The organism is Citrobacter sp. W9, from assembly GCF_026719375.1.
Taxonomy (GTDB): Bacteria; Pseudomonadota; Gammaproteobacteria; order Enterobacterales; family Enterobacteriaceae; genus Citrobacter; species Citrobacter werkmanii.
In genome coordinates, this window is sequence record NZ_JAPPTE010000001.1 from 172,350 (window position 1) to 287,692 (window position 115,343).

At 53.2% G+C, this 115,343-nt stretch carries 104 protein-coding genes and 1 pseudogene (2 of these 105 cut by a window edge); 69 read left to right on the forward strand and 36 right to left on the reverse strand.

Translation table 11 applies throughout. The features are described 5' to 3' along the window. From OOJ59_RS00800 to OOJ59_RS00835, 8 genes and pseudogenes are all read left to right on the forward strand, one after another. Positions 1-4,740, forward strand: partial view of a hemagglutinin repeat-containing protein gene (locus tag OOJ59_RS00800; RefSeq protein ID WP_268063313.1) — the 3' portion only. The gene continues 7,050 nt to the left of window position 1, outside the view; only the last 4,740 of its 11,790 coding nucleotides appear in the window; its start codon lies off the left edge, out of view; its stop codon occupies positions 4,738-4,740. 15 nt (positions 4,741-4,755) lie between these two features. Further along, positions 4,756-5,010 (forward strand): MafI family immunity protein, encoded by a 255-nt coding sequence (locus OOJ59_RS00805; RefSeq protein WP_085047669.1) that lies wholly within the window; start codon positions 4,756-4,758, stop codon positions 5,008-5,010. Between the two features lie 408 nt (positions 5,011-5,418). Beyond that, positions 5,419-6,438 (forward strand): annotated as a pseudogene (locus tag OOJ59_RS00810) (DUF6862 domain-containing protein); the annotation flags it as partial. After that, positions 6,435-6,920 carry a hypothetical protein gene (locus OOJ59_RS00815; protein ID WP_199963876.1) on the forward strand — a complete coding sequence of 162 codons (486 nt, stop codon included), beginning with the start codon at positions 6,435-6,437 and terminating at the stop codon, positions 6,918-6,920. The pseudogene OOJ59_RS00810 and the gene OOJ59_RS00815, both read left to right, overlap by 4 nt. 184 nt (positions 6,921-7,104) lie before the next feature. Beyond that, positions 7,105-7,266, forward strand: coding sequence for a hypothetical protein (locus OOJ59_RS00820; protein ID WP_185655533.1), 162 nt, complete (start codon positions 7,105-7,107; stop codon positions 7,264-7,266). A gap of 442 nt (positions 7,267-7,708) precedes the next feature. Further along, complete coding sequence (locus OOJ59_RS00825; RefSeq protein ID WP_069323914.1) at positions 7,709-7,954, forward strand: YmjA family protein; 246 nt, start codon at positions 7,709-7,711, stop codon at positions 7,952-7,954. Between the two features lie 86 nt (positions 7,955-8,040). Continuing rightward, on the forward strand, positions 8,041-8,517 hold the full coding sequence (locus tag OOJ59_RS00830; protein ID WP_038638021.1) for a cold-shock protein: 477 nt from the start codon (positions 8,041-8,043) through the stop codon (positions 8,515-8,517). Between the two features lie 382 nt (positions 8,518-8,899). Then, positions 8,900-9,616, forward strand: coding sequence for a YebC/PmpR family DNA-binding transcriptional regulator (locus OOJ59_RS00835; protein ID WP_038638023.1), 717 nt, complete (start codon positions 8,900-8,902; stop codon positions 9,614-9,616). A 114-nt stretch (positions 9,617-9,730) separates the two neighbouring features. On the opposite strand, the gene OOJ59_RS00840 is transcribed toward OOJ59_RS00835, so the two are convergent. After that, on the reverse strand, positions 9,731-10,588 hold the full coding sequence (locus tag OOJ59_RS00840; protein WP_069323915.1) for an alpha/beta hydrolase family protein: 858 nt from the start codon (positions 10,586-10,588) through the stop codon (positions 9,731-9,733). A gap of 168 nt (positions 10,589-10,756) precedes the next feature. Beyond that, the gene (locus OOJ59_RS00845) at positions 10,757-11,569 is read right to left on the reverse strand and encodes a DNA-binding transcriptional regulator (RefSeq protein ID WP_159121184.1); all 813 of its coding nucleotides are present in this window, start codon (positions 11,567-11,569) and stop codon (positions 10,757-10,759) included. A gap of 190 nt (positions 11,570-11,759) precedes the next feature. Here OOJ59_RS00845 and OOJ59_RS00850 point away from each other — a divergent pair, with 190 nt between their 5' ends. The 8 genes from OOJ59_RS00850 (at position 11,760) to mmuM (ending at position 20,362) form a co-directional block, all read left to right on the forward strand. Continuing rightward, positions 11,760-13,424: a bifunctional 3-(3-hydroxy-phenyl)propionate/3-hydroxycinnamic acid hydroxylase gene (locus OOJ59_RS00850; RefSeq protein ID WP_160955600.1), complete on the forward strand. Its 1,665-nt coding sequence runs from the start codon at positions 11,760-11,762 to the stop codon at positions 13,422-13,424. A 1-nt stretch (position 13,425) separates the two neighbouring features. Continuing rightward, positions 13,426-14,370 carry a 2,3-dihydroxyphenylpropionate/2,3-dihydroxicinnamic acid 1,2-dioxygenase gene (gene mhpB / locus OOJ59_RS00855; RefSeq protein ID WP_038638031.1) on the forward strand — a complete coding sequence of 315 codons (945 nt, stop codon included), beginning with the start codon at positions 13,426-13,428 and terminating at the stop codon, positions 14,368-14,370. A gap of 28 nt (positions 14,371-14,398) precedes the next feature. Then, on the forward strand, positions 14,399-15,265 hold the full coding sequence (gene mhpC, locus OOJ59_RS00860) for a 2-hydroxy-6-oxonona-2,4-dienedioate hydrolase (protein WP_160955599.1): 867 nt from the start codon (positions 14,399-14,401) through the stop codon (positions 15,263-15,265). A gap of 9 nt (positions 15,266-15,274) precedes the next feature. Continuing rightward, positions 15,275-16,084 carry a 2-keto-4-pentenoate hydratase gene (gene mhpD / locus OOJ59_RS00865; protein WP_160955598.1) on the forward strand — a complete coding sequence of 270 codons (810 nt, stop codon included), beginning with the start codon at positions 15,275-15,277 and terminating at the stop codon, positions 16,082-16,084. Beyond that, positions 16,081-17,031: an acetaldehyde dehydrogenase gene (gene mhpF, locus OOJ59_RS00870; RefSeq protein WP_038638040.1), complete on the forward strand. Its 951-nt coding sequence runs from the start codon at positions 16,081-16,083 to the stop codon at positions 17,029-17,031. Before mhpD ends, mhpF begins: the two co-directional genes overlap by 4 nt. After that, entirely contained in the window at positions 17,028-18,041 is a 1,014-nt protein-coding gene (gene mhpE / locus OOJ59_RS00875) for a 4-hydroxy-2-oxovalerate aldolase (RefSeq protein WP_160955597.1), read from the forward strand. The genes mhpF and mhpE overlap by 4 nt, the downstream gene beginning before the upstream one ends. 68 nt (positions 18,042-18,109) lie before the next feature. Then, complete coding sequence (gene mhpT / locus OOJ59_RS00880) at positions 18,110-19,321, forward strand: 3-(3-hydroxy-phenyl)propionate transporter MhpT (protein WP_160955596.1); 1,212 nt, start codon at positions 18,110-18,112, stop codon at positions 19,319-19,321. A 114-nt stretch (positions 19,322-19,435) separates the two neighbouring features. Next, the gene (gene mmuM / locus OOJ59_RS00885) at positions 19,436-20,362 is read left to right on the forward strand and encodes a homocysteine S-methyltransferase (protein ID WP_160955595.1); all 927 of its coding nucleotides are present in this window, start codon (positions 19,436-19,438) and stop codon (positions 20,360-20,362) included. Between the two features lie 114 nt (positions 20,363-20,476). Here the strand turns inward: mmuM and fbpC are convergent, their stop codons facing one another. The 6 genes from fbpC to OOJ59_RS00915 form a co-directional block, all read right to left on the reverse strand. After that, on the reverse strand, positions 20,477-21,523 hold the full coding sequence (fbpC, locus tag OOJ59_RS00890) for a ferric ABC transporter ATP-binding protein (protein ID WP_137346907.1): 1,047 nt from the start codon (positions 21,521-21,523) through the stop codon (positions 20,477-20,479). Between the two features lie 11 nt (positions 21,524-21,534). Next, on the reverse strand, positions 21,535-23,613 hold the full coding sequence (locus OOJ59_RS00895; protein WP_085047663.1) for an ABC transporter permease: 2,079 nt from the start codon (positions 23,611-23,613) through the stop codon (positions 21,535-21,537). 67 nt (positions 23,614-23,680) lie between these two features. Further along, positions 23,681-24,712: an ABC transporter substrate-binding protein gene (locus tag OOJ59_RS00900; RefSeq protein WP_069323924.1), complete on the reverse strand. Its 1,032-nt coding sequence runs from the start codon at positions 24,710-24,712 to the stop codon at positions 23,681-23,683. Beyond that, positions 24,709-26,004, reverse strand: coding sequence for an MFS transporter family glucose-6-phosphate receptor UhpC (uhpC, locus tag OOJ59_RS00905; protein ID WP_038638059.1), 1,296 nt, complete (start codon positions 26,002-26,004; stop codon positions 24,709-24,711). The genes OOJ59_RS00900 and uhpC overlap by 4 nt, the downstream gene beginning before the upstream one ends. An 85-nt stretch (positions 26,005-26,089) precedes the next feature. Next, positions 26,090-27,631, reverse strand: coding sequence for an MASE1 domain-containing sensor histidine kinase (locus OOJ59_RS00910; protein ID WP_160955594.1), 1,542 nt, complete (start codon positions 27,629-27,631; stop codon positions 26,090-26,092). Then, entirely contained in the window at positions 27,631-28,260 is a 630-nt protein-coding gene (locus tag OOJ59_RS00915; RefSeq protein ID WP_038638064.1) for a response regulator transcription factor, read from the reverse strand. Before OOJ59_RS00915 ends, OOJ59_RS00910 begins: the two co-directional genes overlap by 1 nt. A gap of 344 nt (positions 28,261-28,604) precedes the next feature. Here OOJ59_RS00915 and tauA point away from each other — a divergent pair, with 344 nt between their 5' ends. The 4 genes from tauA to tauD are packed head-to-tail and all read left to right on the forward strand — an operon-like array spanning position 28,605 to position 32,021. Then, positions 28,605-29,567: a taurine ABC transporter substrate-binding protein gene (tauA, locus tag OOJ59_RS00920; protein ID WP_069323926.1), complete on the forward strand. Its 963-nt coding sequence runs from the start codon at positions 28,605-28,607 to the stop codon at positions 29,565-29,567. 11 nt (positions 29,568-29,578) lie between these two features. Next, entirely contained in the window at positions 29,579-30,346 is a 768-nt protein-coding gene (gene tauB, locus OOJ59_RS00925; RefSeq protein WP_069323927.1) for a taurine ABC transporter ATP-binding subunit, read from the forward strand. Further along, positions 30,343-31,173 carry a taurine ABC transporter permease TauC gene (tauC, locus tag OOJ59_RS00930; RefSeq protein WP_160955593.1) on the forward strand — a complete coding sequence of 277 codons (831 nt, stop codon included), beginning with the start codon at positions 30,343-30,345 and terminating at the stop codon, positions 31,171-31,173. The genes tauB and tauC overlap by 4 nt, the downstream gene beginning before the upstream one ends. Then, entirely contained in the window at positions 31,170-32,021 is an 852-nt protein-coding gene (gene tauD, locus OOJ59_RS00935; protein ID WP_038638080.1) for a taurine dioxygenase, read from the forward strand. The genes tauC and tauD overlap by 4 nt, the downstream gene beginning before the upstream one ends. A gap of 79 nt (positions 32,022-32,100) precedes the next feature. Here tauD and hemB read toward each other — a convergent pair whose 3' ends face one another. Further along, complete coding sequence (gene hemB / locus OOJ59_RS00940) at positions 32,101-33,075, reverse strand: porphobilinogen synthase (protein ID WP_160955592.1); 975 nt, start codon at positions 33,073-33,075, stop codon at positions 32,101-32,103. A 502-nt stretch (positions 33,076-33,577) separates the two neighbouring features. Here hemB and OOJ59_RS00945 point away from each other — a divergent pair. Then, positions 33,578-36,421: an autotransporter outer membrane beta-barrel domain-containing protein gene (locus OOJ59_RS00945; RefSeq protein ID WP_160955591.1), complete on the forward strand. Its 2,844-nt coding sequence runs from the start codon at positions 33,578-33,580 to the stop codon at positions 36,419-36,421. A gap of 83 nt (positions 36,422-36,504) precedes the next feature. Continuing rightward, on the forward strand, positions 36,505-37,128 hold the full coding sequence (gene iprA / locus OOJ59_RS00950; RefSeq protein WP_069323929.1) for a hydrogen peroxide resistance inhibitor IprA: 624 nt from the start codon (positions 36,505-36,507) through the stop codon (positions 37,126-37,128). Position 37,129: 1 nt separating this feature from the next. Here iprA and ampH read toward each other — a convergent pair whose 3' ends face one another. Then, positions 37,130-38,287: a D-alanyl-D-alanine-carboxypeptidase/endopeptidase AmpH gene (gene ampH, locus OOJ59_RS00955; protein ID WP_038638090.1), complete on the reverse strand. Its 1,158-nt coding sequence runs from the start codon at positions 38,285-38,287 to the stop codon at positions 37,130-37,132. Between the two features lie 384 nt (positions 38,288-38,671). Here ampH and sbmA point away from each other — a divergent pair, with 384 nt between their 5' ends. Together sbmA and OOJ59_RS00965 are read left to right on the forward strand one after the other, a co-directional pair. Then, positions 38,672-39,892, forward strand: a complete 1,221-nt coding sequence (gene sbmA, locus OOJ59_RS00960; protein WP_038638093.1) for a peptide antibiotic transporter SbmA — start codon at positions 38,672-38,674, stop codon at positions 39,890-39,892. 14 nt (positions 39,893-39,906) lie between these two features. Beyond that, the gene (locus OOJ59_RS00965) at positions 39,907-41,010 is read left to right on the forward strand and encodes a DUF1615 domain-containing protein (RefSeq protein ID WP_069323930.1); all 1,104 of its coding nucleotides are present in this window, start codon (positions 39,907-39,909) and stop codon (positions 41,008-41,010) included. On the opposite strand, the gene OOJ59_RS00970 is transcribed toward OOJ59_RS00965, so the two are convergent. After that, on the reverse strand, positions 40,995-41,318 hold the full coding sequence (locus OOJ59_RS00970; protein ID WP_069323931.1) for a YaiY family protein: 324 nt from the start codon (positions 41,316-41,318) through the stop codon (positions 40,995-40,997). The genes OOJ59_RS00965 and OOJ59_RS00970 overlap by 16 nt on opposite strands. A gap of 263 nt (positions 41,319-41,581) precedes the next feature. Between OOJ59_RS00970 and OOJ59_RS00975 the strand changes: the two genes are divergently transcribed. Further along, entirely contained in the window at positions 41,582-41,806 is a 225-nt protein-coding gene (locus OOJ59_RS00975; protein ID WP_038638102.1) for a DUF2754 domain-containing protein, read from the forward strand. Positions 41,807-41,827: 21 nt separating this feature from the next. Here the strand turns inward: OOJ59_RS00975 and ddlA are convergent, their stop codons facing one another. Next, complete coding sequence (ddlA, locus tag OOJ59_RS00980) at positions 41,828-42,922, reverse strand: D-alanine--D-alanine ligase (protein ID WP_038643049.1); 1,095 nt, start codon at positions 42,920-42,922, stop codon at positions 41,828-41,830. Between the two features lie 301 nt (positions 42,923-43,223). Between ddlA and OOJ59_RS00985 the strand changes: the two genes are divergently transcribed. From OOJ59_RS00985 to adrA, 5 genes are all read left to right on the forward strand, one after another. Further along, on the forward strand, positions 43,224-44,420 hold the full coding sequence (locus OOJ59_RS00985; RefSeq protein WP_069323932.1) for a multidrug efflux MFS transporter: 1,197 nt from the start codon (positions 43,224-43,226) through the stop codon (positions 44,418-44,420). Between the two features lie 249 nt (positions 44,421-44,669). Continuing rightward, positions 44,670-44,915: a sigma-S stabilization anti-adapter protein IraP gene (locus OOJ59_RS00990; RefSeq protein WP_038638107.1), complete on the forward strand. Its 246-nt coding sequence runs from the start codon at positions 44,670-44,672 to the stop codon at positions 44,913-44,915. A 99-nt stretch (positions 44,916-45,014) separates the two neighbouring features. Beyond that, positions 45,015-46,430, forward strand: coding sequence for an alkaline phosphatase (phoA, locus tag OOJ59_RS00995; RefSeq protein WP_038638110.1), 1,416 nt, complete (start codon positions 45,015-45,017; stop codon positions 46,428-46,430). A 98-nt stretch (positions 46,431-46,528) separates the two neighbouring features. Further along, on the forward strand, positions 46,529-46,849 hold the full coding sequence (gene psiF, locus OOJ59_RS01000) for a phosphate starvation-inducible protein PsiF (protein WP_038638114.1): 321 nt from the start codon (positions 46,529-46,531) through the stop codon (positions 46,847-46,849). Positions 46,850-46,940: 91 nt separating this feature from the next. Continuing rightward, positions 46,941-48,056 (forward strand): diguanylate cyclase AdrA, encoded by a 1,116-nt coding sequence (gene adrA, locus OOJ59_RS01005; RefSeq protein WP_087857028.1) that lies wholly within the window; start codon positions 46,941-46,943, stop codon positions 48,054-48,056. A 17-nt stretch (positions 48,057-48,073) separates the two neighbouring features. Here the strand turns inward: adrA and proC are convergent, their stop codons facing one another. Further along, positions 48,074-48,883, reverse strand: a complete 810-nt coding sequence (gene proC, locus OOJ59_RS01010) for a pyrroline-5-carboxylate reductase (protein ID WP_038638118.1) — start codon at positions 48,881-48,883, stop codon at positions 48,074-48,076. A gap of 273 nt (positions 48,884-49,156) precedes the next feature. Between proC and OOJ59_RS01015 the strand changes: the two genes are divergently transcribed. From OOJ59_RS01015 to ppnP, 5 genes are all read left to right on the forward strand, one after another. Next, positions 49,157-49,612: a YaiI/YqxD family protein gene (locus OOJ59_RS01015; RefSeq protein ID WP_038638120.1), complete on the forward strand. Its 456-nt coding sequence runs from the start codon at positions 49,157-49,159 to the stop codon at positions 49,610-49,612. Between the two features lie 185 nt (positions 49,613-49,797). Further along, positions 49,798-50,343, forward strand: a complete 546-nt coding sequence (gene aroL, locus OOJ59_RS01020) for a shikimate kinase AroL (RefSeq protein ID WP_085047654.1) — start codon at positions 49,798-49,800, stop codon at positions 50,341-50,343. Between the two features lie 26 nt (positions 50,344-50,369). Beyond that, positions 50,370-50,561, forward strand: a complete 192-nt coding sequence (gene yaiA, locus OOJ59_RS01025; RefSeq protein WP_038638127.1) for a protein YaiA — start codon at positions 50,370-50,372, stop codon at positions 50,559-50,561. 247 nt (positions 50,562-50,808) lie between these two features. Then, a complete protein-coding gene (locus tag OOJ59_RS01030; RefSeq protein ID WP_038638130.1) occupies positions 50,809-51,486 on the forward strand; it encodes an AroM family protein in 678 nt (225 codons plus the stop codon). 71 nt (positions 51,487-51,557) lie between these two features. Then, positions 51,558-51,842 (forward strand): pyrimidine/purine nucleoside phosphorylase, encoded by a 285-nt coding sequence (gene ppnP / locus OOJ59_RS01035; RefSeq protein WP_038638136.1) that lies wholly within the window; start codon positions 51,558-51,560, stop codon positions 51,840-51,842. Positions 51,843-51,892: 50 nt separating this feature from the next. On the opposite strand, the gene rdgC is transcribed toward ppnP, so the two are convergent. Then, positions 51,893-52,804 (reverse strand): recombination-associated protein RdgC, encoded by a 912-nt coding sequence (gene rdgC, locus OOJ59_RS01040; protein WP_003021479.1) that lies wholly within the window; start codon positions 52,802-52,804, stop codon positions 51,893-51,895. 91 nt (positions 52,805-52,895) lie between these two features. Here rdgC and mak point away from each other — a divergent pair, with 91 nt between their 5' ends. Further along, positions 52,896-53,804 (forward strand): fructokinase, encoded by a 909-nt coding sequence (mak, locus tag OOJ59_RS01045; RefSeq protein ID WP_137351097.1) that lies wholly within the window; start codon positions 52,896-52,898, stop codon positions 53,802-53,804. 6 nt (positions 53,805-53,810) lie between these two features. Here the strand turns inward: mak and araJ are convergent, their stop codons facing one another. From araJ to sbcD, 3 genes are all read right to left on the reverse strand, one after another. After that, positions 53,811-54,980 carry an MFS transporter AraJ gene (araJ, locus tag OOJ59_RS01050; RefSeq protein WP_038643051.1) on the reverse strand — a complete coding sequence of 390 codons (1,170 nt, stop codon included), beginning with the start codon at positions 54,978-54,980 and terminating at the stop codon, positions 53,811-53,813. A 164-nt stretch (positions 54,981-55,144) separates the two neighbouring features. Further along, complete coding sequence (sbcC, locus tag OOJ59_RS01055; protein ID WP_160955588.1) at positions 55,145-58,294, reverse strand: exonuclease subunit SbcC; 3,150 nt, start codon at positions 58,292-58,294, stop codon at positions 55,145-55,147. Next, complete coding sequence (gene sbcD, locus OOJ59_RS01060; RefSeq protein WP_160955587.1) at positions 58,291-59,493, reverse strand: exonuclease subunit SbcD; 1,203 nt, start codon at positions 59,491-59,493, stop codon at positions 58,291-58,293. The genes sbcC and sbcD overlap by 4 nt, the downstream gene beginning before the upstream one ends. A gap of 190 nt (positions 59,494-59,683) precedes the next feature. Between sbcD and phoB the strand changes: the two genes are divergently transcribed. The 5 genes from phoB (at position 59,684) to malZ (ending at position 66,845) form a co-directional block, all read left to right on the forward strand. Continuing rightward, on the forward strand, positions 59,684-60,373 hold the full coding sequence (gene phoB, locus OOJ59_RS01065) for a phosphate response regulator transcription factor PhoB (RefSeq protein WP_003021496.1): 690 nt from the start codon (positions 59,684-59,686) through the stop codon (positions 60,371-60,373). Between the two features lie 50 nt (positions 60,374-60,423). Continuing rightward, positions 60,424-61,719, forward strand: a complete 1,296-nt coding sequence (gene phoR, locus OOJ59_RS01070; protein WP_069323942.1) for a phosphate regulon sensor histidine kinase PhoR — start codon at positions 60,424-60,426, stop codon at positions 61,717-61,719. A gap of 404 nt (positions 61,720-62,123) precedes the next feature. Beyond that, entirely contained in the window at positions 62,124-63,443 is a 1,320-nt protein-coding gene (gene brnQ, locus OOJ59_RS01075; RefSeq protein ID WP_038638153.1) for a branched-chain amino acid transporter carrier protein BrnQ, read from the forward strand. Positions 63,444-63,522: 79 nt separating this feature from the next. Continuing rightward, positions 63,523-64,896: a proline-specific permease ProY gene (gene proY, locus OOJ59_RS01080; protein ID WP_038638156.1), complete on the forward strand. Its 1,374-nt coding sequence runs from the start codon at positions 63,523-63,525 to the stop codon at positions 64,894-64,896. 134 nt (positions 64,897-65,030) lie between these two features. Further along, on the forward strand, positions 65,031-66,845 hold the full coding sequence (gene malZ, locus OOJ59_RS01085) for a maltodextrin glucosidase (RefSeq protein ID WP_150344729.1): 1,815 nt from the start codon (positions 65,031-65,033) through the stop codon (positions 66,843-66,845). Here the strand turns inward: malZ and OOJ59_RS01090 are convergent. Beyond that, positions 66,839-67,741, reverse strand: a complete 903-nt coding sequence (locus tag OOJ59_RS01090) for a LysR family transcriptional regulator (protein ID WP_085047650.1) — start codon at positions 67,739-67,741, stop codon at positions 66,839-66,841. The two genes, malZ and OOJ59_RS01090, sit on opposite strands and share 7 nt — an antisense overlap. Positions 67,742-68,014: 273 nt before the next feature. Between OOJ59_RS01090 and OOJ59_RS01095 the strand changes: the two genes are divergently transcribed. The 5 genes from OOJ59_RS01095 (at position 68,015) to OOJ59_RS01115 (ending at position 75,417) form a co-directional block, all read left to right on the forward strand. Then, positions 68,015-68,656, forward strand: a complete 642-nt coding sequence (locus tag OOJ59_RS01095) for a hydrolase (protein WP_003021513.1) — start codon at positions 68,015-68,017, stop codon at positions 68,654-68,656. Positions 68,657-68,829: 173 nt separating this feature from the next. Next, on the forward strand, positions 68,830-69,375 hold the full coding sequence (locus tag OOJ59_RS01100) for an antibiotic biosynthesis monooxygenase (protein WP_038638169.1): 546 nt from the start codon (positions 68,830-68,832) through the stop codon (positions 69,373-69,375). 21 nt (positions 69,376-69,396) lie between these two features. Further along, complete coding sequence (locus OOJ59_RS01105; protein WP_137346917.1) at positions 69,397-71,265, forward strand: amidohydrolase; 1,869 nt, start codon at positions 69,397-69,399, stop codon at positions 71,263-71,265. A gap of 136 nt (positions 71,266-71,401) precedes the next feature. Then, a complete protein-coding gene (locus tag OOJ59_RS01110; RefSeq protein WP_160955586.1) occupies positions 71,402-74,023 on the forward strand; it encodes a DUF2339 domain-containing protein in 2,622 nt (873 codons plus the stop codon). Further along, on the forward strand, positions 74,020-75,417 hold the full coding sequence (locus OOJ59_RS01115; RefSeq protein ID WP_121528675.1) for a DUF3999 domain-containing protein: 1,398 nt from the start codon (positions 74,020-74,022) through the stop codon (positions 75,415-75,417). The genes OOJ59_RS01110 and OOJ59_RS01115 overlap by 4 nt, the downstream gene beginning before the upstream one ends. Positions 75,418-75,465: 48 nt before the next feature. Here OOJ59_RS01115 and OOJ59_RS01120 read toward each other — a convergent pair whose 3' ends face one another. Next, positions 75,466-76,068 (reverse strand): peroxiredoxin, encoded by a 603-nt coding sequence (locus tag OOJ59_RS01120; RefSeq protein WP_003021524.1) that lies wholly within the window; start codon positions 76,066-76,068, stop codon positions 75,466-75,468. A 168-nt stretch (positions 76,069-76,236) separates the two neighbouring features. Further along, positions 76,237-76,818 carry an ACP phosphodiesterase gene (acpH, locus tag OOJ59_RS01125; RefSeq protein WP_268063315.1) on the reverse strand — a complete coding sequence of 194 codons (582 nt, stop codon included), beginning with the start codon at positions 76,816-76,818 and terminating at the stop codon, positions 76,237-76,239. Between the two features lie 90 nt (positions 76,819-76,908). On the opposite strand from acpH, the gene queA reads away from it, so the two are divergent. The 7 genes from queA to OOJ59_RS01160 all read left to right on the forward strand — a co-directional run bounded on the left by queA (position 76,909) and on the right by OOJ59_RS01160 (position 83,632). Next, positions 76,909-77,979, forward strand: a complete 1,071-nt coding sequence (queA, locus tag OOJ59_RS01130; protein WP_038638182.1) for a tRNA preQ1(34) S-adenosylmethionine ribosyltransferase-isomerase QueA — start codon at positions 76,909-76,911, stop codon at positions 77,977-77,979. A gap of 53 nt (positions 77,980-78,032) precedes the next feature. After that, complete coding sequence (gene tgt, locus OOJ59_RS01135) at positions 78,033-79,160, forward strand: tRNA guanosine(34) transglycosylase Tgt (RefSeq protein ID WP_003021535.1); 1,128 nt, start codon at positions 78,033-78,035, stop codon at positions 79,158-79,160. Between the two features lie 22 nt (positions 79,161-79,182). Continuing rightward, a complete protein-coding gene (gene yajC / locus OOJ59_RS01140; RefSeq protein ID WP_003021544.1) occupies positions 79,183-79,515 on the forward strand; it encodes a preprotein translocase subunit YajC in 333 nt (110 codons plus the stop codon). A 27-nt stretch (positions 79,516-79,542) separates the two neighbouring features. Then, positions 79,543-81,390, forward strand: a complete 1,848-nt coding sequence (gene secD / locus OOJ59_RS01145) for a protein translocase subunit SecD (protein ID WP_071888113.1) — start codon at positions 79,543-79,545, stop codon at positions 81,388-81,390. A gap of 10 nt (positions 81,391-81,400) precedes the next feature. Continuing rightward, complete coding sequence (gene secF / locus OOJ59_RS01150; RefSeq protein ID WP_038638190.1) at positions 81,401-82,372, forward strand: protein translocase subunit SecF; 972 nt, start codon at positions 81,401-81,403, stop codon at positions 82,370-82,372. Between the two features lie 178 nt (positions 82,373-82,550). Next, positions 82,551-82,916, forward strand: a complete 366-nt coding sequence (locus OOJ59_RS01155) for a VOC family protein (RefSeq protein ID WP_121528676.1) — start codon at positions 82,551-82,553, stop codon at positions 82,914-82,916. Between the two features lie 23 nt (positions 82,917-82,939). Then, positions 82,940-83,632, forward strand: coding sequence for a helix-turn-helix transcriptional regulator (locus OOJ59_RS01160; protein ID WP_137351088.1), 693 nt, complete (start codon positions 82,940-82,942; stop codon positions 83,630-83,632). 44 nt (positions 83,633-83,676) lie between these two features. On the opposite strand, the gene OOJ59_RS01165 is transcribed toward OOJ59_RS01160, so the two are convergent. Both OOJ59_RS01165 and OOJ59_RS01170 read right to left on the reverse strand, forming a co-directional pair. Continuing rightward, positions 83,677-84,540, reverse strand: a complete 864-nt coding sequence (locus OOJ59_RS01165) for a nucleoside-specific channel-forming protein Tsx (RefSeq protein ID WP_003021561.1) — start codon at positions 84,538-84,540, stop codon at positions 83,677-83,679. 298 nt (positions 84,541-84,838) lie between these two features. Beyond that, positions 84,839-85,378 carry a DUF3251 domain-containing protein gene (locus OOJ59_RS01170; RefSeq protein WP_069323953.1) on the reverse strand — a complete coding sequence of 180 codons (540 nt, stop codon included), beginning with the start codon at positions 85,376-85,378 and terminating at the stop codon, positions 84,839-84,841. Between the two features lie 154 nt (positions 85,379-85,532). Between OOJ59_RS01170 and nrdR the strand changes: the two genes are divergently transcribed. The 6 genes from nrdR (at position 85,533) to pgpA (ending at position 89,638) form a co-directional block, all read left to right on the forward strand. Continuing rightward, positions 85,533-85,982: a transcriptional regulator NrdR gene (nrdR, locus tag OOJ59_RS01175; protein WP_016152032.1), complete on the forward strand. Its 450-nt coding sequence runs from the start codon at positions 85,533-85,535 to the stop codon at positions 85,980-85,982. A gap of 3 nt (positions 85,983-85,985) precedes the next feature. Beyond that, positions 85,986-87,089 (forward strand): bifunctional diaminohydroxyphosphoribosylaminopyrimidine deaminase/5-amino-6-(5-phosphoribosylamino)uracil reductase RibD, encoded by a 1,104-nt coding sequence (ribD, locus tag OOJ59_RS01180; protein ID WP_038638204.1) that lies wholly within the window; start codon positions 85,986-85,988, stop codon positions 87,087-87,089. Positions 87,090-87,179: 90 nt separating this feature from the next. Further along, a complete protein-coding gene (ribH, locus tag OOJ59_RS01185; RefSeq protein WP_003021575.1) occupies positions 87,180-87,650 on the forward strand; it encodes a 6,7-dimethyl-8-ribityllumazine synthase in 471 nt (156 codons plus the stop codon). 19 nt (positions 87,651-87,669) lie between these two features. Next, positions 87,670-88,089 (forward strand): transcription antitermination factor NusB, encoded by a 420-nt coding sequence (gene nusB / locus OOJ59_RS01190; protein ID WP_000801129.1) that lies wholly within the window; start codon positions 87,670-87,672, stop codon positions 88,087-88,089. Between the two features lie 75 nt (positions 88,090-88,164). Beyond that, the gene (thiL, locus tag OOJ59_RS01195) at positions 88,165-89,142 is read left to right on the forward strand and encodes a thiamine-phosphate kinase (RefSeq protein WP_038638205.1); all 978 of its coding nucleotides are present in this window, start codon (positions 88,165-88,167) and stop codon (positions 89,140-89,142) included. Then, positions 89,120-89,638 (forward strand): phosphatidylglycerophosphatase A, encoded by a 519-nt coding sequence (gene pgpA / locus OOJ59_RS01200; RefSeq protein ID WP_160955584.1) that lies wholly within the window; start codon positions 89,120-89,122, stop codon positions 89,636-89,638. Before thiL ends, pgpA begins: the two co-directional genes overlap by 23 nt. Before the next feature lie 57 nt (positions 89,639-89,695). On the opposite strand, the gene yajO is transcribed toward pgpA, so the two are convergent. The 4 genes from yajO to xseB are packed head-to-tail and all read right to left on the reverse strand — an operon-like array spanning position 89,696 to position 93,756. Continuing rightward, a complete protein-coding gene (gene yajO / locus OOJ59_RS01205) occupies positions 89,696-90,670 on the reverse strand; it encodes a 1-deoxyxylulose-5-phosphate synthase YajO (protein WP_042310115.1) in 975 nt (324 codons plus the stop codon). Between the two features lie 56 nt (positions 90,671-90,726). Then, positions 90,727-92,589 carry a 1-deoxy-D-xylulose-5-phosphate synthase gene (dxs, locus tag OOJ59_RS01210; protein ID WP_137351085.1) on the reverse strand — a complete coding sequence of 621 codons (1,863 nt, stop codon included), beginning with the start codon at positions 92,587-92,589 and terminating at the stop codon, positions 90,727-90,729. Between the two features lie 24 nt (positions 92,590-92,613). Next, a complete protein-coding gene (gene ispA, locus OOJ59_RS01215) occupies positions 92,614-93,513 on the reverse strand; it encodes a (2E,6E)-farnesyl diphosphate synthase (RefSeq protein WP_038638213.1) in 900 nt (299 codons plus the stop codon). Beyond that, positions 93,514-93,756, reverse strand: a complete 243-nt coding sequence (xseB, locus tag OOJ59_RS01220) for an exodeoxyribonuclease VII small subunit (RefSeq protein WP_038638224.1) — start codon at positions 93,754-93,756, stop codon at positions 93,514-93,516. Positions 93,757-93,964: 208 nt separating this feature from the next. On the opposite strand from xseB, the gene thiI reads away from it, so the two are divergent. Then, a complete protein-coding gene (gene thiI / locus OOJ59_RS01225; protein ID WP_038638226.1) occupies positions 93,965-95,413 on the forward strand; it encodes a tRNA uracil 4-sulfurtransferase ThiI in 1,449 nt (482 codons plus the stop codon). A 96-nt stretch (positions 95,414-95,509) separates the two neighbouring features. On the opposite strand, the gene yajL is transcribed toward thiI, so the two are convergent. Both yajL and panE read right to left on the reverse strand, forming a co-directional pair. Continuing rightward, positions 95,510-96,100, reverse strand: a complete 591-nt coding sequence (yajL, locus tag OOJ59_RS01230; protein ID WP_069323955.1) for a protein deglycase YajL — start codon at positions 96,098-96,100, stop codon at positions 95,510-95,512. Beyond that, on the reverse strand, positions 96,063-96,974 hold the full coding sequence (gene panE / locus OOJ59_RS01235; RefSeq protein WP_038638233.1) for a 2-dehydropantoate 2-reductase: 912 nt from the start codon (positions 96,972-96,974) through the stop codon (positions 96,063-96,065). Before panE ends, yajL begins: the two co-directional genes overlap by 38 nt. 174 nt (positions 96,975-97,148) lie before the next feature. Here panE and OOJ59_RS01240 point away from each other — a divergent pair, with 174 nt between their 5' ends. After that, complete coding sequence (locus OOJ59_RS01240) at positions 97,149-97,640, forward strand: YajQ family cyclic di-GMP-binding protein (RefSeq protein ID WP_038638234.1); 492 nt, start codon at positions 97,149-97,151, stop codon at positions 97,638-97,640. 79 nt (positions 97,641-97,719) lie between these two features. Here OOJ59_RS01240 and OOJ59_RS01245 read toward each other — a convergent pair whose 3' ends face one another. Then, positions 97,720-99,084 carry an MFS transporter gene (locus OOJ59_RS01245; RefSeq protein WP_137346923.1) on the reverse strand — a complete coding sequence of 455 codons (1,365 nt, stop codon included), beginning with the start codon at positions 99,082-99,084 and terminating at the stop codon, positions 97,720-97,722. A 234-nt stretch (positions 99,085-99,318) separates the two neighbouring features. Between OOJ59_RS01245 and OOJ59_RS01250 the strand changes: the two genes are divergently transcribed. Further along, on the forward strand, positions 99,319-99,693 hold the full coding sequence (locus OOJ59_RS01250) for a DUF1493 family protein (protein WP_069323957.1): 375 nt from the start codon (positions 99,319-99,321) through the stop codon (positions 99,691-99,693). Between the two features lie 95 nt (positions 99,694-99,788). Here the strand turns inward: OOJ59_RS01250 and cyoE are convergent, their stop codons facing one another. The 7 genes from cyoE to OOJ59_RS01285 form a co-directional block, all read right to left on the reverse strand. After that, positions 99,789-100,679, reverse strand: coding sequence for a heme o synthase (gene cyoE / locus OOJ59_RS01255; protein WP_003831005.1), 891 nt, complete (start codon positions 100,677-100,679; stop codon positions 99,789-99,791). An 11-nt stretch (positions 100,680-100,690) separates the two neighbouring features. Next, positions 100,691-101,020, reverse strand: coding sequence for a cytochrome o ubiquinol oxidase subunit IV (locus OOJ59_RS01260; RefSeq protein WP_003831006.1), 330 nt, complete (start codon positions 101,018-101,020; stop codon positions 100,691-100,693). Next, positions 101,020-101,634, reverse strand: a complete 615-nt coding sequence (locus OOJ59_RS01265; protein ID WP_003831007.1) for a cytochrome o ubiquinol oxidase subunit III — start codon at positions 101,632-101,634, stop codon at positions 101,020-101,022. The genes OOJ59_RS01260 and OOJ59_RS01265 overlap by 1 nt, the downstream gene beginning before the upstream one ends. Continuing rightward, positions 101,624-103,615 carry a cytochrome o ubiquinol oxidase subunit I gene (cyoB, locus tag OOJ59_RS01270; RefSeq protein ID WP_038638255.1) on the reverse strand — a complete coding sequence of 664 codons (1,992 nt, stop codon included), beginning with the start codon at positions 103,613-103,615 and terminating at the stop codon, positions 101,624-101,626. Before cyoB ends, OOJ59_RS01265 begins: the two co-directional genes overlap by 11 nt. A 10-nt stretch (positions 103,616-103,625) precedes the next feature. Further along, complete coding sequence (gene cyoA / locus OOJ59_RS01275; protein ID WP_085047638.1) at positions 103,626-104,582, reverse strand: cytochrome o ubiquinol oxidase subunit II; 957 nt, start codon at positions 104,580-104,582, stop codon at positions 103,626-103,628. A gap of 585 nt (positions 104,583-105,167) precedes the next feature. Beyond that, positions 105,168-106,643, reverse strand: coding sequence for a muropeptide MFS transporter AmpG (gene ampG, locus OOJ59_RS01280; RefSeq protein ID WP_160955583.1), 1,476 nt, complete (start codon positions 106,641-106,643; stop codon positions 105,168-105,170). A 44-nt stretch (positions 106,644-106,687) separates the two neighbouring features. Continuing rightward, the gene (locus OOJ59_RS01285) at positions 106,688-107,266 is read right to left on the reverse strand and encodes a lipoprotein (RefSeq protein WP_003021617.1); all 579 of its coding nucleotides are present in this window, start codon (positions 107,264-107,266) and stop codon (positions 106,688-106,690) included. A gap of 306 nt (positions 107,267-107,572) precedes the next feature. Between OOJ59_RS01285 and bolA the strand changes: the two genes are divergently transcribed. The 7 genes from bolA to ppiD all read left to right on the forward strand — a co-directional run. After that, entirely contained in the window at positions 107,573-107,890 is a 318-nt protein-coding gene (gene bolA, locus OOJ59_RS01290) for a transcriptional regulator BolA (RefSeq protein ID WP_038638264.1), read from the forward strand. A 346-nt stretch (positions 107,891-108,236) separates the two neighbouring features. Next, positions 108,237-109,535: a trigger factor gene (gene tig, locus OOJ59_RS01295; RefSeq protein WP_003021622.1), complete on the forward strand. Its 1,299-nt coding sequence runs from the start codon at positions 108,237-108,239 to the stop codon at positions 109,533-109,535. A gap of 247 nt (positions 109,536-109,782) precedes the next feature. Continuing rightward, on the forward strand, positions 109,783-110,406 hold the full coding sequence (clpP, locus tag OOJ59_RS01300) for an ATP-dependent Clp endopeptidase proteolytic subunit ClpP (protein WP_032939995.1): 624 nt from the start codon (positions 109,783-109,785) through the stop codon (positions 110,404-110,406). Positions 110,407-110,532: 126 nt separating this feature from the next. Next, complete coding sequence (gene clpX, locus OOJ59_RS01305) at positions 110,533-111,807, forward strand: ATP-dependent protease ATP-binding subunit ClpX (RefSeq protein ID WP_003831013.1); 1,275 nt, start codon at positions 110,533-110,535, stop codon at positions 111,805-111,807. Positions 111,808-111,991: 184 nt separating this feature from the next. Continuing rightward, entirely contained in the window at positions 111,992-114,346 is a 2,355-nt protein-coding gene (gene lon / locus OOJ59_RS01310; RefSeq protein ID WP_038638272.1) for an endopeptidase La, read from the forward strand. A gap of 209 nt (positions 114,347-114,555) precedes the next feature. Continuing rightward, on the forward strand, positions 114,556-114,828 hold the full coding sequence (gene hupB / locus OOJ59_RS01315) for a nucleoid-associated protein HU-beta (RefSeq protein WP_003021629.1): 273 nt from the start codon (positions 114,556-114,558) through the stop codon (positions 114,826-114,828). A 267-nt stretch (positions 114,829-115,095) separates the two neighbouring features. Then, on the forward strand, positions 115,096-115,343 hold the 5' portion of the coding sequence (gene ppiD / locus OOJ59_RS01320) for a peptidylprolyl isomerase (protein WP_085047635.1). The gene runs 1,627 nt beyond the window's last position; 248 of the gene's 1,875 nt are visible here — the first part of the coding sequence; its start codon is at positions 115,096-115,098; its stop codon lies beyond the right edge, outside the window.

The following is a 115,343-nucleotide window of genomic DNA, read 5'->3' on the forward strand; positions in this document are numbered from 1 at the left end:
GGAAAGAACGGGTATTTCGTCGTCTCTGACGATCCGAAAAGCCCGTACCTGATCAACGTTAACCCGAAACTGAACGGTCTTGGTCAGCTCGATCCCAGCCTGTTTGGTGATTTGAATGCGATGCTGGGTATCAAACCTGGCGAAGCGCCGCGTGAAACCAATATTGCGTATACCGATCAAAACCAGTTCCTTGGGTCGGCCTATATGCTCGATCGTCTCAAACTGAACCCGGAATATGACTACCGTTTCCTCGGTGATGCGGCGTTCGATACCCGCTATGTCAGCAACGCCATGCTGAATAAGACGGGAAGTCGATACATCAACGGTATTGGTTCTGACCTTGACCAGATGCGTTATCTGATGGATAGCGCTGCCAGTACCCAGCAGTCGCTGGGACTGACATTTGGGGTGGCGCTGACGGCCGATCAAATCGCGTCCCTTGAGCACAGCATGCTGTGGTGGGAAGCCGCGACCGTCAACGGTGAAACGGTAATGATACCGAAGCTGTATCTCTCGCCGAAAGATATCACCGTGAATAACGGTAGCGTCATTGCCGGGAATAATGTTCAGCTGACCAGCGGGAATATCACCAACTCCGGCAGTACGCTGTTGGCGAGAAACGATCTCACCCTCGACAGCCAAAACAGTATTAATAACCTTAACAATAGTCTGATGCAGGCCGGGGGCAATCTCGACCTGAGCGCGATGGGTGATATCAATAACGTCAGCTCCGCCATCAGCGGAAAAACGGTGGCGCTGGAAAGTCTGGGCGGCAACATCAATAACCTGACGCTGGCGGAACAGATTGATGTGAGTGCCAGGGATAAATACCGCAATGTGAGCTTTAAAGATACGTTGCTGGGGTCTGTGGCATCCATTACCGCGCAGGATGGATTGTCGCTCTCGGCAGGTAAAGATATCACCGTTACTGGCGCGAATCTCTCTGCTGGCGGTTCATTGCTGATGGATGCGTGGGGAGATATTGCGGTAAATGCCAACCAGATTAACGATGCCCGGAGCCACTCCGGACGCTGGATAACAGAGACGGGGCGTTCGTCAGTGGACTGGCAGGGTAGCACCATCAGTTCGGGCGGTAAGCTCGGTATCAATGCTGGAAATAACCTCAACGTCACCGCCAGCGATGTTAACGCGGGGGGGAATGCTCAGCTTACAGCGGGTAACGATCTTAATCTGAATGCGGGCTCCACTCAGCAAAGTAGCCGTAACGGCGGCAGTGAATCGCACAGCACCGGGCTTTCCCGTACCACCGTGGCAGCGGGTGACAATCTGCTGTTGAAAGCGGGTCAGGATATTAATTCCCATGCGGCCGGGCTGGCTGCGGAGAATGATGTCGGTCTGCTGGCCGGGCGAGATGTCAACCTGCTGGCTGAAGCAACGACAGACGGTGACAGTTATCGTGCGAAGAAGAAAACCGTGGTCAATGACGCCGTACGCCAACAGGGAACGGAAATTGCCAGCGGCGGCGACGCCGTCATTATTGCCGGGCGTGATGTAAACGCACAGGCAGCGGATGTTACGGCGCACGGCGATATCGGCGTAACGGCAGGCCGGGATGTGAATCTCACGACCGCCACAGAGAGCGATTATCACTACCAGGAAACCACGAAAACCAAAAAAGGATTCCTCAGTAAAAAGACTACCCATACGATTGAAGAAGACAGCGCTACGCGGGAAAAAGGCGCGCTGCTGAGTGGGAACAATGTGACGGTCGCCGCCGGGAATAACATTCTGGTACAGGGCTCAGCCGTTGCCGGTGACGGCAATGTGGCGCTGGGAGCTGGCAACAATGTGGATATCGTTGCTGCCACCAATACCGATACTTCATGGCGCTTTAAAGAGACTAAAAAGAGCGGTCTGATGGGGTCGGGCGGGATCGGTTTCACTATCGGTAGCAGTAAAACGACGCACGATCTGCGTGAACAAGGCACCACCCAAAGCGAGAGCTTCAGTACTGTCGGCTCAACGGGGGGCAACGTCAGTATCACCGCGGGCCAGCAGGCACATCTCGGCGGCGCGGATATCATCGCCCAGAAAGATATTGCTGTTCGCGGCGACAGCGTACTTATTGAACCGGGTCATGACAAACGCACCCGTGATGAGAAGTTTGAGCAGAAAACCAGTGGACTGACGGTGGCGCTGTCGGGGGCTGCTGGTGCTGCGATAAACAGTGCAGTACAAACCGCGCAGGATGTGAAAGATGAGAGTGATGACCGGCTTGCAGCGCTGAAGGCTACGAAGGCGGCGCTTTCCGGCGTGCAGGCGGCGCAGGGTGTTGCAGTTGCTCAGGCCGGTGGCGATCCGAATAACGGTATAGGCGTCAGCATTTCCCTGACTTCCCAGAAATCAAAATCTGAGCAGCATGCCTGGAGTGATACTGTGGCAGGCAGCACCCTGAATGCAGGTAACGACCTGGCTATTGTAGCGACAGGTAAAGGTCAGAGCGGAAACAGCGGCGATATTCTGATTGGCGCAAGCCAGTTGAAGGCGGGTGGGGATACCACGCTTGCGGCAGCGAACGATATCGTACTGAGCGGAGTGGCAAACACCCAGCAGACGGCCGGGAAAAACAGTAGCAGCGGCGGTGGTGTGGGCGTCAGTATTGGCGGGGGGGCCAATGGTTATGGTATTGGCGTCTTCGCTAATGTGAATGCGGCGAAAGGGCATGAGAAGGGTAACGGTACATCATGGGCTGAGACCACGCTTGATAGCGGTGGCACGGTATCGATGGCCAGTGGTCGTGATGCCATTCTGAATGGCGCGCAGGTCAGCGGCGATAAAGTGGTGGCGAATATTGGTCGCGACCTGTGGATGAGTAGCCAGCAGGACAGCAACGACTATAAATCGAAACAGAACAGCGTAGCAGCAGGCGGCAGTTTTACCTTCGGCAGCATGACCGGTTCGGGCTATATCAGTGCCAGCCAGGACAAGATGAAAAGCACTTATGACTCGGTGCAGGAGCAGACCGGGCTTTTTGCTGGCGATGGCGGATTTGATGTGGTGGTGGGACGTCACACACAACTGGACGGTACGGTAATCGCCTCGACGGCGCCAGGGGATAAAAACAGCCTTGATACCGGAACGCTGGGGTTCAGGGACATTCACAACGAAGCAGACTTTAAGGTCAGTCATTCAGGAGCCAGCCTGAGCGGCGGCGGGGCTTTTGGCGGCGATCAGTTTAAAGGTAACATGCCGGGTGGAATGATTTCAGCCGCTGGCAACAGTGGCCACGCGGAAGGCACGACGCAGGCGGCGGTGGCAGACGGCACCATAACTATCCGTGATAAAACCGGTCAGAAACAGGACGTGGCGAATCTGAGCCGTGATACGGAACACGCCAACGGCAGCATCAGCCCGATTTTCGACAAGGAGAAAGAGCAGAACCGGCTGAAAGCGGTGGGACTCATCAGCGACATTGGCGGTCAGGCAGCCGATATCGCCAGGACCCAGGGAGAGATTATTGCGCTCAAAGAGGCGCGGAGGGACAATCCAAATCTGCCAGCGGATAAGCTGAAAGATACACCGAAGTACAAGGAAGAACTGGCGAAGTATGGCACGGGCAGCGATATTCAGCGGGGAATTCAGGCGGCAACGGCGGCGCTTCAGGGGCTGGCTGGCGGTGATGTGGGGGCCGCGCTGGCGGGGGCATCGGCACCAGAGCTGGCGAATCTGCTTAAATCGACAGAGGGCAATACTGCGGTAAATGTCATTGCCCACGCGATACTGGGCGGCGCAGCGGCTGCGATGCAGGGTAACAGCGCGGCAGCGGGTGCAGCGGGTGCGGCAACGGGCGAACTTGCGGCCCGGGCGATTGCAGGTATGCTGTATCCTGATGTGAAGGACCTGTCGCAACTGCGTGAGGATCAGAAGCAGACCATCAGCGCGCTGGCAACGATATCAGCAGGGATGGCCGGTGGTCTGGCAGGAGACAGTACGTCATCAGCCGCAGCAGGTGCGCAGGCCGGGAAAAATGCAGTTGAGAATAACTCGCTCAGTGGCTGGGAGAATCTGCCAAAAGGGTTGACGGATGTTATCAACTCTCAGGGATCGCTGGGAGGGTCAATGATTCGGGCTGGAGCTTCTCCTGATGAAATTACGGCGGCCTTAGTGAAAAATGCCCAAGGACAGACGCCGGAAGGACAAGATCCTGTTAAAGGCTTACTGTCTGCATGGGGGAACTTCTTCGGGGTTCCGTTAGATATTGTTCTCTCAAATGAGCAAATGACGCCTCAAAAAGCTGCTGAGATAATATCCAGTGGAGTTCCAACCAGCGAAGCAAAATTAATGCAATATGTGGCGGCTAAAGCATTTTTTACCGTCGCGAAAAGCACCGATCTTGGTTTATCTGCTTCCAATCAAAAGTATGTTGACATTTTGTCTCCAGAAGCTAAACAACATATTTTGTTTGGCGATAGTCCAACTAGTGGTGGTCATCTCTATCCCGGAAACCCTGGGAAAACGGTTTATCCAAAAGACTGGTCAGCTGACAAAGTTGTACATGAGATAGGTGATATAGCAACGTCGCCTGATACCAAATGGTTTGCTCAGACAGGAACCGGTGGTATGTATACCGCTAAGGGCGATCCTGCCAAATGGGTCGCATATGAAGTCAGAGATGGTGTCCGTATTCGTGTTGTTTATCAACCGGCTACAGGGAAAATTGTTACAGCCTTTCCCGATAATAAACCTGTACCTCCGGCATCGAAACCAATAAAAAAATAGGAAGGGATTTATTAAATGTTTGGTTTAAAAATCAGTCAATTAGGAAAGTTGCTTGAAGATCGATTAGATCCGGATTTAATTGATGGCGCTTTAGATTATATTCAATATGACGAGGAGCCTCTTGCTTTTGAGATTCTTTGCGACCATATAAGCGAGTATGACATCACCATAACTGAAAATGAGTATGAGTTAATAACTCAACTTATCGAAGAGATGAAGTTAGATATAAGTGAACCACCGTTTAAATATTTAAAAAAATTAGTTGGTTAAGCAAATCCCGGCCATCAAAAGCCGGGATTTTTAGACCTTCTGCTGCGGCTCAATAGCCAGCTCCCCCTTCTCGGCAGTGACCACTACTGTCAGTCCGGTATAGAAGATTAGCGTCTTCAGCCAGCGGCCCTTGAGGGTAAACTGCGGCAGCGGAGTCGATAACTAACCCTGTAATAATGCGCCTACGGCTCTAAGGCGGCGGTTGTGGTGGCGTGCTGTTGTGTGCTGGACTTGCCGTTCAGCCATGCTCGTTCAACTCTGTTGCAGAGGGGCAGTAGCGCCTGTGACCCCGAAAACGCTTAACAGCGCAAAAAAATCCTGGGGAGAAAGTACAATAGACAAAAATTGTTATCAACAAATTGAAATAACAGGAAAAAACCGAGTCTATCGCAGCAACCTGCATCGGAAAGAGTTGTTGTTGAGAATAACTACCTGAGCGTGTCTGAAAAGACAGAGCTTGAGATAGCAAAACAGACGCTTAAAAACAGTAAAGATGCGGCAGAGCGCGAAAAGGCACAGCAGAAATATGATGCATTGCTTGAAAAAGATATCAGCAGTGATAAGGCGGTAATCGCTGCATGCAGTAATGGACAGGCAGCCAGCGCGGCTTGTGCCGGTGAAAGACTGAAGGTTATTGCTGCTAAAGGAGGTTATGAAACCGGAAACTACAATAACCAAGCCAGCGACATGTATCCGGATGCTTACGGGCAGACAGTAAACCTGCTGAATATCACCAGTGTTGATGCACAAAATCAACAACAGGTGAAGGATGCGATGGTGAACTATGCCATAGTGCAGTTTGGGGTCGATAGGGCGACTGCAGAGGCATACGTTGAAACTTATGATGGAATGAAGGTTGTAGCGGCTTCGATGGCACCAGTAATAGGTGCTGCGGCGGCCAGTAAGATAGAAGTTCTGGCTGGTAAACAACGCTTGTCTAATAGTTTCGAGGTTAGCTCACTCCCAGATGCAAATGGGAAAAATCACATCACGGCTGTAAAAGGTGATGCTAAAATACCTGTCGATAAGATTGAACTATATATGCGTGGTAAAGCTTCCGGTGACCTTGAGTCTTTGCAAATAGAATATAATTCTTTAAAAGATGCAAAAATTAGCAGCCAAAAAGAATTTGCAAAAGATCCAAATAACGCTAAAGGATGGAAGTGTTAGAAAAAAATCCATAATATTGAGCGTTCTCAAGATATGGCTCGTGTATTAGAGCAAGCAGGTATAGTGAATACTGCCAGTAATAACAGCATGATAATGGATAAGTTATTGGACTCAGCTCAGGGGGCTACGTCTGCAAATAGAAAAACATCTGTTGTCGTATCAGGACCTAACGGTAACGTAAGGGTTTATGCTACATGGGCAATATTACCTGATGGCACGAAAAGACTTTCAACTGTTAATACGGGAGCATTCAAATGATAAATGTGAATAGTACCACAAAGGATATTGAAGGTTTAGAAAGTTACCTGGCTAATGGCTATGTAGAGGCTAACTCTTTTAACGACCCAGAGGATGATGCGTTAGAGTGTCTCAGTAATTTATTAGTTAAAGATTCGGGGTGCTGTCTGTCATTTTGTAAAAAAATAATTAATTCAAATAACATTGATGGTGTTTTTATTAAAGGTTCGGCGCTGAATTTCTTATTATTGTCAGAACAGTGGTCTTACGCATTTGAGTATTTGACAGGCAATACGGATAATATAACTCTTGCAGAGCTTGAAAAGGCGCTTTTCTATTTTTACTGTGCAAAAAATGAGGCAGATCCTTATCCTGTACCAGAGGGTTTATTCAAAAAACTAATGAAAAGATATGAAGAACTGAAAAATGACCCTGATGCAAAATTTTATCATCTTCATGAAACGTACAATGATTTTTCAAAAGCTTACCCTCTGAATAATTAGAAGCTATCGCCCGTGTAATATTGTCTATGACTGCATGGAAGGATGATGGTCATAGTGTGTTGGGAGCTATTCTTTAACAGATTTGGGGGAAATGGTGTAACTGGCTGAAAGGGCGCGTCAGGGCAAAAAGTTAGTGGGCTGGAAGTATAGCAGAGAAAACTGGTTTTAAGTCACTGAAAATAAAGTGGAAAATGTTATTGTTACGGGGTGCGCACCGGAAAGAGTTGTTGTTGAGAATAACTCACTCAGCGGTGATAAGGCCCGAGAAGCGGCGAAACGGGCTGCTGAATCCCTGAAAAATCAGGTCAGGGAAAAGCTGGGTGAAGGCGGAACTGTCCTGCGCTGATTACGTTCGCAGGTGAATACTTGCCGTACCTGTCAGCCTACTGTGCCGAGGGAAAGCGGTTTTTTGCGTAGTAACTCGTGGTTTTACGGGGCATCTGGTGAAACACCTGAATATGCCTGGGCAACGGCGGGTTCTGGCATAAAATTTGTGTCAGCGATAATCAGCTTCTTGTAAGTTGTCATGTATTAAGCGGAATAAAGGTGTTTGTGCCCCTTTGCTACTACACTATTTAACCTATGGCTATCACACCGTACTTAATAAAACTGTCGTCATTTAAAAATGGCATATTTATTAAATGCGAAGCGGCTCCAGAAAATAGTGTTGATATATGTAATGTGTAACAGCCAATAAAACAGATCGCGAACTATGAAATAAGAATGCTATCATTCACATCAGACGCGGCAGACAACTGCTGGCACACGCATTCACCCCGGAGCACCTCATGAATAACGACATTCCGCTAAAATATTATGATATCGCCGACGAGTACGCGACCGAAGCCGCAAAGCCGGTAAACGATGCCGAACGCGATGCGCTGGCGCACTACTTCCAGCAACTGATCACCCGTTTAATGAACAACGAAGAGATTAGCGAAGAAGCGCAGCAGGAGATGGCAACCGTGGCCGGTGTCGACGCGCAGCGTATCGACGATATCGCGGAGTTCCTCAATCGCTGGGGTAACGAGTAGCCAAAGACGTGGTCTGTGTTTTACACTGCGCGCAAATTCAGTAGATATACTCTGCGAGTATTAGATTTAATCAGGTGGAAACAGCAATGAACGGAACAATCACAACGTGGTTTAAAGATAAAGGCTTTGGATTTATCAAAGATGAAAATGGCGATAACCGCTATTTTCATGTGATTAAGGTTGCTAATCCTGAGCTAATCAAGAAAGACGCGGCGGTAACCTTTGAACCGACCACCAACAACAAAGGTCTGTCTGCCTATGCGGTGAAAGTCATACCAGACAGCAAATACATCTATATCGCGGGCGAGCGTCTGAAGCTCACGGCGATCAAGTCGTACCTGGTATACAGTGAAGAAGTTCCTGTCGAAACCCGTATTGATAAAGAAAACGCGGTGCTGTCTGTCGGCGTACTGATGAACAGCATCCGGCCGAAATCAGAGGTGAAGCCAGGCGAAATGCGTAAGCTGAAAAAACTGGCTATCACCACTTTCCAGGGCACGACGCTGATCTTCTCCGAAGATGAAATCGACATCGATGCGACAGTAAAATTGCTTAAGGTCTGAAGCTCTTCAGACTGATAAGTGCCGCAACTCTGTTATTCATTGCCCCATGCGGATAGTGTTGCTCTGAGCGCTGAGGATGCAAGAAACCGCTCGCCCAGAGCAGAACACTTTATGTAATTGCTGAAGCCGCCGCTGGCTTCGCGTCCTTATTATTACTGTGGTCCAATTAGTTAGGATAAAAACAAAAGAACCAGCAGGGAGTCTGGTAATAACCTATTCATAATGTTAATTATTAATTAAATAAAAGTAGCAGCTCATGAAGTTTTGATATTTTCATTTCTCATAGACGAGAATTTACACATCATGATATAATATGGTGGAGAAAACTCGCGGTTTATTAATCTGCGCGTAATGTAAATAAATTTTCGGGGAGTGTATTCCAGTGGGACGTAAATGGGCCAATATTGTTGGTAAAAAAACGGCTAAAGACGGTGCAACGTCTAAAGTATATTCAAAATTCGGTGTGGAAATCTATGCTGCCGCTAAACAAGGTGATCCAGACCCAGAATTAAACACAGCTTTAAAATTCGTTATTGAACGTGCGAAACAAGCCCAGGTTCCCAAGCACGTTATTGATAAAGCTATTGATAAAGCCAAAGGTGGCAGCGACGAAACGTTCATGCAAGGGCGTTATGAAGGTTTTGGCCCAAGCGGTTCCATGATTATCGCTGAAACCCTGACATCAAACGTTAACCGCACGATTGCTAATATTCGCTCAATCTTCAATAAAAAAGGCGGGAATATCGGGGCGGCAGGTTCTGTCAGCTACATGTTTGACAATACTGGTGTAATCGTATTTAAAGGCACTGACCCTGACCATGTTTTTGAAATTTTGCTTGAAGCTGAAGTTGATGTTCGTGATGTCACCGAAGACGAAGGAAATATCATTATTTATACTGAGTCTACCGACCTTCACAAAGGCATTGCAGCGTTAAAAGCAGCGGGAATTACAGAGTTTTCAACAACAGAATTAGAAATGATTGCTCAATCAGAAATTGAACTGTCGCCAGAAGATTTAGAAATCTTTGCAGGGCTTGTTGATGCTCTTGAAGATGACGACGATGTTCAAAAAGTATATCATAACGTTGCAAATCTCTAATTCTAAATTAAAGAAATCTGTCATTGTGGCAGATTTTTTTAACGATTAGATTTGTTATAAAAAGTATATCTGGCCTGACAGTACGGCAGAAAATAAAATTAAATATCTGCTGGCTCAATTCTGGCTCTGTCTCGCCAGCCACTGACCGACGATAGGCCATAATTTATCCGCACTCCGCGTTCGAAAAAAGCCCATGTGTCCAACTGAAGAAAGACCATAATCTGCGTGCCGAATTTCGCGATGTTCGATTTTTGCGTTTTGCACTGGCTCCATCAGGGATGCAATGGCTTCAGGGTTAGCCCACGGGTCGTCATCAAAACCCATCACCAGTAAAGGCAAGGTTATCTCACTTGCCCGTTGGCGTGCATCCCAGTCGGGATCGTCGTAGAAATAACCCGGCATTGCGCTCCAGCGTCCCCACTGAAGCATCACTGGAGCTGGCAAATCTTCGCCCAGCCCAAGGCGCCTGGCAGGCATATACCCGAAGATACGGCAAAGAACCGGGGCCAGAACACGCAGCAGGCACCAGACCCGCACTTTCTCTGCCGTTTGTTTTATTGTGCTCGTTACCCCGGCATGGGAGGCCACAATGACGGCCGCGTGCAGGGCGGAAGTGGCCGTGGAAAGCAGAACCGCATGCCCGCCGACACTGTGTCCTACCGCCAGCAGGTTAAGTCCGGGAAAACGCGTTTTAGCCCAGGCAGTAATGCAGCCCACGTCCTGCTCGATCCAGTCTGACATTGAGATGCTGTAGCTACGGAGCTTCCCGGATTTCGAGCGGCCCGTTCCCCGATAATCGTAAGTGACGACACTGAATCCCTGGTTAAAAAGGTACTCTGCGAACCCCTTATAAAACGCCTGTACAACCGCCGTGGCTGGATGAAGAATAACGATCGCTTTGGCATCGCTTCTTTCCCAAATCGTGGCGGACAGAAATCCGCCTTCATTTACGGGTATTATTATTGAATTCATTCATTGAGCCTTATCTGTGTGGTCATACCAGTTGGTTCTGAATTCAATGTAGCTTTAACTAGCGAATCTGGCGATTTTTTTGTTCTGTATCCCGGTCTCGTTAAAGGAGACCGGGAATGCGGAAGGTTATTTAAGCTTTGGATAATCCGCCAACAAATGTGATCTACTTCACCTCCCGGTAACCAAAATCTCTTGTGACTCCACGCCGTCCTCTATCTGTTTCGCCACTTTTTGTAAGGCCGGAAGATGCTTTTCCGCTGCCTGCTCGATGGTCATGGCGCTGGCCATATACACCAGGTTCAGGCAACCAATAACCCGCTGTTCGCTGCGGATGGGAACGGCGATGGAGGCGATTTTTTCTTCCTGATCCCACCCGCGATAGTTCTGTCCAAAGCCGTCTTTACGTGCGCGGGCCAGAATAGCGTCGAGCTTCAGCGGTTCGCGGGCTAACTGGAACTCTTCTCCTGGTCTTGAGGCCAGCATTTCAATCAGTTGCTGACGTTCATTCTCCGGGCAAAATGCCAGCCAGGTCAGGCCGGATGCGGTTTTTAATAGCGGTAAACGACGTCCGACCATTGCCCGGTGAAACGACAGGCGGCTGAAGCGGTGGGTGGTTTCACGCACTACCATCGCGTCAACGTCCAGCGTGGACACGTCGGTCGGCCAGATGACTTCGCGCAGCAAATCCCCCAACAGCGGGGCGGCGAGCGCAGAAATCCACTGCTCGTCACGAAATCCCTCACTGAGCTGACGGACTTTTATGGTTAAGCGAAAGCTATCATCGGACAGGCTGCGCCGGACGTAACCCTCATCCTGCAACGTTTCCAGCAGACGTCTGACCGTGGTGCGGTGCAGGCCGCTCAGCTCTGCCAGCAGGCCAACGCTGGCCCCGCCGTCAAGCCGATTTAACATATTTAATAACATTAACCCGCGCGTTAACCCGCGCACGGTTTTGTATTCGGTACCGTCGTCACTTTTCATATTCATTGACAAATATATAGGTAAAACAACGTTGTGCACTTAGTGCACATCCAGGCATGTTTTGATTGTAGCGCAAAAACTCACTTCTATACTGACCGCACAATAAAAATTATTCACATATTTTTAACAAAACAAATTGCGCCTCACCAGGGCCTGCAATTGCGTTTTGTCCGAGTAGTGAGGTTCTGAAATGACAACTATAAATCCTGATATCCAACCCGCAGTGCAGCACACCGCGCAGGTAGCGATTGCTGGAGCCGGCCCGGTAGGGCTGATGATGGCGAACTATCTTGGCCAGATGGGCATTGAGGTGCTGGTGGTAGAGAAGCTCGACACGCTGATCGACTATCCCCGCGCCATCGGTATTGACGATGAAGCGCTGCGCACCATGCAGTCCGTTGGTCTGGTCGAGAACGTTTTGCCACATACCACGCCGTGGCACGCGATGCGCTTTCTTACCCCGAAAGGCCGCTGCTTTGCCGATATCCAGCCGATGACCGACGAATTTGGCTGGTCGCGCCGCAATGCGTTCATTCAGCCGCAGGTGGATGCGGTGATGCTGGAAGGGCTGTCGCGTTTCCCCAACGTGCGTTGCCTGTTTTCTCGCGAACTGGAAGCCTTCAGCCAGCAAAATGGTGAAGTGACGCTGAACCTGAAAGCGCCGGACGGCCAGCGGGAAACGGTGAAGGCCCAGTGGCTGGTGGCCTGCGACGGTGGCGCCAGCAACGTCAGGCGCTCGCTGAATGTGCCATTTGAAGGTAAAACCGCGCCGAATCAGTGGATTGTAGTGGATATCGCCAACGATCCGCTGAGTACGCCGCATGTGTACCTGTGCTGCGATCCGGTGCGCCCGTATGTTTCTGCCGCGCTGCCGCATGCGGTGCGCCGCTTTGAATTTATGGTGATGCCGGGGGAAACCGAAGCCCAGCTTAGCGAGCCGCAGAATATGCGCCAACTCTTGAGCAAAGTGCTGCCGAACCCGGATAACGTCGAGCTGATCCGCCAGCGCGTGTACACCCATAACGCCCGGCTGGCCGAACGCTTTCGTATTGACCGTGTGCTGCTGGCGGGCGACGCGGCGCACATTATGCCGGTCTGGCAGGGGCAGGGGTACAACAGCGGTATGCGCGATGCCTTCAATCTGGCGTGGAAACTGGCGCTGGTGATTAATGGCAAAGCCGGTGATGCGCTGCTGGATACCTACCAGCAGGAGCGCCGCGATCATGCCAAAGCGATGATCGATTTGTCGGTTACCGCAGGCAACGTGCTGGCGCCGCCAAAACGCTGGCACGGCGCGGTGCGCGACGGAGTTTCCTGGCTGTTGAACTACATTCCGCCGGTCAAACGTTACTTCCTTGAAATGCGATTTAAGCCGATGCCGCAGTACCACATCGGGGCGTTGGTGCGTGAAGGTGACGCGAAAACCTCGCCAGTCGGCAAGATGTTTATCCAGCCGAAGGTCACGCTGGAAACCGGCGAAGTGACGTTGCTCGATAACGTCATTGGCCCGAATTTCGCGGTGATTGGCTGGGGCTGTAATCCGCTATGGGGCATGAGTGAAGCGCAGATCCAGCAGTGGCAGGCGCTGGGGACGCGGTTTATCCAGGTGGTGCCGGATACGCAGATACATATCGATCAGGATAACCATGACGGCGTTACCCGCATTGGCGATACGCAAAACCGTCTGCGCGCGTGGTTTGCCCAACACAATGCCGCGCTGGTGGTGATGCGCCCGGACCGCTTTGTCGCTGCCATCGCTATTCCGCAAACCCTGGGCAACACCCTGAATAAACTGGCGTCGGTGATGACGCTCACCCGCGTAAATACCGATCTTCCTGTTGAAAAGGTAGCCTGATATGCACGCTTATCTTCACTGTCTTTCCCACTCGCCGCTGGTGGGCTATGTCGACCCGGCGCAGGCCGTGCTCGATGAAGTTAACGGCGTGATCGCCAGCGCCCGCGCACGTATTGCGGCGTTCGATCCTGAGCTGGTGGTGCTGTTTGCCCCCGATCACTACAACGGTTTTTTCTACGATGTGATGCCGCCGTTCTGTTTAGGCGTAGGGGCCACCGCAATCGGCGATTTCGGCAGTGCCGCCGGGGAACTGCCGGTGCCCACCGATCTCGCTGAGGCCTGCGCCCATGCGGTGATGAAAAGCGGTATCGATCTTGCCGTGTCCTACAACATGCAGGTCGATCACGGCTTTGCGCAGCCGCTGGAGTTTTTGCTCGGCGGTCTGGATAAGGTCCCGGTGTTACCGGTGTTTATTAACGGCGTCGCCACGCCGCTGCCGGGCTTTCAGCGTACCCGCATGCTCGGTGAAGCCATTGGTCGTTTCGCCAGTTCGCTGAATAAACGCGTGTTGTTTTTAGGTTCCGGCGGCCTGTCGCATCAGCCACCGGTGCCGGAGCTGGCAAAGGCCGATGCCCATATGCGCGACCGCCTGCTCGGCAGCGGCAAACAGTTACCCGAAAACGAGCGTGAATTGCGCCAGCAGCGAGTGATCAGTGCCGCCGAGAAATTTGTGCAAGACCAGCACACGTTGCACCCGCTTAACCCCGTCTGGGATAACCGCTTTATGACCCTGCTTGAGCAGGGGCGTTTGCAGGAGCTGGACGCGGTCAGCAATGAAGAGCTATCCGCGATGGCGGGCAAATCAACGCACGAAGTGAAAACCTGGGTTGCCGCCTTCGCCGCCATTTCTGCCTTTGGCAACTGGCGCAGCGAAGGTCGTTATTATCGCCCGATCCCGGAGTGGATCGCCGGATTCGGCTCCCTGAGCGCCACCACACAGAACTGAAACAGAACTGAATATGCAGGAGAAGATCATGACTTACCAACCGCAAACCGAAGCCGCCACCAGCCGTTTTCTGGAGGTGCAGGAAGCAGGCGAAACCTTACGCGTGCATTTCAATGACTGTGGGCAGGGCGAAGAGACCGTGGTGCTACTGCACGGCTCAGGTCCTGGCGCGACGGGCTGGGCGAACTTCAGCCGCAACATCGATCCGCTGGTTGAGGCCGGATACCGGGTGATCCTGCTGGATTGTCCTGGCTGGGGGAAAAGCGATGGGATCGTTAACCGCGGGTCACGATCCGATCTCAACGCTCGCATTCTGAAAAGCGTGGTCGATCAACTGGATATTCAGAAAATCCACTTGCTGGGCAACTCAATGGGTGGCCACAGTGCAGTGGCGTTTACTTTGAGCTGGCCGGAGCACGTGGGCAAGCTGGTGCTGATGGGCGGTGGAACGGGCGGCATGAGCCTGTTTACCCCGATGCCGACCGAAGGCATCAAGCGTCTGAATCAGCTATATCGTGAGCCGACCATCGAAAATCTGAAGCTGATGATGGAGATTTTTGTCTTCGACACCAGTGACCTGACTGAAGCGCTGTTTGAGGCGCGCCTGAATAACATGCTGTCGCGCCGCGATCACCTGGACAACTTTGTCCAGAGTCTGGAAGCCAACCCGAAACAGTTCCCTGACTTCAGCCCGCGTCTGGGTGAAATCAAGGCCCAGACCCTGATTGTCTGGGGCCGCAACGACCGGTTCGTGCCGATGGACGCCGGTCTGCGCCTGCTCTCCGGGATTGCCGGTTCTGAACTGCACATCTACCGCGACTGCGGGCACTGGGCGCAGTGGGAACATGCGGATGCCTTTAACCAACTGGTGCTGAACTTCCTCGCACGCCCTTAAGGAACGGACATGACGAATCTTAATCTTGAGCAGTTAGCCGCCGATTTACGCCTGGCAGAGGAAAAAGGAGAAGCTATCGCCCCGCTGCGTGAACTGATTGGCATGGACAATGCCGAAGCGGCCTATGCCATTCAGCGCATCAACGTGCAGGACAACGTGGCGCGCGGGCGGCGCGTGGTTGGGCGCAAAGTGGGGCTGACGCACCCGAAAGTGCAACAGCAATTGGGGGTCGATCAGCCGGATTTCGGCACGCTGTTTGCCGACATGTGCTACGGCGATAACGACACCATTCCGTTTTCACGTGTACTGCAACCGCGTATTGAAGCGGAAATTGCGCTGGTGCTGAACCGCGATCTACCCAATGCCGACACCACTTTTGATGAGCTATATAACGCCATAGAGTGGGTGCTGCCCGCGCTCGAAGTGGTCGGCAGTCGTATCCGCGACTGGTCAATAAAGTTTGTTGATACCGTGGCGGATAATGCCTCCTGCGGCGTGTATGTGGTCGGCGGGCCGGCGCAGCGTCCGGCCGGGTTAGATCTGAAAAATTGCGCAATGAAAATGACGCGCAATAACGAAGAGGTCTCCAGTGGGCGCGGCAGCGAATGTCTGGGACATCCGATCAACGCCGCCGTCTGGCTGGCGCGCAAAATGGCCAGCCTCGGCGAGCCTCTGCGTGCGGGGGACATCATTCTCACCGGGGCGTTAGGCCCGATGGTATCAGTGAATGCGGGCGATCGTTTTGAAGCCCATATCGACGGTATTGGTTCAGTTGCCGCCACTTTTTCAACGGCGGTTACAAAAGGAAGTCAGTCATGAGTAAGCGTAAAGTCGCCATTATCGGCTCCGGCAACATCGGCACCGATTTGATGATTAAAATTCTGCGCCACGGCGTGCACCTGGAGATGGCGGTGATGGTCGGTATTGACCCGCAATCCGATGGTCTGGCACGCGCCAGACGTATGGGCGTTGCCACCACCCATGAAGGGGTGACAGGGCTTATCGCCATGCCGGAATTTGCCGATATCGACATCGTGTTTGATGCCACCAGCGCGGGCGCACATGTGAAGAACGACGCCGCGCTGCGCGCCATTAAACCGGGGATCCGCCTGATCGACCTGACGCCCGCGGCGATCGGTCCATACTGCGTGCCGGTGGTGAATCTGGAGGCTAACGTTGATCAGCAGAACGTCAATATGGTGACTTGCGGCGGGCAGGCGACCATCCCAATGGTGGCGGCTGTCTCTCGCGTGGCAAAAGTCCATTACGCCGAAATTATTGCCTCTATCGCCAGTAAATCTGCGGGACCGGGCACTCGCGCCAATATTGATGAGTTCACCGAAACCACCTCAAAGGCGATTGAAGTGGTCGGCGGCGCCGAAAAAGGTAAAGCCATCATTGTGCTCAACCCGGCCGAACCGCCGCTGATGATGCGTGACACGGTGTATGTGCTAAGCGAAGCGGCCTCCGAGATTGAAGTTGAAGCGTCTATCAACGAGATGGCGGCGGCGGTACAGGCCTATGTGCCGGGTTATCGCCTGAAACAGCGCGTACAGTTTGAAGTTATCCCGCAGGATAAACCGGTGAATCTGCCGGGTATCGGCCAGTTTTCCGGGCTCAAAACCGCGGTATATCTGGAAGTGGAAGGCGCGGCGCACTATTTACCTGCCTATGCGGGCAACCTCGACATAATGACCTCCAGCGCGCTGGCGACCGCTGAGAAGATGGCGCAGTCACTCACCCGTCAGTCAGGAGAAGCAGCATGAACGGTAAAAAACTCTATATCTCTGACGTGACCCTGCGTGACGGTATGCACGCCATTCGTCACCAGTATTCGCTGGAAAACGTGCGCCAGATTGCGAAAGCGCTGGACGATGCGCGGGTCGATTCTATTGAAGTGGCGCATGGCGACGGTTTACAAGGTTCCAGCTTTAACTACGGCTTTGGCGCGCACAGCGATCTCGAGTGGATTGAAGCGGCTGCAGACGTGGTGCAGCACGCTAAGATCGCCACGCTGTTACTGCCGGGGATCGGTACTATTCACGACCTGAAAAATGCGTATCAGGCCGGGGCGCGGGTGGTTCGCGTGGCGACCCACTGCACCGAAGCGGACGTGTCGGCCCAGCATATTCAGTATGCGCGCGAGCTGGGTATGGATACCGTCGGCTTTCTGATGATGAGCCACATGACCACGCCGGAAAATCTGGCGCAGCAGGCGAAGCTGATGGAAAGCTACGGCGCGACTTGTATCTACGTGGTCGATTCCGGCGGGGCGATGAACATGAGTGATATTCGCGCCCGCTTCCGCGCCTTGAAAGCGGTACTGAAGCCGGAGACGGAAACCGGAATGCATGCGCACCACAACCTCAGTCTCGGTGTGGCGAACTCGATTGCTGCGGTGGAAGAGGGCTGCGATCGTATCGACGCCAGCCTGGCGGGGATGGGCGCAGGCGCGGGCAATGCGCCGCTGGAAGTGTTTATCGCTGCAGCGGATAAGCTCGGCTGGCAGCATGGCACCGATCTGTATGCGCTGATGGATGCTGCCGACGATCTGGTGCGTCCGCTGCAGGACCGCCCGGTGCGGGTGGATCGCGAAACGCTGGCGCTGGGCTATGCCGGGGTGTACTCCAGCTTCCTGCGTCATTGTGAAGTGGCGGCGGCGCGTTATGGCCTGAGCGCGGTTGATATTCTGGTTGAACTGGGCAAGCGCCGAATGGTGGGTGGCCAGGAAGATATGATCGTCGACGTGGCGCTGGATCTGCGCCACAGCAAATAAAAATGATTACGCGGCTGGCAACGTATCAGCCGCGATTCTCCTGCATCGTGACCTCAGAGGTACATCTTATGACTACCCGTACCCCCGCATCCTGGCGCCTGACGTTGACCGTCGGGCTGTGTTTTTTAGTCGCCCTGATGGAAGGACTGGATCTCCAGGCCGCCGGGATCGCTGCCGTCGGTATCGCTCAGGCGTTTGCGCTGGATAAAATGCAGATGGGCTGGATCTTCAGCGCCGGTATTCTCGGGCTGCTGCCCGGCGCGTTGGTGGGCGGTATGCTGGCCGATCGCTATGGCCGCAAGCGCATTCTCATTGCCTCCGTGGCGCTGTTCGGCCTGTTCTCGCTGGTGACGGCGATTTCCTGGGATTTCTCGTCGCTGGTATTTGCCCGTCTGATGACCGGCGTCGGGCTGGGCGCGGCATTGCCGAATCTGATCGCGCTGACCTCCGAAGCGGCGGGGCCACGTTTTCGCGGCACGGCGGTGAGCCTGATGTACTGCGGCGTGCCGATTGGCGCGGCGTTAGCGGCGGCGCTTGGGTTTAGCGGTCTCGCCTCCGCCTGGCAAACGGTGTTCTGGGTTGGTGGGGTGATCCCGCTGCTGCTGGTTCCGCTGTTGATGCGCTGGCTGCCGGAATCGCAGGTTTATACCCAACAAACGCAGGTAGCTGCCGCGCCGTTGCGCGCCCTGTTTGCGCCAGCAGCAGCGAGCGCTACGCTGCTGCTGTGGCTGTGCTATTTCTTCACCCTGCTGGTGGTGTATATGCTGATCAACTGGCTGCCGATGCTGCTGGTGGAGCAGGGATTTCAACCCTCGCAGGCGGCAGGCGTGATGTTTGCTCTGCAAATCGGTGCAGCCAGCGGGACGTTAATTCTCGGGGCGTTGATGGACAAACTGCGTCCGGTGGTGATGTCGCTGCTGATCTACACCGGGATGTTGGCTTCGCTGCTGGCGCTGGGGACGGTGTCGACATTCAGCGGCATGCTGATGGCGGGATTTGTGGCGGGGATGTTTGCCACTGGTGGGCAAAGCGTGTTGTATGCGCTGGCGCCGTTATTTTACAACACGCAGATTCGCGCCACAGGTGTGGGCACCGCCGTCGCTGTCGGACGTTTGGGCGCGATGAGCGGCCCGCTGCTGGCCGGGAAAATGTTAGCGCTGGGCACTGGAACGGTGGGCGTGATGGCGGCGTCTGCGCCGGGGATTTTGCTGGCGGGCCTGGCGGTATTTATCCTGATGAGCCGTAAATCGCAGATGTCGATGCCGGCTAACGGTGCTTAAGCGACCGTCTGGTGCAGAGTTGACGCATCGCCATAATTGCGGGTGAGCGCGGAGCCTTGCGGGTATGGCTGTGATAGTGTGAGGGCTTATTTCCATCAAAACAGGAGCCAGAACATGTCGCAGAATAATCCGTTAAGCGCCATCCTCGACAAACAGGATTTCCTGTTACTGGATGGTGCGATGGCGACGGAGCTGGAAGCGCGCGGTTGTGATTTAGCAGACAGCCTGTGGTCAGCCAAAGTGCTGGTCGAAAATCCGCAGCTTATCCGCGAAGTGCATCTTGATTATTTCCGGGCGGGGGCGCAATGCGCGATCACCGCCAGCTATCAGGCCACGCCGGCAGGTTTTGCCGCGCGCGGCCTGAATGAAGCGCAGTCGAAAGCGCTGATTGGCAAAAGCGTGGAGCTGGCGCGTAAAGCGCGTGAAGCCTGGCTGGCTGAGAACCCGCAGGCGGGTACGCTGCTGGTGGCAGGCTCCGTCGGGCCTTATGGCGCGTATCTGGCGGATGGATCAGAGTATCGTGGCGATTATCAACGTAGCGCTGAGGAATTTCAGGCGTTTCACCGTCCGCGCGTGGAAGCGTTGCTGGATGCCGGGGCCGATCTGCTGGCCTGTGAAACCCTGCCGAATTTTACCGAGATTGGCGCGCTGGCTGAGCTGTTGACCGCGTATCCGCGTGCCAGGGCGTGGTTCTCGTTTACTCTGCGCGACAGCGAGCACCTGAGCGACGGTACGCTGCTGCGTGACGTGGTGTCGTTGCTGGCGGCTTATCCGCAGGTGGTGGCGTTAGGCATCAACTGTATTGCGCTGGAAAAGACCACCGCCGCATTGCAGCATCTGCACGGCTTAACGGCGCTGCCGCTGGTGGTGTATCCAAACTCAGGCGAGCATTATGATGCGGCAAGCAAAACCTGGCATCATCACAGTGAGCATTGTGCGCAGTTGGCGGATTATTTGCCGCAGTGGCAGGCCGCTGGCGCACGGTTGATCGGCGGGTGTTGTCGCACCACGCCGAAGGATATTGCCGCGCTTAAAGCGTGAAGCTGAGAATTTATCAGGCCTACATCGTTCACTGTAGGCCTGATAAGCGCAGCGCATCAGGCATTGCCGGATGGCGGCATAAGCGCCTTATCCGACCTACAAAGCAACAAAATCTTATGCCGCATCTGCCAGCACAAACATGCCGTACGGGTGGATTTCAAGGTAGTACTGCTCGCCGACGTCCGGCTGCAGGCGCGTGGCGTTGACCTGTAACAAGATCTCCTGTCCATGCCACTCCACCGTGACTTCATATTGAGGGCCCATATAGGCGACATGGCGGATCGCGCAGCGCTGGCTCTCCTCGCCGCGATCGCTGAGCGTGATCGCTTCCGGGCGCACGCCGACCATCCCTTCTCCGTGATCGTTAAAGTGCGGCGGTCGCGGCAAACGATAGCCGTAGATATCAACGTATCCTGCGCTAAAGGTGGCCGGAAACAGGTTGGCATCGCCCATAAAGCTCGCCATAAAACGTGAGGCCGGCTGACGATAAAGATCCTGCGGCGTACCGATCTGCATGATGTGTCCTTTATTCATCACCAGTACGGTATCGGAAACCGCAAAGGCTTCGCTCTGATCGTGAGTAACGTACAGCGAGGTGATATCAAACTGCTTTTGTAGCTCGCGGATCTTGTCGCGCATGCTGCGACGCAGGTTGGCATCCAGGTTGCTCAGCGGCTCATCAAACAGCAGCACCTTCGGTTTGAGGATCAACGCGCGGGCCAGTGCCACGCGTTGCTGCTGACCGCCGGAGATCTGATCGACATAGCGCTCTTCGAACCCCTCCAGATCGACCATCGCCAGCGCTTCTTTCACCCGCGTCTTCACTTCGCTGCGCGACACGCCAAGCATCTTCAGGCCATAGCCGACGTTCTCTCCCAGCGACATGTGCGGAAACAGAGCATACGACTGAAACACCATGCAGATATCGCGTTGCTGAATGGAACGATGGGTGACATCTTCGCCATCAATAAAAATCTGGCCTTCACTCGGTTTTTCCAGCCCGGCGACAAGGCGCAAAATGGTGGTTTTGCCGCAGCCGGAGGGGCCGAGCAGCGTCACCATTTGCCCCTGCGGAATGGTGAGGTTGATGTTGTCGATAACCGTGTTGCTGCCAAATCGTTTAGTGACGTTGCGCAGTTCAACGAAATTTTTCTGAGTCATAGTGCGCTCCATTACGCCTGGTTTTTAGCTTTTGAACGGGAGGTACGTGATTCGCCGATCAGCCAGTCAAAGATGAAAATAATCGCCAGCATCACCACGATCAGAATCGAACCGTAGGCAATCGCCACCCCGTACTCGCCGTCTTCCACGCGGTTGAGGATGTAGGCCGTCGCCACGCGGGTATCCGGCGTCACAAGGAACACAATGGCGCTGACGGTGGTAATGGCGCGCACAAAGCTGTAGATCAGCGCCGAGAGTATCGCCGGGCGCAGCAGCGGCAGCAGGATATGCGTAATGGTCCGCAGGGAACCGGCACGCAGGCTAAGCGAGGCTTCATCCAGCGATTTATCGATTTGGCCTAAGCCCGCGATGCCCGCCCGAATTCCGACCGGCACGTTACGCATCACCATTGAGATAATCACGATGGCGGCGGTGCCGGTGAGGTACACCGGGGCGCTGTTAAAGGCCAGAATGTACGACACGCCCGCTACGGTGCCAGGAACGGCAAAGCACAGCATGGTGGTGAACTCGATGGTTTTTTTACCTTTAAACTGCTGGCGCACCACAATCCACGCGATCAGCAGACCAAAGATTGCGGTGATCGGCGCGGCAATCCCGGCGTAGAGCAGAGTGTCGAGCAGTGAAGGCCACGCGCCGTCGCTCATCCCCTGACCGAACAGTTTGGTAAAGTTCGCCAGCGTCAGGGTGTAGTCCACGCCCCAGTTAACGGTGAAACTGCCGTAGAAAATGCTGCCGTAGAGCAGGGCGTTAAAGGCAATCCACACCGCCAGCAGCGCAACCACGCTCCACACCAGCGTCACTGGCAGCGGCTGGACGTCGCCCCGGTAGGATTTACCGGAGACCGTCACGTAGGAGCGCTTGCCGATCCACATGTACTGCACACAGAATACCAGCAGCGAGAACAGCAGCAGGAACGCGCCCAGCGTACTGGCGGCCTGATAATCGAGCTGCGAGCCGGTGATGTAGAAGTAAATTTGCGTTGCCAGCACGTCGAAGTTACCGCCGAGCACCAGCGGGTTACTGAAGTCGGCCAGCGACTGTACCACCACAATTAAAAAGGCGTTCGCCAGCGCCGGTTTCAGTAGCGGGACAAACACGCCGTTAAAGGTCTGCCAGCGGCTGGCACGCAGGGTGTATGACGCTTCTTCCAGCGACGGATGAATGGTCTTGATCGCCCCGTCGAGGATCATAAACGCCATCGGCGTAAAGGCCAGCACCTGCGCCAGCCAGATGCCGGTAAAACCGTACAGCCAGTTGGTGTTGGTTAAGCCGAACCAGTCGACCATAAATTCGGTGATGTAACCGGAGCGACCCATCATCAGCGTAACGCCTAAACCGACGACAAACGGCGGGGTAACGATCGGCAGAATCGAGAAGATACGTCCGATGATGGCGCTACGTCTGGCGATACGGGTCGTGTAGATAGCCAGCACCAGGCCAAAGAAGGTACAGCCGACGCCGACGGCAATCGACAGCATAATCGAGTTGAGGATCACCTGAATGATATGCGCCTGCGACAGCACATTCATAAACGCCAGTGGCGCAAATTCCCCAGCGTCGTTGGTGAACATCGGAATGAAAATAGCGATGCTCGGCCAGACGATAAAAATACCGATCAGCGCGACAATCGCGGTCAGCGAGCCGATGACAAAACGGTCGCCGCCCAGCCATTCCAGACGGGTAAGCGCCAGGGTCATAATTGCGCCAAGCGCCACAAACAGGACGATGGTGGCATAGCCTAAGCCGCGACCTTCAAGCGTGGCGCTGGCGACGATAAAGGCCATGCAGAAGAATGCCCAGCCTGCGTCAAGATAATGGCGGCCGCGCTGTTCGCGTCTGGCTTCATGGAACGGGCGTACCAGCAGCAGGCTCGGTAGCAGATACCATAACCAACTGATATTGAATTGTGACCAGCCGTAGGCGGCGAGTATTTCTTCGCTCGTCGACTCCAGCAGACCGTAGTCCAGGCTCCAGCTTGGCAGCAGGGCAAACGCCAGCCAGCCGAGCAAAACCCAAAGAAATATCGCATCCCGTTTTTTCACGGGATGGAGTGCAAGTGTGTGTGACATAGCGGTTCCGGTATTTCAGGCCGGGCGGGCGCTTACGCCGCACCCGGCAAATGAACGCAACGTGGGCTTATTTACCCATCTTCACTTCGCTAACCCACTTATTGATCAGGGCTTTACGTACGTCGGTCGAGCCGTACTTATCCATGTCGTAGTTGATAAGCTTCAGGTCGTCGAGCTTCAGCGAGTTCGGCGAGGTCTCGGCGGTGGTGTTGGTCAGGATCTGATAGGATTTACCTTTCTTCCATGCCAACTCCTGGGCGTCTTTCGACAGCACCCAATCAACGAACAGTTTGGCGTTGTCGAGGTTACGCGCGCCTTTCAGGATGCTGACGCCGCCAATTTCATAGCCGGTGCCTTCGCACGGGGAGATCAGCTCCAGCGGGGCGCCCTGTTCTTTTTCCAGCGAGTAGTCGTGCAGGAAGCCAATGCCGATCGCCGTTTCGCCACGGGCGGCATTACGCGCCGGAGCAATGCCGGATTTGGTGTACTGGGAGACGTTGGCGTTGAGCTGTTTCAGGTAATCAAAAGCCTGATCCTCACCCCAAAGCTGGGCGAAGGTCGCCAGCGCGGTGTAGGCGGTGCCTGAACTCTGCGGGTCAGCAATCTGGATTTCCCCTTTGTATTCTGGTTTGGTCAGATCCTTCCAGCATTTCGGCACCGGCAGGTTTTTCTCTTTCAGGCGTTGAGTATTAACGCCAAAGCCCAGAATACCGACATACACCGCCGAGGAGAGGTTACCCTTTACTTTTGCGGGATCGCGGAACTTCTCCATGATCTGCGCGAGGTTAGGTGATTTGTACGGCTGCAGCAGGCCCATTTCGCCGGCCTGGGATTGTGGATCCAGCGTACCGCCGTACCACACATCAGCCTGCGGGTTTTTCTTCTCGGCATCGACCTTCGCCAGCGTGCTGCCGGAGCCGTTACGAATAAATGAGGTTTTCACATCATATTTGTCGCCGAAGGCTTTGGTTTCGGTTTCGCACATCTCGTTGGTGGCGCTGCAATACACCACCAGACGTCCTTGAGCTTGTGCCGCACTGCTGAAGGCCGCCAGCGTCAGAGCGGAGGCAATCAGGGTAGAGGTAAGCGTCAGTTTCATTGTTTTATCCTTTGACTGAGAGAAGGGGTAATGCCCGCAATGAGCAATGGCATCAGCAATAAACCCATAAAAACAGCGGCAACCGAGAGCAAACTGAACATTCCCGACCAGCCGTAGTGTTCTATGACCAGCGACAGCGGCCAACCCGCCAGCGCGGCCCCCAGATAGGCGAACAGCCCGAGAAAACCGGTGATTGAACCTGCCGCCGCTTTGTGTCCGCATTCGACAGCAGCCAGACCAATCAACATCTGCGGGCCAAACACAAAAAAGCCCACGGTAAAGAAACACACTGCCAGCAGCGCATAGTGGTGCACCGGGGCCAGCCACAGGGCGGCGACGGATACCATCAGCCCCAGCGTGAACAGCAATATCATCGGCGCGCGCTGACCGCTGAACAGCAGATCCGATCCCCATCCGGCAAATAGCGCGCCGAGCAAGCCGCCGACTTCAAACAACATCACCGTGGCATTGGCGCTGAGTAGATTCACGCCGTGGCTTTCCGTCAGCCAGATGTTGCCCCAGTCGTTGAGCGCAATGCGGATCAAATAGACCAGTACATACGACACGCCAAGCAGCCAGATCATCGGATTTTTCAGCATGGTGGTGCGTAACATTTGCCACAGCCCCATCGGCGGGCTCTGCTGCTCCTGACGTAGCTCCAGCGGATCGTGCCGCCACTCTCCAACCGTCGGTAATCCCTCCTCCTGGGGCGTGCCTTTCAGTTGCAGGGTGAGCCAGATACCTAACGCCATGCTGATTATCCCTGGTGCCAGCATCGCTGCCTGCCAGCCCCACCAGAGGGCGGCAAAGGCGCTAATCAGCGGGATGATGGCCCCGCCGATGTTGATCGACATATTCCAGCACCCCCACCAGAAGCCGCGTTCGTTGCGCGAGTACCAGTGGGTCAGCAGGCGGGCGCAGGGCGGCCAGCCCCAGCCCTGGAAAAATCCGTTCAACGTCCAGACCGCCAGCAGCAGCGTCAGCGATTCACCAAAGGCGAACACCACGTTCAAAACACCAGTGGCGAACAGGCCGATTCCCATGAATGCGCGCTGCCCATGGCTGTCGTGCCACAATCCGGCGGCGAATTTCGACAGGCCGTAGGTCAGATAAAACAGCGATCCCAGCAGACCGATATCGCCTTTATCCAGCCCCAGATCCGTTTGCAGCGCCGGGAGTACATAGTTGACGCTTTTGCGCGTCAGATAAAACGCGGCGTAGCCAATCACCATGCACATCAGCAATTGTGGACGTAGCGTCCGGTATTGTTGGTCTGTTTCGCGTGCGTGCATGGCGGTCTCCGTTTGTGCTGACTATAGGAAAGTGAAAGCAAAAGGGGATGAGAGAAAGTCCGCAGTGACTAAGACTTTTTCCTGGTTAGCGGCTGGTTTGTTGCAAATTTGTGGGCAGGTTAACAATTACCCGCGTGCCGTGGTTCGATTCCAGCGTGAGTTCGCCACCGAGGGCGCTTACCCGCTCACGTATGCCCTGGATACCGAAACCGGGGATTTTTTCCGGGAGGATACCCACGCCGTTGTCATCGACTTCCAGTGACAGACGGTGTTCCCGCTGGCGTAGCGTAATCGATACCTCGCTGGCATCGGCATGCTTACAGATGTTATTGAGCAGTTCCTGCATCAGGCGATACAGCGTGAAGCGCACCGTTTCATTTTCTGGCGTATTTTCCAGATGGTAATTAAATCGGCAGCGGATGCCCCGCTCGGCAAAGGCAAATTCATTCACCAGATGATACAGCGCATCTTTGAAAGACAGTTCATCAAGCGCGGGCGGGCGCAACTGGCGCAGAAGTTGGCGGGTGGAGTGGTGAATGCGCCGGGCAAGATCGTTGATCTGATTCGCTGCCTCAAGCGTTTGCTCGCGACCCGGCGCGCGTTTGACCAGTTGCGTCTGAATCTGGATGGCGGTGATGTTCTGGCCTATTTCGTCATGCAGTTCACGCGCTAAACTTTTTCGCGTGTCTTCCTCGGTACGAATCAGCTGTTCGGTCAGCGCACGGCGTGCCGCCAGTTCGGCTTCCAGACGCTGGCGATAATGGTGCAAGTTTTGCGCCAGATGCTGCTGGCGGCTGATGGCGATGCCAAGACCAATACCCAGCAACGCCTGCGTCGCGAGAAAAATCTCCAGTTCAAGAAGATTACTGAACCCCACGCCTATCTGCCGGGCGATGGTGATCATCATGCTGCCGAGCAATCCAGACAACACGCCGCCCTGCCAGCCGAATTTCCATGCCATCACCACGTTTGGTAAAAACACCACGATCAGCAGCAGGCGCTCGATATCCGGCGACAGTACCATCTGCGTGCCAATGCCAATAATAAAAAACAGGCTGCACCAGATGATAAGCGAGGTGCGCAGCGGGGGATTGGTGGTATCCAACCCGAGCAAATGATAACGGTGCTGCTGGCGCAGAAATTCATAGATCAGATAGACAAACGGCGTCAGCAGCACGCCGCCGGTAAACGACGCCAGGCCAATTAACGTTGCCGGGCTTTCGATAAACGGTGACAGCAGGGCGGTATTAAGCAATGAGGTAATTGTTACCGCGGCCAGCAGCAGCGTTAAGCGCTGCCAGTACAGGGGGAAGCGGTGCCAGTATGACTGACCGATGCTTGCCGGAAGAAGGCTAATTAATGGGGCTACCAGCAAAATATAGCCATTCAATAATTGCTCGCTGTGCAGCCAGAACAGCATCAGTACCGGCGGCAGCACCAGCGCGGGCCAGTAGCGGCGAGAAAGCAGAATCAACAGAGCAAGATAGACCCCGTGTGGCAGGAATAATGCCGCCTGCTGACCGTTGTGGGTCAGGTAAAACCCCAGCGTCCACAGCATCAACCAGCCCGATCCCCAGGCCAGCAGAATAAACAGGGAGATTACCCAATGACGAAGGTTACGCGACATTAATGCCCCGTCAGTAGCTGGTGGTCGAGGGCAAAATGCACCAACTCGATAGTGCTGTGGCATTGCAATTTGCCCAGCACGTTCGCACGGTGGACGTGAACCGTTTTGTGGCTGAGATCGAGCTTAAAGGCAATCTCTTTCACGCTGTCGCCTTTGACCAATAGATCAAACACTTCGCGCTCGCGCGGGGTCAGTACCTCCAGGACCTGCGCGGGCTGCTCGCCGCCGCGTAATGCCCGCAGCGCATCGGCGCACAGATAATGCCCGCCCATACCCACCGATCGTACCGCCTGTACCAGTTCTTCGGGTCCACAGCGTTTGGTCAGATAGCCGCTGGCGCCAGCATCCAGTGCGCTTTGTACAAACGTTGGCGAGTCATAAATGCTAAGAATAATGGCGCGAAAACCGGGCTTCTGCGCCCGCAGTCGTTTTAACAGGCTCAGGCCATTTTCATCCGGCATGGCGATGTCCATCACCGCCACGTTGACGTCATCATGCAGTAATGCAGGCCAGGCCTCCGCCGCGCTACTGAACTGACCGGTGACGTTGAGATCGTCTTCGAGACTGAGTAATTGCGCAAAGCCGGAACGAACCACCACATGGTCATCCACCAGCACAACATGAATCATGATATTGCTCTCTTGCCTGACAATAGCGTCTATGATGCCTGCCAGCGCAGCGCTGGCAATCATCCAGGCGCAGTTATGTAACGAATGTAACAAAATCGCAATACACTTCATCCTTCAAGCTGCCTCTTTGTTGGCTGCACTCAGAAACCCCAGTCACATAGTTATCTATGCTCCTGGGGATTTCTTCCCTTGCCGCCTCGACGCATCTTGAATGATTTTGTGTATAAGCATTGCCGGTTTTTTTCTAAAAACGCTTTGTTCTTAGCCAGAATTTTTAATTCCTTTATCAAAGTGGGCCGCAACGAAATACTGCCTCCTATAACAAGACAGGGGAGCAGACAATCATGGCTAATTCATCGCGTAACGCACTTCTTGCCGCACTGGCATTCATCGCATTTCAGGCGCAGGCGGTGAACGTCACCGTCGCGTATCAAACTTCCGCCGAACCCGCCAAAGTGGCGCAGGCGGATAACACCTTTGCTAAAGAGAGCGGAGCCACCGTTGACTGGCGCAAGTTTGACAGCGGCGCGAGTATTGTCCGCGCGTTGGCATCCGGCGACGTACAGATCGGTAACCTCGGCTCCAGCCCGCTGGCGGTAGCGGCCAGTCAGCAGGTGCCGATTGAGGTTTTCCTGCTGGCATCAAAGCTCGGCAATTCTGAAGCGCTGGTGGTGAAGAAAAACATCAGTAAACCGGAAGATTTGATTGGTAAGCGCATTGCCGTGCCGTTTATCTCCACCACCCACTACAGCCTGCTGGCAGCGCTGAAACATTGGGGGATTAAACCCGGCCAGGTAGAGATTGTGAACCTTCAGCCACCGGCGATTATTGCCGCCTGGCAGCGCGGAGATATTGACGGCGCGTACGTCTGGGCGCCTGCAGTCAATGCGCTGGAAAAAGACGGCAAGGTACTGACTGACTCGGAAAAAGTCGGTGAATGGGGGGCGCCAACGCTGGACGTGTGGGTGGTACGCAAAGATTTTGCCGAGAAATACCCTGAGGTAGTGAAAGCATTTGCGAAAAGCGCCATCGATGCGCAGCAGCCCTATATCGCCAACCCGGATGCCTGGCTCAAACAACCGGAGAATATCAGCAAGTTGGCGCGCTTAAGCGGTGTGCCAGAGGCGGATGTGCCGGGGCTGGTGAAAGGTAACACCTATCTGACTCCGCAGCAGCAAACCGCCGAGCTTACCGGACCGGTAAATAAAGCGATTATCGACACCGCGCAGTTCCTTAAAGAGCAGGGCAAAGTGCCCGCCGTAGCGACGGATTATAGCCAGTACGTGACCGATCGTTTCGTGCAATAAAGGGGACGCTGATGCTGCAAATCTCTCATCTTAATGCCAGTTACGGCGGTAAACCGGTGCTTGAGGATATCAACCTGACGCTCGATAGCGGTGAACTGCTGGTGGTGCTGGGACCTTCCGGTTGTGGGAAAACCACATTGTTAAATCTGATTGCCGGATTTGTACCGTATCAACACGGCAGTATTATGCTGGCGGGCAGTAAGGTCGAAGGACCTGGCGCAGAACGTGGAGTGGTGTTTCAGAATGAAGGTCTGTTGCCCTGGCGCAACGTGCAGGACAACGTCACCTTCGGTCTGCAACTGACGGGCATGGAGAAACCGCAGCGTCAGCGTATTGCTCAGGAAATGTTGCAGAAAGTGGGGCTGGAGGGCGCGGAAAAACGCTTTATCTGGCAGCTTTCCGGTGGGCAACGTCAGCGTGTCGGCATTGCGCGGGCGCTGGCGGCCAACCCGCAGCTGTTGCTACTCGATGAACCGTTTGGCGCGCTCGACGCCTTTACCCGCGAGCAGATGCAAACCCTGCTGCTGAAACTTTGGCATGAAACGGGGAAACAGGTGCTGTTGATTACCCATGATATCGAAGAAGCGGTGTTTATGGCCACGGAACTGGTATTGCTGTCGCCAGGCCCTGGCCGGGTGCTGGAACGACTGCCGCTTAATTTCGCCCGGCGTTTTGTGGCCGGAGAGGCGAGTCGCAGCATTAAGTCCGATCCGCAGTTTATCGCCATGCGCGAGTATGTGTTAAGTCGTGTCTTTGAACAACGGGAGGCCTTCTCATGAGCGTGGTGATTAATGACAAACCCCGCCGCCCGCGGGCGCTGAACTGGCGCTGGCCGTTCTCGCGCCAGATGACTTTAAGCCTCGGTACGCTGGCCGTCATTTTGGCGCTGTGGTGGACGGTGGCGGCGCTGCAGTTAATCAGCCCGTTGTTTCTGCCGCCGCCGGGCCAGGTTTTGCAAAAACTCATCAGTATTGCCGGGCCGCAGGGGTTTATGGAGGCCACGCTGTGGCAGCATCTGGCGGCCAGTTTGACGCGTATTGTTATCGCGCTGCTGGCGGCGGTGCTGTTGGGGATTCCGGTCGGTATCGCCATGGGGCTGAGTCCGACGATTCGCGGCATTCTCGATCCAATCATTGAATTGTATCGTCCGGTTCCGCCATTGGCCTATTTGCCGCTGATGGTTATCTGGTTTGGTATTGGTGAAACCTCCAAGATCCTGCTGATTTACCTGGCGATTTTCGCCCCTGTGGCGATGTCAGCGCTAGCGGGCGTAAAAAGTGCGCAGCAGGTGAGAATCCGGGCCGCGCAGTCGCTGGGGGCCAGCCGTGCGCAGGTGCTGTGGTTTGTGATTTTACCAGGTGCCTTGCCGGAGATTTTGACCGGACTGCGCATTGGACTGGGCGTGGGGTGGTCGACCCTGGTGGCGGCGGAGCTGATTGCCGCGACGCGAGGTTTAGGATTCATGGTGCAATCAGCCGGTGAGTTTCTGGCAACGGATGTTGTGCTGGCGGGGATCGCGGTAATTGCCGTTATCGCGTTTATTTTAGAGCTGGGTCTGCGCGCGCTTCAGCGCCGTCTGACACCCTGGCATGGAGAAGTACAATGAGTGAACGTCTGAGCATTACCCCGCTGGGGCCATACATTGGCGCACAAATTACCGGCGCGGATTTAACGCGCCCATTAAGCGATAACCAGTTTGAACAGCTTTATCATGCTGTATTGCGCCATCAGGTGGTGTTCCTGCGCGAGCAGGTGATTACGCCACAGCAGCAGCGCGCGCTGGCGCTACGTTTTGGCGACCTGCATATTCACCCGGTCTATCCACATGCCGAAGGGGTGGACGAAATAATCGTGCTGGATACCCACAACGATAATCCGCCCGATAACGACAACTGGCACACTGATGTGACGTTTATCGACACGCCGCCCGCCGGTGCGATTCTGGCGGCGAAAGAGCTGCCATCGACAGGCGGAGACACCCTGTGGACCAGCGGGATTGCCGCTTATGATGCTCTTTCACAGCCGTTTCGCCAGTTGCTGAGCGGCCTGCGGGCAGAGCATGATTTTCGTAAATCATTTCAGGAATATAAATATCGCCAGACGCCAGAGGAGCATCAGCGCTGGCTGGAGGCGGTCGCCAAACATCCACCGTTATTGCATCCGGTGGTGCGTACCCATCCTGTGAGTGGCAAGCAAGCGCTGTTTGTGAATGAAGGGTTTACTACGCGAATTGTCGATGTGACGGAAAAAGAGAGCGAGGCGCTGCTGGGCTTTTTGTTCGCGCATATCACCAAACCGGAGTTCCAGGTGCGCTGGCGCTGGCAGCCTAACGATGTGGCGATTTGGGATAATCGCGTGACGCAGCACTATGCTAACGCGGATTATCTGCCGCAGCGGCGCATTATGCACCGGGCGACAATTCTTGGAGACAAGCCGTTTTATCGGGCCGGGTGAATAACCGCTGGCGCTTCGCTGACCGGACCTGGCGATAACAGGCCGGATAAGGCGAAGCCGCCATCCGGCACAAGGTCAATTAACGCAGGATTTTTTTCTCAGCCAGATCCAGCGCAAAGTAGCTGAAGATCAGATCCGCGCCCGCGCGTTTGATCGAACCTAAGCTTTCCAGCACCACTTTCTCTTCATCGATAGCACCCGCCATCGCCGCGAACTTGATCATCGCGTATTCACCGCTGACCTGATAAGCGCCAATTGGCAATTCGGTGCGTTCGCGGATATCGCGCAGAATATCGAGGTACGCGCCGGCCGGTTTCACCATCAGGCAGTCTGCACCCTGGGCTTCATCCAGCAGTGATTCGCGAATCGCCTCGCGGCGGTTCATCGGGTTCATCTGATAGGTTTTACGATCGCCCTTCAGCGCTGTACCTGCCGCTTCACGGAACGGGCCATAGAAAGAAGAGGCAAACTTAGTTGAGTAGGACATTATCGCGGTATCGGTGAAGCCCGCAGCATCCAGCGCCTGGCGAATCGCCTGCACCTGACCATCCATTGCGGCGGAAGGGGCGATGAAATCTGCACCCGCAGCGGCAGCAACGACTGCCTGTTTGCCGAGGTTGGCAAGGGTTAAATCATTATCGACGCCGTGATCGCACAACACGCCGCAGTGACCATGCGAGGTGTACTCACAGAAGCAGGTGTCGGACATGACGATCATTTCCGGTACGGTCTGCTTACAGATACGCGACATGCGCGCCACCAGACCATCTTCTTTCCAGGCATCACTGCCGGTGTCGTCGGTGTGGTGGGAAATGCCGAAGGTCATGACCGAACGGATACCTGCGGTGGCAATGCGTTCAATTTCGCGCGCCAGGTATTTCTCTGGAATGCGCATCACGCCCGGCATGGCGTCGATGGCTTTGTAATCGTCGAGTTCTTCTTCAACAAAGATCGGCAACACCAGGTCATTTAAGCTGAGTGTTGTCTCTTCAAACATAGCGCGTAGCGCAGGAGATTTGCGCAGGCGGCGAGGGCGATGGATTAGGTCTGTCATGGTATGCCTGATGTTTGTGGAATTGAAGGTCGCAGTATACCTGAACCTGAGGGCGGGTGGTTTACGAAAGTTGGCGTTATGCGAGTGAGGTTCCACTCTTAATAACCTCTTTTACATATATGCTATTTATATTTTTGCGATGTTAATTATTTTAGATATCGATTGGTTTTAATCTTGGTTCCGCTTTGTTTAATGTTTAATTAAGTTGCGAGGGGGTGGCGGTATTTATTGCTTGCGTTTTTTATTTCTTTTTAAATGATAGGGTAAGTGTATGTGTTGGAGGTTTTTATTATTTTAATGCTCTGAATTTAAAGGTGTTTTAATTCTTCTTATAGAATTTTCTTAATTGTCTTATTTATGGTCTGCTTTCGGACTTAAGGCAAAGAATAATTGAACCTTTCATCCATGACGCCGCATAATCCTTCCTGCGAAACATAAAATGTTTTCTTTGCATTGATAATTGATGGATCAACAATATTACGTCCCTGAGGAGGGATGACAAATGCACACCTGGAAAAAGAAACTCGTAGTCTCACAATTAGCATTAGCCTGCACTTTGGCAATCACTTCTCAGGCAAATGCTACCACTTACGATACCTTTGGTTTTCACGACGATACGACCACATATAACACGTCAGATGCTGACTACATGACCTACAGTGGTTATGTTTATAACAACGCAGCAACCGATAGCAGCTATTTCGACACCTCATTCTCTGGCGATACGGTGAATGGCGTTGTTTCGACGTATTATCTGAACCGCGATTATGCAGACGATACGGCAAATACCGTGAATGTAACCAATTCCACGATTCACGGTATGATTACCTCTAAGCAGGTATCTGGCTTTAATGATGCGATTGCGCATGACTGGGTTGACGGTGATATCTTCACATTAAATATCAATAACTCGACGATTGATGATGACTATGAAGCATTTTATTACACCGATACCTATCTGGATGGCACAACATCGAAGTCAGTCTACGAAACATATTCTGTAGCTGGACTGGGAACGGCGGTAACGCTGGATGTCGAAAGCGCTATCAATATTAGTAATAATTCACATGTTGCAGGTATTAGCCTGGAGCAGGGTGATACCACCAATGCGGCGTATACCACTGGCGCAACTCAGTGGGATAACACCATTACGGTAAATGACTCAACCGTCACGTCGGGTTCTTATACTGCTGATGAATCAACGGGGCACTTTGGTAACTCTGCAGAGCCGAGTGATTACAGTAATTCTTCAACTCAGGATGATGCTGCACTATCGTTCACAGATAACAGCGCTTCTGCTAATCGTATGGTAAACACCGTCACGCTGAACAATTCTCAGTTGTTAGGCGATGTTATGTTTACGAGTACCTGGAACAGCAATTTTGATTCCGCTGGCCATCTGGTTGATGGTTCTACTTCAGATTATACCCACGGCGGCTGGGATGATGACGATCAAAACGTCGATCACCTGACTCTGACGCTGAATAATAGCAGTTGGACGGGGGCAGCCAATATTGACTATGACACCGTGACCCCTTCACAGTTCTATGATATTGCAGCTAACAGCTTAGATCCAAATGCGACAAGTTCTGATAACTGGAACCGTGTTAACAGTGCAAACTCCTTCCAGAGCGGTATATTTGATATCGCACTGAATAATGGATCTGTATGGAATACCACGAAAACGTCTCTGATTGATACCCTGGCTATCAACAGCGGTTCTCAGGTTAATGTTGCCGACGGTTCCAGCGTAACGTCTGATTCCATTACCCTGAACGGTGCTTCTACGATGAATATCGGCGAAGACGGCGCGGTTGATACCGATCACCTGACGATTGACACTAACAGTACCGTGATGTTGTCTGATGACGTTAGCTCTGCATGGTCAGGGGCTGCTTTGTATGCCAACACCATTACCGCAACCAACGGCGGTATGCTGAATGTCGAAACCAGCAATAATGGCGCTTCCAGTCTGTTTACCGTCGGTACGCTGGAACTGACAAGCGGAAATGTGGCTGATAACAACGGCAACGTGTACGCCGGTGTATTCAATATTAACAGCAACAACTACGTACTGAATTCAGATCTCGTCAACGATCGTACCTGGGACACCACTCAGGCTAATTATGGTTACGGTATCATCGCGATGAATTCTGATGGTCACCTGACCGTCAACGGGAATGGTGATATCAATAGCGGCGACGAAGCTGATGCCAGCAGCACCAGCGATAACGTTGTTGCTGCAACCGGTAACTACAAAGTTCGCATTGATAACGCAACGGGTGCAGGTTCTGTTGCTGATTATAAAGGCAAAGAGCTGATTTACGTTGATGACGTAAACACCAACGCCACCTTCTCTGCAGCCAATAAAGCTGACCTGGGCGCTTACACCTATCAGGCACAGCAGCAGGGGAACACCGTTGTTCTGCTGCAGATGGAGCTGACGGACTACGCTAACATGGCACTGAGCATCCCCTCTGCCAACACCAATATCTGGAACCTGGAACAAGATACCGTGGGTACTCGTCTGACCAACGCACGTCATGGTCTGGTTGATAACGGTGGCGCATGGGTCAGCTACTTCGGTGGTAGCTTCGACGCGGATAACGGCACCATTAACTACGATCAGGATGTTAACGGCATCATGGTCGGTGTTGATTCCAAAATTGATGGTAACAACGCGAAGTGGATTGTCGGTGCCGCGGCAGGCTTTGCCAAAGGAGATATGAGCGACCGTACCGGTCAAGTGGATCAGGACAGCCAGACTGCCTATATCTACTCTTCTGCTCGTTTTGCCAACAATCTCTTTGTTGACGGTAACTTAAGCTACTCTCACTTCAACAACGATTTGTCTGCCAGCATGAGCAACGGTCAGTACGTTGATGGTAGTACTTCTTCTGATGCCTGGGGCTTTGGCTTGAAACTGGGTTATGACCTGACGCTGGGTGACGCTGGCTACGTAACGCCTTATGGTAGTGTATCCGGCCTGTTCCAGTCTGGTGATGACTATAAGCTGAGCAACGACATGAAAGTTGACGGTCAGTCTTATGACAGCATGCGCTATGAACTGGGGGTTGATACAGGTTATACCTTCGCGTACAGCGATGACCAGGCGCTGACCCCGTTCTTCAAACTGGCCTATGTTTACGATGACTCGAACAACGATTCTGACATAAACGGCGACTCTATCGACAATGGCGTAGAAGGTTCTGCGGTACGTGTCGGACTGGGTACGCAGTTCAGCTTTACCAAAAACTTCAGCGCGTACACCGATGCTAATTATCTCGGTGGTGGCGATGTCGATCAAGACTGGTCTGCCAATGTTGGTGTTAAATATACCTGGTAAGAAATCTATCATAGAGAAAAAATAATTTAATCTGGAAAATGCCCGTCACGGATTTGACGGGCATTTATTGCAAGGAACGAGCAATGTTATCTACGAATAAACCTCTTCCTGAATTTAGTAAGCTTGATAAATGTTTATCGAAATATGGCAAGCACTTTGAATGTGATAACGATAAAGAAACTATATATTCCAGTGAGGTAAATAACGATGATACCGTTATTATTTTAAGTGGTGTAGTTTCCCTGAGACGCGGGGAGAATGTACTCGTCGGCATTGCGCAGGCACCATTTATTATGGGGCTTTCAGATGGTGTGATGAAAACCGATGTACAATACAGATTAATGACCGAAAGTTATTGTACGGGATATCATCTTCCTGCCTTACAAACGATTAATATAATTGAACAATGCCAGCTTTGGCGCGAAGCATTCTGCTGGTTGGCCTGGCAGAACCGCATGCTTGAAATGCGCGATCTGCAGCTGATTGGTAATAACTCCTACGATCAGATCCGCGCGACGTTGATATCCATGACGAAATGGGACGAAGGCCTGCGTTCGCGTATCGGCGTTATGAACTATATTCACCAACGCACACGAATTTCACGCTCAGTTGTCGCTGAGGTCCTCGCGGCATTGCGTAAGGGGGGTTACATTGAAATGAATAAAGGCAAACTGGTGAGCATTAAACGTTTGCCTTTTGAGTATTGAATCAGGATGCGGGAATAACCTGCGGTTTGTTTCCGCTCAACTCTGTGACCAGATCGTTAATACCGTCACTCATATTGGTAAAGCGCGTCAGCGGAGAACGGGTCACCACGACAAATGCCCCAACGTTTTTCTGCGGGATCATTGCCATATAGGTAATAAAACCACCGCCACCACCGGTTTTTTGAATAATTCCCGGGCGGCCATTCTTCGGTGCCATATACACCCAGCCCAAACCAAGCGCATCGGCTTTGCCCGGAACGTCCATCCCTATCACTTTGGTTAACTGCGTACGCTGATAAATCAGCGTCTGCATACGGTCGGCTTGCTGGCTGCGATGATAAAAATCAGAAGAGAGATACTGTTGCATCCAGCGCATCATATCGCCGGGCGTTGAATAGACGCCGCCGCTACCCATTGCCGCCAGGGTATTGTTACAAGGGCTGGCACCTTTTTCCGCGACCATCAGACGTCTGCACTGATCCGGGGATGGGGTAAAGGTGGTGTCTTTCATTCCCAGCGGTCGGGTGATTTTTTCTTCAAACACCTGCGGATAAGGCTTACCGGCGGCTGTCCCCAACGCGTCGGCCAGCAGGTCGAATGCCAGATTCGAATAAGAAGCCTGAGAACCTGGCGCGGCTTTAAGCGTGGCGGTTGAGAGATAGCTCCAGCGTTGTTCGCGGGTTGGCCAGACAAACACCGGGCGATGTGCTGCGCCGCCAGGCTGTTCGCGCGGCAGCGCGCTGGTATGCGTCGCCAGATTCACCAACGTGATTGGCGTTCCCTGATAAGTCGGCACGCGTGCGCCAGGTGGTGCATATTTACTCAAGGGATCGTTGAGTTTAACCGTGCCCTGATCGAGTAATTTCACCAGCACTTCGCTGGTCATTAATTTAGTGATAGAGGCAATGCGAATCACGGAATCCAGTTGTGGATGAACATTATTGCCGGGGCGCGTTTCACCGAAGCTACGAAATACGCGTTGATTACCATCAATCACCACGAGCGCCATCCCCGTAGCACCACTGCCGTAAAATATATGGTCGGCATAACGATCGACGATATCTGAGGCGAAGACCGGATCGGTTATAGGCTGTGCCGCCTGGACAGATGTCAATGACGCCGCACACAGCGCGGCAGAAAAAAGCAGACTACGTTTCAACGGTGGTGTCCATGAGTTAGAAAAAGTGAAAAAGGATGTCGTGCGTATGCGTATTTATACTACTCAACGGCGTATTGCAAAGCGCTTATCAGCCAATAATAGTGTGAAAAACGTAACGATGAGTAAACGTGAGTGTTTCCCGGATTGTGGATGTTCGCTTTTGTGATCTCACGCTGTGATAATCTGCACATGCTGGAACGTTGTCGAGTGTGAAAACCACAGAAACAATTCTTCATCGCCGTGGGGCGAACTATGTGCCACGGTTTTGGTCACAATTGTCGGTTTCAGCTTGTGTTTTTTGGCGTAAGCCGTCTCGCCGCCGCATTTCCCGGTGGCAAACGCACAGCAGTCGTCATAACGATAAGAAGTTAGCAGGAGAGCACTATGTTTAAGTCTTTTTTCCCAAAGCCGGGACCGTTCTTTATTTCGGCATTTATTTGGGCACTGGTCGCTGTTGTATTCTGGCAAGCAGGTGGGGGAGCCTGGGTGGCGCGCATTACCGGCGCGTCGGGGGATGTACCGATTAGCGCGGCGCGTTTCTGGTCGCTGGATTACCTGATTTTTTATGCTTACTACATTCTTTGCGTTGGGGTGTTCGCGCTGTTCTGGTTTCTCTACAGCCCGCACCGCTGGCAGTATTGGTCCATTCTCGGTACCTCGCTGATAATTTTTGTGACCTGGTTTCTGGTTGAGGTCGGCGTCGCCGTCAACGCCTGGTATGCGCCATTCTACGATCTCATTCAAACCGCGCTCAGCGCACCGCATAAGGTGAAAATTGAGCAGTTCTATAATGAAGTGGGGATCTTTCTCGGCATTGCGCTGATTGCCGTGGTCATTGGCGTGATGAACAATTTCTTCGTCAGTCACTATGTGTTCCGCTGGCGTACCGCGATGAACGAACACTATATGGCGCACTGGCAGCATCTGCGTCATATCGAAGGCGCAGCACAGCGTGTGCAGGAAGACACCATGCGTTTTGCCTCCACGCTGGAAAATATGGGCGTCAGCTTTATCAACGCCATTATGACGCTGATTGCCTTCTTGCCGGTACTGGTTACGCTGTCGGCGCATGTTCCCGATCTGCCGATTATTGGACATGTTCCTTATGGGCTGGTGATTGCTGCGATTGTCTGGTCGCTGATGGGAACCGGCTTGCTGGCGGTAGTCGGGATCAAACTTCCGGGTCTGGAGTTTAAAAACCAGCGTGTGGAAGCGGCTTACCGTAAAGAACTGGTATACGGTGAAGATGATGCCAGTCGTGCAACGCCGCCGACGGTGCGTGAACTGTTCCATGCGGTGCGGCAAAACTATTTCCGTCTCTATTTTCACTACATGTATTTTAATATCGCCCGTATTCTGTACCTGCAGGTTGATAACGTTTTCGGTTTGTTCCTGCTGTTTCCGTCAATTGTTGCCGGTACGATTACGCTCGGTTTGATGACGCAAATTACTAACGTGTTTGGCCAGGTGCGCGGCTCGTTCCAGTATCTGATTAACTCCTGGACAACCTTAGTTGAACTGATGTCTATCTATAAGCGTCTGCGCAGCTTTGAACGTGAGCTTGATGGCCAGGATATTCAGGAAGTTACCCATACGCTTAGCTAACAAAAGGAGATGTTATGTCGACGGTTTCCCGTCTTTACCCCTGGTCCGGACTGGCAGCATTGGTGCTGGTGGGATGTAGTAGCCAACCCGCGCAGCCGTTAAAAAAAGGGGAGAAAGCCGTCGATGTGGCGAGCGTGGTGCGCCAGAAAATGCCCGCCAGCGTGAAAGACCGGGATGCCTGGGCGCAGGATCTGGCGAAGACGTTTGAAAGTCAGAAGCTGGCGCCAACGGTTGAAAACATCTGTTCGGTGCTGGCGGTCGCGCAACAGGAGTCAAACTACCAGGCTGACCCGGCGGTTCCTGGCTTAAGTAAAATCGCCTGGAAAGAGATCGACCGTCGCGCCGAGCGCATGCATATTCCGCTGTTTGTGGTGCACACTGCGCTGAAGATTAACTCCCCAACGGGGAAAAGCTACAGTGAGCGTCTGGATACGGTGAAGACGGAAAAACAGCTTAGCGCCATCTTTGATGATTTCATCAATATGGTACCGATGGGGCAGACGCTGTTTGGTTCACTGAATCCGGTGCATACCGGCGGACCGATGCAGGTCAGCATTGCGTTTGCCGAGCAGCACGCCAGCGGCTATCCATGGAAAATGGCAGGGACGGTCCGTCAGGAAGTGTTCAGCCGACGCGGCGGACTGTGGTTTGGCACTTATCATCTGCTCAATTATCCGGCGAATTACAGTGCGCCCATCTTCCGCTTTGCAGATTTTAATGCCGGCTGGTACGCCAGCCGCAATGCGGCTTTCCAGAATGCAGTCAGTAAAGCCAGCGGAGTGAAGCTGGCGCTGGACGGGGATTTGATTCTCTACGGCAGCAGCGAGCCGGGGAAAACGGAGCTGGCGGTACGCAAGCTGGCCGGGAAGCTGGGGATGAGCGAGAGTGAGATCCACCGGCAACTGCAAAAGGGCGATAGCCTGGCCTTTGAAGAGACTGCGCTGTACGAGAAGGTCTATAAGCTGGCGGAAGCGAAGAGCGGTAAATCGCTACCTCGTGAAATGCTGCCTGGCATTCAGTTGGAAAGCCCGAAGATCACGCGTAATCTGACGACCGCGTGGTTTGCTAAACGCGTGGACGATCGTCGGGCGAAGTGTATGGCTCAGTCATCGTTATGATGACGGCGGCGCCAGCGGATAATTGTCGCGACGGCGCCAAGAATCAGGCTACCGACCAGGAAAGGGATCAGCCCAAACAGGGTACCGACGCCTAAACCAATTTCAACGCGCGGGCGTCCTGTCTCTTGCATTTGCAACTGCATCAACTGCTCATAGATACCGGGTGCGTGGGCCAGCAAATTTAAAATCTGCGCGCCTGCCCAAAAGCAAAACAGCACAAATATGGCATACGCAATGTTGCCGGGCAGGGAGGAGGTATCCCGATGCTTGCCCTTAAACAGGGATTTTGAGAGCGTAAAATCAGCCATAAAGACCTCCGGAAATAACCTGCTTTTTTGGCGTAATGCCTGTAACTGAGTGTGAGTCTGACAGGTGATTAGGAATGTCAATATCAGAATGTTGGTAATTTCAGGTGGAGATTATTCCTGGATTTCGGTTTTTTGTGGTGTGTCACAATTATTTAACCTTAAGTTAAATTAAGTTACATTTCAGAAATTACGCCTATGCCACAGACGCCCATGGGGAAATGTGCGAGGATGCTTTCCCATGTTGTATATCCACCGGAGCCGTTATGAACCTGCCTGTAAAAATCCGCCGAGACTGGCACTACTATGCCTTCGCTATTGGGCTTATCTTTATTCTGAATGGCGTGGTCGGGTTATTAGGCTTTGAAGCGCAGGGATGGCAAACCTATGCGGTGGGGCTGGTTACCTGGATAATCAGCTTTTGGCTGGCCGGTTTAATTATCCGTCGCCGCGTGGAAAATGAAGATGATGAAGCGAAGGATGCCCAATAGTTATCAGGCATCCTGGCGGGTTTACATACTGGTTTTCAGCGCGCTATCCGCAGCGTGGCGCTCCAGCGCCAGTTCGATCAGACGCGTGATTAAATCGGTATAGCCTAAGCCGCTCGCCTGCCACAGTTTTGGATACATACTGATGTTGGTGAAGCCCGGCAGGGTGTTGATCTCATTGATCACAACGTCGTTGTCTGCGGTTAAGAATACATCTACACGCGCCATGCCGGCACATCCCAGTGTTTGGTACGCCTGAATGGCGATCTGGCGGATCTTGTCGTTAATCTCTGGCGCGATCGCTGCCGGAACAACTACTTTGGCGCCATTATCGTCAATGTATTTGGTGTCGTAAGCGTAAAAATCACTGTTCAGCACGATCTCACCACAGGTGCTGGCCTGCGGATGATCGTTGCCCAGTACCGCGCATTCGATCTCACGGCCTTTGATCCCTTGCTCTACCACGACTTTATGATCGAACTCAAATGCCAGCGCGACAGCCTGGTTGTATTGCGCTTCACTGGTCACTTTGCTAACGCCAACGGACGATCCCTGGTTGGCGGGTTTCACGAACAACGGCAGACCCAGGCGGGATTGCACCTCAGCAAAGCTAATATTGTTGCGGTTCGCGCGAGTGAGTGTAATAAATGGCGCGATATTTAATCCGGCATCGCGCAGCAGACGTTTGGTTACGTCTTTATCCATACAGGCTGCGGAACCCAGGACATCAGAACCGACGAACGGCAGATTCGCTACGCGCAGCATACCCTGCAAAGAGCCATCTTCACCCAGCGTACCGTGGACGATCGGGAAAATAACATCGACCGTCGGCAGCGGCTGACCGTTTTGCGCATCGATCAACTGGTGCTCTTGTTTACCCGGAACCTGAGCCAGGCTGGTCGCGGAAGGACGCAGCGCAATGTGCGCCGGATCGTCTGAATTGAGCAGATAGTTACTGGCATCGCTAACGTGCCATTGCCCTTGTTTATCAATACCTAACAGCACAACGTCAAAGCGAGTCTTGTCGATGGCATCGACAATATTTTTTGCCGATTGCAATGACACTTCATGTTCCGCTGATTTACCACCAAATACGATTCCTACCCGCAACTTTGCCATCTTAAAAACCCATTCCATGAATGCAAAGCACATACATTACCACGACAAAACGCAGGTTTCCTCGGCTTCTGGCAGATTGTTTGTCTGGGCAACAGGGGAATAGATACGCGCAAAAGCGTTGATCTCGCATCAAGCATAATTCCCTGCTTGTATTATGGGTTTGATGTGAGGCGTATCACAAATATGATGAGCGGGAAGATAAAATTCTAAACTGTGATATATCGCACCTGTGGATCCTTATTTGGCTAAGTAATTTGTTAAGCTGCTCGCAGTTTTCAGCTACTTATCGTTATGAGTCCTTATGGAATCCTGGAGAGTAAACCTTATTTCCGTCTGGTTCGGATGCTTTTTTACCGGACTGGCGATTAGCCAAATCCTGCCTTTTTTACCGCTCTATATCTCCCAATTGGGTGTCACCTCGCACGAAGCGCTCTCTATGTGGTCTGGGTTAACGTTCAGCGTCACCTTCCTTATTTCAGCCATTGTTTCACCAATGTGGGGCAGTTTAGCTGACCGTAAAGGACGCAAGCTGATGCTGCTGCGAGCCTCGCTGGGGATGGCGATTGCGATTTTACTGCAGGCATTTGCCACTAACGTCTGGCAGCTTTTTCTGCTGCGCGGGGTGATGGGGTTAACCTCAGGCTATATTCCGAACGCAATGGCGCTGGTAGCATCACAGGTTCCGCGTGAACGCAGCGGATGGGCATTGAGCACGCTTTCTACAGCGCAAATCAGCGGCGTTATTGGCGGTCCGTTAATGGGCGGTTTTATTGCCGACCATATTGGCTTACGGGCGGTGTTCTGTATTACTGCGGCTTTGTTGGTGGTCAGTTTCCTTGTCACGCTGTTTTTGATCAAAGAGGGTGTGCGCCCGACGACCAAAAAAAGCGAACGCCTGAGCGGGAAGGCCGTCTTTGCCTCGCTGCCTTATCCGGCGCTGGTGATCAGCCTGTTTTTTACGACGATGGTGATTCAGCTGTGTAACGGCTCTATCGGGCCAATTCTGGCGCTGTTTATCAAATCAATGGTGCCAGACAGTTCGAATATTGCCTTTCTCAGCGGGCTGATCGCCTCAGTACCTGGCATCTCGGCCCTGATTTCCGCGCCCCGGCTTGGCAAATTAGGCGACCGTATTGGCACTGAGCGGATTTTAATGGCGACGTTGATGTTCGCTGTCGTGCTGTTTTTTGCCATGTCGTGGGTCACCACGCCATTACAGTTGGGGGTATTACGTTTTCTGCTCGGCTTTGCCGACGGCGCGATGTTGCCAGCGGTACAGACGCTACTGGTGAAATACTCCAGCGACCAGATAACCGGGCGTATCTTTGGTTATAACCAGTCATTTATGTACCTGGGCAATGTCGCCGGGCCATTGATGGGAGCAACAGTATCAGCCATGGCGGGATTCCGCTGGGTGTTTATTGCTACGGCGAGTATTGTACTGATTAACATCTGGCAGTTGGCCATCGCGTTGCGACGTCGGCGTCATGCGCGCTGACTTCCTGATAAACAACGCTGCCAGTCGGCGTTGTTTATCGATAATTCTGCATTATATCTCTATGTGATTATTCATAATCTTACCTTTTGATATTGAATGATTCTGCTGTACGTCTCGTCTCTCCCTTATTTTGTGATGTGATTGTTTTCGCAAATAGTTTAATTTCTTCTAAAAATAAAACTTTTATCACCTAGGCAGTTATGAGCCTTAATGTTAACGTGGCTTATATTTTGTTAAGGGAATACGCAAATGAAAAATCTCGTCACTGAGTTGTTGCTTAAGCTCGCCCAAAAAGAAGAAGAGTCACAAAACCTGGCCGCGCAGGTTGAAATGTTAGAGCAGGTAATCACCGAAATGCTGCGCAATATGGCGTGGAGCGATCGGCAAATATTGCTGCGTCAAATTGAAGGGGCTCTGGCAGGTGTCAACCCCGTGCCAGCGTTTATGACGACCCTGCATAACGCTGGCGAAAGCGTGTCAAAACGTTTTGATTAATCTGTGGGACGTCCCCACAAATTATCATAAAAGTGTCACATCAAATACTTATAGTCGCTTTGTTTTAATTTTACCGTATTTATACATGGAGAAAATAAAGTGAAACAAAGCGCACTCGCTATTGCCCTGTTACCTTTGCTGTTTACCCCGATTATTAATGCAGAAACATCTACCGTAGCGGTTATGGATAATCGTGCCGCTCAGGGTGATATCACCACGCCAGGCGGCGCCCGCCGATTGTCAGCCGATCAAACGGCGGCTTTACGCGAATCTCTGAACGATAAACCTGCCAAAAATATCATTTTACTTATTGGCGATGGGATGGGCGATTCAGAAATAACGGCAGCGCGAAATTATGCCGAAGGCGCGGGCGGTTTTTTTAAAGGTATTGATGCCTTACCGTTGACCGGACAATACACGCACTATGCGTTAGATAAGAAAACGGGCAAGCCGGATTATGTGACGGACTCTGCGGCCTCAGCGACGGCGTGGACCACCGGGGTTAAAACTTACAATGGCGCGCTGGGCGTTGATATACATGAAAAAGATCACGCAACAATTTTGGAAATGGCAAAAGCGGCAGGTCTGGCGACGGGCAACGTTTCTACCGCTGAATTGCAGGATGCAACCCCAGCGGCACTGGTTGCTCATGTGACTTCACGTAAGTGCTATGGCCCTGACGTGACCCGTGAAAAATGCCCAACCAATGCCCTGGAAAAAGGCGGCAAAGGGTCAATTACAGAACAATTGCTGAATGCCCGGGCTGACGTCACGTTGGGCGGTGGGGCAAAAACGTTTGCCGAAACCGCTGCGGCAGGGGAGTGGCAGGGTAAAACGTTGCGTGAACAAGCCCTGGCGCGCGGTTATCAGATGGTAAGTGATGCCGCGACGCTGGCTGCGATTACCGAAGCTAACCAGGATAAGCCGTTGCTGGGCTTGTTCTCCGACGGCAACATGCCGGTACGCTGGGAAGGTCCGAAAGCGTCCTATCATGGGAATCTGGATAAACCAGCGGTGACCTGTACGCCAAATCCAAAGCGTGATGACACCGTACCGACGCTGGCGCAGATGACGGATAAAGCGATTGAGCTATTAAGCAAAAATGAGAAAGGTTTCTTCCTGCAAGTTGAAGGGGCATCCATCGATAAACAGGATCACGCCGCCAACCCGTGCGGACAGATTGGTGAAACGGTTGATCTGGACGAAGCGGTACAGCGCGCGCTTGCCTTTGCGAAGCAAGACGGCAACACCCTGGTGGTGGTAACCGCTGACCACGCGCATGCCAGCCAGATTGTCGCGCCTGATACCAAAGCGCCTGGTCTGACTCAGGCACTGAACACCAAAGATGGCGCGGTGATGGTCATCAGCTACGGCAATTCTGAAGAGGAATCTCAGGAGCACACCGGTAGCCAGTTGCGCATCGCCGCTTATGGCCCACATGCGGCGAATGTGGTCGGTCTGACCGATCAAACTGATCTGTTTTACACCATGAAAGCGGCGTTAGGGCTGAAGTAACTCTACCCCCCGGTGACAATAGTTTTGCCGCCGGGTGGTATTTTTATCGTTAGCAGCCAAACTTACCTGTGTGTCGTCGTTCAGAAAAGGATGGTGCTATGAAAATTACATTATTAATGACGCTGCTCTTTGGACTGGTTTTTTTAACTACCGTCGGTGCTGCCGAGAAGACGTTAACCCCGCAACAACAGCGTATGACCACCTGCAATCAGCAGGCAACGGCGCAGGCCTTAAAAGGGGATGCGCGAAAGACGTATATGAGTGATTGCCTGAAAAACAGCAAATCTGCGCCTGAGGAAAAGAGTTTAACCCCACAGCAGCAGAAGATGCGTGAATGCAACGTCAAGGCGACGGAGCAGTCACTGAAAGGCGACGATCGTAACAAGTTTATGAGCGCTTGCCTGAAAAAAGCTGCGTAGCACTTACGGGTGAGCAGGTAAAAACGCTCACCCGAAATTTCATACTCCCGCCAGCAGACCCCTACCTATAATTTGGGAAATTTGTTTCAGAATGTTCCCAAATACGATGAATGATGAAAACTTTTTCCAAAAGAAGGTCGTCGCGGATGAAGCGTTTATATCACTTCATCAAAACGACCACCAACGTTCCGGTCTGCGATTTGCCCGACGGATCAGGCTGCCGCGAGCGGTGGGATTGGGGGGGATGTTTTTCCCTATCGCGTCGGTATTAGTTTCCCAGCCTATTACTGGCGGCTGGTGGCTGTTACTGGTGGGATGGGCATTTGTCTGGCCACATCTGGCCTGGCAGTTGGCAAGTAAAGCAGACGATCCTCTGCATAGTGAATTTACCAATTTAAAAGCCGATGCCATCCTCGCCGGTATGTGGCTGGGAATTATGGGGGCAAACCTGTTGCCGTCCACGGCGCTGCTCATGATTACTTGCATCAACCTGATGGGCGCAGGGGGAATGCGAGTATTCCTCGCGGGCGTCGTGTTGATGGCGGTGTCATGCCTGGTGACGTTACAGTTAACCGATATTCCCGTCGCTGTTAGCAGCAGTCAACTGAGCGTGATGTTATCACTGCCGGTACTGGTGATGTACCCGCTGCTGTTTGCCTGGGTCAGCTATCAGACGATCATCAAGCTGGCGGAACATAAACGCCGCTTACAGGTGATGAGTACGCGAGATGGGATGACCGGCGTTTATAACCGACGTCATTGGGAGTTATTGCTACGCAATGAATTTGATAATTGCCGCCGCTATCAGCGTGATGCCACGTTGCTTATTATTGATATCGACCATTTCAAGAGCATCAATGATACCTGGGGTCATGACGTCGGGGATCAGGCTATTGTCGCGCTGACCCGCCAGTTGCAGATGACTTTACGCGGTAGCGATGTGATTGGCCGTTTTGGTGGTGATGAATTTGCGGTGATTATGTGTGGTACGCCCGCAACCAGCGCAATTGCGGCCATGTCGCGCGTGCATGAACGACTTAGTCAGTTGCGTTTATCCTGCGCTCCGCAGGTCGCCTTACGTATTAGCGTTGGCGTAGCGCCGCTGACTTCTGAAACTGAGCATTATCGGGAATGGTTAAAATCGGCGGATATGGCGCTTTATAAAGCAAAGAATTCCGGACGTAACCGCACCGAAGCGGCGGCCTGACGTCCGGTGATATTAACTCAGGATCGGCTGAGTTTTTCTGACTGTTCCATGCATTTAACCATCGCTTCAATCACTGATGAACGAAAACCGCGTTCTTCCAGGACGCGTACCGCTTCGATAGTGGTGCCGCCTGGCGAGCACACCATATCCTTCAGTTCCCCAGGATGTTTACCCGTTTCCAACACCATTTTTGCCGAGCCCATTACCGCTTGCGCTGCGAATTTATATGCCTGCGCACGGGGCATACCGCCTTGCACGGCGGCGTCCGCCATCGCTTCGATAAACATAAAGACATAGGCCGGTGCAGAACCGCTGACGCCGACAACCGGGTGAATCATCGATTCTGCAATCACTTCTGCTTCGCCAAAGCAGCGGAAGATATTCAGTACGTCGGCCGTATCTTCCGGCGTTACTAAGGCGTTCGGCGTGACGGAGGTCATTCCGGCATTAACCAGTGACGGGGTATTAGGCATTGCGCGAATGATTTTGCGATCATGACCCAGCGCACGGGCGAGCTGATCGAGGGTAACACCAGCGGCAATCGAGACAACCAGAGAGTCTTTGTTCAGGCTGGAGGTGATTTCACTCAGTACCTTAATCATGATGCCTGGTTTTACGGCCCCAAAAACAATGTCGGCGATTTGCGCGACTTCTTGCGCAGACTGCGCTGCATTAATGCCATACTGGTCGTGCAACGCAGCGACTTTATCGGGGGAAGGGGTATAAACCCAGATTTGTCCCGGGAGAACCTGGCCGCTGGCGATCATGCCGCCAAGAATTGCTTTGCCCATATTACCGCAGCCGATAAAACCAATTTTTTTGTCCATCTTGTCACTCCCTATGGATGATATTCATTGTTTTATACCCGTCATACTTCAAGTTGCATGTGCGTTGGCTGCGTTCGCTCACCCGAATCACTTACCAGAGTAAGCTCATCGGGACTCACTCTCTTGCCGCCTGCCTGCAACCCGAATTATTTAGGGTAAATCTGGGAAAGCTAAGCTTAGCGCGGAATGAATATGTGCAGAAGGAGAAACAGCACTTTGCCTGCAAGTAAAAGCACGAGACAATGCGCGATTACACACGATTGGGGAGAGATTATGACAATATGGGTGGATGCCGACGCGTGTCCGAACGTGATTAAAGAAATTTTATACCGCGCCTCTGAGCGCATGCAGATGCCGCTTATTCTGGTAGCGAACCAGAATTTGCGCGTCCCGTCTTCGCGTTTTATCCGTACATTACGCGTTCCCGCCGGGTTTGACGTTGCTGATAACGAGATTGTACGACAATGTAGCGCCGGTGATTTAGTGATCACGGCGGATATTCCGCTGGCTGCTGAAGCCATTGAAAAAGGGGCGGCAGCGCTTAATCCACGCGGCGAACGTTATACCGAAGCGACGATCCGAGAACGTCTGATGATGCGTGATTTTATGGATACGCTACGCGCCAGCGGCATCCAGACCGGGGGACCGGATAGCCTTTCTCCCCGTGACCGACAGCATTTTGCGGCTGAGCTGGATAAGTGGTGGCTGGAAGTTCAGCGCAGAAAATAGTACCTGTAATTTATTTTTTACACTTTCATCCATGTGAATTCTTGTTATAGTAGGGTTTAATTGACACCATCACTGTTTGTGTAATTTTTTCTTTACGATTTGGTGGTGTACTAGTTTGATGATATGATTATATCTTTAATTGCATCAGATCCCGCTCGTCGGCGGTTCTCTGGGGAAATTCTGTGATGACGCAACCTCTTTTTCTTGTGGGCCCCCGGGGGTGTGGAAAAACGACAATCGGTATGGCGCTGGCGAAGGCTGTCGATTACCAGTTCGTTGATACCGATCGCTGGTTGCAGTCGCACGTGCAGATGACCGTAGCGGAAATCGTCGAAAGAGAAGGATGGGAAGGGTTTCGTGCCCAGGAAACGACCGCTCTGCAGGCCGTCACGGCTCCGACAACGGTTGTTGCGACCGGTGGCGGCATCATTCTGACCGAATTTAATCGTCATTATATGCGTAGCCACGGTGTGGTTATCTATTTAAGCGCGCCGGTATCGGTACTGGTTGATCGTCTGGAGGCTACGCCTGAAGAGGGGTTGCGCCCAACCTTAACCGGCAAGCCGCTGACTGAAGAAGTAGAGGAAGTGCTTGCCCAGCGTGATGTTCTGTACCGTGCAGCGGCGCATTATATTGTTGATGCGACCAATCCGCCTTCGCAGGTGGTGGACGACATTCTTGGGATACTGTCGCAGGCAGCGCCACGCTTACAGGGTGGTGTCTATACTTAAAGCTCATTCAGACAAAAGGAAGAGCTATGCCGACAAAACCACCTTATCCGCGTCAAGCAACCATTGTTACCGTTGAAAAGGGGACGCCAGGCCAGACGGTAACCTGGTATCAACTTCGCGCCGATCACCCAGAACCGAATTCGCTGATCAGTGAGCATCCTTCCGCTCAGGAAGCCATGGATGCTAAAAAACGCTACGAAGATCCCGATAAAGACTGATATTAAGCACCGTCCTGGCACGAGTCTGAAAAGTGCCAGGACGGGCGTACATCACATTTTTTTAAATATCGCCGTATACAGTAAAAATTGAAAATTAAACAATAACAATACAGTACTGGAATGATTTGGAATCTTTACAAAATAGACCGCCGATCTGCTGCTACGCTTTTGAGCGTTTGTAGCACAGGTCAGCGCCCGGCAATTATTCGGGAATTCACAGCAAAGTAAGAAGACGGTGGAGCAAAAAATGGGTACGTCGTTGGCTATCCTCACGATTGGCGTGGTGCCGATGCGTGAGGTGTTACCGCTCCTGACGGAATATATTGATGAGCAGCACATCACTCACCACAGTCTGCTGGGGCAGATGCGGCGAGAGGATGTGATGGCCGAGTACGGCGTCTCTCCCGGTGACGAGCCGCTTTTAACGCTGCTCAGCGACCATCAGCTTGCCCATGTTTCGCGCCAGAAAGTGGAACGATCACTCCAAGGTATCGTAGAAGTACTCGATAATCAGGGCTTTGACGTGATCCTGCTGATGAGTACGGCCTCAATTGCCCGCCTGACCGCCCGCAAGAGTATGTTACTGGAACCTTTACGTATAATTCCTCCACTGGTCGCCTCGATTGTGGAAGGGCATCAGGTCGGGGTTCTTGTCCCCGTCACGGAATTGCTTAAAGCCCAGACGCAAAAATGGCAGGTGTTGCAAACGCCGCCAGTGTATGCCGTGGCGAATCCGATTCACGGTTCCGAACAACAACTGATTGATGCCGGTAAAGAATTGCTTGAGCAAGGCGCGGATGTGATCATGCTGGATTGTCTGGGTTTTAATCAACGTCATCGCGATTTACTGCAAAAATCGCTGGATGTCCCGGTTCTGCTGTCCAATGTGCTGATCGCCCGGCTGGCTTCGGAATTGCTTGCGTAATTTTGCGTGACAGGTGGAACGCCAGCCCCCTATATTGGTTATTAACTTAATCACAAGATAGGGCCAGTTGTATGCTTCAAAGTAATGAATACTTTTCCGGCAAAGTAAAATCCATCGGTTTTACCAGCAGCAGTACTGGCCGTGCCAGTGTTGGCGTGATGGCTGAAGGCGAATACACCTTTGGTACTGCGGCGCCTGAAGAGATGACGGTCGTCAGCGGCGCACTGAACGTGCTGCTGCCGGGGGAAACTGAGTGGAAAGTCTATGCCGCAGGGGACGTGTTTAACGTACCAGGCAGCAGCGAGTTTCATCTGCAGGTGGCAGAGCCAACATCCTATCTTTGCCGCTACCTGTAAGCGTAAAAGTGACGAATGGCGACATTGAGCCGCCATTCGGTAAACACGGCTTAACGTTGCGCTTCGCCGCCTAATCCTTCTACCAGACTTTTAATCAGCGCCGCCAGTTCGCCCGTCATCAGGATGAAATCGGCATCAAAACGCTGAGCGTAGTCCTCGCGGTCAATATCTTCGTTCTGATCGCGCAATTCGTCGCTAAACTTCAGACGCTTAATCGAGCCGTCGTCACACATAACGAACTGAATGCGCTGCTGCCAGTCGAGCGCCAGCTTGGTGACCAGTTTGCCCGCTTCGATATGTACGGCGATTTCGTCGCAGACCAGATCCTGTTTTTTCGCGCGGATCACGCCGCCGTCTTCAAGGATCGCTTTCAGTTCTGCTTCATCCAGCAACTGGAAGCCCTGCGCCGTTGTGCCGGAGCGAACCCATTCGGTTAGCGTCAGCTCAATAGGGTTTTCCATCGTCAGCGGAACGACCGGCAGCGAGCCGAGGCTCTTACGCAGCAGCGCCAGCGTATCTTCCGCTTTCTTCGCGCTCGCACAATCAACCATGATCAGATCGTTAACGGTGTCAATCCACATCATCGTTTGGCTGAAGCGGCTAAAGGCGCGCGGCAGCAATGAGTGCAGAACTTCATCTTTCAGCGAGTCTTTTTCGGTCTTCTTAAGCTTGCGACCTTGCTCAGCTTCCAGTTTGAATATTTTGGCTTCCAGCGCCTGTTTGATAACCGGCGACGGCAGAATTTTTTCTTCTTTGCGGGCGCAGATAATAATTTGGCCATTGGCGGTATGCGTTAATGCATCGCTGTGCGATCCCATCGGCGGAACCCAGCCCATTTTTGCCATATCCTGGCTACCGCAAGGGGTGAACGTCATTGATGCCAGCTGTTTTTCCATCTCTTCGGCACGCAAAGAAACATCGCGGCTAAGACGGTAAACCATTAAATTTTTGAACCACAGCATGATAATTTCCACGGCCTTGTCGTTAAATCCAGCGGGCATGATAGCGAATTGTCGCTATGCTTGCATTGTTAATCGGGAAGAGGAGCAAACAGTGCGTATAGGTATCGATTTGGGCGGTACAAAAACGGAAGTTATTGCGCTTGGCGATGCAGGCGAGCAGCTTTTTCGCCATCGCCTGCCCACACCACGTGAGGATTATCAGCAAACGATAGAAACCATTACCGCGCTGGTGGAGATGGCGGAGCAGGCTACCGGGCAAACGGGAACCGTGGGGATGGGGATCCCTGGTTCAATTTCGCCTTACACTGGGGTAGTCAAGAATGCCAACTCAACCTGGCTTAACGGGCAACCCTTTGATAAAGACTTAAGTATGCGTTTGAACCGTGAAGTGCGCCTGGCGAATGATGCCAATTGCCTGGCGGTTTCTGAAGCGGTGGATGGCGCGGCGGCAGGGGCGCAAACCGTATTTGCGGTAATTATTGGCACCGGATGCGGCGCGGGTGTGGCGTTGAATGGTCGGGCGCACACGGGGGGCAACGGTACCGCGGGCGAGTGGGGGCATAATCCGCTGCCGTGGATGGACGAAGATGAGCTGCGTTATCGCCAGGAAGTACCCTGCTATTGCGGCAAGCAAGGCTGCATTGAAACCTTTATTTCCGGGACCGGTTTTGCCACCGACTACCAGCGTCTGAGCGGTAAGTCGCTCAAGGGCAGCGACATTATCGATCTGGTTAACGTGCGGGATGCTGTGGCGGAGCAGGCATTGAGCCGCTATGAGCTGCGTCTGGCAAAATCGCTGGCGCATGTGGTGAATATTCTCGATCCGGACGTCATTGTACTGGGTGGGGGAATGAGTAATGTCGACAGGCTATATCAAAACGTTCCCACGTTGATGAAGCAATTTGTCTTTGGCGGCGAGTGTGAAACGCCCCTACGCAAGGCGCTGCATGGTGACTCCAGCGGCGTACGCGGTGCGGCCTGGCTGTGGCCGCAGGCGTAATCTGTTTTACGTCGCGGCTGCAACTTGTTGCACGCCGCGCTTCAGGTAGCCGTAAATCAGCAGCGATGACATGGCGGAGAACGACAGCAACGCAGCCGGCAGCGTCACATAGTTGTAGGCAAAGCCCAGCGTCAGCATCATACCGCCGCACCAGGCGCCAATTGCGCTACCGAGGTTAAAGGCAATTTGCCCGCCTGCCGCGCCCAGTAGTTCACCTCCTTTGGCATTTTGCAGCAGCAAAATTTGCAGCGGCGCCGATAGGGCGAACAGGCCCGCGCAGCAAATAAAGGCGAAGGTCAGCGATGCGGCTTTGATACCGCCAAAAACAAAAAGCAGCAGCAGAACCAGCACAATGATGAAGTCGGTTATTACCGCAATGCGCAGCGGCGTATAGCGGCCAGAAAGCCGACCGCTCAACAGATTCCCTAATACCATCCCCAATCCCACCAGCATCATGATGAAGGTCATCAGCGCTTCGGAAAAGCCGGAGATGTACATCATGTACGGTTTGACGTAGCTGAACCAGGCGAAAACCCCGGCGTTGCCAAACATGGTGGCGGAAAAGATCAGCCACGGGGCGGGGCTTTTCAAAAAATGAAATTGCTCGCGCAGATTCCCTTTCGCTTCATCGCTGATGTTGGGCACCCAAAAAGCTATCGAGACAATAACGGCGATATTAAAGACGGCAATCAGCAGGAACGTATAGCGCCAGCTAAATTCCTGGCTCAGCCAGGTACCGACGGGAATGCCAATCAGATTGGCAACGGTCATCCCTGAAACCATGCCCGCGACGGCGGCGGTGACTTTTCCTGGGCGCGCCAGCTTCGACAGAATAATAGCTCCAACGCCAAAAAATGCGCCGTGCGGGAAGCCGGAAACCAGCCTGCCCACCGCCAACATAAAATACGAGGAGGAAAGGGTGAAGATGGCGTTGCCAATCACGCACAGCGTGACCAGAAACAGCAGAATATGCTTAAGCGAAAAGCGGCTGGAAAAGAGCGCAATAATCGGCGCGCCCAGCACTACGCCAAAGGCGTAAAACGAAATCATATGGCCAGCGGCCGGGATAGAAATGCCCACGTCCCGCGCCAGCTCGGTGAGTACCCCCATGATGCCGAACTCGGCCATGCCCAGCCCAAATGTCCCCAGCGCTAAAGAGAAAACGACTTTTTTCATACCACCTGCCAACAAGAAAGACGCCGGATGTGCGTCATAGCGGCGAACGTTCGCCGCCAACAGAGATAGCTTGCGGATAAGCGAAGTGGAATGCCATTTCATATCCGTCTTTGAGTATGCAATATTGTGCTACATATTGTGCCGGATAGCTCCGGCCTGGAGATTTATGCTGATCCCACCGCAAACAGCTTGTCGAGTTTGCTGTAGCCCAGCCCGTTGATTTTTTTAACCTTGATCTGCACCGGAATGCGTTCTTTCATCGCTTCAACGTGGCTTATCACTCCAATGGTTTTGCCGGTGGCGTTCAGCGCATCGAGCGCGTCCAGCGCGGTATCCAGCGTTTCGCTGTCCAGCGTGCCGAAACCTTCATCGAGGAATAGGGAGTCAATTCGCGTTTTGTGGCTGACCAAATCGGATAACGCCAGCGCCAGCGCCAGACTCACGAGGAAGCTCTCGCCGCCGGAAAGCGTACGGGTGTCGCGCACGGCATCGGCCTGCCAGGTATCAACCACTTCCAGCTCTAGCGCTTCGCTGGCCTTACGCTGTAACAGATAGCGACCATGCAGACGAGTGAGTTGGTTGTTGGCAAGCCACACCAGGTTATCGAGTGTCAGTCCCTGGGCAAACTTGCGGAATTTATCTCCCTCTTTCGAGCCGATTAGCGCATTCAGATAGCCCCAGTCTTCAACCTGCTGCGTGACGTTTTCAATCTCCTGCATCAGCGCCTGCTGCTGCTGGCGATGTTCAGTATCCTGTTTCAGCTGCTGGCGAATTTCGCCCTGACGCGTGGTATTTTCCCGTAGCTGCTGGGTGAGCTGCGCCAGCGCGTCGCGAAGCTGTTGTGCCGAGAGCGTGAGATCCGCCCCGGTTGGCAACTGCTGGTGATGGCTCGCCAGCGCCTGCTGAGCCTGATTAAGCAGCGTTTGTGCCTGCTGCTGCTGCTTTTCCAGCGATTGCTTTAACTGCTCCAGACGGCTAAAGGTTTCTTCATCCAGCAGTGCGGCAACAAAGGCTTCACGATCGGCAAAGATGCTGGCCTGCAGTGCGGCATCAAACTGTGCCTGAATTTCTGCGGCGCGCTGTAGGTCCTGCGCCTCCTGCTGTTGCAAGGTTTGCCACTGGCCTTGTAAAGACAGGCAATCGTCATGCACCTGTCGCCAGTTTTCCAGCGACAGATTCTCAGTACTTGCAGACAGCGTATCGCTCTCAGGCAGCGTTTCCAGCAACGGCGTGAGCTGAGCTATTCGCGCCTGTAACTCGGTGAGTTCGTTCTGGCGCTGCTGCCACATTTGCGCTTCTCTCGCCCGCTCACTCAGCCACGAATTAGCGTCATCTGCAGCAGGAAGGGACAGTCCATGGCGGGCCAGCTCGGCTGTTAATGTCGCCTGGCGCTGGTCAATTTGCTGCTGGAGCTGGGTAATCTGCTCGGTATACGCCGTGATTTGCGCCTGCAGGGTATGACGCAGGCTCAACTGGTGAAGTTGTTGTTCGTATTCTTCCTGGGCGGCAAGCCACGGGGCGATATCATCCTGCGGTTGCAGCGTCACGTTAAGGCTGGTAGTGACTGTCTGCCACTCTTGAGTAAGCGCTTGCTCCTCTTGAGAAAGCGTCTGTGCTTCACGCTCATCGCGCTGGAGTTGCTGGGTTATGGCCTCAAGCTGACCGCGTAACGTTGAACCCTCATCGGCCAGGGTTTTAACCTCTTTTTCCAGTGCTTCACGTCGTGCCTGATTAACACTCAGTTCGAGCGTTTGATAGCGCTCAATCGCCGGATGCGTGGTGGAGCCGCACAGCGGACAAGGCATGCCGGATTGCAATAATGCCCGCTGGCTTTCCAAATCTTTGATGCGGGCTTCCTGCTCGCAAATGATCCTCATATCGGCAAGCTGCTGATTTTTATCTTTATAGCGCTGACGTTTTTCGGCAAGCACCGCGTTGCGCTGCGTTAGCTCTTGCTGACGTTGCACCAGCGTCGCGCGTAACTGCGCCAGCTGCTTTTGCTTCGGGGCGATTTGCCCATGCAGATTGCTCAGACGCTGGCGTAACGGACGGAGCTGCACATGTTGCGCCAGCGCCGCCGTGACCTCCTGCGGTGAAAGAGTCAGCGTGGGAAGCGCCAGCGCATCCAGTTTACGCGTGTCGTTTTCCCGTAACTGCTGCCACTGGTGTAGCTGGGCGCTGGCGTCGGAGTGTTGCGCCAGCAGGGCCTTCCACCCAGCCAGTTCGCTGCCCCACAAGCGGAAGCGATCGTGTTCGTTCAGCCAGTCGATTAACGTCTGCTGTCCAGCGAGCAAGGCGGTCGACTGCGTGTGCGCCTGCTGACGGATGCGCTCGCGCAGCGCTAAGCTGCTTTGTAAGCGAGTATTCACTTCCTGAATATTCTGCCGCGTACGCGCTATCGTAGCCGTTTGTTCCTGGATTCGCTCCCAGTGCGGGCGTAACGCTCTGGCCGGTTGTGCCAGACTCAGCGCCGCCAGCTGTGGCTGCGCGTCTTCTTGCGCCTGTTTAGCGGCCTGTAACGCCTGTTGGTGACGGTTGATTTCTGCCTGTAGCTCATTTTGCCGAATGAGCCAGTTGAGATGCTGTTGCTGAGTCTGCTGGCTTGCAAGGTATTGTTTTTCCTCGTCAGTAAGTACCTGCAAACTCTCTGTCAAGGACTGCACCTGCTCCGCAGCGAGCAGAGCCACGCCGTTTGCCTGCGCCTGCAGTTTTTCCAGCTCTGTACGCGCTGCTTTATGCTTTTCAAACACCATGGCGGAAATTTGGCCGTAGATCTCAGTTCCCGTCAGCTCTTCCAGCAGTTCGGCACGCTCTTTCGGTTTGGCATTGAGAAATGCGGCAAATTGCCCCTGAGACAGCAGCATCGAACGGGTGAAACGACCATAATCCAGGCCGGTAAGTTCGGCGGTCATTTCCAACTTGTCTTTGACTTTGTCGGCGAGGATTTTACCGTCGGCGCAGCGGGCAAGTTCTACGCGCGGAGCCTGTAGGTTGCCTTCAGGCTGATTGCGCGCGCGGTTCTGGCTCCAGAATGCGCGATAGGCTTCGCCCCGGACTTCGAACTCGACCTCGGCCAGACACTCGGCGGTGTCGCGGGTCATCAGATCGTTTTGCGACTGAGACACGGTATTGAGCCGCGGCGTTTCGTGATACAGCGCGAGACAAATGGCGTCCAGCAGGGTGGTTTTTCCCGCGCCCGTTGGACCCGTGATGGCGAACAGCCCATTGCTGGCAAAGGGCTCTGCCGTGAAATCGACTTTCCATTCTCCTTTCAGAGAATTGAGGTTTTTCAAACGCAGGCTGAGAATTTTCATGCTTCGGTCTCCCCGGCAAGCGTGTGTAAGGTGGTGCTAAACAGTTGATTCAGGCGCTCGCGTTGCGATTCTTCGAGTTCTTCCAGCGCCAGGCGACGGGCAAAAACGTCCGTCACGCTCAGCTCGCTTAGCGTTTCACGTCGTTCATTCGCCATAATACGTTCGCGCTGTTCCCGGCTACGGCGCACCAATAACACCTCTACCGGTAAATCTTCGGTTAATGCCTGAATCTTACGCTGCATGTCGTGCAGATAGTCATCGGTGGTGATTTCGATATCTAACCAGACTGGCGGTTCCAGCTGCACACCGCGCCACTGCTCTAGTTGGGCGGTAATCGCGGCTAAATCACCTTTCAGCACCGCCAACGGCTGGGTGACCGGTACGGTGAGGTGTTCAACAGCGCTCAGCTTGCCGTTTTCGAAGCTCACCAGATGGACGCATTTGCTTTTGCCGCACTCGTCAAAACTGAGCGCAATTGGCGAACCGCAGTAGCGAATATGCTCTGTTCCGCCGATAACCTGCGCCCGGTGAATATGTCCCAGCGCGATGTAATCGGCTGGTGGAAAGTTTTGCGCCGGAAAGGCGTCCAGCGTGCCAATATAAATGTCACGTACAGCGTCACTTTTACTGGCGCCCACGGTGGTCAGATGCCCGGTCGCAATGATGGGTAGATTCTGGTCGCCGCGCAGCGTACAGGCGTCATGATATTGCTGTTGGTAATAGTCGGTGATAGCCGATAGCAAATGCTGCTGTTTCTCTTGTCCCGTTAGCCCGGCCTGGCTGGTAATGATGTCACGCGGGCGTAAAAAAGGCACCGGACACAGGATCGCGCCCGGCGTGCCGTCGCGTTGAGACAGCACCTGCGGCGCATGGCCAGCGCTGGCGATCACTGTGGTGTTGAGAAACGCCAGAATATCGCGGGATTCGTTGAGCGTGGCGACGGAGTCATGGTTGCCGGCCAGTACCACCAGATGACAGCCGGTTTGCTGCAGATTAACGACAAAACGGTTATACAGCTCACGGGCATAGCTTGGCGGTGAGCCGGTATCGAAAATATCGCCCGCCACAATAATGGCATCCACCTGCTGGGATTGTGCCGTTTCCAGCAGCCAGTCGAGAAAGGCCTGATGTTCAGCGGCGCGGCTCTTGCTGTAGAAATTTTGGCCCAGATGCCAGTCAGACGTGTGAAGGATGCGCATAAGAGTTCCATGACGATAAAACAGTGGCGGGGATTATAACCCTGCAAGGACGGTAATATCTTGTTTAAGGGCTGTCATAATTCGCGGGGCTGCGTTAAACCTGGACTATCTTTTCATAAATCTGTCATAAAACTGACGCATAATGGCACCGTATTGATGGCAAACGATTTAATTATAAACAGGGCAAATCATGGCGAGACGTATTCTGGTCGTAGAAGATGAAGCTCCAATTCGTGAAATGGTCTGCTTCGTGCTCGAGCAAAACGGTTTTCAACCCGTAGAAGCCGAAGACTATGACAGTGCTGTGAACCAACTCAATGAACCCTGGCCGGATCTCGTCTTGCTTGACTGGATGCTACCCGGCGGCTCGGGCCTACAGTTTATTAAACATCTCAAGCGCGAAGCGATGACGCGGGATATTCCCGTGATGATGCTGACGGCGAGGGGAGAAGAGGAAGATCGCGTCCGGGGTCTGGAAACTGGCGCGGATGATTATATTACCAAGCCGTTTTCTCCCAAGGAGCTGGTGGCGCGTATTAAAGCTGTTCTGCGTCGTATTTCCCCCATGGCGGTGGAAGAGGTTATTGAGATGCAGGGGCTGAGCCTTGACCCAACCTCGCATCGCGTGATGACCGGCGAGGATCCATTGGATATGGGGCCGACAGAATTCAAACTGTTGCACTTCTTTATGACCCACCCTGAACGCGTCTATAGCCGTGAGCAATTACTCAATCATGTCTGGGGTACCAATGTGTACGTGGAAGACAGGACAGTGGATGTGCATATCCGCCGCTTGCGTAAAGCGCTGGAGCACAGTGGACACGATCGTATGGTGCAGACAGTTCGTGGGACGGGATATCGTTTTTCGACCCGCTTCTGACTGACATGAATAGGGGCCTGACGGATTAGGCTGTTAATGGAGTAAGACGTTTGCTAGAACGATTGTCATGGAAAAGGCTGGTACTGGAGCTGATCCTCTGCTGCATACCGGCGTTTATCCTTAGCGCTTTTTTTGGTTACCTGCCCTGGTTTTTGCTGGCGTCGGTAACCGGCCTGCTTGTCTGGCATTTCTGGAATTTATTACGCTTGTCCTGGTGGTTATGGGTCGACAGAAGCATGACCCCGCCGCCGGGGCGCGGAAGTTGGGAGCCGTTGCTGTATGGGCTGCATCAAATGCAACTGCGCAACAAAAAGCGCCGTCGGGAACTGGGTAATCTGATTAAACGTTTTCGCAGTGGGGCGGAATCGCTACCCGACGCGGTGGTGTTGACGACTGAAGAGGGCGGCATTTTCTGGTGTAACGGCCTGGCCCAGCAGGTTCTGGGACTGCGCTGGCCGGACGATAGCGGGCAAAATATACTTAACCTGCTGCGCTACCCGGAATTCACGCAATATCTGAAAACGCGTGATTTTAGTCGGCCAATCAATCTGGTGCTCAATACCGGACGGCATCTGGAGATTCGCGTGATGCCCTATACCGATAAGCAATTGCTGATGGTTGCGCGCGATGTTACCCAGATGCACCAACTGGAAGGTTCGCGGCGTAACTTTTTCGCCAACGCCAGCCATGAGTTGCGTACGCCGCTGACGGTGCTACAAGGTTATCTGGAAATGATGCAGGAGCATCCGCTGGAAGGAACGACGCGTGAAAAAGCGCTGCATACCATGCGTGAGCAAACGTACCGCATGGAAGGGCTGGTGAAGCAGTTGCTGACGTTGTCGAAAATAGAGGCCGCGCCAGCGCTACTGCTTAATGAGAAGGTGGACGTGCCGATGATGCTGCGCGTGGTTGAACACGAGGCGCACACGCTGAGTCAGAATAATCATACGTTTACTTTTGATATTGATAGCCACCTGAGCGTGCGGGGAAATGAGGAGCAACTGCGTAGCGCGATTTCGAATCTTGTGTATAACGCGGTGAACCATACCCCCGCGGGTACGCACATCACCGTGCGCTGGCAGCATGTTGCCTCCGGGGCGGAATTTAGCGTCGAGGACAATGGGCCTGGTATTGCTGCGGAGCATATTCCTCGCTTGACCGAACGCTTCTATCGCGTGGACAAAGCGCGATCCCGACAAACGGGCGGGAGTGGACTGGGTCTGGCCATCGTGAAACATGCTCTGCAACATCACGATAGCCGCCTGAATATCGAAAGTACGCCAGGCAAAGGGACGCGATTTAGTTTCGTCATCCCGGAACGTTTAATGGCCAAAAGTAACGATTAACCCGTATTCGTAAGATAATCTTTCCAAAAGCCAGCGCGAGCTGGTTTTTTTATGTGGTCAATAGTTACATCCTGAATTTTGCGACGTTTGATTGTTTTTTGTTCGAACTATTACCCATACCTTTTTCCATGAAATGGTTTTTTGTGCTAACTGCATTTTTCATATCGCTATATTGTTCTGGTTTTTGGATCCCACCTTGCTTTAAAACGTTATAAGCGTTTAAATTGCGCTCCAGATGCTGTCATACCGACTGCATTTACGCGGTAAATCGAAAAACTATTCTTCGCCGCGCCAGGTCGGGAGTGTTTCCCGCTGGAATTGAGCAAAAATGCCGCTGTATTGTCCCCCAGGGAAAGGCAAAAATTTATTATTTTCAACACCACATCCACAGGCAGTAAGACTTTATGACCCATCAGTTAAAATCGCGCGATATTATCGCTTTGGGATTTATGACATTTGCACTGTTCGTTGGTGCAGGTAACATCATCTTCCCCCCAATGGTTGGTTTGCAGGCAGGCGAACACGTCTGGACTGCGGCTTTTGGCTTTTTGATTACCGCCGTTGGTTTGCCGGTACTTACCGTTGTCGCGCTGGCGAAAGTCGGTGGCGGTGTGGACAGCCTGAGTACGCCTATCGGTAAGGTTGCTGGATTACTGCTGGCTACCGTCTGCTATCTGGCGGTTGGTCCATTGTTCGCGACGCCGCGTACCGCAACGGTCTCTTTCGAAGTCGGGATTGCGCCGCTGACCGGTGACTCTGCGCTGCCGCTGTTCATCTACAGCGTGGTCTATTTTGCGATTGTTATTTTGGTGTCGCTGTATCCAGGCAAACTGCTGGATACCGTCGGCAACTTCCTTGCTCCGCTGAAAATCCTTGCGCTGGTGGTACTGTCTGTCGCCGCGATTGTCTGGCCGGCAGGCCCGATCAGCAATGCGATGGAAGCCTATCAAACCGCAGCATTTTCGAATGGTTTCGTAAATGGTTATCTGACCATGGATACGCTGGGCGCGATGGTATTTGGTATTGTTATTGTTAACGCCGCCCGCTCGCGTGGCGTTACCGAGTCGCGTCTGCTGACCCGTTACACCGTTTGGGCTGGTTTGATGGCGGGTGTGGGCTTAACGCTGCTGTACCTTGCGTTGTTCCGTCTGGGCTCCGATAGCGCAATTCTGGTCGATCAGTCAGCTAACGGCGCGGCGATTCTGCATGCGTATGTTCAGCACACCTTTGGCGGCGCAGGAAGCTTCCTGCTGGCGGCGCTGATTTTCATCGCCTGTCTGGTGACTGCGGTTGGCCTGACCTGCGCGTGCGCAGAGTTCTTTGCCCAGTACGTTCCACTGTCTTATCGTACGCTGGTATTTATCCTCGGCGGCTTCTCAATGGTGGTCTCTAACCTGGGGCTGAGCCATCTGATTCAGATCTCTATTCCGGTGCTGACGGCTATCTATCCGCCATGTATCGCACTGGTTGTATTAAGTTTTACCCGCTCATGGTGGCATAATTCTTCCCGCGTCATTGCACCTGCGATGTTTATCAGCCTGATTTTTGGTATCCTTGATGGCATTAAAGCTTCTGCAATTGGCGACGTGTTACCGGCCTGGACCCAGCGTTTACCGCTGGCGGAACAAGGGCTGGCGTGGTTGATGCCAACAGTCGTGATGGTGATCCTGGCAATTATCTGGGATCGCGCCGCGGGTCGACAAGTGACCTCCAGCGCGCACTAATCACTGACAATAAGTTTTAACCACGGGGCTATTAATATGGCCCCGTGGTTTTTTTATTGTGTTAACAGGTTAGGAATCGATGGAAAGTAATAACAAGCTAAAGCGTGGGCTGAGCACCCGGCACATTCGCTTTATGGCATTAGGTTCGGCAATTGGCACCGGGCTGTTTTACGGCTCTGCCGACGCGATCAAAATGGCGGGGCCGAGCGTGTTGCTGGCCTATATTATCGGTGGCGCTGCAGCATATATCATCATGCGCGCGCTGGGCGAAATGTCTGTGCATAATCCTGCAGCCAGCTCTTTCTCGCGCTATGCGCAGGAAAATCTCGGGCCGTTGGCGGGTTACATTACCGGCTGGACCTACTGTTTTGAAATCCTGATTGTCGCTATTGCCGACGTTACTGCCTTCGGCATTTACATGGGGGTCTGGTTCCCGGCGGTCCCGCACTGGATATGGGTACTCAGCGTGGTGCTGATTATTTGCGCCATCAACCTGATGAGCGTGAAGGTGTTTGGCGAGCTGGAGTTCTGGTTCTCGTTCTTTAAAGTCGCCACTATTATCATCATGATTGTCGCCGGGTTCGGCATCATCATTTGGGGCATTGGCAACGGCGGTCAACCTACCGGTATCCATAACCTGTGGAGTAACGGCGGCTTCTTTAGCAACGGCTGGCTCGGCATGGTGATGTCGCTACAAATGGTGATGTTCGCTTACGGCGGGATAGAGATTATCGGTATTACTGCAGGTGAAGCGAAAGACCCGGAAAAATCTATTCCGCGTGCTATCAATTCCGTACCGATGCGTATCCTGGTATTTTACGTGGGGACGCTGTTCGTCATTATGTCTATTTACCCGTGGAACCAGGTTGGCACCGACGGGAGTCCGTTCGTCCTGACGTTCCAGCATATGGGCATTACCTTTGCCGCCGGGATCCTCAACTTTGTCGTACTGACCGCATCGCTGTCGGCTATCAACTCTGACGTCTTCGGCGTGGGGCGTATGCTGCACGGTATGGCGGAGCAGGGCAGTGCGCCAAAAATGTTCGCCAAGACGTCGCGTCGCGGTGTGCCATGGGTCACGGTGATGGTGATGACTATCGCGCTGCTGTTTGCGGTTTATCTTAACTACATCATGCCGGAAAACGTCTTCCTGGTGATCGCCTCACTGGCGACCTTCGCCACGGTGTGGGTGTGGATTATGATCCTGCTGTCGCAGATTGCCTTCCGCCGCCGTCTGCCGCCGGAAGAGGTCAAGGCGCTGAAATTTAAAGTACCAGGTGGGGTAACAACCACCGTTGTTGGCCTGATTTTCCTCGTCTTTATCATCGCGCTTATCGGCTACCATCCGGATACCCGCATTTCACTGTATGTTGGTTTCGCGTGGATTGCCCTGCTGCTGGTGGGGTGGGTATTTAAACGCCGCCGCGAGCGTCAACTGGCTGAAGCACAGTAATTTTTTGCCGGGTAACGCGTCGCCCGGCAATTTTCTCCTCCCCCGAACTCCTCCCCTAATAAACGTTAAGATGATGAGTGATCCTGCTCTTTGCTATGGCAAGGTGGCTTCATTTTCATCAAAGGGGATACGTGATGTTGAACGCCTGGCACCTTCCGGTTGCCCCATTTGTTAAGCAAAACAAAGATCAACTGACAATTACGCTGTGGCTGGCCGGGGAAAATCCACCTCAGCGGGTGACGCTACGCGCAGAAAACGATAACGAAGAGATTTCGCTCTCCATGCACAAGCTGCGCAGCCAGCCGCAGCCGGGCGTAACCGCGTGGCGAGCGGCGATCGATCTTGCCAGTGGCCAGCCTCGTCGGCGCTATAGCTTTAAATTATTGTGGCCCGATCGTCAGCTGTGGTTTACACCGCAGGGATTCAGCCGTTTTCCGCCTGCGCGTCTGGAGCAGTTTGCTGTTGATGTGCCGGATAACGGTCCGCAGTGGGTAGCTGACCAGATTTTCTATCAGATTTTCCCGGATCGCTTTGCCCGCAGCCAGTCGCGTGAGCCGGCTCCAAACGTCTATTACCACCACGCAGCCGGGCATGACATCGTGCGTCGCGAGTGGGATGAACCGCTGACCGCTCAGGCCGGAGGATCGACATTTTATGGCGGCGATTTAGACGGCATCAGTGAAAAGCTGCCGTATCTGAAAACGTTAGGGGTGACGGCGCTGTATCTGAACCCGGTATTTACCGCGCCGAGCGTGCATAAATACGATACCGAAGATTACCGTCATGTTGATCCACAGTTTGGCGGCGACAACGCGCTGCTGCGCTTGCGTCACAACACGCAACAGCAGGGCATGCGTCTGATTCTGGACGGTGTCTTTAACCACAGCGGCGATTCACACCCCTGGTTTGATCGGCATAACCGTGGGACGGATGGGGCGTGTTACAACCCGCACTCCCCCTGGCGTGACTGGTATCATTTCTCTGCCGACGGTGTGGCGCTTGACTGGCTGGGCTATGCCAGCCTACCCAAGCTGGATTTTTGTTCGCAAAGCCTGGTCAATGAGATTTATCGTGGGGAAGACAGTATCGTTCGTCACTGGCTGAAAGCGCCGTGGAGTATGGACGGCTGGCGTCTTGATGTCGTGCATATGCTGGGAGAGGGCGGCGGGGCGCGCAACAACCTGCACCATGTGGCGGGGATTACGCAGGCGGCAAAAGAAACCCAGCCTGAAGCGTATGTTGTGGGTGAACATTTTGGTGATGCGCGCCAGTGGTTGCAGGCGGATGCAGAAGATGCCGCCATGAACTATCGCGGTTTTACTTTCCCCATCTGGGGATTTCTGGCCAATACGGATATCTCGTACGACCCGCAATCTATTGATGCCCAAACCTGTATGGCGTGGATGGATAACTACCGCGCGGGTCTGTCGCATCAGCAGCAACTGCGGATGTTCAATCAGCTCGACAGCCACGATACCGCCCGTTTTAAATCCTTGCTTGGCAAAGACGTGGCGCGTTTACCGTTGGCGGTGGTATGGCTGTTTACCTGGCCTGGCGTGCCTTGTATTTATTACGGTGACGAGGTGGGTCTGGACGGTAATAACGACCCGTTCTGTCGTAAGCCGTTCCCGTGGCAACCTGAAAAACAGGACACTCATTTGCTTGAGCTGTATCAGCGGCTGGCAAAATTACGCCATCAAAGCCAGGCGCTACGCCATGGCGGTTGTCAGGTGATTTACGCCGAAGATAACGTGGTCGTGTTTATGCGGGTGCTCAACCGCCAGCGCGTGCTGGTGGCGATTAACCGTGGTCAGGCCTGTGAAGTAGTCCTGCCAGCCTCGCCACTACTGCGTGTCGCTCAATGGCAGCACAAAGAGGGTAACGGCCTGCTCGCTGACGATATCCTGACGCTGCCGGCGATCTCCGCCACGGTGTGGATGGGTCATTGATACAAGCGCGCAATCTCCGGGCTCGCCAGCAGCGTTTCTCGCCACCAGCGCTGCGCCAGCCCGTCGCGGCTGTTACGCCATGCCATATAGGCCACATCTTTTTGGCGAAATGAGATGACCGTTTTTTCCACCAGTTCGCCTGTGGCAAGCCACGGGCTGGCAATGTGGCGGGGAAGAAATCCGCAGCCCATGCCGGCTCGCAGTAACATCACCTTACTGTGGAAGTCATCGACGCGAATCTGCGCCTGCTCGTCCATCAGATTGGTTTGCAGCGGATGGCAAAAGCGGGCGCTGTCGCTGATAACAATGGCCCGATGCAGGCACAGCTGTTCGTTTGTCAGGCCATCTGGCGCGGCGGCCAGCGGATGTTCGGGTGCCACGACAAATACATTATCCAGCGTGCCGAGCATTTTGTAGGACCAGGCGGCTGACGTTGGCGGTTCATTAATCGCCCCCAGAATGATGTCTGCGCCATTATGGGTCAGCTCCTCCCAGGAGCCTGCCAGCGTATGGTGGGTAAAACTCAGCCGGGTTTGCTTATTCAGCGCGTGAAATTCATCAATAATGGGCAGCAGCGTGGCGAAAGGGAAAGAGTCATCCAGCGCGATTGCCAGCTCTTTTTCCCAGCCTGAACTCAGCTGTACCGCCTGCTTTTCGAGATCTTTGGCCGCACTCAGCAGCAAACGTCCCTTTTCCAGCATCATCAGCCCGGTGTCGGTAAATTTCGCCCGGTGCCCGGAGCGGTCAAGCAGCTCAATATTCAAATCGCTTTCCAGCTTCTGAATCATATAGCTGAGTGCCGCAGGGGTTTTAAACAGCGATTCGGCTGCTGCGGCAAATGAACCCTGTTTGTCGAGTGCGTCGAGGATTAGCAAAACATCCAGATTGATGCGCATAAGCAGAAAATATCCTGAAAAATAAACTCCTCTGTTGTACCGAATGAAGAAAAACAATGCCAGTGAATAAATTAGATGAGTCATGCGCATTTTTTTGATGTTGTTTAGGATATATCGCAACACAGAATTAATAGTTTCACAGGATGGTTAGTTTTCTTTAATAACTCGTTAGAAATTTCCCGCTATACTCAACAAGCTTTCTGATTCAGGATCCTGCTGCTGACGGCAGATACAGACCGTTGCCTTTTAACTTATTGATTAAGAAGGTGTGTTATGTCTATTCGGGAACTGATTGACCCTCAAAACTCTACGCTGATTTTTATTGATCATCAGCCGCAAATGTCATTTGGTGTGGCAAATATTGATCGCCAGACTTTGAAAAATAATACTGTGGCATTAGCGAAAGCCGGCAAGATATTTAATGTTCCAGTGATTTATACCTCTGTGGAAACAAAAAGTTTTAGCGGCTATATCTGGCCGGAATTGTTAGCGGTTCACCCCGATGTGAAGCCTATTGAACGCACGTCTATGAACTCCTGGGAAGATGCGGCGTTTGTGAAAGCCGTGGAAGCGACCGGGCGCAAAAAATTGATTATCTCCGCGCTGTGGACCGAAGTCTGCCTGACCTTCCCGGCGCTGATGGCGCTGGAAGCGGGTTATGAAGTGTATGTGGTGACCGACACGTCCGGCGGCACGTCTGTGGATGCCCACGAGCGTTCTATTGACCGGATGGTGCAGGCGGGCGCAGTCCCCGTAACCTGGCAACAAGTTCTTCTTGAGTACCAGCGTGACTGGTCCCGCAAAGAAACCTACGACGCCGTAATGGATTTGGTGCGCGAACATAGCGGCGCCTACGGTATGGGCGTGGATTACGCCTATACCATGGTGCATGGCGCGCCGGAACGTAAAGCCTAAATACACTTCATCCTTCATGCTGCATCTTTGTTGGCTTCGCTTGCGTACCCCGGTCACTTACTGATGTAAGCTCCCGGGGATCCACAACCTTGCCGCCTCGATGCACCATGAATGATTTTGTGTATTGCTTTCCTGGCCTAAGCGGTCTGTTTCCTCTCAACAAGGAACCCTTCATGGCGCAGAACAAACATGTGACGTTGGTGATTACCCATACCCTGCAGCCTGAGCAGGCGCGGCGGTATGAGCAGTGGCTGGGGAAAATCATGCCGGTGGCCGCCGAGTTTCCCGGTCATCTCGGGGCGAATGTGATTCGCCCTGCGGAGGGCGAGAATCTGTGGAACATTATTATCCGCTTCGACACGCTGGAGCATCTGTACAACTGGACCCAGTCCGATACGCGCCGTGTGCTGGTGGAAGAGATAGCTCCGCTACTGGCAGAAGGTGATAAAACCGAAATTCGTACCGAAGCGGCGTTCTGGTTTACGCCGCCCGCGCCCCATGTACGCCAGCCCAGGCGCTGGAAACAGTTCCTGATAACTCTGCTGGTGATTTTTCCCAGCACTAACCTGGTGCCGTGGTTGACCGGCATTGTGCTGCCTGCAATGAAGGGCTCGTTACTCCTGCATCTTATCAATGATGCGTGTGTGGTTGCGCTGGTGGTCTGGTTCTGGATGCCCATCGTAACCCGTCTGTTTGCCGGATGGCTGAAAAAAGCCTGACCGGTTTCTCAGGAGATTGTTATGTCGCAAACTGCCACACTGATTCTGACTCACGGAAAAATTCATACTCTCGACAGACAAAGCCCACAGGTCGAGGCGGTCGCGATCGCCAACGGGAAGATCCTGGCGACCGGTAACCACGACCGGATCATGAGCTTTGCCGCCGAAGGAACGCAGATTGTCGATCTGCAAGGACATACGGTGATCCCCGGCTTAAATGATTCACACCTGCACCTGATTCGCGGTGGTCTGAATTACAACCTGGAACTGCGTTGGGAAGGCGTACCGTCGCTGGCGGATGCACTACGCATGCTCAAAGAGCAGGCTGACAGAACGCCGTCGCCGCAATGGGTGCGCGTGGTAGGCGGCTGGAGCGAATTCCAGTTTGCCGAACGGCGCATGCCGACTCTGGAAGAACTGAATGAAGCCGCGCCAGATACCCCGGTATTTGTTCTGCATCTGTACGACAGAGCGTTGCTGAATCGCGCGGCGCTGAAAGCCGTGGGCTACACCAAAGCGACGCCGGATCCGGCAGGCGGTGAGATTGTGCGTGATAGCAACGGCAACCCGACCGGAATGCTGATCGCCAAACCCAACGCCATGATCCTTTATTCGACGCTGGCAAAAGGGCCAAAGCTGCCGCTGGAAATGCAGGTCAATTCGACCCGCCAGTTTATGCGCGAGCTGAACCGCCTGGGACTGACCAGCGCCATTGATGCGGGCGGCGGCTTTCAGAACTACCCGGAAGATTACGAGATCATTGAGCAGTTGCACGCCAACAAGCAGATGACGGTGCGCATCGCCTACAACTTGTTTACTCAGCGTCCTAAGCAGGAGCTGGAGGACTTTGAACGCTGGACCGATATGCTCAAGCCCGGACAGGGCACCGATTTCTACCGTGCTAATGGCGCAGGGGAAATGTTGGTCTTCTCGGCCGCTGATTTTGAAGATTTCCTGCAACCACGTCCGGATCTACCGGAAGGTATGGAAGAAGAACTGGAACGCGTGGTTCGCCACCTGGTGGAGCATCGCTGGCCGTTCCGTCTGCATGCCACCTATGATGAATCCATCAGCCGCATGCTGGATGTGTTCGAGAAGGTGAATCGCGATATCCCGTTCAATGGCCTGCACTGGTTCTTCGATCACGCCGAAACGATTACCGAACGCAATATCGAGCGCGTCAAAGCGTTGGGCGGCGGGATAGCGGTTCAGCACCGAATGGCGTTCCAGGGGGAGTATTTTGTCGATCGCTATGGCAAAGACGCGGTCAAGCATACGCCGCCGGTGGCGAAAATGCTGGCGGCTGATGTTCCGGTAGGGCTGGGGACTGACGCCACCCGCGTGGCCAGCTATAACCCGTGGACCGCGCTGTACTGGCTGGTTTCGGGCCGTACCGTTGGTGGTATGGCGATGTATGATGATAACAATCGCCTGCCGCGCGATGTGGCGCTGGAACTGTGGACGGCCGGTAGCGCCTGGTTCTCCAGCGAACAGGGTAAGAAAGGGCGTATCGAGAAAGATCAACTGGCCGACCTGGTGGTGCTGTCTAAAGATTATTTCAGCGTGCCAGAAGAAGAGATCAAAGGCATCGAGTCGGTGATGACTATTGTCGATGGTAAAGTCGTGTACGCAGCCGGGCATTTCACTCCGCTGGCACCGCCAGCCATTCCGGTTGTGCCGGACTGGTCGCCGGTGGTGAAGGTGCCGGGGCACTATCGCTCAGCGCCGCCTGCTGCGGCGAAAATTGGCGCAATGGTACAGATGCACCAGTGCTGTGGTAGTTGCGGCGTACACGGTCATCAGCATGACATCGCGCGTAAGTCGGGGATTCCGGTGTCAGATGACAGGGCTTTCTGGGGCGCGCTGGGTTGTTCCTGTTTTGCGTTTTAATCTCTCATCACAGCCCCTGGCCAAACGCAGGGGCTGATTGGCTTTTCTGAAAAGCGGGTCATAGTGTTAACAGATATGGCACAGCTGCAACAATTTGTGTCATTCTGGTCTGTCTTTACACAGTGAAGGTGGAAACATGGATGAGCTGCTAACCCTTGGCTGCATTGTTTTATTCTTCGCGTTGGTCGTGGTTCCTGGTCTCGCGATCGTGGCATACAAACGCAGTACGGCGGTACGTTCTGAGCTGGCAGCCTTGCGCCGTCGGGTAGAGGAACTTGAGCTGCGCGGTGTAGCGTCAGAGTCTGTGGCACAGGCTGCCGCCGATGCGCCAACGCCTGCGATGGGCAGCGTGGCGCCGGAACCTGACGCTGAGCCGACGCCTGAACCCGTTAACCCGTGGTCTTCACAGCAAAAGCCGGATAAAGCGGCGGTCTCCACGCCCAACGCCCAGCGGCCTTCTGCTTTTGGCGGGGTGATATCATCGCTGGTGCGCTGGTTTATGCAGGGCAACCCGTTGGCAAAGCTCGGTATATTGCTCTTGTTCCTGGGACTTTCTTTCCTGCTGCGTTACACCGTCGAACATTCTCTGTTTCCGCTTGAGCTGCGCCTGGTGGCGGCCGCGCTGTTTGCTATTGTCCTGTTGGCGCTGGGCTGGCGGTTGCGGCATAAGCAACCGGTCTATGCGCTGATCTTACAGGGCGGGGCCACGGGAGCACTCTATCTCACCGTCTTTGGCGCGTTCCGGCTGTGGCAAATGCTGCCAATGACGCTAGCATTTGCGCTGCTGGTGGCGATTTGCGCGGCGAGCGTGGGTCTGGCTATTTTGCAAAAGGCACTCAGCCTGGCGATGCTGGCAAGCCTTGGCGGCTATCTCGCGCCGCTGCTGCTTTCCTCCGGCGGCGGCAGTCATGTCGCGCTTTTCTCTTTCTATCTTCTGCTCTCGGTCGGCATTCTCGCCATTAGCATCTGGCAGCACTGGCGGGAGCTGAATTTGCTCGGCCTGCTGTTTACCTTTGGCGTTGGCGGTTTGTGGGGGCTGGAGGACTATCGACCTGAGTATTACCTGAGCTGCCAACTGTTCCTGATCGCCAACACCATTATTTTTGGCGTGCTGAGCGTGGCGCTGTCGCTTCGTGCGCAGGAAAAAGGCAAGCAGATTATTGATGGCGTGCTGCTGTTTGCCCCTCCGCTGGTAGGTTTTGGCATGCAGTACGCCATTACGCGGCATATGGCATATGGTCCGGCGCTGAGCGCGCTAGGCTACGGTGGTTTCTATCTGGTGTTGGCGACGCTGGCGTTGCGGCGTTCGTCTTCGCTGGGGAGACCGCTGGTATTGGCTGCCCTGGCGCTTGGCGGCGCATTTACTACCCTGGCTATCCCGTTGGCGCTTTCAGCCCGTTGGACGGCGATGGCCTGGTCGCTGGAGGGACTTGGGATCCTCTGGCTGGGTATCCAACAGCAGCAGCGACGCATGAGTTATAGCGGTACGGCGCTGCTCGTGCTGGCCGTGGGCAGCGCGCTATGGGCGCTGGCGAACGGCACAACTGCGCTCTCAGTGATGCTGATATTTGCCGTGCTTAGCCTCAGTTGGCTGGCTGCCGCATGGCTATGGCGCAGCATTCGGATGCAGGGCAGTTGGGGGCTACTCGCTGGCGGTTTGCTTTTCTGGATTACTGCCCTCGTTGCGGTATCGCAGCTCGTCCTGAAGCAGGAGCGGTGGGTGCTGTCTGGCGTGTTGGCATTAATGGCGGTATCGGTCTGGGGCTGGCGTACGATTGCTGGTCGCCTGGCATGGCGGGAGCTTGATGCCAGTAAATGGCTGTTATGGCCGACGATGCTGGTGATGCTGATGTATCAGATCTCCTGGCAGCAGATTTTTGCTGCGGGCTGGCCGAATCTGGCCTGGTGCGCGGCGCTAATTGTTGCAGTGGCGCTGCTCTGGCGTGACGCACAGATATTACCGCCAACGCTTTCCCGGCTGGCGCATTTGTCATTCTTCTGGATGATTGTACTGGCGCTGGCGGTTGAGCTGTTCTGGTTCGCACAGGCGCTACCGTGGGGGAGGGCCGCGTGGGGAAGCGGCCTGATGATGGCGGCTGGCGGGTTGCTGATTTTCCTGGTTTATCAAGCTGTTCAGCGCAAGCTCTGGCCATTTCGTATCTGGCCAGCCTTATATTCTGTGCAGGCGATGGTTCCCGTTGCGCTGGTGCTGGTTGGTCTGCTCGTGTTGACGAATTTACAGGATGGCGTGGTTTATCGTCAGACGTATCTGCCGTTGCTCAACCCGCTGGAAGAGGGTGCAGCTTTTGCCCTGCTAGGGTTGATCGTGTTTTATCGCGCGTCTGAACGCTATTTCCCGGTGCAGCTTTCGGTGTGCCGCCCATGGCCGGTTGTGGCGCTGATGGCGCTCGGCTTTTGGTGGCTTAATGGTTTGTTGCTGCGCGCGTTGTCCTGGTATGGTGAGGTTGCGTGGAATGTACACGCCCTGTGGGATTCGCGGTTGATTCAAACCTGTTTTGCTCTGTTCTGGATGCTAACGGCATTGGTGGTGATGCTGCAGGCAACCCGGCGTCGCTCGCGGCAGGAATGGCTGTGTGGAGCCGTTTTGCTGGGGATAGTCATTATTAAACTGATGCTGGTGGACAGCGCGGGAGGCGGCGGCCTGGCGCGCGCGGTCGCGTTTATTGGCGTCGCCATTCTGGTGCTGATTATCGGGTATTTTTCACCCTTACCGCCCAAAGCTGGAGAAGAAAAATGAAATGGATTAAAGCGGTTCTCTGGAGTGCTCTGTTAGGAGCAACCGGCGCGGCATGGGGCAGTAATACGGTTACGGATGCGCCAGTAGACTACGCGAAGGGCGTGAAGCTCTTAACGCCGGGTTCAGAGCAATGGTATAGCCTGCCTCTGCCTTTAGCGGTGTACCATGAGGCAGTCTGGCCGGATTTACGTGATATCCGGGTGTTCAACCGTCAGGGCGAGGTAGTGCCTTTCACTCTGCTGGCTGAAAAAACGCAGGCAACGTCCCCGAGAACGATTCCTCTGCGCCTTTTTCCGTTTGATTCTACGGTGCAACAGGTGACGCCAAAGCAAGATGATGAAAGACCCGCGGTCCTGCTTCGTGCTAAAAATGGCATCGAAATTCGCTTCGAAAGTGAAAACCTGCAATCCATCGGGCAGAGTTATTTAATCGCCTTGCCAGACGATGTCAAAGAGACGCCATCGCTGTCCCAGTTGCGTTTGAACTGGGATGCGCCAGCGAAAAACTGGCAGGGAACGGCATCGCTTTATTACAGCCGAGATTTACGTGACTGGAGGTTGATTACAGGAAATGCGCCGCTGATGGATCTGACGCATAGCGACGACCGGTTGAAAATGGACACCTTAGGTGTCGATGATTTGCGCATGTCCGCTGGTGGCGTCCCCTGGCTGTTGCTGATTCTTGATTCGCAAAGCCCTGCGTTAAATCTGACCGGCGTGAGTGCGATAACCCGTGAGGAGCCTCCGCTTACCCGGCCTGTTTCGATGGATGCTGAAGCGGAGAGAATTGCCGAAAACCAGGCGATTTGGCGCTGGTCCAGGCCGCAACCGTTGACCTCATTAAAGATTTCACTGGATTACGAAGGCGTATTGCCGGTTGAACTTGAATGGCGCAAGGGAGAAAAAGACGCCTGGCAGCCTTTAACCCGAACGGTTCTCTACAATCTGGAAAATCAGCATTCGGATGATATTCCACTCTCCGGTGAGTTAGTCGAGGCGGTCCGGATGACGACGCTTCAGGCGCGTTTACCCGCCACCTTACCCGTACTGAGAGGGGAGCGCGACAGCTATAAAGTGATTTTTAACGCGCAAGGTCAAAGCCCATTTATTCTGGCATGGGGAAACAAAGCGGCGGAACCCGCGAGCATCAGTCTGGCGATGCTGGTCCCGGAGGCGTTACGTAAGCACAACGATCCTGACAAAATGCCGCAGGCATTGGAGGATGAACGGGTTACTCTGGGCGGTGAGGGTCGGCTGACGGCAACGTCAGTCGCTGAGCAACAAAGCCAGTGGAAAACGCTGTTGGTGTGGGGGGCGTTAATCCTTGGCGTCGCCGTACTGGCGCTGATGGCGTGGCGAATCTGGCGTGAAGTGAAAAAGGGTAATCCGACATAAACCCATAAAAAAGGCCCGCATTGCGGGCCTTTTGTCGATTCATGCCAATTACAGGCTGGAAACGTTCTCGGTCAGGTATTTTGCCACGCCGTCCGGAGACGCGTTCATACCTTCTTTACCTTTTTCCCACTGCGCCGGGCAAACGTCGCCGTGCTCTTCGTGGAACTGCAGCGCGTCAACCATGCGCAGCATTTCGTCGATGTTACGACCCAGCGGCAGATCGTTAACCACCTGGTGACGAACAACGCCGTTAGCGTCGATCAGGAAAGAACCACGCAGAGCAACGCCCGCTTCCGGGTGCTCGATGCCGTAGGCTTTCTGGATTTCGCGTTTGATGTCAGCAACCATTGCGTATTTCACCGCACCGATGCCGCCTTTGTCGACAGGGGTGTTACGCCATGCGTTGTGGACAAATTCAGAGTCGAAAGAAACGCCAACAACTTCAACGCCGCGCTTCTGGAATTCTTCGTAACGTTTGTCGAATGCGATCAGTTCAGACGGGCAAACGAAAGTGAAGTCCATCGGCCAGAAGAACAGAACGGTGGTTTTACCGTTGGTATGCTGTTTGAAGTTGAAGTTTTCAACGATCTCACCGCTACCCAGTACCGCAGCTGCTGTGAAATCCGGAGCCTGACGAGTTACCAGTACCATATAATTCTCCTGCAATGTTAAGGGGTTTTTGGAACGCAACGCGGGCCAGTATAGAGAGTGTTCGTGAATAAGACAAAGAGGCGCTGGCAATCAATGAGACAGGTTTTGTCTATCAATCTTTTACCGGATGGTGGCTAAGGCTTATCCGGCGCGTTATGCGGGCTGCAATCAAAGGGTTTTACGCTGCGCCTGTTCCATCATCTGCGGATAAAACTGCCAGAAACGTTCTTCTAACGCATCATAATGCGTATCCAGGTCATACCATGAGGCGCGCAGGGCATCGAGACGCGGACGGCGGCTGGCCATGCCGTTCAGGACGTTCTGGATAAAATCCATGTCACGATAGCGCTCAAGCCATTTTTCTGACCATATATAGTTGTTTAAGTTAATAAAGCGCGGCGGCGATTCCGGCAAAATTGTGGTCACCTGGGTGCGGGCATAGCGCACGAAGTCCACCAGCGGGAAGTCTGGGGAGATTTCCGCCCAGTGGCGCGACAGAAAGTGATCCCACATCACGTCCAGCGTAATTGGCGCGACGCGGCGCGTTTCGCTACGAAACCACTCTTTGGCTTCACGCACCTGCGGCAGGTTATCGGTCATCACGTCGATACGACGGTGCATTAAGATGCCTTCCACCACCTCAGGCGAAAAATGCGTTTCCGGATTACTCCGGACAAAATCGGCCAGCAGATTGCCGGAAAGCGAGCTGTCGGCAAGATGAGCGAGATGCAAATGTGCAAGAAAATTCATAGTTAAACGTTTATCCAGAGGGGTAAAGGTTGCAGGGAGAACGCCCCGGCACTAGACTACCCGCCTCTTATTTTAGTCTGAGTCAGTGTCATGCGCGTTACCGATTTCACCTTTGAACTACCCGAATCCCTGATTGCCCACTATCCGCAAGCTGAGCGCAGTAGCTGCCGCTTGCTGTCTTTGGACGGGCCGACGGGCGCGCTGACGCACGGTACTTTCACCGATTTGCTCGATAAGCTCAACCCTGGCGATTTGTTGGTCTTTAACAACACCCGCGTCATTCCAGCGCGTCTGTTTGGCCGTAAAGCCAGCGGCGGTAAGATTGAAGTGCTGGTCGAACGCATGCTGGATGACAAGCGTATTTTGGCACACATTCGCGCCTCGAAAGCGCCGAAGCCGGGTGCCGAGCTGCTATTGGGCGACGATGAAAGTATTAAAGCGACGATGGTTGCCCGTCACGACGCGCTGTTTGAAGTGGCGTTTGACGATGAACGCAGCGTGCTTGATATCCTCAATGCCATCGGCCATATGCCGTTGCCGCCGTATATTGACCGCCCGGACGAAGACGCCGACCGCGAGCTGTACCAGACCGTGTATAGCGAAAAACCGGGTGCCGTCGCTGCGCCGACCGCGGGGCTGCACTTTGACGAGCCGCTGCTGGCGAAACTGCGCGATAAAGGCATTGAAATGGCGTTCGTTACGTTGCACGTCGGCGCGGGTACCTTCCAGCCGGTGCGCGTAGACACTATCGAAGACCACATTATGCACTCCGAATATGCGGAGGTGCCGCAGGATGTGGTTGACGCGGTGCTGGCGGCGAAGGCGCGTGGCAACCGCGTGATAGCCGTGGGAACAACGTCCGTTCGCTCACTGGAAAGCGCGGCGCAGGCTGCAAAAAACGATCTCATTGCGCCGTTCTTCGGTGATACGCAGATATTTATTTATCCAGGCTATAAATACCAGGTGATTGATGCCCTGGTCACCAACTTCCACCTGCCGGAATCGACGCTGATTATGCTGGTTTCTGCGTTTGCTGGTTATAAAAACACCATGCACGCCTACCACGAAGCGGTAAAAGCGGAATATCGCTTTTTTAGTTACGGAGATGCGATGTTTATCACGTACAATCCGCAGGCTATTTCTGAGCGTGTCGGGGAATAAATTTCCGGCATGAGTATTTAACGTCGGACTGTTTTTCTGACGCAGGAGTTAAGATGAAATTTGAACTGGACACCACAGACGGTCGCGCGCGTCGCGGGCGCCTGGTTTTTGATCGTGGCGTAGTGGAAACACCTGCATTTATGCCGGTCGGTACTTACGGCACCGTAAAAGGCATGACGCCGGAAGAAGTTGAAGCCACCGGCGCGCAGATCATTCTCGGCAACACTTTCCACCTGTGGCTACGCCCGGGTCAGGAAATCATGAAACTGCACGGCGATCTGCACGATTTCATGCAGTGGAAAGGGCCAATCCTTACCGATTCCGGCGGCTTCCAGGTTTTCAGTCTGGGCGATATCCGCAAGATCACCGAGCAGGGCGTGCATTTCCGCAACCCGATCAACGGCGATCCGATTTTCCTCGATCCTGAGAAGTCAATGGAGATTCAATACGATCTCGGTTCCGATATCGTGATGATCTTCGACGAATGTACACCGTACCCGGCCGACTGGGACTATGCTAAACGCTCAATGGAGATGTCTCTGCGTTGGGCGAAGCGCAGTCGCGACCGTTTTGACAGTCTCGGCAACAAAAATGCGCTTTTTGGCATCATTCAGGGCAGCGTTTACGAAGATTTACGTGATATCTCTGTCAAAGGTCTGGTAGATATCGGCTTTGATGGCTACGCTGTCGGCGGTTTGGCTGTCGGTGAGCCGAAGGAAGATATGCACCGCATTCTGGAGCATGTTTGCCCACAGATTCCGGCAGATAAACCGCGTTACCTGATGGGCGTCGGCAAACCAGAAGATCTGGTTGAAGGCGTACGTCGCGGTATCGATATGTTTGACTGCGTGATGCCAACGCGAAATGCCCGTAATGGTCATTTGTTTGTGACTGACGGCGTGGTAAAAATTCGTAACGCGAAACATAAAAGCGACACCAGTCCGCTCGATGCTGAGTGTGATTGCTACACCTGTCGCAATTATTCGCGCGCTTACTTGCATCATCTCGACCGTTGCAACGAAATATTGGGCGCGCGTCTCAACACGATTCATAACCTTCGCTACTACCAGCGTTTGATGGCGGGTTTACGCAAGGCTATTGAAGAGGGTAAATTAGAGAGCTTCGTGACCGATTTTTACCAACGTCAGGGTCGACCAGTTCCACCTGTGAACGTTGATTAATTTTAATAATGAGGGAATTTGAATGAGCTTTTTTATTTCTGATGCGGTAGCGGCAACAGGTGCTCCGGCGCAGGGCAGCCCGATGTCTCTGATTCTGATGCTGGTGGTGTTTGGTCTGATTTTCTACTTTATGATCCTGCGTCCGCAACAAAAGCGTACCAAAGAACACAAAAATCTGATGAACTCCATTGCGAAAGGCGATGAAGTGCTGACTAACGGTGGTCTGGTGGGTCGCGTGACCAAAGTAGCAGAATCTGGCTACATCGCTATTGCGCTGAACGATACCACTGAAGTGGTTATTAAACGTGATTTCGTAGCTGCCGTTCTGCCGAAAGGCACCATGAAGGCGCTGTAATTTATTGTTTTCCCAAAGGGAACTGCCGTGTTAAACCGTTATCCTTTGTGGAAGTACATTATGCTGGTCGTCGTGATTGTCGTCGGCCTGCTTTACGCACTTCCCAACCTGTATGGTGAGGATCCGGCTGTTCAAATCACTGGCGTGCGCGGTGCCGCCGCCAGTGAGCAAACGCTGATCCAGGTCCAGAAAACATTACAAGAAGATAAAATCACACCTAAGTCTGTGGCTCTGGAAGAGGGTGCTATTCTTGCGCGCTTCGACTCCACTGATACCCAACTGCGCGCACGTGAAGTGCTGATGGGCGTGCTGGGCGATCAATACGTCGTGGCGCTTAACCTTGCTCCGGCAACCCCGCGCTGGCTGGCAGCCATTCACGCAGAACCGATGAAACTCGGTCTTGACCTGCGTGGTGGCGTTCACTTCCTGATGGAAGTGGATATGGACACCGCGCTGAGTAAGTTGCAGGAACAAAATATCGATAGCCTGCGCAGCGATCTGCGTGAAAAAGGCATTCCTTATACTACCGTTCGTAAAGAAGATAACTACGGCCTGAGCATCACCTTCCGTGACAGCAGCGCCCGTGATGAAGCTATCTCTTATCTGAGCAAGCGTCACCAGGATCTGGTTATTTCCAGCCAGGGCAGCAATGCTCTGCGTGCGGTGATGACCGATGCGCGACTGAGTGAAGCCCGTGAATACGCGGTACAGCAGAACATCAATATTCTGCGTAATCGTGTGAACCAGTTGGGTGTTGCTGAGCCGGTTGTACAACGTCAGGGTGCTGACCGTATTGTCGTCGAACTGCCGGGTATCCAGGATACCGCGCGCGCGAAAGAAATTCTGGGCGCAACCGCGACGCTGGAATTCCGTCTGGTAAACACCAACGTTGACCAGTCTGCTGCGGCATCCGGGCGCGTGCCGGGTGATTCGGAAGTGAAACAGTCTCGTGAAGGTCAGCCGGTTGTGCTGTACAAACGCGTGATCCTGACTGGTGACCATATCACCGATTCCACTTCCAGCCAGGACGAATACAATCAGCCGCAGGTTAACATCTCGCTGGATAGCGCGGGTGGTAACATCATGTCCAACTTCACCAAGGACAACATCGGTAAGCCGATGGCGACCCTGTTTGTGGAGTACAAAGACAGCGGTAAGAAAGATGCCAACGGTCGCGCCGTGCTGGTGAAACAGGAAGAGGTGATTAACATCGCCAACATCCAGTCTCGCCTGGGTAACAGCTTCCGTATCACCGGTATCAACAACCCGAACGAAGCGCGTCAGCTTTCTCTGCTGTTACGTGCCGGTGCGTTGATCGCGCCGATTCAGATTGTTGAAGAACGTACCATCGGCCCAACCCTGGGTATGCAGAACATCAAACAGGGTCTGGAAGCCTGTCTGGCCGGTCTGGTGGTGTCTATCCTGTTCATGATCTTCTTCTATAAGAAGTTCGGCCTGATTGCGACCAGCGCGCTGATCGCTAACCTGGTGCTGATTGTCGGCATTATGTCGCTGTTGCCGGGAGCTACGCTGAGTATGCCGGGGATTGCGGGGATCGTCTTAACCCTTGCCGTCGCGGTCGATGCTAACGTACTGATCAACGAACGTATCAAAGAAGAGTTGAGTAACGGTCGTTCGGTGCAGCAGGCCATCAATGAAGGTTATGCGGGCGCATTTAGCTCCATCTTCGATGCGAACATTACGACGCTGATTAAGGTCATTATCCTGTACGCAGTCGGCACCGGGGCAATTAAAGGGTTCGCGATTACTACCGGTATTGGGGTAGCGACGTCGATGTTTACCGCAATTGTCGGTACACGTGCCATCGTAAACCTGTTGTATGGCGGCAAGCGCGTCAAAAAGCTGTCAATCTGAGGAGTGCGAAGTGGCACAGGAATATACTGTTGAACAATTGAACCACGGCCGTAAAGTCTGGGACTTTATGCGCTGGGACTACTGGGCTTTCGGCATTTCAGGTTTTCTGCTGATCGCGGCCATCGTGATTATGGGCGTGCGCGGCTTTAACTGGGGTCTCGATTTCACCGGTGGTACGGTCATTGAAATCACGCTGGAAAAACCAGCTGAAATGGACGTGATGCGCGATGCGCTGGAGAAAGCGGGCTTTGTTGATCCGCTTCTGCAAAACTTCGGCAGCAGCCACGACATTATGGTGCGTATGCCGCCAACTGAAGGCGCAGACGGCGGTCAGGTGCTGGGTAGCAAAGTGTTGAGTGTGATTAATGAATCCACCAACCAAAACGCCGCGGTGAAACGAATTGAATTCGTGGGGCCGAGCGTGGGTGCAGACCTGGCGCAAACGGGTGCGATGGCGCTGATGGCGGCGCTGATCTCAATCCTGGTGTACGTCGGTTTCCGCTTTGAGTGGCGATTGGCTGCAGGGGTAGTTATCGCGCTGGCGCACGACGTAATCATCACACTTGGGATCCTGTCGTTGTTCCATATCGAGATTGACCTGACTATCGTCGCATCGCTGATGTCGGTAATCGGTTACTCGCTGAACGACAGTATCGTCGTCTCTGACCGTATTCGTGAAAACTTCCGCAAAATTCGTCGCGGTACGCCTTACGAAATCTTTAACGTGTCATTGACGCAGACGCTGCACCGTACGTTGATTACGTCCGGTACGACGTTGATGGTTATTCTGATGCTTTTCCTGTTCGGTGGTCCGGTACTGGAAGGCTTCTCGCTGACCATGCTTATCGGTGTTTCCATCGGTACCGCGTCTTCTATCTACGTGGCATCGGCGCTGGCGCTGAAGCTGGGTATGAAGCGTGAGCATATGCTGCAGCAGAAGGTCGAGAAAGAAGGGGCGGATCAACCGTCGATTCTGCCTTAAGCGACGCAGAGCGTGTGAAGCGTAAGAACTGGAATCCCGATCGCAAGGTCGGGATTTTTTTTGTCTGTGATTTAACGGTAGGCCATTATCTTTTTCTGTCGCCACACTACTGACAGTATGCTGTCAGTAGCCCTGTCTTATAGTCCTTCTGAGATTACCCACACAGGCAGGAGGAAGTATGAACAACGTAATTAACTGGTTTGAAATTCCCGTGGCACAAATGGAGCGCGCCATCGCTTTTTATGAGCCAGTGATGCAGGTTTCTTTGCGTCGGGAGAATATGGACTGCGCCGAGCTGGCCGTATTCCCGCATCAGGATCCCGCTCCTGGCGGGGCGTTGGCTAAATTTGACGGTATTTCGCCTTCAGCACAGGGCGCTATTATTTATCTGCATACGGACAATTTGGCTGCCACGCTTGAACGCGTCGCCATCGCTGGCGGTCAATGCGTGTTTGGCCCGCTCGAACTGGGGCAGGACATTGGTACGATTGCGCTATTTACTGACAGTGAAGGCAATCGTGTTGGTTTACATCAACCCGCGTAATATTTTCAGGCCAGAGGATTAAAATGAGTAGACGCGCCGACCGTTTGTTTCAGATTGTACAAATCCTGCGTGGCAGGCGAGTGACAACGGCGGCGCTGCTGGCAGAACGTCTTGACGTTTCTGAACGGACGATTTATCGCGATATCCGCGATCTCTCTTTATCCGGCGTGCCCATTGAAGGCGAAGTGGGCAGCGGATACCGCTTAATGGCCGGGTTTGATCTGCCACCGTTGATGTTAACGCATCACGAATCAGAAGCATTGATGGTCGCGATTCGGTTGCTGAAAACATGGGGCGGGGATTCACTTTCACAGGCACTGGAGTCCGCGCAGGAAAAAGTGCTGGCGATATTGCCGCCAGAAAGTCGCCGCAGGGCCGAGCAAACGCGGATTTTTGCGCCAGATTTTGGTAATCAGCCGCATTCACGCAGTGCCTTCGATCTCATACATCGCGCGGTTTCGGCGCAGCAGACGCTGGCGCTGCATTATCGAGATGAGTCCGGGAACCTCTCCTGGCGGGACGTTCAGCCGCTGGGATTATTTTTCTGGGGCGAGCACTGGCTTCTGGTTGCCTGGTGCGAGAAGCGTGACGATTATCGCTGCTTTCGCGTTGATCGCTGTCTGAAGATCACGCTGCTCGACAGGCATTTTCGTGAATCGGCAGATCGCTCGCTAAGTAACTTTTTACGTAAAGTACGTTGTGAAGACCAGCCGTAAAAAAGCCAGCGGTTAAGCTGGCTTGTCTGCATAAATTGTCTGGATTAGAAATTGTAACCTACGACCAGATAACCACCCCAACCGGTTGATTTCGCGCTGAAGTCGCCTTCGCCCCAGTTCAGGGTATCCCCACCTTTCCACTGGCCGCCGTTATGGAAATAACGCGCGACTACGGAGTAGTGCCAGTGATCGTAGTTCAGCGCCAGCACGTGGCTGGAAGCGATAGAGTTGCTGGTACGGTTAGGATCATCACCCAAATCTGAACCCCAGTCGAAGTTGGTGAAGCCAATATAGGTCAACTGACCGCCCCAAACCTGGGTGATCGGCACAAAGTATTTCACTTTGAAACGGTAACCATCCCACTCGTTTTCGTTGGATGCGCCATAGTTCTGCCACTGGTATTTAGCATACACGTTCAGGGACAGACCCATCGGCAGACCGGTGTCGATATCGGTACCCAGACCCATATACCAGGTGCTCTGGCGGCTGGCTTTGTTATCACCCATATCGTAGATGTAGTTGTTGGCGAAGTACCATTCTTTGAATGGTCCAAAGCTCAGGTCAGCACCGGTCAGCTTGTCGATGGAGAAACGCGGTTCGATTTCCATAAACAGCGGAGAACCGTCAGACCAGATGCCTTTGTCGTTACCGTTACCCCAGTCGAAGGTTTTCGGGATATCGATGTAGCCATAGAAATCAAACCAGTCTTTTTTGGCAAACGCTTCGTATTCCAGATACACGTCGTTGTTCAGTTTCGGAGAGAAACGGGTGTGGTAGCTGCCCACCACGTTGACGCTTTGGTGCCACCAGTCGGACAGATATTGCGGTTTGTCATTTTCTGCTGCGTTGGCAGTAAAAGACGAGGAGAGCGCCAGCACTGCACCGGCTGCAAGTAATGTTTTTTTCATATGTATGCCACTGTTTGAAATCCCTTTCGGGAGTGAAAAATGCGCAAATTGCGTTTCTAAATATTTCGTAATTCTTCGGAGCCTATTATAAAAATCATTGTTCACAAAAATATGTCTTGTTTCACAGTTCTATCATTTACGTAATCGATTGCGTTCACGTTTGCGTACTTTAGGCGGCGAATTGTACTGGCTCTGATGAATGTTGCCAAGTTTTGCCAGAAATATCGGTTATGTCAGGGGAGTAACAAAAGGGGGCGAATTGATGTTGCGGAACGCACAAAACGTTCCGCAAAAAAGTTTATTGGCTAACAGGCTGTACGTCGTGAATGCGAACAAATCCCAACTGGTCGGGGGAGAGACCATTTATCTGCAACGGAATGTCTACGTCGCTGGGGGCAAGAATACTTGCCGGGGCGTTGACCAGTTGGTTTTGAACATTCACTTCCTGGTAATTCTCTGTAGTGCCCTGAATTTGCCCGTACTCTACGGTGGCGCTGAAGGCGGGCAAGGGCGTATTGGACTCGCCCTGAATGCGTAGCGTTAACCGTGTGCCATCGGCGTTTGGCGCAATATTCACCAGCGACATACGTAGCGTGCCGATCTGGCTTTCCAGCCGGGCAGGCGTTTTGGAGCCCGGCAACAGATAGGCGCCACTGGTCGATTTGGCATTCAACATATTTTGTTGCGTAATTTTTACGGTTTCCTGATTAAGCTGCGTCATCTCTTTATTTAGCGTGCTTACGCTTTGATGCATCTGGCGTACTTCGCTTTGCTGCGCGCAGGCGCTAAGACTAAAGAGGCTTCCCACCAGGAGAATTCTTAGGTAACGTCTTGTCATTGTGATTACTTCCTTCATTGTCGCGATAGCATAATGGTAGTGTGCACAGAGTACGAAGGCATCGATCCTTTGTCTCAAAAGCGCTGCGCCTTTGTTGTCACGCCAGTTCAGGGTAAAATAGATTTCTGTGAACCACTGAGGTACAGGACGCCGTATGCATTGCCCATTCTGTTTCGCCGTAGACACTAAGGTAATTGACTCTCGTCTTGTAGGCGAGGGCTCCTCAGTACGCCGCCGTCGGCAGTGTCTGGTCTGTAACGAACGTTTCACCACTTTTGAAGTGGCTGAACTTGTCATGCCGCGCGTTGTGAAGAGCAACGATGTGCGTGAACCCTTTAATGAAGATAAGCTGCGCAGCGGCATGCTCAGAGCGCTGGAGAAACGCCCGGTCAGCTCAGATGACGTCGAAATGGCGTTAAACCATATCAAATCACAACTGCGTGCGACTGGCGAGCGTGAGGTGCCGAGTAAGATGATCGGCAACCTGGTGATGGAGCAGTTGAAAAAGCTCGATAAAGTCGCTTACATCCGCTTTGCTTCGGTTTACCGCAGTTTCGAAGATATCAAAGAATTTGGCGAAGAGATTGCTCGCCTACAGGACTAAGCCATGCAGGATGAATTGTACATGGCGCGCGCGCTGAAGCTTGCTGCGCGCGGACGTTTCACTACTCACCCAAATCCCAACGTCGGCTGCGTGATTGTTAAGGACGGGGAGATTGTCGGTGAAGGATATCATCACCGCGCGGGCGAGCCGCATGCCGAAGTCCATGCCCTGCGCATGGCCGGAGAAAAAGCGCAAGGGGCAACCGCCTATGTGACGCTTGAGCCCTGTAGTCATCATGGCCGTACGCCGCCGTGCTGCGATGCATTGATTGCGGCGGGCGTAGCACGCGTCGTTGCTGCGATGCAGGATCCCAATCCACAGGTAGCAGGTCGTGGCCTCTACCGTTTGCAGCAGGCGGGCATTGACGTCAGCCACGGGCTGATGATGAGCGAGGTTGAGCTGCTTAATAAGGGCTTTCTCAAGCGCATGCGTACAGGATTCCCGTATCTGCAGCTTAAGCTTGGCGCATCGCTCGATGGCCGTACGGCGATGGCCAGCGGGGAAAGCCAGTGGATCACCTCGCCGCAGGCGCGCCGCGATGTGCAACGGCTGCGCGCGCAAAGCCATGCCATTTTAACCAGCAGCGCGACGGTACTGGCCGACGATCCTCAGCTTACCGTGCGCTGGTCGGAGCTTGGGGAGTCAACTCAGGCGAGTTACCCGCAGGAAAATCTGCGCCAGCCGATCCGCATTGTCCTTGATAGCCAGAATCAGGTCACGCCGGAGCACCGAATTGTGCACCAGCCGGGAGAAACCTGGATTGTCCGAACGAAAGACGATACCCGCAGTTGGCCGGAGTCGGTTCGCAGTATCAAGGTGCCGGAACATAACGGGCATGTGGATTTGGTCGTGCTGATGATGCAACTGGGTAAACAGCAAATTAACAGTATTTGGGTGGAAGCTGGCCCAACGCTTGCGGGCGCGTTATTACAGGCCGGTTTGGTGGATGAGCTAATCGTGTATGTTGCGCCTAAACTGTTAGGCAGCGATGCGCGAGGATTATGTGTGCTGCCTGGGCTTGAGAAACTGGCCGACGCCCCCCATTTCAAATTCAACGAGATACGCCAGGTGGGCCCGGATGTTTGCCTGCATTTAACCACTGCGTGAGGCTTTCTGAATTAGAGGAAGCAGCGCCCAGAATATTATGATAAAATCCGCCCCCCTTACGGGGCCATAAATCGAACCCGAAGGAAGAATATGAACATTATTGAAGCTAACGTTGCTACTCCGGACGCTCGCGTCGCCATCACCATTGCGCGTTTCAACAACTTTATCAATGACAGCCTGCTGGAAGGTGCGATCGACGCCCTGAAACGTATTGGCCAGGTTAAAGATGAAAACATTACCGTCGTTTGGGTTCCAGGCGCGTATGAGCTGCCGCTGGCGGCTGACGCGCTGGCGAAAACCGGTAAATACGATGCGGTGATTGCGTTAGGTACGGTGATCCGTGGCGGTACCGCGCACTTCGAATATGTGGCTGGCGGTGCAAGCAATGGCCTGGCGCATGTCGCGCAGGACAGTGGCATTCCGGTAGCCTTCGGTGTACTGACCACCGAAAGTATTGAACAAGCCATCGAACGTGCTGGCACGAAAGCCGGCAACAAAGGCGCAGAAGCTGCACTGACTGCGCTTGAAATGATTAATGTATTGAAAGCCATCAAGGCCTGATTTTTGTAAGGGGAAATCCGTGAAACCTGCTGCTCGTCGCCGCGCCCGTGAGTGTGCCGTCCAGGCGCTCTACTCCTGGCAGTTGTCCCAGAACGACATCGCTGATGTTGAATACCAGTTCCTGGCGGAACAGGACGTTAAAGATGTCGACGTTCTGTATTTCCGTGAGCTGCTGTCCGGGGTGGCGACTAACAGCGCGTACCTGGATGGATTAATGAAGCCTTACCTGTCTCGTCTGCTGGAAGAGCTGGGTCAGGTAGAAAAAGCCGTACTGCGTATTGCGCTGTTTGAACTGTCTAAACGTAGTGATGTGCCGTACAAAGTGGCTATCAACGAAGCGATTGAACTGGCGAAAACCTTCGGCGCCGAAGACAGCCATAAATTCGTTAACGGCGTACTGGATAAAGCAGCACCTGTGATTCGCCCCAACAAAAAGTAATCCCGAGGCCGGCGGAGAGTGGAACGTGGTTCCGCTATCCCCGGCTTTTTCTTTTTTTCTGCTGAGGCATAACGTATGGCATGCGGCGAATTTTCCCTGATTGCCCGTTATTTTGATCGCGTAAGAACGTCTCGTCTTGATGTCGAAACCGGTATTGGCGACGATTGCGCACTCCTGAACATCCCTGAAAAACAGACATTGGCGATCAGTACCGATACGCTGGTGGCAGGCAACCACTTCCTCCCCGACATTGATCCTACCGATCTGGCCTGGAAAGCCCTGGCGGTGAATTTAAGCGATCTGGCGGCGATGGGGGCCGATCCTGCGTGGTTGACGCTGGCACTGACGTTACCCGACGTTGATGAAGCCTGGCTTGAAGCTTTCAGCGATGGCCTGTTTGAACTCCTTAATTACTACGATATGCAGCTGATTGGCGGTGATACCACGCGTGGGCCGCTGTCGATGACGTTGGGTATTCATGGCTACGTTCCCGTTGGGCGAGCCTTAAAACGTTCCGGGGCAAAACCGGGCGACTGGATTTATGTGACCGGCACGCCGGGCGACAGTGCGGCGGGACTGGCGATTTTGCAGGACCGACTGCAGGTGACAGAACCAAAAGATGCGGAGTATCTGCTGCAACGCCACCTGCGCCCAACTCCGCGTATTTTACAGGGACAAGCCCTGCGCGATCTGGCCAGTGCGGCTATCGATCTCTCCGACGGCCTGATTTCCGATCTGGGGCATATCGTCAATGCCAGCGGCTGCGGCGCGCGGGTTAACGTTGACGCGCTGCCATATTCCACGGCATTCGCCCAACACGTTGAGCCTGAACAGGCGCTGCGCTGGGCGCTCTCGGGGGGGGAAGATTATGAGTTATGCTTTACCGTACCGGAAATCAACCGTGGCGCGCTGGACGTCGCGCTGGCACATCTCGGGACCTCGTTTACCTGCATCGGTCAGATGAGTGCGGATGTAGAAGGCGTTCACTTTACGCGCGATGGAAAACCCGTCACGTTCGACTGGAAAGGATATGACCATTTTGCCGCGCCTTAAAAAAGATGTCGCCAAAAGCCGCCTGAATATGCGTAATCCGTGGCATCTGTTAGCCACCGGTTTTGGTAGCGGGCTGAGTCCAATTATTCCTGGCACCATGGGATCGCTGGCGGCGATCCCTTTTTGGTATTTAATGACATTTCTGCCATGGCAGCTGTATTCGCTAGTGGTCATGCTGTCTATCTGTATCGGCGTTTATCTGTGTCATCAAACGGCGAAAGACATGGGCGTGCACGATCACGGCAGCATTGTCTGGGACGAATTTGTCGGTATGTGGATAACCCTGATGGCGCTACCGACCCTCGACTGGCAATGGGTTGCCGCCGGATTTGTGATTTTCCGTATTCTGGATATGTGGAAGCCGTGGCCGATTCGTTGGTTCGATCGCAATGTGCATGGCGGGACGGGGATCATGATCGACGATATTGTCGCCGGGATACTCTCTGCAGGTATTTTGTATTTTATCGGCCATAACTGGCCGATCGGTATCATTTAACGGGGTTGCCGGATAGCGGCGTAAACGCCTTATCCGGCTTACAATCTACAATCGCGCTTATTTAAATCCCACTACCGGGTGCTGTTTATACGGCGTCTCCAGCTCGGCAATTTGCTCCGGCTTCAGCGTTAAATCCACCGCATTGAGCAATTCATCCAGTTGTTCTTCACGCGATGTACCGATAATGGGCGCAGCCACGCCTGGTTTGCTCAGCAGCCATGCCAGCGCGACCTGCGCCCGCGTAACGCCCAGCTCCTCACTGATGCCAGCCAGCCGGGCGGCAATTTGCGCGTCGTTTTCATCGCTCTCGTTATATAAATTTTTACCGACTTCATCGGAAACCAGACGTGCGGTCGTTTCTCCCCACGGGCGGGTCAGGCGACCACGCGCCAGCGGACTCCACGGGATCACCGCGACACCTTCCTGATAGCAGAGCGGCAACATTTCGCGTTCTTCTTCGCGGTAGATCAAGTTGTAGTGATCCTGCATGCTGACGAACTGCGCCCAGCCGTGTTGCTTCTGCAAGGCCAGCGCCTGAGCAAACTGCGAAGCATGCATGGATGAGGCGCCGATATAGCGAGCTTTACCGGCTTTGACTACATCGTTAAGGGCTTCCAGCGTTTCCTCGATTGGCGTGTTGTAATCCCAGCGGTGAATTTGCAGGATGTCTACATAGTCCATGCCCAGGCGTCTGAGGCTGTCGTCGATTGAGCGCAGGATTTGTGCGCGGGATAATCCTTCTGCTAAATCATCCACCTGGTGAAAAACTTTGGTCGCGACCACGACATCTTCGCGGCGGGCGAAATCACGCAGCGCGCGGCCGACAATCTCTTCGCTGCTGCCAGCGGAGTAGCTGTTGGCGGTATCGAAAAAGTTAATGCCGCCCTCAAGGGCGTGTTTGATTATCGGGCGGCTGCTCTCTTCAGGCAGCGTCCAGGCGTGATTACCGCGATTGGGCTCGCCAAACGTCATGCAGCCCAGGCAAAGGCGGGAGACCCGGAGGTCGGTTTTTCCTAAGGTGTTGTATTGCATTCATTCGCTCCTGCTTAGCGTGTTATTCATTAAGCATAGCAGGAGCGGGGAGGGGATTATGCCAGCCAGGCCTTGATTTTGGCCTCAATGCCAGTGGCATCAAGACCCAGATCGGCGCGAGCCTCATCCTGAGTGCCTTGCGGGATGAAGAAGTCAGGCAGGCCGATGTTCAGCACCGCAACGGGCTTGCGATGGGCCATCAGCACTTCGTTTACGCCACTGCCTGCGCCGCCCATAATGGCGTTCTCTTCAATAGTAACCAGCACGTCGTGTCGGGCCGCCATTTCGAGGATCAACGTTTCATCCAGCGGTTTCACAAAGCGCATGTCAACCAGCGTGGCGTTCAACGACTCTGCGACCTGAGCAGCTTCCGGCATCAGGGTGCCAAAGTTAAGAATCGCCACTTTTTCCCCGTGACGCTTCACGATGCCTTTACCTATTGGCAGGTGTTCCAGCGGCGTCAGCTCAACGCCCACCGCATTACCGCGTGGATAGCGCACGACCGATGGCCCGTTGTTGTAGTGATAGCCGGTAAACAGCATCTGGCGGCATTCATTCTCATCGCTCGGGGTCATAATGACCATTTCTGGGATGCAGCGCAGGAAGGAGAGATCGAACGCCCCCTGGTGGGTTTGCCCATCTGCGCCAACGATACCTGCCCGGTCAACGGCGAACAGGACCGGCAGTTTCTGGATGGCCACATCATGCAGCACCTGATCGTAGGCGCGTTGCAGGAAGGTAGAGTAAATAGCCACGACCGGCTTGTAGCCGCCAATCGCCAGACCTGCTGCAAAGGTCACTGCATGCTGCTCGGCAATCGCCACATCGAAGTAGCGGTCCGGGAACTTACGTGAGAATTCCACCATACCGGAGCCTTCGCGCATCGCCGGGGTAATCGCCATCAGCTTATTGTCTTTCGCTGCGGTCTCACATAACCAGTCCCCGAAGATTTTTGAATAGCTTGGCAGGCCGCCGCTGCTTTTCGGCAGACAGCCGCTGGATGGATCGAATTTGGGTACGGCGTGGAACGTGATCGGGTCTTTTTCCGCTGGCTCATAGCCACGACCTTTTTTGGTCATGATGTGCAGGAACTGCGGGCCTTTCAGATCGCGCATGTTCTTCAGCGTGGTGATAAGTCCCAGCACGTCGTGCCCGTCCACCGGGCCGATATAGTTAAAGCCCAGCTCTTCAAACAGCGTGCCCGGCACGACCATGCCTTTGATGTGTTCTTCGGTACGTTTGAGCAGCTCTTTAATCGGCGGTACGCCGGAGAATACTTTCTTCCCGCCTTCGCGCAGCGAGGAGTAGAGTTTGCCTGAGAGTAATTGCGCCAGGTGATTGTTCAGCGCGCCGACGTTCTCTGAAATCGACATTTCGTTGTCGTTGAGGATAACCAGCATATCGGGCTTAATATCACCTGCATGGTTCATCGCTTCAAACGCCATCCCGGCGGTGATAGCACCGTCGCCAATCACACAAACGGTACGGCGATCTTTGCCTTCTTTCTCGGCGGCAACCGCAATACCAATGCCAGCGCTAATGGACGTTGAGGAGTGCCCAACGCTCAGTACGTCATACTCGCTCTCACCGCGCCAAGGGAACGGATGCAAACCGCCTTTCTGACGAATGGTGCCGATTTTATCGCGGCGGCCGGTCAGAATTTTGTGCGGATAAGCCTGATGTCCCACATCCCAGATTAACTGGTCAAACGGGGTGTTATAGACGTAGTGCAGCGCGACGGTAAGTTCCACCGTGCCCAGACCAGAGGCGAAGTGCCCGCTGGAACGGCTTACGCTGTCGAGCAAATAGCGGCGCAGTTCGTCGCAAAGCTTTGGCAGGCTCTCTTTTGGCAGCAGGCGTAACTCCTGGGTGGAGTCGACCAGCGCCAGGGTCGGGTATTTGGCTATATCAAAACTCATCGCAAGCTCATGGGATATGTTGGTTTATTTATCACGCTGGATTATATAGTCCGCTAGCGCTTCCAGTGCCGAGGTATCGAGAGACTGCGCGGCCAGCAAACTTAGCGACTGGCGGGCATCCTCGATTAAATCCCGGGCTTTATTCCGGGCTTGCTCAAGACCCAGAAGTGCAGGATAGGTACTTTTGCCAAGCTGCTGGTCAGCACCCTGACGTTTACCCAATGTTGCAGTATCGCCTACCACATCCAGTATGTCATCCTGAACCTGGAAGGCCAGACCGATGCTTTCTGCGTATTTGTCGAGTATTGCCAGGCATTCCCGCCCTTTATCGCCTGCGCTTAATGCACCCAGACGCACGGCGGCACGAATCAATGCCCCGGTTTTATGGCGGTGAATACGCTCCAGCGCATCCAGCGCAACCTGATGACCTTCCGCTTCCAGATCCAGCGCCTGGCCGCCGCACATACCGGCGATACCGCTGGCCTGCGCCAGTTCAGAGATCATCGCGATGCGGTCACGGTCAGATACTTCCGGCATCGGGGCGTCGCTGATAATGGAAAACGCCAGCGTTTGCAGCGCATCTCCGGCCAGGATCGCGTTTGCCTCGCCAAATTTTACATGGCAGGTTGGCAGACCGCGGCGCAGGTCGTCGTCGTCCATCGCGGGTAAATCATCATGCATCAGCGAATAGGCATGGATGCACTCGACGGCGGCAGCGGGAGCATCAAGCGTACTCAGGCTGACGCCAAACATCTGACCGGTCGCATACACCAGGAATGGGCGCAGACGTTTACCGCCTAATAATGCGCCATATTGCATGGTTTCGACCACGGGAGTGTTCTGAAAGGGCAGTGGCGTGATAAAACGGCTCAGTGCCTGATTGGCCTGCTCAACGCAAGCCTGTAGCTGCTGCGTAAAATCCATTTACTCATTATCCGGTGTAAAAGGCGTAAGGGCGGCGTCTTCGGTGTCTGACAGCAGGATTTGTACGCGCTGTTCAGCCTGTTGCAATTTGACCTGTCCCTGACGCGCCAGTTGTACGCCACGTTCGAATTCGTTCAGCGCTTCTTCCAGCGGCAGGTCGCCGCTTTCCAGGCGGGTAACAATCTGTTCCAGCTCGCTCAGCGCTGTTTCAAAACTGGCTGGCGCTTCATTTTTCTTCGGCATAATGAATGTCTGACTCTCTGTATTGGCAGCACAAGACTATGGTAACGGACTCGCACTGATAAGCAAATAACGCGCAATGGTAAGGCGATGTGCACAGGATGACCATGATAGTGGTATACTTGCGCGCCTGGATGCAGCCGCAGGGTATGGGCTGCTGTATTTTTTTCCATTACAAGTCATTCAGACTTGCCAAAGAACCATTGCCGCCATGAAGTTTATCATTAAATTGTTCCCAGAAATCACCATCAAAAGCCAATCTGTGCGTTTGCGCTTTATAAAAATTCTGACAGGGAACATTCGTAACGTTTTAAAGCACTACGATGAAGACCTTGCCGTTGTCCGTCACTGGGATCACGTTGAGGTTCGCGCTAAAGATGAAAGCCAGCGTCTGGATATTCGCGACGCGCTGACCCGTATTCCGGGTATCCACCATATTCTCGAAGTAGAAGACGTGCCGTTTACCGACATGCACGATATTTTCGAGAAAGCGCTGGTGCAGTATCGCGATCAACTGGAAGGAAAAACCTTCTGTGTACGCGTTAAGCGTCGCGGTAAGCATGAGTTTAGCTCCATTGAGGTGGAACGTTATGTTGGCGGCGGGTTGAACCAGCATATTGAATCCGCGCGCGTGAAGCTGACGAAACCGGACGTGACGGTGAATCTTGAAATCGAAAATGACCGTCTGCTGCTGGTTAAAGGCCGCTATGAAGGTATTGGCGGTTTCCCGATTGGTACGCAGGAAGACGTCCTGTCGCTGATCTCCGGTGGTTTCGACTCCGGCGTATCGAGCTACATGCTGATGCGTCGTGGCTGCCGCGTACACTATTGCTTCTTTAACCTCGGCGGCGCTGCGCATGAAATCGGCGTTCGTCAGGTGGCGCATTATCTGTGGAACCGCTACGGTAGCTCGCATCGCGTACGTTTTGTCGCGATCAACTTTGAGCCGGTGGTGGGCGAGATCCTGGAGAAAGTCGACGACGGTCAGATGGGCGTGGTCCTTAAACGTATGATGGTACGCGCGGCATCGAAAGTCGCTGAGCGCTACGGCGTACAGGCACTGGTAACCGGTGAAGCGCTGGGCCAGGTGTCCAGCCAGACGCTGACCAACCTGCGCCTGATTGATAACGTTTCGGATACCCTGATCCTGCGCCCGCTTATCTCCCATGATAAAGAGCACATCATCAACCTGGCGCGTGAAATTGGTACCGAGGACTTTGCGCGTACCATGCCGGAATACTGCGGCGTAATTTCAAAAAGCCCAACGGTGAAGGCGATTAAAGCGAAGATTGAGGCCGAAGAAGAAAACTTCGATTTCTCTATCCTCGATAAAGTGGTCGAAGAAGCGAACAATATCGATATTCGCGATATCGCCCAGCAGACTCAGCAGACCGTGGTGGAAGTGGAAACCGTGAGTGGTTTCGGCTCAAACGACGTGATTCTGGATATCCGTTCTGTGGATGAACAGGATGACAAACCGCTGAAGGTGGAAGGTGTGGACGTGGTTTCATTGCCGTTCTACAAGCTGAGCACTAAATTCGGCGATTTAGACCAGAGTAAAACCTGGCTGCTGTGGTGTGAACGCGGCGTGATGAGCCGCCTGCAGGCGCTGTATCTGCGCGAGCAGGGCTTTGAAAACGTGAAGGTGTATCGCCCGTAGTTCCTTTGCCGGATGGCGCTGCCGCTTATCCGGTCTACAGACTGTACCGTTTTGTAGGCCGGATAAGGTGTTTACGCCGCCATCCGGCAATCATTCTTATTCGTAGTAGTTATAAATTCCCGCAGCAATTACCAGTTGTGACGCCACTTCATGAGCCTTTTCGCGGCTTACCAGTAGATCAATGATTTTTAAACCAAAATCAATGGATGTTCCCGGACCCTGGCTGGTTAACAGGTTAACGCGCGGATCCCAGACGACACGCTTGTCTTGCCATTGTTCTGCGGGAATTTTGTCCTTCAACGCCGGGAAACCTGTCATATTTCCGATGGGGAAGATATCGTGCGGGACAAGTACGGTGGCGGCAGCGGCGCAAATTGCTGCGACAATACGCCCGGAGCGATGAAACTGCTTCACGGTTTCGACAAGCAAAGGGCTATCGCGAAAACACTCCGCGCCTTTAATACCACCAGGCAATACGATGATGTCGAAATCGCCGTCAGCCACTTCGACCAACGGTGCGTCAGCCAGCAGCTTCACTCCGCGTGAGCACACAATCGTCAGGTCGCCATCGCTGGCGACGCTTGCTGTAGTGACCTTAATTCCGCCGCGAACCAGCAGATCGATAGTCGTGACCGCTTCGGTCTCTTCACTACCAGGGGCGAGACAAACCAGTGCTTGAGCGCTCATACTCACTTTCCTTTCTCTTTACCATTTCAAACAGGTGGGCATTTTCCGGGACGGCGATGCCGTGCGCGCGGGCGCGTTTTAACAGGTAACCGGTAATATAGTCGATCTCTGTATGGCGCATGGCACGAATATCCTGCAGCATTGATGAGATGTTTTCCGCCGTACTATCAATGACTTGCTCGACATAATAGCGTAAATCATCCGCTGATGTGTGGTGGCCTTCGCGTTCAATAACCGCTGCTACTTCCTCACAGATTAGTGCTATTTTTTCCGGATGCTGACGCAGTTCGCCGTTTGGGCAGTCCCAGAGCGCCGTCAGGGGATTAATGACGCAGTTCACCGCCAGTTTGCGCCACAGTTCGGCACGAATATTATTGTGCCAGGCGACATCCGGTAGTACTTCTTGCAGTGTTTCAGCCAGATAGCTGAAATCACCGTCCTGCTCACGCGCCGGACCGATGCGCGTTGTGCCCTGAGCGACATGAATGATGACATTTCCGTCGCGACGTGCTGCGTGGGTGGTGGTGCCCATCAACAGAGGCTGTTTAATGTTTTGCAGCTCTTCAATCGTCCCCATACCGTTGTGAATCAGCAAAATTGGGGTAGTTTCAGGCAGAATTGCGGCCAGACCTTTTACCGCATCGGAAACCTGCCAGGCTTTAAGTGTAACCAGCAACAGGTCGCTTTTTGCCAAAAAGTCGGGGTCGTTTGCCGTCAGGGATTCATTAAAAACCGATCCATCCGTGTCGATCAGGTTCACGCTGCAGTAGGGCTGTGGCACGCGTAGCCACCCTTGCACCTCATGTCCATGTTTGCACAGCGTGGTAAGCCACAGCTGTCCTAACGCTCCACATCCCAGTACGGTAATTTTCATTCTTCCTCCTCACCTGCAACAGCACCAGGTGTTAATCCATATCGGCCGTACCCCTTTATTGTTCACAGGTTTCAGTTCCGCGTACAATTAAAGGATACAGCCTAGTATAGCGCTGTCTGTTGAGTAACTTTGCAGGTATTATGCTTCGCATCAAAAATGAAGGGAGAGGAAAAGATGCCATCTTTCGATATTGTCTCTGAAGTTGATCTTCAGGAAGCCCGTAACGCGGTAGAAAACGCCAGCCGCGAAGTAGAGTCACGCTTTGATTTTCGTGGTGTTGAAGCGACTTTTGAGCTGAATGAGTCAAATAAGACGATTAAGGTGCTGAGCGAGTCAGATTTCCAGGTCAATCAACTGCTGGATATTTTACGTGCCAAGCTGCTGAAACGCGGGATTGAAGGCACGTCGCTGGACGTACCGGAAACCTTCGTGCACAGCGGTAAAACCTGGTTTGTGGAAGCGAAGCTGAAGCAGGGTATTGAAAGCGCGGTGCAAAAGAAAATCGTTAAGCTGATTAAAGACAGCAAGCTGAAAGTGCAGGCGCAGATTCAGGGCGAAGAAATCCGTGTAACCGGCAAGGCGCGTGACGACCTACAATCTGTTATGGCGTTGGTTCGCGGCGGCGACCTCGGCCAGCCGTTCCAGTTTAAGAACTTCCGCGATTAAGTCGTAATGCCCGCTTATCCGGCCTACAGGTAGCACACGCTATTTGTCGGCCGGATAAGACGTCGCCATCCTGCAATCTTCACGCCTGGCTGATGACCTGCTCAACCTCAAATCGATTGGTCACTTTGCTGTCGATTTTTACGTAGGCCGAATGTTCTTGCGCCACAATTAACACTTCGCTTATCCCTTCTTTAGCCAGCAGACGCTGCTTCAGGGTGTCATCCGCGGCAATCTCCGGTGGGATTTCCACGCGCAGGCTGCTAACGTACGGCGGTTCTTTCATTGTGCTGGCCACCAACAACCACACTGCCGCCAGAAGCGCGCCGGCCAGGAATACCGCCTGCCCATCAAACATGTCGACAACCCAACCGCCCAGCGAACCGCCAATCGCCACGCCAAGAAACTGGCTGGTGGAGTAAACGCCCATCGCCGTACCTTTATAGCCAGCCGGAGACTCTTTACTGATAAGCGAGGGGAGGAGGGCTTCCATCAGGTTGAAGGCGAGGAAGAATATCTGCACGCCCGCAATCAGCCCCCAGAAACGAATGTTTGCGCTCCACAATACAATTTCGGCAACAAGAATCAGTAACACGCAGGCGAGGAACACGCGTTTCATCCGGCGTTTCACTTCGGCGTAAATGATGAACGGCACCACGGAAACGAAGGACAGCAGCATCGTCACCAGATAAATTTTCCAGTGTTCGGCTGCGGGGAAACCCGCTTTCGCCAACTGACCTGGCAAGGCGACGAAAGTGGACATCAGTAAAATGTGCAGACACATGATGCCGAAGTTGAGCTTCAGCAGTTTTGGCTCCGCCAGTACTTTGCTGAAGCTACCTTTTACCATGCCTGATTCGCGGTTCAGTACGTGGGTCGTGCTATTGGGAACGACCCAAATGGTCAGCACGATACCTGTGGTAGCAAGGCCCGCGATCATCCAGAACAGCGCGTGTAGCCCTAGCGCGTGGGTAACGATCGGCCCCAATACCATCGCAATGGCGAAGGTGATACCAAAGCTGACGCCGATAAACGCCATTGCTTTGGTTCGGTTTTGCTCGCGAGTTAAGTCGGACAATAGCGCCATTACGGCGGCGGCAATCGCGCCAGAGCCTTGCAGAGCTCGACCAAGAATAATTCCCCAGATTGAATCTGAGAGGGCGGCAATCACGCTGCCGAAAACGAATACCGCCAGTCCGCCGACAATAAGCGGCTTACGACCGATGCGGTCTGACAGCAGACCAAAGGGGATCTGGAAGATGGCTTGCGCCAGGCCATAAATACCGATAGCAAGTCCGATCAAGGCTTCGCTGGCACCCTGTAGCGCCATACCGTACGTGGTCAGAACCGGCAGGACCATAAACATGCCAAGCATGCGCAACGAAAATACGGTCCCTAAACCCCAGGTGGCGCGCAACTCACCGGGCGTCATTTTGTAATCGTTCATTCCCACCTCTGTATTAATTTCGCGCCTAGTGTAAAGCGGGGAAGGGGTGGGGTAAACCTCTACGATATGTGGAATTGTGTAGCGGTATTATTGAAATAATTACCTGTGTAACTAATTTACTTGCGATAATTACAGGTGTAGTGTTTTTGTGGTTGGTTCCAATGGAAAGAGGGAAAAGGAAATGGTATTTCGTGATAAATATGACCAATTGATTCAGGATGATGACTATATGCAATGGACATCATTCTAATGAGTATTCAAGACGATGTGTTAAAGCTTTTCAGGGAAGAAATACCTGGGTATTTGGATGAAAACTGGAAAGAGGTTCCTTTAGAACTCGACTCAGAACTATTTGATGTCCCCGGTGATGACCTCCACAGTGCTCTGACTCGATATGAGAAAGAGTTTAAAGTCGATTTATCATGTGTGAACTGGAAACCGTATTATCCGTGGCACAATTTGCCACTCTTCACGAGATGGTTCAAAGCTAACCGGGAAGAAATCGAAGCAACACGCATACCGTTAACCGTAAGGATGTTTGCCGAGTCGGCTGAAGCGGGAAAATGGTTGTTTGAAATATGGACGGATAATAAACAGGAAGATGCCTGATGGGGTTACGTTTATCCGGCCTACAAGCCATATGCTTTTTTGTAGGCCGGATAAGGCGTCAGCCGCCATCCGGCATAGAAGATGTGACGATTAACTTACCAGACGTAAGTCAGCAGGTTCTGCGAGTTTGGCACCATAAAGTCGACGGACATCATCACGCTGAGCGCGGTAATGGCGATGATGGAGAAGCCGAACAGCTTGCGCGCCCAGACTCTGTCATCTTCCACTTTATAACCGCGCAGCGCCATGCCCAACCACCAGACGCTCACCGCCGCCGCAACAATCAGGTATTTATAACCTGCATAACCGCCCAGGGTTAGCATCAGCGTGGCGATAGCAAATGCCACGATATACAGCGTGATATGGTTCTTCGCGACCGAAATGCCTTTTACCACTGGCAGTACAGGGATGTTGGCAGCCTGATAATCCTTGAAGCGGAAAATCGCAATCGCGTAAGAGTGCGGCATTTGCCACAGGCTGAAAATAGCCAGCAGAATCAGCGCACCGCTATCGAACTCACCGGTTACGGCGCAGTAGCCAATCACCGGCGGCGCAGCGCCGGAGAGTGAGCCAATCAGCGTACCGTAAACGGAATGGCGCTTCATATACAAGCTATAGACGCCCACGTATACCACGAAGCCCATCACCCCCAGCCAGCAGGCCAGAGGGTTGGCGCCAAACCACAGCAGCATAAAGCCAGCAATACCCAGCAAGGTGGCGTATACCAGCGAGACGGCAGGGGAAATCAGACCTTTAACCAGCACGCGGTTTTTGGTCCTCTCCATCTTCCTGTCGATATCCCTGTCGATATAGTTGTTAAATACACAACCCGACGCCACAACCAGTGACACCCCAACCAGCGTGTAGATAAACAGGGGATAGTCGATGCTGCCTTTCGAGGCCAGCAGGAACCCCCCAATCACCGAGATCAGGTTGCCAAAGATGATGCCTGGTTTCGTAACTTGCAGGTATTGCTTAAACATCATAATCGCCGCTCTTAGTGCATCATCATGTTGTAGTTAAGGTTCCACATAATCCAGATGGAGCCCACAACCAGAATGGCGATGATTAGCACAGTAAAGACAAAGGCCGTCATGTTCCAACCTTCATCAGATTTGCTATTCATGTGCAGGAAGCACACCAGGTGCACCAGAATCTGTACCACTGCCATTGCCAGAATAGTTCCCAGAATGACGGCCGGAGAGGCAGAACCTGTCATCACCATCCAGAACGGAATGACCGTCAGGATGATCGACAGGATAAAACCTGTCATGTAGGTTTTTACGCTGCCATGGGATGCGCCGCCGCTCTCGTTAGAATGACTCATTACATCGCCCCCATCAGATAAACAACAGTGAACACACAGATCCACACCACATCCAGGAAGTGCCAGAACAGGCTCAGGCACATGATGCGGGTACGGTTAGTACTGGTCAGGCCGCGACGGGCAACTTGCACCATCAGCACCGCCATCCAGATAAGACCGGAGGTGACGTGCAGACCGTGCGTGCCGACCAGCGCGAAGAACGCAGACAGGAAGCCGCTGCGATCCGGGCCCATACCGTTAACAATCAGGTGATGGAATTCATAGAGTTCCATCCCGATGAATCCGGCACCGAACAAGAAGGTCAACGCCAGCCAGGAGATGACCTGGCTCTTGTTGTTCTTGTACATGGCGATCGCCGCCATGCCGTAAGTAATGGAGCTAAATAACAGCAGGAATGTTTCAACCAGAACGAACGGCAGTTCAAAAATGTCCTTACCTGTCGGGCCACCCGCGGTGCCGTTCACCAGAACGGCATAGGTTGCAAACAGAATTGAGAACAGAATGCAGTCGCTCATCAGGTAGACCCAGAATCCGAAGATCTTGGTCTGGCCTGCATCGTGGTGCCCGTGTTCGTGCGCGTGGGCAGTCGCGTGCGTTAAAGTATCAGTTGCCATTTTTCAGCCCTGCCTTAGTAATCTCATCGAAATGCTGGTTTTCCAGTTTTTCGACTTCCGGGACCGGCACGTAGTAATCCACGTCTTCATCAAAGCTTTTCACAATCCAGCTAATGATCATGCCTGCGAAGCTTGCAATCGCCAGCCACCAGATATGCCAGATCATGGCGAAACCAAACAGTGTTGCGAAGGCGGTAATGACGATACCGGCACCGCTGTTCTTCGGCATATGAATCTCTTCATAGTGCGTAGGCTGCTTGTACGCTTCACCTTTTTCTTTCATTTCCCAGAAGGCATCACGCTCGTGAACGTGCGGCACAACGGCAAAGTTATAGAATGGAGGCGGGGAAGAGGTTGCCCACTCCAGCGTACGACCACCCCATGGGTCACCGGTCAGGTCACGGTTCTGCTCGCGGTCGCGAATAGACACATACATCTGAATGAACTGGCACAGGATACCCAGTGCAATCAGCGCGGCGCCACAGGCGGCAACAACCAGCATCGGATGGAACTGCGGGTCAATCTGCTGGCTGAGGCGACGGGTCATACCCATAAAGCCCAGCACGTACAGCGGCATAAATGCCACGAAGAAGCCGATGATCCAGAACCAGAATGCGCGTTTACCCCAGGTTTCGTTCAGCGTGAAGCCAAACGCTTTTGGCCACCAGTAGGTCATACCCGCGAAGCAACCAAATACCACGCCGCCGATGATAACGTTATGGAAGTGCGCAATCAGGAACAGGCTGTTGTGCAGTACGAAGTCCGCACCCGGAACCGCCAGCAGTACGCCGGTCATGCCGCCGACTGAGAAGGTGACGATAAAGCCAATCGTCCACAGCATTGCTGAGTGGAATACGATACGGCCCTGATACATGGTGAACAGCCAGTTGAAGATCTTCACCCCGGTCGGGATGGCGATAATCATGGTGGTAATACCGAAGAAGGCGTTTACGTTTGCGCCGGCACCCATGGTGAAGAAGTGGTGCAGCCAAACAATGAACGACAGAACGGTGATACACACGGTTGCCCACACCAGCGAGGTGTAACCAAACAGACGCTTACGCGAGAAGGTTGCTGCGACTTCGGAGAATACCCCGAATACTGGCAGGATCAGAATGTACACTTCCGGATGGCCCCAGGCCCAAATCAGGTTGATGTACATCATCATGTTGCCGCCCATATCGTTGGTAAAGAAATGGGTGCCCAGATAGCGATCCAGGGTCAGCAACGCGACGGTAACCGTCAGAATTGGGAACGAAGCGATAATCAGGATGTTCGCGCACAGAGATGCCCAGCTAAATACCGGCATCTTGAACATGGTCATTCCTGGCGCACGCATCTTAATGATGGTCACAAAGAAGTTGATACCGGTCAGGGTTGTACCAATACCGGACAACTGGACTGCCCATATCCAATAATCGACCCCGACGCTTGGACTGTACTCTATCCCCGAAAGAGGCGGATACGCCAGCCAACCGGTCTGCGCGAATTCACCGACGCCCAGAGACAGGTTAACCAGGATTACGCCAACAACGGTGAACCAGAAGCTCAGGTTGTTCAGGAACGGGAATGCAACGTCACGTGCGCCAATCTGTAGTGGAACCACCAGGTTCATCAGACCGATAACAAATGGCATTGCCACGAAGAAGATCATAATCACGCCGTGAGCCGTGAAGATCTGGTCGTAGTGATGAGGTGGCAGGAAACCCGCTTCACCTGCAGAAGCCAGCGCTTGCTGACTACGCATCATGACGGCATCGGCAAAGCCACGAATCAACATCACGATTGCGACGATGACATACATGATGCCAAGGCGTTTGTGGTCAACCGAAGTTAGCCACTCTTTCCACAGGTAGGTCCACTTACCGAAGTAAGTGATAAGGCCGAGTAAGGCCGCACCACCGATGATAATGGCAGCGATCGTAACCATGACGATTGGTTCATGGAACGGAACTGCATCAAGTGTCAATTTTCCGAACATCGTATTCTTCTCAACCCCTTGAGTTGGCGGATTCCGCGTGGCTCATGTCCATGCCTTCCATACCTTCATGTGCGCTGTGCTCACCTTCTGGTTGGGTCATGTCCATGCTCTTACCGTGAGCCATAAATTTGTTAATAACATCTTTAAACAAATCAGGTTTCACGTTGGAGAAGTATTCCACCTGGTTGTATTCGCTTGGCACAGCCACTTTTTCGAACGCAGCCATGTCGCTCATGGTGTTCGGAGACTGCTTAGCTTTAGCAACCCATTGGTCGAATTCGGCGCGGTCCTTTGTTGCAATAGCCTTGAATTTCATACCGGAGAAGCCTGGTCCGCTATAGCTTGCGGAGATACCATCATAAGTACCGACTTCATTGGCGATCAGATGCAGTCGAGTCTGCATACCAGCCATGGCATAAATCTGGCTACCCAGACGCGGGATAAAGAAGGAGTTCATCACGGAGTTGGACGTCACTTTGAATTCGACCGGAGTATTCGCCGGGAAGGCGATTTCATTCACGGTAGCGATACCCTGTTCCGGATAGATGAAGAACCATTTCCAGTCCATGGAAACCACTTCGATGGTAATGGGCTTCTCGTCATGCGCCAGCGGTTTGCTTGGCTCAAGAGCGTGAGTGGTTTTCCAGGTCAGCACGGCAAGGAAAATGATGATTAAGATCGGCACCGTCCAGACCACAGCTTCCACTTTATTGGAGTGTGACCAGTTCGGGCTGTACTTCGCATCTTTATTGCTTGCACGATACTTCCAGGCAAAACCAACAGCCATCAAGATGGCAGGAATAACGACGATCAACATCAGGCCAAATGCCGTCAGTATCAATGACCGTTGTTCCAGTCCAATCTGTCCTTTAGGGTCAAGCAGCGCAGAATTACAGCCACTGAGCAACGCAGTGCCTGCAATTAATGACAACCATCCCAAACTTTTATTGTATTTCCTGAGTCTCATTTAACGACCTCAATTCCACGGGACCGGGTGGCGTTTAAAGTGTGAGGTCATTTTACGGGAAGGTTACATTACTGTAAACATCATTGGATCTGTGTTACCGGGTTCTGCCGAGCGTGTCACATATGTTGCAATATATGTCGGGTTGGCTTTAAGAACCTGTTGCAACATCACGTTATAACGAAAGCAGGCAGGTGAAGGACGTGCGGAGGGCAATTGGTATAACCAATACCAAAATAAAACAATTAATTAACAATTGATTATCAATAAAAAGACAATTACAGAACAAAAAATAAATTTTTCATGGCTGAATCGAGTAAGGAAAATAGCATGTATAAAAGGCGTCAATAATTTCCAAATTCTATGGCGCACAAAATAACAAATAATATTTTTTATCAGTTGTTGTTTATTTAGCCGTTATAATTACGCAGGGTGATTACAACGGCTAAATATGCTCGTCATACTTCAAGCTACGGGTGTGTTGGCTTTCCTCGCTCACCCCAGTCACTTACTTATGTAAGCTCCTGGGGATTTGCTGCGTCGCCGCCTTCCCGTAACTCGAATTATTTAGAGCATAAATATGCAACATCACGCCAGGCGGGTTTTACGCAACGCCAGATAATCCAGCAATCCGCCGAATACCACTCCGCAGACAGCGACCACCACCGAGATTTCAAGCAGTTCCGGCAGGAAGGAGAAGTTGGTGTAGTCCAGTGAGTTAAGGGTCAGCAACAATAGCCAAACTGCCAGCAAACAGCAGCCCGCGACCAGCGTCATTAATGCCAGACCGTACGCGCCCCGAAATTCCGTGCGCGGAATAAAGCTTTCATTTTGCCAGCTATGTTCCAGCGTCTGGCGACAAACCAGCAGCAGGAGGAGTCCAGGCAGCGCGGCAAACACGGAGAACAGATAAAACGTGGGCCACCCGTGCGCTTCGACAAACCAACCCGCTACCGGACCTACGTACACACGGCCAACCGCTGAAAGCGCGGAGAGCAGGGCGAACTGGGTCGCTGAGAAGGACTTATTGCACAGCGTCATTAATAAGGCGACAAACGCCGCAGTGCCCATCCCGCCACACAGGTTCTCAAAGAAGACGGCGGCGGCCATACTGAACATGTGTTTGTCAGTGATGGACAGCAGCCAGTAACCTGCGTTTGATGCCCCTTGCAGAATACCGAAAATCAACAATGCGCGAAACAGCGAGAGGCGCTGCATCAGGATCCCGCCGTACAGCGCGCCAACAATGGTGGCCAGTAGCCCCAATGTCTTATTCACCACGCCAACTTCACCCGCATCAAATCCGACACCGCGGATTAAAAAGGTGGTGGTCAGACTCATGGCGAAGGCATCACCGAGTTTATAAAGCACGATAAGAAGCAGAATCAGCCAGGCATTGTTGCGGCCAAAAAAGTCTCGCAGCGGAGCCGCAACCGCCTGTTCCAGAGATTTAGGCACCGGAATAGCATCTGTTGGTTCTGGCGCTAACAGGGTGGCGATGATGCAAGGGATCAGCAGCGCCGCCATCAGCCAATACATTCCCTGCCAGCCGAGCCAGCGGTCGGCCATCCACAGGGCCAGTCCGCCGGAAACCAGCATCCCTAAACGGTAACCCAGTACGCTGATTGCCGCACCTGCGCCACGCTCTTCGGTGGGCAATACGTCGGTTTTCCAGGCGTCAAAGACGATATCCTGCGATGCCGAACAAAACGCGATCACCACCGCCAGCGCGGCCATCCAGCGTAGCTGCGTACCCGGCTCCAGAAAGCCCATCGCGGCGATAGAAATCAATAGCAGTAGCTGGGTCGCCAGTAGCCAACCGCGACGTCGGCCCAAAAACGGCGGCGTATAGCGGTCCATCAATGGAGACCAGAGGAACTTAAATACGTAGGCCTGGCCGACCAGAGAAAAGAAACCGATGGTTTTAAGATCGATATTTTCGACCGTCATCCACGCCTGGAGCGTACCGGATGTCAGTGCGAGCGGTAATCCGGAGGCGAACCCCAGAATGAGCAGGATAGCTGAACGTGGTTGCTGAAAAATACGTAAGTAATGACTGGACATGGGCTTCTATAGGCCCGACGAACGCCGGGCCATAAGGGCAGAAATTAACGAGCGTTCTGCTTGATGAAATCGTGAACGCTGGTGTCCTGAGACATATCAGCGATGGTGTCGGTCAGGACGCTGTTAACGGCATCAGCAATATTTTTGTTGGAGGCCTGCAGCGCGCCTTCAACAGAGTAGCTTGCGCGGTAGTTTTTGGTCATCTTGTTACCGTTCGCCGCGGTCGCAATAATAGCGATGTCTGCTTTAGTGGCGATGTTGTAACGCACGCTACCCTGAGACACGTCAGCATACAGCTGGCTAACAATGATTTGCAGGTTTACTGCGCCGTTCGGACCAATCATATAACCACGCGCGGTCATCTGTTTTTCCAGCACTTCTTGCAGCAGGAAACGCAGATCGCGGGAAGCGGTCAGGGTAACCAGCTGGTTGTCGCGGGTGACTTTTGCCAGCGCCTGATCCTGACGCTGGTCGGCGCCGTTGATACTCACGGTCACGCCCATCAGGCTCGGATCCTGCTGCGGCAGGGTAATTTTAGGGGAGACTTCAATGGTGGTAGGCGGTGTTGCGCATCCTGCCAACATAAACATCGCAACTAACGGGAAGAGGATTTTTTTAAACATGCCAGGGCTCTCAGCGAATCTAAATTGTGTGGTTAGAGAAAATTCCCGCCATCATAACATCGCCAACGATGAGGGGAAGTGGGTAACGCATGTAAATTCATTGTGTTGTCCTTTTTATGACTTTGTGGAGACCAGAAACGGACTTTTTGCAATAAACCAAAGCATGAAATGAGTGAACTTCATTCGTTTGGCTGAGAAAATCAGACAAGCGCTAATTTTTTGTTGCTAAGGTGTAATGAAAACGGTAAAAGCGGCTAGTATTTAAAGGGATGGGTGACATCTCAGCGTTGTCGGAGGAAAAATTTCATGATGATTCGTGAGCAAATAGAAGAAAAATTAAGGGCAGCGTTCCAACCCGTATTCCTCGAAGTTGTGGATGAAAGCTATCGTCACAATGTCCCGGCAGGTTCTGAAAGCCACTTTAAGGTTGTGCTGGTTAGCGATCGTTTTACAGGTGAACGTTTTCTTAATCGTCATCGGATGATTTACGGCACGTTAACGGCGGAACTCTCCACAACCGTACATGCGTTAGCCCTGCATACCTATACCATTAAGGAGTGGGAAGCGTTGCAGGACACGATCTTTGCGTCGCCCCCTTGTCGTGGAGCCGGGAGCATCGCGTAGAAAAACGGATTTGCAACAACCGATGTTTTTCCAGTATGTTGCTACAGAATATGTGAAAACGGCCTGCGGGCCGTTTTGTTTTGTCTGAATTCTGGGGGAGTCGTACAGTATTCAGACAAAAATTAGCCGGGAATTGTGAAAAAAGCCGCAGCAACGCGCGATAACCGTTCTCGACTCATAAAAGTGATGCCGCTATAATGCGCGTCTTATTTTTCGGAATGTCTTCGGGATGATTCTGACGACAGGGAATGTGATTGCTTATGAGAACATCCCAGTTCCGCGAAGCCAACAACCTGTGCTTGCGGAGAAGAGTTGACCGAGCACTGTGATTTTTTGAGGTAACAAGATGCAAGTTTCAGTTGAAACCACTCAAGGCCTTGGCCGCCGTGTAACGATTACTATCGCTGCTGACAGCATCGAGACCGCTGTGAAAAGCGAGCTGGTCAACGTAGCGAAGAAAGTGCGTATTGACGGTTTCCGCAAAGGAAAAGTACCGATGAATGTTGTTGCTCAGCGTTATGGCGCTTCCGTGCGTCAGGACGTGCTGGGCGACCTGATGAGCCGCAACTTCGTTGACGCGATCATCAAAGAAAAAATCAATCCGGCTGGCGCACCGAACTACGTTCCGGGTGAATACAAGCTGGGTGAAGATTTTACTTACGCGGTAGAGTTCGAAGTGTACCCGGAAGTTGAGCTGACTGGCCTGGAAGCAATCGAAGTTGAAAAACCGGTTGTTGAAGTCACCGACGCTGACGTTGATGTAATGCTGGACACTCTGCGTAAGCAGCAGGCTACCTGGAAAGACAAAGACGGCGCTGCTGATGCAGAAGACCGTGTAACCATCGACTTCACCGGTTCTGTAGACGGCGAAGAGTTCGAAGGCGGCAAAGCGTCTGACTTCGTACTGGCGATGGGCCAGGGTCGTATGATCCCAGGCTTTGAAGAAGGCGTTAAAGGCCACAAAGCTGGCGAAGAGTTCACTATCGACGTGACCTTCCCGGAAGAGTACCACGCTGAAAACCTGAAAGGTAAAGCCGCTAAGTTCGTTATCAACCTGAAGAAAGTTGAAGAACGCGAACTGCCGGAACTGACTGAAGAATTCATCAAACGTTTCGGCGTTGAAGATGGTTCCGTAGCCGGTCTGCGTGCTGAAGTACGTAAAAACATGGAACGCGAGCTGAAAGGCGCTGTGCGTAACCGCGTTAAGTCTCAGGCGATCGAAGGTCTGGTAAAAGCTAACGACATCGACGTACCGGCTGCTCTGATCGACAGCGAAATCGACGTTCTGCGTCGTCAGGCTGCGCAGCGTTTTGGCGGTAACGAGAAACAAGCTCTGGAACTGCCGCGTGAACTGTTCGAAGAACAGGCTAAGCGTCGCGTAGTTGTAGGCCTGCTGCTGGGCGAAGTTATTCGCACCAACGAGCTGAAAGCTGACGAAGATCGCGTTAAAGGCCTGATCGAAGAGATGGCTTCTGCTTACGAAGATCCGAAAGAAGTTGTTGAGTTCTACAGCAAAAACAAAGAGCTGATGGACAACATGCGTAACGTCGCTCTGGAAGAACAAGCTGTTGAAGCCGTTCTGGCGAAAGCGAAAGTGACTGAAAAAGCCACTTCCTTCAACGAGCTGATGAACCAGCAGGCGTAATTCGTCGCTTTTGTAGCACGAATTTCGTACGCAAGCCCGTCACCTTTTGGTGGCGGGTTTTTTTTTGTCACGCATTTTGCATGGGAAGAGTGCGAAAACAGCGTTTCAGTGTTAGCGTTACAACAAAAGATTGTTATGCTTGAATTATGGCGATGTCGTACCCATTACTGAGGGACTAGCTGATAATCCGTCCATAAGGTTACAATCAGCACAGCAGGTTTTTTCAAATTTTATCCAGGAGACGGAAATGTCATACAGCGGCGAACGAGATAACTTTGCACCCCATATGGCGCTGGTGCCGATGGTCATTGAACAGACCTCACGTGGTGAGCGCTCTTTTGATATCTATTCTCGTCTACTTAAGGAACGCGTCATTTTTATGACTGGCCAGGTCGAAGACCATATGGCTAACCTGATTGTGGCGCAGATGCTGTTCCTGGAAGCAGAAAACCCGGAAAAAGATATCTACCTGTACATCAACTCCCCTGGTGGGGTAATTACTGCCGGGATGTCTATCTATGACACCATGCAGTTTATTAAGCCGGACGTCAGCACCATTTGTATGGGCCAGGCGGCCTCAATGGGCGCGTTCCTGCTGACTGCCGGGGCGAAAGGTAAACGTTTTTGCCTGCCTAACTCTCGCGTCATGATCCATCAGCCTCTGGGCGGTTACCAGGGCCAGGCAACGGATATTGAAATTCATGCCCGCGAAATCCTGAAGGTAAAAGGGCGCATGAACGAACTTATGGCGCATCATACGGGTCAATCTCTTGAGCAGATTGAACGTGATACCGAGCGCGATCGCTTCCTCTCCGCTTCTGAAGCGGTAGAGTACGGTCTGGTCGACTCGATTTTGACCCATCGTAATTAATGCCCAGTGCGCAGGTGTGCCGCTATAATTACCTGGAGCGGCACAACGCTGACTAGCGTCTTGCGCCTGAGAATGGCATTTGCGTCGTCGTGTGCGGCACAAAGAACAAAGAAGAGGTTTTGACCCATGACAGATAAACGCAAAGATGGCTCGGGCAAATTGTTGTACTGCTCTTTTTGCGGCAAAAGCCAGCATGAAGTGCGGAAGCTGATTGCCGGTCCATCCGTGTATATCTGCGACGAATGTGTCGATTTGTGTAACGACATCATTCGCGAAGAGATTAAGGAAGTAGCACCGCACCGTGAACGCAGTGCGCTGCCGACGCCACATGAAATTCGCAATCACCTGGACGATTACGTTATCGGTCAGGAACAGGCGAAGAAAGTGTTGGCGGTCGCGGTATACAACCATTACAAACGTCTGCGCAACGGCGACACCAGCAATGGCGTCGAGTTGGGCAAAAGTAACATCCTGCTGATTGGCCCGACGGGGTCCGGTAAAACGCTGCTGGCTGAAACGCTGGCGCGCCTGCTGGACGTTCCGTTTACTATGGCTGACGCCACCACGCTGACCGAAGCCGGTTATGTGGGTGAAGATGTTGAAAATATTATTCAGAAACTGCTGCAGAAGTGCGACTACGACGTACAGAAAGCGCAGCGCGGGATCGTCTATATCGATGAAATCGACAAGATTTCTCGTAAGTCTGACAACCCGTCCATTACCCGTGACGTTTCTGGCGAAGGCGTACAGCAAGCGCTGTTGAAACTGATCGAAGGTACGGTTGCCGCCGTTCCGCCGCAGGGGGGACGTAAACATCCGCAGCAGGAGTTCCTGCAGGTTGATACCTCCAAGATCCTGTTTATCTGCGGTGGCGCGTTCGCTGGTCTGGACAAAGTGATCGCTAACCGTGTTGAAACCGGCTCCGGCATTGGTTTTGGCGCAACGGTAAAAGCGCAGTCTGATAAAGCCAGCGAAGGTGAGCTGCTGTCGCAGGTGGAGCCGGAAGATCTGATCAAATTTGGTCTGATCCCTGAGTTCATCGGTCGTCTGCCGGTGGTGGCAACGCTGAGCGAACTGAGTGAAGAAGCGCTGATCCAGATCCTGAAAGAGCCGAAAAACGCCTTGACCAAGCAGTACCAGGCGCTGTTCAACCTTGAAGGTGTCGATCTGGAGTTCCGTGAGGAAGCGCTGGATGCTATCGCCAAGAAAGCGATGGCGCGTAAAACCGGTGCCCGTGGTTTGCGTTCCATCGTCGAAGCCGCGCTGCTTGACACCATGTACGATCTGCCTTCGATGGAAGACGTCGAAAAAGTGGTGATCGATGAGTCGGTGATTGGCGGTCAGAGCAAGCCATTGCTGATTTACGGTAAGCCGGAAGCACAGCAGGCATCTGGCGAATAATTCATCAATTCATACAGACATTTAATTAAAAAGGGGGGATTTTATCTCCCCTTTTATTTTTCCGTAAACATGGCGTTGAATGTGTGGGAAACATCCCCATATACTGACATACATGTTAAAGGTGGTGTGAAGCACAGTCGTACCACCTGATTACCTGGCGGACACTAAACTAAGAGAGAGCTCTATGAATCCTGAGCGTTCTGAACGCATTGAAATCCCCGTATTGCCGTTGCGCGATGTGGTGGTTTATCCGCACATGGTCATACCCTTATTTGTAGGGCGGGAAAAATCTATCCGTTGTCTGGAAGCGGCTATGGACCATGATAAAAAAATCATGCTGGTCGCACAGAAAGAAGCGTCAACGGATGAGCCGGGTGTAAACGATCTTTTCACCGTCGGGACCGTGGCCTCTATTTTGCAGATGCTGAAATTGCCTGACGGCACCGTAAAAGTGCTGGTCGAGGGGTTACAGCGCGCGCGTATTTCTGCGCTGTCTGACAACGGCGAGCATTTCTCTGCAAAAGCGGAGTACCTTGACTCGCCTGCCATTGATGAGCGCGAACAGGAAGTGCTGGTGCGTACCGCTATCAGCCAGTTCGAAGGCTATATCAAGCTGAACAAGAAAATTCCACCAGAAGTGCTGACGTCGCTGAACAGCATTGACGATCCCGCGCGTCTGGCGGACACCATCGCTGCGCACATGCCGCTGAAGCTGGCAGATAAGCAGTCCGTGCTGGAGATGTCCGACGTTAACGAACGTCTGGAATATCTGATGGCGATGATGGAATCTGAAATTGATCTGCTGCAGGTTGAGAAACGCATTCGCAACCGCGTGAAGAAGCAGATGGAAAAATCCCAGCGCGAGTACTATCTGAACGAGCAGATGAAAGCTATTCAGAAAGAACTCGGCGAGATGGATGATGCGCCGGACGAAAACGAAGCGCTGAAACGCAAAATCGACGCGGCGAAAATGCCGAAAGAGGCAAAAGAGAAAGCCGAAGCAGAGCTGCAGAAGCTGAAAATGATGTCTCCGATGTCGGCGGAAGCGACCGTGGTCCGTGGCTACATCGACTGGATGGTACAGGTACCGTGGAATGCGCGTAGCAAGGTCAAAAAAGACCTGCGTCAGGCGCAGGAAATCCTCGATACCGACCATTACGGTCTGGAACGCGTCAAAGACCGTATCCTTGAGTATCTCGCGGTTCAAAGCCGTGTGAACAAAATCAAGGGGCCGATCCTGTGTCTGGTTGGGCCGCCGGGGGTAGGTAAAACTTCTCTGGGCCAGTCCATCGCGAAAGCGACCGGGCGTAAATACATCCGTATGGCACTGGGCGGCGTACGTGATGAGGCTGAAATTCGCGGTCACCGCCGGACCTATATCGGTTCGATGCCGGGTAAACTGATCCAGAAAATGGCCAAAGTGGGCGTTAAAAACCCGCTGTTCCTGCTCGATGAGATCGATAAAATGTCTTCCGACATGCGTGGCGATCCGGCTTCCGCGCTGCTTGAGGTGCTGGATCCAGAGCAGAACGTGGCGTTCAGCGATCACTACCTGGAAGTGGACTACGATCTCAGCGACGTGATGTTCGTTGCGACTTCGAACTCCATGAATATTCCGGCGCCGTTGCTGGATCGTATGGAAGTGATCCGTCTGTCCGGCTACACCGAAGACGAGAAGCTGAATATTGCTAAACGTCACCTGTTGCCGAAACAGATTGAGCGTAACGCGCTGAAAAAAGGCGAGCTTACGGTCGACGATAGCGCCATTGTGGGCATTATTCGTTACTACACCCGTGAAGCGGGCGTGCGTAGTCTGGAGCGTGAAATCTCTAAACTGTGCCGCAAAGCCGTGAAGCAGTTGCTGCTCGACAAATCGCTGAAACATATTGTGATCAATGGCGACAACCTGCACGACTACCTGGGCGTACAGCGCTTTGACTATGGTCGCGCGGACAACGAAAACCGCGTCGGTCAGGTGACCGGTCTGGCGTGGACGGAAGTGGGCGGCGATCTGCTGACCATCGAAACCGCCTGCGTTCCGGGTAAAGGCAAGCTGACCTACACCGGTTCTTTGGGTGAGGTAATGCAGGAGTCTATTCAGGCTGCACTGACCGTGGTGCGCGCGCGCGCGGAAAAACTGGGTATTAATCCGGACTTTTACGAAAAACGCGACATCCACGTTCACGTACCGGAAGGGGCGACGCCGAAAGATGGTCCAAGTGCCGGTATTGCCATGTGTACCGCGCTGGTTTCTTGTCTGACCGGTAACCCGGTACGCGCCGATGTGGCGATGACCGGCGAGATCACTCTGCGTGGTCAGGTGCTGCCAATCGGTGGTTTGAAAGAAAAACTGCTGGCGGCGCACCGTGGCGGCATTAAGACGGTCTTAATTCCAGATGAAAACAAACGTGACCTGGAAGAGATTCCGGACAACGTGATTGCCGATCTGGACATCCATCCGGTGAAACGCATCGAGGAAGTTTTGACGCTTGCGCTGCAAAATGAACCCTCTGGAATGCAGGTTGTGACCGCAAAATAGTGACCTCGCGCAAAGAGCACTAATAAAAACAGGGCTGGCAGGCCATTTCGGACTTGCCAGCCTTTTTTTGTATAGCTAATTTAGATGACGGATTAGGCTTGCCATCATTAACGGGTGTTGTAAGGGCATGGCAGGCCTGATATAACTGCTGCGCGGTCGCGCTTTGAAGGATTCAGGTGCGATATAAATTATAAAAGAGGAAGAGAAGAGTGAATAAATCTCAACTGATCGACAAAATTGCTGCAGGGGCTGATATCTCTAAAGCTGCGGCTGGACGTGCGTTAGATGCAATTATTGCTTCTGTTACCGAATCCCTGAAGGAAGGCGATGACGTAGCGCTGGTAGGTTTTGGTACTTTTGCCGTTAAAGAGCGTGCTGCCCGTACTGGTCGCAACCCGCAAACAGGTAAAGAGATCACCATCGCCGCGGCTAAAGTACCGGGCTTCCGTGCAGGTAAAGCACTGAAAGACGCGGTAAACTAAGTGATTTCCCCTTTGGGGATGTGACGAAGTACAAGGGCGCATCAACTGATGTGCCTTTTTTATTTCTGATTCCGGTACTTTCTACGTGTTGTGGGCTGACAATTGCCCCCGTTTCTTGTCACAATAGGCCTTTGTGCGCAGCGTTCAGGAAACGCTATGCTGCGTGAAGCATATATACTCAAAATCCTTGCCGCCGTTGTTGTAACAATGTGCAGGCGGCTTGAAGGATAACGCGTATAGTCATCTACAGCGGAGTGTGGTTACACCATGATGGACAGCTTACGCACGGCTGCTAACAGTCTCGTGCTCAAGATTATTTTCGGTATCATTATCGTGTCGTTCATTTTGACCGGCGTGAGTGGTTACCTGATTGGCGGGGGCAACAATTACGCCGCCAAAGTGAATGGCCAGGAGATCAGCCGCGGGCAATTCGAGAATGCGTTCAATAGCGAACGTAACCGCATGCAGCAACAGTTGGGCGATCAATACTCTGAGCTGGCGGCGAATGAGGGCTA

What these genes read in the sequence shown, in the direction of transcription:
- OOJ59_RS00805 (WP_085047669.1), top strand. Translation starts at nt 4,756, where the DNA reads ATGTTTGGTTTAAAAATCAGTCAATTAGGAAAGTTGCTTGAAGATCGA.
- OOJ59_RS00815 (WP_199963876.1), top strand. Translation starts at nt 6,435, where the DNA reads ATGATAAATGTGAATAGTACCACAAAGGATATTGAAGGTTTAGAAAGT.
- OOJ59_RS00825 (WP_069323914.1), top strand. Translation starts at nt 7,709, where the DNA reads ATGAATAACGACATTCCGCTAAAATATTATGATATCGCCGACGAGTAC.
- OOJ59_RS00830 (WP_038638021.1), top strand. Translation starts at nt 8,041, where the DNA reads ATGAACGGAACAATCACAACGTGGTTTAAAGATAAAGGCTTTGGATTT.
- OOJ59_RS00840 (WP_069323915.1), bottom strand. Translation starts at nt 10,588, where the DNA reads ATGAATTCAATAATAATACCCGTAAATGAAGGCGGATTTCTGTCCGCC.
- OOJ59_RS00845 (WP_159121184.1), bottom strand. Translation starts at nt 11,569, where the DNA reads ATGAAAAGTGACGACGGTACCGAATACAAAACCGTGCGCGGGTTAACG.
- OOJ59_RS00850 (WP_160955600.1), top strand. Translation starts at nt 11,760, where the DNA reads ATGACAACTATAAATCCTGATATCCAACCCGCAGTGCAGCACACCGCG.
- mhpB (WP_038638031.1), top strand. Translation starts at nt 13,426, where the DNA reads ATGCACGCTTATCTTCACTGTCTTTCCCACTCGCCGCTGGTGGGCTAT.
- mhpC (WP_160955599.1), top strand. Translation starts at nt 14,399, where the DNA reads ATGACTTACCAACCGCAAACCGAAGCCGCCACCAGCCGTTTTCTGGAG.
- mhpD (WP_160955598.1), top strand. Translation starts at nt 15,275, where the DNA reads ATGACGAATCTTAATCTTGAGCAGTTAGCCGCCGATTTACGCCTGGCA.
- mhpF (WP_038638040.1), top strand. Translation starts at nt 16,081, where the DNA reads ATGAGTAAGCGTAAAGTCGCCATTATCGGCTCCGGCAACATCGGCACC.
- mhpE (WP_160955597.1), top strand. Translation starts at nt 17,028, where the DNA reads ATGAACGGTAAAAAACTCTATATCTCTGACGTGACCCTGCGTGACGGT.
- mhpT (WP_160955596.1), top strand. Translation starts at nt 18,110, where the DNA reads ATGACTACCCGTACCCCCGCATCCTGGCGCCTGACGTTGACCGTCGGG.
- mmuM (WP_160955595.1), top strand. Translation starts at nt 19,436, where the DNA reads ATGTCGCAGAATAATCCGTTAAGCGCCATCCTCGACAAACAGGATTTC.
- fbpC (WP_137346907.1), bottom strand. Translation starts at nt 21,523, where the DNA reads ATGACTCAGAAAAATTTCGTTGAACTGCGCAACGTCACTAAACGATTT.
- OOJ59_RS00895 (WP_085047663.1), bottom strand. Translation starts at nt 23,613, where the DNA reads ATGTCACACACACTTGCACTCCATCCCGTGAAAAAACGGGATGCGATA.
- OOJ59_RS00900 (WP_069323924.1), bottom strand. Translation starts at nt 24,712, where the DNA reads ATGAAACTGACGCTTACCTCTACCCTGATTGCCTCCGCTCTGACGCTG.
- uhpC (WP_038638059.1), bottom strand. Translation starts at nt 26,004, where the DNA reads ATGCACGCACGCGAAACAGACCAACAATACCGGACGCTACGTCCACAA.
- OOJ59_RS00910 (WP_160955594.1), bottom strand. Translation starts at nt 27,631, where the DNA reads ATGTCGCGTAACCTTCGTCATTGGGTAATCTCCCTGTTTATTCTGCTG.
- OOJ59_RS00915 (WP_038638064.1), bottom strand. Translation starts at nt 28,260, where the DNA reads ATGATTCATGTTGTGCTGGTGGATGACCATGTGGTGGTTCGTTCCGGC.
- tauA (WP_069323926.1), top strand. Translation starts at nt 28,605, where the DNA reads ATGGCTAATTCATCGCGTAACGCACTTCTTGCCGCACTGGCATTCATC.
- tauB (WP_069323927.1), top strand. Translation starts at nt 29,579, where the DNA reads ATGCTGCAAATCTCTCATCTTAATGCCAGTTACGGCGGTAAACCGGTG.
- tauC (WP_160955593.1), top strand. Translation starts at nt 30,343, where the DNA reads ATGAGCGTGGTGATTAATGACAAACCCCGCCGCCCGCGGGCGCTGAAC.
- tauD (WP_038638080.1), top strand. Translation starts at nt 31,170, where the DNA reads ATGAGTGAACGTCTGAGCATTACCCCGCTGGGGCCATACATTGGCGCA.
- hemB (WP_160955592.1), bottom strand. Translation starts at nt 33,075, where the DNA reads ATGACAGACCTAATCCATCGCCCTCGCCGCCTGCGCAAATCTCCTGCG.
- OOJ59_RS00945 (WP_160955591.1), top strand. Translation starts at nt 33,578, where the DNA reads ATGCACACCTGGAAAAAGAAACTCGTAGTCTCACAATTAGCATTAGCC.
- iprA (WP_069323929.1), top strand. Translation starts at nt 36,505, where the DNA reads ATGTTATCTACGAATAAACCTCTTCCTGAATTTAGTAAGCTTGATAAA.
- sbmA (WP_038638093.1), top strand. Translation starts at nt 38,672, where the DNA reads ATGTTTAAGTCTTTTTTCCCAAAGCCGGGACCGTTCTTTATTTCGGCA.
- OOJ59_RS00965 (WP_069323930.1), top strand. Translation starts at nt 39,907, where the DNA reads ATGTCGACGGTTTCCCGTCTTTACCCCTGGTCCGGACTGGCAGCATTG.
- OOJ59_RS00970 (WP_069323931.1), bottom strand. Translation starts at nt 41,318, where the DNA reads ATGGCTGATTTTACGCTCTCAAAATCCCTGTTTAAGGGCAAGCATCGG.
- OOJ59_RS00975 (WP_038638102.1), top strand. Translation starts at nt 41,582, where the DNA reads ATGAACCTGCCTGTAAAAATCCGCCGAGACTGGCACTACTATGCCTTC.
- ddlA (WP_038643049.1), bottom strand. Translation starts at nt 42,922, where the DNA reads ATGGCAAAGTTGCGGGTAGGAATCGTATTTGGTGGTAAATCAGCGGAA.
- OOJ59_RS00985 (WP_069323932.1), top strand. Translation starts at nt 43,224, where the DNA reads ATGGAATCCTGGAGAGTAAACCTTATTTCCGTCTGGTTCGGATGCTTT.
- OOJ59_RS00990 (WP_038638107.1), top strand. Translation starts at nt 44,670, where the DNA reads ATGAAAAATCTCGTCACTGAGTTGTTGCTTAAGCTCGCCCAAAAAGAA.
- psiF (WP_038638114.1), top strand. Translation starts at nt 46,529, where the DNA reads ATGAAAATTACATTATTAATGACGCTGCTCTTTGGACTGGTTTTTTTA.
- adrA (WP_087857028.1), top strand. Translation starts at nt 46,941, where the DNA reads ATGTTCCCAAATACGATGAATGATGAAAACTTTTTCCAAAAGAAGGTC.
- proC (WP_038638118.1), bottom strand. Translation starts at nt 48,883, where the DNA reads ATGGACAAAAAAATTGGTTTTATCGGCTGCGGTAATATGGGCAAAGCA.
- OOJ59_RS01015 (WP_038638120.1), top strand. Translation starts at nt 49,157, where the DNA reads ATGACAATATGGGTGGATGCCGACGCGTGTCCGAACGTGATTAAAGAA.
- aroL (WP_085047654.1), top strand. Translation starts at nt 49,798, where the DNA reads ATGACGCAACCTCTTTTTCTTGTGGGCCCCCGGGGGTGTGGAAAAACG.
- yaiA (WP_038638127.1), top strand. Translation starts at nt 50,370, where the DNA reads ATGCCGACAAAACCACCTTATCCGCGTCAAGCAACCATTGTTACCGTT.
- OOJ59_RS01030 (WP_038638130.1), top strand. Translation starts at nt 50,809, where the DNA reads ATGGGTACGTCGTTGGCTATCCTCACGATTGGCGTGGTGCCGATGCGT.
- ppnP (WP_038638136.1), top strand. Translation starts at nt 51,558, where the DNA reads ATGCTTCAAAGTAATGAATACTTTTCCGGCAAAGTAAAATCCATCGGT.
- rdgC (WP_003021479.1), bottom strand. Translation starts at nt 52,804, where the DNA reads ATGCTGTGGTTCAAAAATTTAATGGTTTACCGTCTTAGCCGCGATGTT.
- araJ (WP_038643051.1), bottom strand. Translation starts at nt 54,980, where the DNA reads ATGAAAAAAGTCGTTTTCTCTTTAGCGCTGGGGACATTTGGGCTGGGC.
- sbcC (WP_160955588.1), bottom strand. Translation starts at nt 58,294, where the DNA reads ATGAAAATTCTCAGCCTGCGTTTGAAAAACCTCAATTCTCTGAAAGGA.
- sbcD (WP_160955587.1), bottom strand. Translation starts at nt 59,493, where the DNA reads ATGCGCATCCTTCACACGTCTGACTGGCATCTGGGCCAAAATTTCTAC.
- phoB (WP_003021496.1), top strand. Translation starts at nt 59,684, where the DNA reads ATGGCGAGACGTATTCTGGTCGTAGAAGATGAAGCTCCAATTCGTGAA.
- brnQ (WP_038638153.1), top strand. Translation starts at nt 62,124, where the DNA reads ATGACCCATCAGTTAAAATCGCGCGATATTATCGCTTTGGGATTTATG.
- proY (WP_038638156.1), top strand. Translation starts at nt 63,523, where the DNA reads ATGGAAAGTAATAACAAGCTAAAGCGTGGGCTGAGCACCCGGCACATT.
- malZ (WP_150344729.1), top strand. Translation starts at nt 65,031, where the DNA reads ATGTTGAACGCCTGGCACCTTCCGGTTGCCCCATTTGTTAAGCAAAAC.
- OOJ59_RS01090 (WP_085047650.1), bottom strand. Translation starts at nt 67,741, where the DNA reads ATGCGCATCAATCTGGATGTTTTGCTAATCCTCGACGCACTCGACAAA.
- OOJ59_RS01095 (WP_003021513.1), top strand. Translation starts at nt 68,015, where the DNA reads ATGTCTATTCGGGAACTGATTGACCCTCAAAACTCTACGCTGATTTTT.
- OOJ59_RS01100 (WP_038638169.1), top strand. Translation starts at nt 68,830, where the DNA reads ATGGCGCAGAACAAACATGTGACGTTGGTGATTACCCATACCCTGCAG.
- OOJ59_RS01105 (WP_137346917.1), top strand. Translation starts at nt 69,397, where the DNA reads ATGTCGCAAACTGCCACACTGATTCTGACTCACGGAAAAATTCATACT.
- OOJ59_RS01110 (WP_160955586.1), top strand. Translation starts at nt 71,402, where the DNA reads ATGGATGAGCTGCTAACCCTTGGCTGCATTGTTTTATTCTTCGCGTTG.
- OOJ59_RS01115 (WP_121528675.1), top strand. Translation starts at nt 74,020, where the DNA reads ATGAAATGGATTAAAGCGGTTCTCTGGAGTGCTCTGTTAGGAGCAACC.
- OOJ59_RS01120 (WP_003021524.1), bottom strand. Translation starts at nt 76,068, where the DNA reads ATGGTACTGGTAACTCGTCAGGCTCCGGATTTCACAGCAGCTGCGGTA.
- acpH (WP_268063315.1), bottom strand. Translation starts at nt 76,818, where the DNA reads ATGAATTTTCTTGCACATTTGCATCTCGCTCATCTTGCCGACAGCTCG.
- queA (WP_038638182.1), top strand. Translation starts at nt 76,909, where the DNA reads ATGCGCGTTACCGATTTCACCTTTGAACTACCCGAATCCCTGATTGCC.
- tgt (WP_003021535.1), top strand. Translation starts at nt 78,033, where the DNA reads ATGAAATTTGAACTGGACACCACAGACGGTCGCGCGCGTCGCGGGCGC.
- yajC (WP_003021544.1), top strand. Translation starts at nt 79,183, where the DNA reads ATGAGCTTTTTTATTTCTGATGCGGTAGCGGCAACAGGTGCTCCGGCG.
- OOJ59_RS01155 (WP_121528676.1), top strand. Translation starts at nt 82,551, where the DNA reads ATGAACAACGTAATTAACTGGTTTGAAATTCCCGTGGCACAAATGGAG.
- OOJ59_RS01160 (WP_137351088.1), top strand. Translation starts at nt 82,940, where the DNA reads ATGAGTAGACGCGCCGACCGTTTGTTTCAGATTGTACAAATCCTGCGT.
- OOJ59_RS01165 (WP_003021561.1), bottom strand. Translation starts at nt 84,540, where the DNA reads ATGAAAAAAACATTACTTGCAGCCGGTGCAGTGCTGGCGCTCTCCTCG.
- OOJ59_RS01170 (WP_069323953.1), bottom strand. Translation starts at nt 85,378, where the DNA reads ATGACAAGACGTTACCTAAGAATTCTCCTGGTGGGAAGCCTCTTTAGT.
- nrdR (WP_016152032.1), top strand. Translation starts at nt 85,533, where the DNA reads ATGCATTGCCCATTCTGTTTCGCCGTAGACACTAAGGTAATTGACTCT.
- ribD (WP_038638204.1), top strand. Translation starts at nt 85,986, where the DNA reads ATGCAGGATGAATTGTACATGGCGCGCGCGCTGAAGCTTGCTGCGCGC.
- ribH (WP_003021575.1), top strand. Translation starts at nt 87,180, where the DNA reads ATGAACATTATTGAAGCTAACGTTGCTACTCCGGACGCTCGCGTCGCC.
- thiL (WP_038638205.1), top strand. Translation starts at nt 88,165, where the DNA reads ATGGCATGCGGCGAATTTTCCCTGATTGCCCGTTATTTTGATCGCGTA.
- pgpA (WP_160955584.1), top strand. Translation starts at nt 89,120, where the DNA reads ATGACCATTTTGCCGCGCCTTAAAAAAGATGTCGCCAAAAGCCGCCTG.
- yajO (WP_042310115.1), bottom strand. Translation starts at nt 90,670, where the DNA reads ATGCAATACAACACCTTAGGAAAAACCGACCTCCGGGTCTCCCGCCTT.
- dxs (WP_137351085.1), bottom strand. Translation starts at nt 92,589, where the DNA reads ATGAGTTTTGATATAGCCAAATACCCGACCCTGGCGCTGGTCGACTCC.
- ispA (WP_038638213.1), bottom strand. Translation starts at nt 93,513, where the DNA reads ATGGATTTTACGCAGCAGCTACAGGCTTGCGTTGAGCAGGCCAATCAG.
- xseB (WP_038638224.1), bottom strand. Translation starts at nt 93,756, where the DNA reads ATGCCGAAGAAAAATGAAGCGCCAGCCAGTTTTGAAACAGCGCTGAGC.
- thiI (WP_038638226.1), top strand. Translation starts at nt 93,965, where the DNA reads ATGAAGTTTATCATTAAATTGTTCCCAGAAATCACCATCAAAAGCCAA.
- yajL (WP_069323955.1), bottom strand. Translation starts at nt 96,100, where the DNA reads ATGAGCGCTCAAGCACTGGTTTGTCTCGCCCCTGGTAGTGAAGAGACC.
- panE (WP_038638233.1), bottom strand. Translation starts at nt 96,974, where the DNA reads ATGAAAATTACCGTACTGGGATGTGGAGCGTTAGGACAGCTGTGGCTT.
- OOJ59_RS01240 (WP_038638234.1), top strand. Translation starts at nt 97,149, where the DNA reads ATGCCATCTTTCGATATTGTCTCTGAAGTTGATCTTCAGGAAGCCCGT.
- OOJ59_RS01245 (WP_137346923.1), bottom strand. Translation starts at nt 99,084, where the DNA reads ATGAACGATTACAAAATGACGCCCGGTGAGTTGCGCGCCACCTGGGGT.
- OOJ59_RS01250 (WP_069323957.1), top strand. Translation starts at nt 99,319, where the DNA reads ATGGACATCATTCTAATGAGTATTCAAGACGATGTGTTAAAGCTTTTC.
- cyoE (WP_003831005.1), bottom strand. Translation starts at nt 100,679, where the DNA reads ATGATGTTTAAGCAATACCTGCAAGTTACGAAACCAGGCATCATCTTT.
- OOJ59_RS01260 (WP_003831006.1), bottom strand. Translation starts at nt 101,020, where the DNA reads ATGAGTCATTCTAACGAGAGCGGCGGCGCATCCCATGGCAGCGTAAAA.
- OOJ59_RS01265 (WP_003831007.1), bottom strand. Translation starts at nt 101,634, where the DNA reads ATGGCAACTGATACTTTAACGCACGCGACTGCCCACGCGCACGAACAC.
- cyoB (WP_038638255.1), bottom strand. Translation starts at nt 103,615, where the DNA reads ATGTTCGGAAAATTGACACTTGATGCAGTTCCGTTCCATGAACCAATC.
- cyoA (WP_085047638.1), bottom strand. Translation starts at nt 104,582, where the DNA reads ATGAGACTCAGGAAATACAATAAAAGTTTGGGATGGTTGTCATTAATT.
- ampG (WP_160955583.1), bottom strand. Translation starts at nt 106,643, where the DNA reads ATGTCCAGTCATTACTTACGTATTTTTCAGCAACCACGTTCAGCTATC.
- OOJ59_RS01285 (WP_003021617.1), bottom strand. Translation starts at nt 107,266, where the DNA reads ATGTTTAAAAAAATCCTCTTCCCGTTAGTTGCGATGTTTATGTTGGCA.
- bolA (WP_038638264.1), top strand. Translation starts at nt 107,573, where the DNA reads ATGATGATTCGTGAGCAAATAGAAGAAAAATTAAGGGCAGCGTTCCAA.
- tig (WP_003021622.1), top strand. Translation starts at nt 108,237, where the DNA reads ATGCAAGTTTCAGTTGAAACCACTCAAGGCCTTGGCCGCCGTGTAACG.
- clpP (WP_032939995.1), top strand. Translation starts at nt 109,783, where the DNA reads ATGTCATACAGCGGCGAACGAGATAACTTTGCACCCCATATGGCGCTG.
- clpX (WP_003831013.1), top strand. Translation starts at nt 110,533, where the DNA reads ATGACAGATAAACGCAAAGATGGCTCGGGCAAATTGTTGTACTGCTCT.
- lon (WP_038638272.1), top strand. Translation starts at nt 111,992, where the DNA reads ATGAATCCTGAGCGTTCTGAACGCATTGAAATCCCCGTATTGCCGTTG.